The sequence below is a fragment of the Proteus sp. fly-1008 genome, assembly GCF_040140305.1.
Taxonomy (GTDB): Bacteria; Pseudomonadota; Gammaproteobacteria; order Enterobacterales; family Enterobacteriaceae; genus Proteus; species Proteus vulgaris_B.
In genome coordinates this window covers 1-115343 of record NZ_JBEEWH010000008.1, presented here as the reverse complement: position 1 = coordinate 115343, position 115343 = coordinate 1, and the positions used below count along the sequence as shown (strand labels likewise).

At 38.1% G+C, this 115343-nt stretch carries 102 protein-coding genes and 1 pseudogene; 42 read left to right on the top strand and 61 right to left on the bottom strand.

What is annotated here, in order from left to right; translation table 11 throughout:
* The first annotated feature begins 126 nt into the window (after positions 1-126).
* Both envC and ABN256_RS13910 read left to right on the top strand, forming a co-directional pair.
* On the top strand, positions 127-1419 hold the full coding sequence (envC, locus tag ABN256_RS13915) for a murein hydrolase activator EnvC (RefSeq protein WP_197269697.1): 1293 nt from the start codon (positions 127-129) through the stop codon (positions 1417-1419).
* Positions 1420-1421: 2 nt separating this feature from the next.
* Positions 1422-2387: a divergent polysaccharide deacetylase family protein gene (locus ABN256_RS13910; protein WP_349439600.1), complete on the top strand. Its 966-nt coding sequence runs from the start codon at positions 1422-1424 to the stop codon at positions 2385-2387.
* A 51-nt stretch (positions 2388-2438) separates the two neighbouring features.
* Here ABN256_RS13910 and tdh read toward each other — a convergent pair whose 3' ends face one another.
* Both tdh and ABN256_RS13900 read right to left on the bottom strand, forming a co-directional pair.
* Positions 2439-3464 carry an L-threonine 3-dehydrogenase gene (tdh, locus tag ABN256_RS13905; RefSeq protein ID WP_349439599.1) on the bottom strand — a complete coding sequence of 342 codons (1026 nt, stop codon included), beginning with the start codon at positions 3462-3464 and terminating at the stop codon, positions 2439-2441.
* A 9-nt stretch (positions 3465-3473) separates the two neighbouring features.
* Entirely contained in the window at positions 3474-4673 is a 1200-nt protein-coding gene (locus ABN256_RS13900; RefSeq protein ID WP_072070446.1) for a glycine C-acetyltransferase, read from the bottom strand.
* Between the two features lie 270 nt (positions 4674-4943).
* Between ABN256_RS13900 and rfaD the strand changes: the two genes are divergently transcribed.
* From rfaD to ABN256_RS13880, 4 genes are read left to right on the top strand one after another with little or no spacing between them, the layout of a single operon-like run.
* Positions 4944-5882, top strand: a complete 939-nt coding sequence (gene rfaD, locus ABN256_RS13895; protein ID WP_072070447.1) for an ADP-glyceromanno-heptose 6-epimerase — start codon at positions 4944-4946, stop codon at positions 5880-5882.
* Positions 5883-5891: 9 nt separating this feature from the next.
* A complete protein-coding gene (gene rfaF, locus ABN256_RS13890; RefSeq protein ID WP_349439597.1) occupies positions 5892-6941 on the top strand; it encodes an ADP-heptose--LPS heptosyltransferase RfaF in 1050 nt (349 codons plus the stop codon).
* Positions 6938-7894 carry a lipopolysaccharide heptosyltransferase RfaC gene (gene rfaC, locus ABN256_RS13885; protein WP_349439596.1) on the top strand — a complete coding sequence of 319 codons (957 nt, stop codon included), beginning with the start codon at positions 6938-6940 and terminating at the stop codon, positions 7892-7894. The genes rfaF and rfaC overlap by 4 nt, the downstream gene beginning before the upstream one ends.
* Positions 7895-7919: 25 nt before the next feature.
* Positions 7920-8825 carry a glycosyltransferase family 2 protein gene (locus ABN256_RS13880; protein ID WP_349439595.1) on the top strand — a complete coding sequence of 302 codons (906 nt, stop codon included), beginning with the start codon at positions 7920-7922 and terminating at the stop codon, positions 8823-8825.
* On the opposite strand, the gene ABN256_RS13875 is transcribed toward ABN256_RS13880, so the two are convergent.
* Genes ABN256_RS13875 through rfaQ form a run of 5 tightly spaced genes read right to left on the bottom strand, consistent with a single transcriptional unit; the run spans position 8818 to position 14191 of the window.
* Positions 8818-9894 (bottom strand): glycosyltransferase family 9 protein, encoded by a 1077-nt coding sequence (locus ABN256_RS13875; protein WP_349439594.1) that lies wholly within the window; start codon positions 9892-9894, stop codon positions 8818-8820. The two genes, ABN256_RS13880 and ABN256_RS13875, sit on opposite strands and share 8 nt — an antisense overlap.
* A gap of 1 nt (position 9895) precedes the next feature.
* Positions 9896-10858: a polysaccharide deacetylase family protein gene (locus tag ABN256_RS13870; protein ID WP_349439593.1), complete on the bottom strand. Its 963-nt coding sequence runs from the start codon at positions 10856-10858 to the stop codon at positions 9896-9898.
* 41 nt (positions 10859-10899) lie between these two features.
* Positions 10900-12003 carry a glycosyltransferase gene (locus ABN256_RS13865; RefSeq protein WP_349439592.1) on the bottom strand — a complete coding sequence of 368 codons (1104 nt, stop codon included), beginning with the start codon at positions 12001-12003 and terminating at the stop codon, positions 10900-10902.
* Positions 12000-13130 (bottom strand): glycosyltransferase family 4 protein, encoded by a 1131-nt coding sequence (locus tag ABN256_RS13860; RefSeq protein WP_197269705.1) that lies wholly within the window; start codon positions 13128-13130, stop codon positions 12000-12002. Before ABN256_RS13860 ends, ABN256_RS13865 begins: the two co-directional genes overlap by 4 nt.
* On the bottom strand, positions 13127-14191 hold the full coding sequence (gene rfaQ, locus ABN256_RS13855; RefSeq protein WP_197269706.1) for a putative lipopolysaccharide heptosyltransferase III: 1065 nt from the start codon (positions 14189-14191) through the stop codon (positions 13127-13129). The genes ABN256_RS13860 and rfaQ overlap by 4 nt, the downstream gene beginning before the upstream one ends.
* A 201-nt stretch (positions 14192-14392) precedes the next feature.
* Between rfaQ and waaA the strand changes: the two genes are divergently transcribed.
* From waaA to coaD, 3 genes are read left to right on the top strand one after another with little or no spacing between them, the layout of a single operon-like run.
* Complete coding sequence (waaA, locus tag ABN256_RS13850) at positions 14393-15670, top strand: lipid IV(A) 3-deoxy-D-manno-octulosonic acid transferase (protein ID WP_072070455.1); 1278 nt, start codon at positions 14393-14395, stop codon at positions 15668-15670.
* Positions 15670-16449 (top strand): glycosyltransferase family 2 protein, encoded by a 780-nt coding sequence (locus tag ABN256_RS13845; protein WP_349439590.1) that lies wholly within the window; start codon positions 15670-15672, stop codon positions 16447-16449. Before waaA ends, ABN256_RS13845 begins: the two co-directional genes overlap by 1 nt.
* Complete coding sequence (gene coaD, locus ABN256_RS13840) at positions 16439-16924, top strand: pantetheine-phosphate adenylyltransferase (protein WP_115351308.1); 486 nt, start codon at positions 16439-16441, stop codon at positions 16922-16924. The genes ABN256_RS13845 and coaD overlap by 11 nt, the downstream gene beginning before the upstream one ends.
* Here the strand turns inward: coaD and mutM are convergent.
* Positions 16921-17745: a bifunctional DNA-formamidopyrimidine glycosylase/DNA-(apurinic or apyrimidinic site) lyase gene (gene mutM / locus ABN256_RS13835; protein WP_349439589.1), complete on the bottom strand. Its 825-nt coding sequence runs from the start codon at positions 17743-17745 to the stop codon at positions 16921-16923. The two genes, coaD and mutM, sit on opposite strands and share 4 nt — an antisense overlap.
* 99 nt (positions 17746-17844) lie before the next feature.
* Here mutM and rfaL point away from each other — a divergent pair, with 99 nt between their 5' ends.
* The gene (gene rfaL / locus ABN256_RS13830; RefSeq protein ID WP_349439587.1) at positions 17845-19104 is read left to right on the top strand and encodes an O-antigen ligase RfaL; all 1260 of its coding nucleotides are present in this window, start codon (positions 17845-17847) and stop codon (positions 19102-19104) included.
* Position 19105: 1 nt separating this feature from the next.
* Here the strand turns inward: rfaL and ABN256_RS13825 are convergent, their stop codons facing one another.
* From ABN256_RS13825 to radC, 7 genes are all read right to left on the bottom strand, one after another.
* On the bottom strand, positions 19106-20275 hold the full coding sequence (locus ABN256_RS13825; RefSeq protein ID WP_196554678.1) for a glycosyltransferase family 4 protein: 1170 nt from the start codon (positions 20273-20275) through the stop codon (positions 19106-19108).
* Positions 20275-21378 carry a glycosyltransferase family 4 protein gene (locus tag ABN256_RS13820; protein ID WP_349439586.1) on the bottom strand — a complete coding sequence of 368 codons (1104 nt, stop codon included), beginning with the start codon at positions 21376-21378 and terminating at the stop codon, positions 20275-20277. The genes ABN256_RS13825 and ABN256_RS13820 overlap by 1 nt, the downstream gene beginning before the upstream one ends.
* Positions 21379-21381: 3 nt before the next feature.
* Positions 21382-22383: a glycosyltransferase family 9 protein gene (locus ABN256_RS13815; protein WP_197269709.1), complete on the bottom strand. Its 1002-nt coding sequence runs from the start codon at positions 22381-22383 to the stop codon at positions 21382-21384.
* A 216-nt stretch (positions 22384-22599) separates the two neighbouring features.
* Entirely contained in the window at positions 22600-23727 is a 1128-nt protein-coding gene (locus ABN256_RS13810) for a glycosyltransferase family 4 protein (protein WP_349439585.1), read from the bottom strand.
* A gap of 149 nt (positions 23728-23876) precedes the next feature.
* The gene (rpmG, locus tag ABN256_RS13805) at positions 23877-24044 is read right to left on the bottom strand and encodes a 50S ribosomal protein L33 (RefSeq protein WP_006534250.1); all 168 of its coding nucleotides are present in this window, start codon (positions 24042-24044) and stop codon (positions 23877-23879) included.
* A gap of 10 nt (positions 24045-24054) precedes the next feature.
* Positions 24055-24291, bottom strand: coding sequence for a 50S ribosomal protein L28 (gene rpmB / locus ABN256_RS13800; RefSeq protein WP_036914542.1), 237 nt, complete (start codon positions 24289-24291; stop codon positions 24055-24057).
* Positions 24292-24538: 247 nt separating this feature from the next.
* Positions 24539-25210, bottom strand: a complete 672-nt coding sequence (gene radC, locus ABN256_RS13795; RefSeq protein WP_196554644.1) for a RadC family protein — start codon at positions 25208-25210, stop codon at positions 24539-24541.
* A 291-nt stretch (positions 25211-25501) separates the two neighbouring features.
* Here radC and coaBC point away from each other — a divergent pair, with 291 nt between their 5' ends.
* The 3 genes from coaBC (at position 25502) to slmA (ending at position 27870) form a co-directional block, all read left to right on the top strand.
* Complete coding sequence (gene coaBC / locus ABN256_RS13790; RefSeq protein ID WP_164525807.1) at positions 25502-26713, top strand: bifunctional phosphopantothenoylcysteine decarboxylase/phosphopantothenate--cysteine ligase CoaBC; 1212 nt, start codon at positions 25502-25504, stop codon at positions 26711-26713.
* Complete coding sequence (gene dut, locus ABN256_RS13785) at positions 26697-27155, top strand: dUTP diphosphatase (RefSeq protein ID WP_349439583.1); 459 nt, start codon at positions 26697-26699, stop codon at positions 27153-27155. The genes coaBC and dut overlap by 17 nt, the downstream gene beginning before the upstream one ends.
* Before the next feature lie 112 nt (positions 27156-27267).
* A complete protein-coding gene (slmA, locus tag ABN256_RS13780) occupies positions 27268-27870 on the top strand; it encodes a nucleoid occlusion factor SlmA (protein ID WP_072070467.1) in 603 nt (200 codons plus the stop codon).
* A 307-nt stretch (positions 27871-28177) separates the two neighbouring features.
* On the opposite strand, the gene pyrE is transcribed toward slmA, so the two are convergent.
* On the bottom strand, positions 28178-28822 hold the full coding sequence (gene pyrE / locus ABN256_RS13775; RefSeq protein WP_349439582.1) for an orotate phosphoribosyltransferase: 645 nt from the start codon (positions 28820-28822) through the stop codon (positions 28178-28180).
* A gap of 81 nt (positions 28823-28903) precedes the next feature.
* Positions 28904-29620, bottom strand: a complete 717-nt coding sequence (gene rph, locus ABN256_RS13770; RefSeq protein ID WP_072070469.1) for a ribonuclease PH — start codon at positions 29618-29620, stop codon at positions 28904-28906.
* Positions 29621-29745: 125 nt separating this feature from the next.
* Between rph and ABN256_RS13765 the strand changes: the two genes are divergently transcribed.
* Positions 29746-30609, top strand: coding sequence for a YicC/YloC family endoribonuclease (locus ABN256_RS13765; protein ID WP_115351316.1), 864 nt, complete (start codon positions 29746-29748; stop codon positions 30607-30609).
* A 102-nt stretch (positions 30610-30711) separates the two neighbouring features.
* On the opposite strand, the gene murQ is transcribed toward ABN256_RS13765, so the two are convergent.
* Positions 30712-31611 carry an N-acetylmuramic acid 6-phosphate etherase gene (gene murQ / locus ABN256_RS13760; protein ID WP_196554646.1) on the bottom strand — a complete coding sequence of 300 codons (900 nt, stop codon included), beginning with the start codon at positions 31609-31611 and terminating at the stop codon, positions 30712-30714.
* Between the two features lie 105 nt (positions 31612-31716).
* Here murQ and ABN256_RS13755 point away from each other — a divergent pair, with 105 nt between their 5' ends.
* On the top strand, positions 31717-32454 hold the full coding sequence (locus ABN256_RS13755; protein ID WP_115351318.1) for a tetratricopeptide repeat protein: 738 nt from the start codon (positions 31717-31719) through the stop codon (positions 32452-32454).
* 93 nt (positions 32455-32547) lie between these two features.
* Here the strand turns inward: ABN256_RS13755 and ABN256_RS13750 are convergent, their stop codons facing one another.
* Complete coding sequence (locus tag ABN256_RS13750; RefSeq protein WP_072070475.1) at positions 32548-33006, bottom strand: GNAT family N-acetyltransferase; 459 nt, start codon at positions 33004-33006, stop codon at positions 32548-32550.
* A 127-nt stretch (positions 33007-33133) separates the two neighbouring features.
* Between ABN256_RS13750 and pdxR the strand changes: the two genes are divergently transcribed.
* Positions 33134-34621 (top strand): MocR-like pyridoxine biosynthesis transcription factor PdxR, encoded by a 1488-nt coding sequence (gene pdxR / locus ABN256_RS13745; protein ID WP_349439581.1) that lies wholly within the window; start codon positions 33134-33136, stop codon positions 34619-34621.
* 55 nt (positions 34622-34676) lie between these two features.
* On the opposite strand, the gene ABN256_RS13740 is transcribed toward pdxR, so the two are convergent.
* Positions 34677-35246 carry a class I SAM-dependent methyltransferase gene (locus ABN256_RS13740; RefSeq protein ID WP_072070476.1) on the bottom strand — a complete coding sequence of 190 codons (570 nt, stop codon included), beginning with the start codon at positions 35244-35246 and terminating at the stop codon, positions 34677-34679.
* A gap of 472 nt (positions 35247-35718) precedes the next feature.
* On the opposite strand from ABN256_RS13740, the gene asd reads away from it, so the two are divergent.
* Positions 35719-36825 (top strand): aspartate-semialdehyde dehydrogenase, encoded by a 1107-nt coding sequence (asd, locus tag ABN256_RS13735; RefSeq protein ID WP_349439580.1) that lies wholly within the window; start codon positions 35719-35721, stop codon positions 36823-36825.
* A gap of 99 nt (positions 36826-36924) precedes the next feature.
* Here asd and gyrB read toward each other — a convergent pair whose 3' ends face one another.
* Genes gyrB through dnaA form a run of 4 tightly spaced genes read right to left on the bottom strand, consistent with a single transcriptional unit; the run spans position 36925 to position 42968 of the window.
* Positions 36925-39339, bottom strand: coding sequence for a DNA topoisomerase (ATP-hydrolyzing) subunit B (gene gyrB, locus ABN256_RS13730; protein WP_196554649.1), 2415 nt, complete (start codon positions 39337-39339; stop codon positions 36925-36927).
* A 20-nt stretch (positions 39340-39359) separates the two neighbouring features.
* Positions 39360-40448 carry a DNA replication/repair protein RecF gene (recF, locus tag ABN256_RS13725; protein ID WP_196554650.1) on the bottom strand — a complete coding sequence of 363 codons (1089 nt, stop codon included), beginning with the start codon at positions 40446-40448 and terminating at the stop codon, positions 39360-39362.
* Between the two features lie 11 nt (positions 40449-40459).
* Positions 40460-41563 carry a DNA polymerase III subunit beta gene (gene dnaN / locus ABN256_RS13720; protein WP_072070480.1) on the bottom strand — a complete coding sequence of 368 codons (1104 nt, stop codon included), beginning with the start codon at positions 41561-41563 and terminating at the stop codon, positions 40460-40462.
* 4 nt (positions 41564-41567) lie between these two features.
* Complete coding sequence (gene dnaA, locus ABN256_RS13715) at positions 41568-42968, bottom strand: chromosomal replication initiator protein DnaA (RefSeq protein ID WP_109409834.1); 1401 nt, start codon at positions 42966-42968, stop codon at positions 41568-41570.
* A gap of 754 nt (positions 42969-43722) precedes the next feature.
* Here dnaA and rpmH point away from each other — a divergent pair.
* The 5 genes from rpmH (at position 43723) to mnmE (ending at position 47605) form a co-directional block, all read left to right on the top strand.
* Positions 43723-43866, top strand: a complete 144-nt coding sequence (gene rpmH / locus ABN256_RS13710; protein WP_036933424.1) for a 50S ribosomal protein L34 — start codon at positions 43723-43725, stop codon at positions 43864-43866.
* A gap of 17 nt (positions 43867-43883) precedes the next feature.
* Positions 43884-44243, top strand: a complete 360-nt coding sequence (gene rnpA / locus ABN256_RS13705) for a ribonuclease P protein component (protein ID WP_071788569.1) — start codon at positions 43884-43886, stop codon at positions 44241-44243.
* A complete protein-coding gene (yidD, locus tag ABN256_RS13700) occupies positions 44207-44467 on the top strand; it encodes a membrane protein insertion efficiency factor YidD (RefSeq protein ID WP_072070482.1) in 261 nt (86 codons plus the stop codon). The genes rnpA and yidD overlap by 37 nt, the downstream gene beginning before the upstream one ends.
* 2 nt (positions 44468-44469) lie before the next feature.
* On the top strand, positions 44470-46110 hold the full coding sequence (gene yidC / locus ABN256_RS13695; protein ID WP_196554651.1) for a membrane protein insertase YidC: 1641 nt from the start codon (positions 44470-44472) through the stop codon (positions 46108-46110).
* Positions 46111-46240: 130 nt separating this feature from the next.
* Positions 46241-47605, top strand: a complete 1365-nt coding sequence (gene mnmE / locus ABN256_RS13690) for a tRNA uridine-5-carboxymethylaminomethyl(34) synthesis GTPase MnmE (protein WP_023583363.1) — start codon at positions 46241-46243, stop codon at positions 47603-47605.
* 353 nt (positions 47606-47958) lie between these two features.
* Here mnmE and ABN256_RS13685 read toward each other — a convergent pair whose 3' ends face one another.
* Together ABN256_RS13685 and ABN256_RS13680 are read right to left on the bottom strand one after the other, a co-directional pair.
* The gene (locus ABN256_RS13685) at positions 47959-48528 is read right to left on the bottom strand and encodes a PIN domain-containing protein (protein ID WP_349439579.1); all 570 of its coding nucleotides are present in this window, start codon (positions 48526-48528) and stop codon (positions 47959-47961) included.
* The gene (locus ABN256_RS13680; RefSeq protein WP_109373356.1) at positions 48528-48980 is read right to left on the bottom strand and encodes a helix-turn-helix domain-containing protein; all 453 of its coding nucleotides are present in this window, start codon (positions 48978-48980) and stop codon (positions 48528-48530) included. Before ABN256_RS13680 ends, ABN256_RS13685 begins: the two co-directional genes overlap by 1 nt.
* Positions 48981-49647: 667 nt before the next feature.
* On the opposite strand from ABN256_RS13680, the gene ABN256_RS13675 reads away from it, so the two are divergent.
* From ABN256_RS13675 to ABN256_RS13660, 4 genes are all read left to right on the top strand, one after another.
* Positions 49648-50109: a DUF1097 domain-containing protein gene (locus tag ABN256_RS13675; RefSeq protein ID WP_109373355.1), complete on the top strand. Its 462-nt coding sequence runs from the start codon at positions 49648-49650 to the stop codon at positions 50107-50109.
* A 307-nt stretch (positions 50110-50416) separates the two neighbouring features.
* Positions 50417-51346 carry a metallophosphoesterase gene (locus ABN256_RS13670; protein WP_349439577.1) on the top strand — a complete coding sequence of 310 codons (930 nt, stop codon included), beginning with the start codon at positions 50417-50419 and terminating at the stop codon, positions 51344-51346.
* Between the two features lie 22 nt (positions 51347-51368).
* The gene (locus ABN256_RS13665; RefSeq protein WP_349439576.1) at positions 51369-51563 is read left to right on the top strand and encodes a hypothetical protein; all 195 of its coding nucleotides are present in this window, start codon (positions 51369-51371) and stop codon (positions 51561-51563) included.
* 93 nt (positions 51564-51656) lie between these two features.
* A complete protein-coding gene (locus tag ABN256_RS13660) occupies positions 51657-51830 on the top strand; it encodes a hypothetical protein (RefSeq protein ID WP_349439574.1) in 174 nt (57 codons plus the stop codon).
* Positions 51831-51890: 60 nt separating this feature from the next.
* Here the strand turns inward: ABN256_RS13660 and ABN256_RS13655 are convergent, their stop codons facing one another.
* The 5 genes from ABN256_RS13655 to ABN256_RS13635 form a co-directional block, all read right to left on the bottom strand.
* Positions 51891-52685: a TonB family protein gene (locus ABN256_RS13655; protein WP_349439573.1), complete on the bottom strand. Its 795-nt coding sequence runs from the start codon at positions 52683-52685 to the stop codon at positions 51891-51893.
* Positions 52686-52712: 27 nt separating this feature from the next.
* The gene (locus tag ABN256_RS13650; RefSeq protein ID WP_197269715.1) at positions 52713-55760 is read right to left on the bottom strand and encodes a TonB-dependent receptor domain-containing protein; all 3048 of its coding nucleotides are present in this window, start codon (positions 55758-55760) and stop codon (positions 52713-52715) included.
* A gap of 41 nt (positions 55761-55801) precedes the next feature.
* Positions 55802-57166: a surface lipoprotein assembly modifier gene (locus tag ABN256_RS13645; protein WP_197269716.1), complete on the bottom strand. Its 1365-nt coding sequence runs from the start codon at positions 57164-57166 to the stop codon at positions 55802-55804.
* Between the two features lie 184 nt (positions 57167-57350).
* Positions 57351-58139, bottom strand: a complete 789-nt coding sequence (locus tag ABN256_RS13640; protein ID WP_197269717.1) for a Slam-dependent surface lipoprotein — start codon at positions 58137-58139, stop codon at positions 57351-57353.
* Positions 58140-58567: 428 nt separating this feature from the next.
* Positions 58568-59455: a LysR family transcriptional regulator gene (locus ABN256_RS13635; protein ID WP_072070491.1), complete on the bottom strand. Its 888-nt coding sequence runs from the start codon at positions 59453-59455 to the stop codon at positions 58568-58570.
* A gap of 295 nt (positions 59456-59750) precedes the next feature.
* Between ABN256_RS13635 and umoA the strand changes: the two genes are divergently transcribed.
* Together umoA and ABN256_RS13625 are read left to right on the top strand one after the other, a co-directional pair.
* Positions 59751-60287, top strand: coding sequence for a UmoA family flagellar biogenesis regulator (gene umoA, locus ABN256_RS13630; protein ID WP_115351331.1), 537 nt, complete (start codon positions 59751-59753; stop codon positions 60285-60287).
* A 250-nt stretch (positions 60288-60537) separates the two neighbouring features.
* Positions 60538-61401, top strand: a complete 864-nt coding sequence (locus ABN256_RS13625) for an ATP-grasp fold amidoligase family protein (protein ID WP_340894456.1) — start codon at positions 60538-60540, stop codon at positions 61399-61401.
* Between the two features lie 75 nt (positions 61402-61476).
* Here ABN256_RS13625 and fdhD read toward each other — a convergent pair whose 3' ends face one another.
* Positions 61477-62307: a formate dehydrogenase accessory sulfurtransferase FdhD gene (fdhD, locus tag ABN256_RS13620; protein ID WP_072070493.1), complete on the bottom strand. Its 831-nt coding sequence runs from the start codon at positions 62305-62307 to the stop codon at positions 61477-61479.
* A 178-nt stretch (positions 62308-62485) separates the two neighbouring features.
* Here fdhD and fdnG point away from each other — a divergent pair, with 178 nt between their 5' ends.
* The 7 genes from fdnG (at position 62486) to ABN256_RS13585 (ending at position 73288) form a co-directional block, all read left to right on the top strand.
* On the top strand, positions 62486-65533 hold the full coding sequence (fdnG, locus tag ABN256_RS13615) for a formate dehydrogenase-N subunit alpha (RefSeq protein WP_141650228.1): 3048 nt from the start codon (positions 62486-62488) through the stop codon (positions 65531-65533).
* A gap of 11 nt (positions 65534-65544) precedes the next feature.
* Positions 65545-66483 (top strand): formate dehydrogenase subunit beta, encoded by a 939-nt coding sequence (gene fdxH / locus ABN256_RS13610; protein WP_036933457.1) that lies wholly within the window; start codon positions 65545-65547, stop codon positions 66481-66483.
* Positions 66480-67136 (top strand): formate dehydrogenase cytochrome b556 subunit, encoded by a 657-nt coding sequence (gene fdoI / locus ABN256_RS13605; RefSeq protein WP_072070496.1) that lies wholly within the window; start codon positions 66480-66482, stop codon positions 67134-67136. The genes fdxH and fdoI overlap by 4 nt, the downstream gene beginning before the upstream one ends.
* A gap of 207 nt (positions 67137-67343) precedes the next feature.
* On the top strand, positions 67344-68264 hold the full coding sequence (fdhE, locus tag ABN256_RS13600) for a formate dehydrogenase accessory protein FdhE (protein ID WP_349439570.1): 921 nt from the start codon (positions 67344-67346) through the stop codon (positions 68262-68264).
* 15 nt (positions 68265-68279) lie between these two features.
* On the top strand, positions 68280-69671 hold the full coding sequence (gene selA / locus ABN256_RS13595) for an L-seryl-tRNA(Sec) selenium transferase (RefSeq protein WP_349439569.1): 1392 nt from the start codon (positions 68280-68282) through the stop codon (positions 69669-69671).
* A complete protein-coding gene (selB, locus tag ABN256_RS13590) occupies positions 69668-71530 on the top strand; it encodes a selenocysteine-specific translation elongation factor (protein ID WP_349439568.1) in 1863 nt (620 codons plus the stop codon). The genes selA and selB overlap by 4 nt, the downstream gene beginning before the upstream one ends.
* A gap of 108 nt (positions 71531-71638) precedes the next feature.
* A complete protein-coding gene (locus tag ABN256_RS13585) occupies positions 71639-73288 on the top strand; it encodes an LTA synthase family protein (protein WP_196554663.1) in 1650 nt (549 codons plus the stop codon).
* A gap of 122 nt (positions 73289-73410) precedes the next feature.
* Here ABN256_RS13585 and ABN256_RS13580 read toward each other — a convergent pair whose 3' ends face one another.
* From ABN256_RS13580 to ABN256_RS13540, 9 genes and pseudogenes are all read right to left on the bottom strand, one after another.
* Positions 73411-73839, bottom strand: a complete 429-nt coding sequence (locus ABN256_RS13580; RefSeq protein ID WP_349439566.1) for a TOBE domain-containing protein — start codon at positions 73837-73839, stop codon at positions 73411-73413.
* A gap of 312 nt (positions 73840-74151) precedes the next feature.
* Positions 74152-75180 (bottom strand): family 8 glycosyl hydrolase, encoded by a 1029-nt coding sequence (locus ABN256_RS13575; protein WP_349439565.1) that lies wholly within the window; start codon positions 75178-75180, stop codon positions 74152-74154.
* 72 nt (positions 75181-75252) lie between these two features.
* A complete protein-coding gene (gene galU, locus ABN256_RS13570) occupies positions 75253-76212 on the bottom strand; it encodes a UTP--glucose-1-phosphate uridylyltransferase GalU (protein WP_072070503.1) in 960 nt (319 codons plus the stop codon).
* 167 nt (positions 76213-76379) lie between these two features.
* Positions 76380-77291, bottom strand: coding sequence for a diguanylate cyclase (locus tag ABN256_RS13565; protein ID WP_349439564.1), 912 nt, complete (start codon positions 77289-77291; stop codon positions 76380-76382).
* A gap of 39 nt (positions 77292-77330) precedes the next feature.
* Complete coding sequence (bcsD, locus tag ABN256_RS13560; protein WP_115351337.1) at positions 77331-77801, bottom strand: cellulose biosynthesis protein BcsD; 471 nt, start codon at positions 77799-77801, stop codon at positions 77331-77333.
* 15 nt (positions 77802-77816) lie between these two features.
* Positions 77817-81518 (bottom strand): cellulose biosynthesis protein BcsC, encoded by a 3702-nt coding sequence (locus ABN256_RS13555; RefSeq protein WP_197269722.1) that lies wholly within the window; start codon positions 81516-81518, stop codon positions 77817-77819.
* Between the two features lie 11 nt (positions 81519-81529).
* The gene (bcsB, locus tag ABN256_RS13550) at positions 81530-83881 is read right to left on the bottom strand and encodes a cellulose biosynthesis cyclic di-GMP-binding regulatory protein BcsB (protein ID WP_349439563.1); all 2352 of its coding nucleotides are present in this window, start codon (positions 83879-83881) and stop codon (positions 81530-81532) included.
* 2 nt (positions 83882-83883) lie between these two features.
* Positions 83884-86004: pseudogene (gene bcsA / locus ABN256_RS13545) on the bottom strand (UDP-forming cellulose synthase catalytic subunit).
* A 171-nt stretch (positions 86005-86175) separates the two neighbouring features.
* Complete coding sequence (locus ABN256_RS13540; protein WP_340894433.1) at positions 86176-86574, bottom strand: hypothetical protein; 399 nt, start codon at positions 86572-86574, stop codon at positions 86176-86178.
* 1364 nt (positions 86575-87938) lie between these two features.
* On the opposite strand from ABN256_RS13540, the gene ybiA reads away from it, so the two are divergent.
* From ybiA to ABN256_RS13525, 3 genes are all read left to right on the top strand, one after another.
* Complete coding sequence (gene ybiA / locus ABN256_RS13535; RefSeq protein ID WP_115351339.1) at positions 87939-88490, top strand: riboflavin biosynthesis intermediates N-glycosidase; 552 nt, start codon at positions 87939-87941, stop codon at positions 88488-88490.
* 157 nt (positions 88491-88647) lie between these two features.
* A complete protein-coding gene (nagK, locus tag ABN256_RS13530) occupies positions 88648-89559 on the top strand; it encodes an N-acetylglucosamine kinase (protein ID WP_197269724.1) in 912 nt (303 codons plus the stop codon).
* A gap of 87 nt (positions 89560-89646) precedes the next feature.
* Positions 89647-90231, top strand: coding sequence for a rhomboid family intramembrane serine protease (locus ABN256_RS13525; RefSeq protein ID WP_072070512.1), 585 nt, complete (start codon positions 89647-89649; stop codon positions 90229-90231).
* 19 nt (positions 90232-90250) lie between these two features.
* Here ABN256_RS13525 and satP read toward each other — a convergent pair whose 3' ends face one another.
* A complete protein-coding gene (gene satP / locus ABN256_RS13520; protein WP_072070516.1) occupies positions 90251-90814 on the bottom strand; it encodes an acetate uptake transporter in 564 nt (187 codons plus the stop codon).
* A gap of 345 nt (positions 90815-91159) precedes the next feature.
* Between satP and ABN256_RS13515 the strand changes: the two genes are divergently transcribed.
* Both ABN256_RS13515 and ABN256_RS13510 read left to right on the top strand, forming a co-directional pair.
* Positions 91160-91567, top strand: a complete 408-nt coding sequence (locus tag ABN256_RS13515; RefSeq protein WP_231619374.1) for a YgiW/YdeI family stress tolerance OB fold protein — start codon at positions 91160-91162, stop codon at positions 91565-91567.
* Positions 91568-92060: 493 nt separating this feature from the next.
* A complete protein-coding gene (locus ABN256_RS13510; RefSeq protein WP_197269725.1) occupies positions 92061-92510 on the top strand; it encodes a DUF411 domain-containing protein in 450 nt (149 codons plus the stop codon).
* An 87-nt stretch (positions 92511-92597) separates the two neighbouring features.
* On the opposite strand, the gene glmS is transcribed toward ABN256_RS13510, so the two are convergent.
* The 15 genes from glmS to asnC all read right to left on the bottom strand — a co-directional run bounded on the left by glmS (position 92598) and on the right by asnC (position 107554).
* Positions 92598-94424, bottom strand: a complete 1827-nt coding sequence (gene glmS, locus ABN256_RS13505) for a glutamine--fructose-6-phosphate transaminase (isomerizing) (protein ID WP_164526885.1) — start codon at positions 94422-94424, stop codon at positions 92598-92600.
* 159 nt (positions 94425-94583) lie between these two features.
* Complete coding sequence (gene glmU, locus ABN256_RS13500; protein ID WP_072071084.1) at positions 94584-95957, bottom strand: bifunctional UDP-N-acetylglucosamine diphosphorylase/glucosamine-1-phosphate N-acetyltransferase GlmU; 1374 nt, start codon at positions 95955-95957, stop codon at positions 94584-94586.
* Between the two features lie 152 nt (positions 95958-96109).
* A complete protein-coding gene (locus ABN256_RS13495) occupies positions 96110-96526 on the bottom strand; it encodes a F0F1 ATP synthase subunit epsilon (RefSeq protein WP_006534340.1) in 417 nt (138 codons plus the stop codon).
* Positions 96527-96547: 21 nt separating this feature from the next.
* Positions 96548-97930 carry a F0F1 ATP synthase subunit beta gene (gene atpD, locus ABN256_RS13490; protein WP_023583323.1) on the bottom strand — a complete coding sequence of 461 codons (1383 nt, stop codon included), beginning with the start codon at positions 97928-97930 and terminating at the stop codon, positions 96548-96550.
* A 34-nt stretch (positions 97931-97964) separates the two neighbouring features.
* Positions 97965-98828 carry a F0F1 ATP synthase subunit gamma gene (gene atpG / locus ABN256_RS13485; RefSeq protein WP_036933511.1) on the bottom strand — a complete coding sequence of 288 codons (864 nt, stop codon included), beginning with the start codon at positions 98826-98828 and terminating at the stop codon, positions 97965-97967.
* A 58-nt stretch (positions 98829-98886) separates the two neighbouring features.
* Positions 98887-100428: a F0F1 ATP synthase subunit alpha gene (gene atpA / locus ABN256_RS13480; protein ID WP_109410108.1), complete on the bottom strand. Its 1542-nt coding sequence runs from the start codon at positions 100426-100428 to the stop codon at positions 98887-98889.
* A gap of 14 nt (positions 100429-100442) precedes the next feature.
* Complete coding sequence (gene atpH / locus ABN256_RS13475; RefSeq protein ID WP_072071086.1) at positions 100443-100976, bottom strand: F0F1 ATP synthase subunit delta; 534 nt, start codon at positions 100974-100976, stop codon at positions 100443-100445.
* Between the two features lie 12 nt (positions 100977-100988).
* Positions 100989-101459 (bottom strand): F0F1 ATP synthase subunit B, encoded by a 471-nt coding sequence (gene atpF / locus ABN256_RS13470; protein ID WP_072071087.1) that lies wholly within the window; start codon positions 101457-101459, stop codon positions 100989-100991.
* Positions 101460-101520: 61 nt separating this feature from the next.
* Positions 101521-101760, bottom strand: coding sequence for a F0F1 ATP synthase subunit C (gene atpE / locus ABN256_RS13465; RefSeq protein WP_004246596.1), 240 nt, complete (start codon positions 101758-101760; stop codon positions 101521-101523).
* A 45-nt stretch (positions 101761-101805) separates the two neighbouring features.
* Positions 101806-102630 carry a F0F1 ATP synthase subunit A gene (gene atpB / locus ABN256_RS13460; protein ID WP_072071088.1) on the bottom strand — a complete coding sequence of 275 codons (825 nt, stop codon included), beginning with the start codon at positions 102628-102630 and terminating at the stop codon, positions 101806-101808.
* 31 nt (positions 102631-102661) lie between these two features.
* Positions 102662-103039, bottom strand: coding sequence for a F0F1 ATP synthase subunit I (gene atpI, locus ABN256_RS13455; protein WP_115351345.1), 378 nt, complete (start codon positions 103037-103039; stop codon positions 102662-102664).
* A 613-nt stretch (positions 103040-103652) separates the two neighbouring features.
* The gene (rsmG, locus tag ABN256_RS13450) at positions 103653-104279 is read right to left on the bottom strand and encodes a 16S rRNA (guanine(527)-N(7))-methyltransferase RsmG (RefSeq protein ID WP_349439560.1); all 627 of its coding nucleotides are present in this window, start codon (positions 104277-104279) and stop codon (positions 103653-103655) included.
* Entirely contained in the window at positions 104276-106174 is a 1899-nt protein-coding gene (mnmG, locus tag ABN256_RS13445) for a tRNA uridine-5-carboxymethylaminomethyl(34) synthesis enzyme MnmG (RefSeq protein ID WP_072071091.1), read from the bottom strand. The genes rsmG and mnmG overlap by 4 nt, the downstream gene beginning before the upstream one ends.
* A 377-nt stretch (positions 106175-106551) precedes the next feature.
* Positions 106552-106992 carry an FMN-binding protein MioC gene (gene mioC, locus ABN256_RS13440; RefSeq protein WP_196554672.1) on the bottom strand — a complete coding sequence of 147 codons (441 nt, stop codon included), beginning with the start codon at positions 106990-106992 and terminating at the stop codon, positions 106552-106554.
* A 100-nt stretch (positions 106993-107092) separates the two neighbouring features.
* Entirely contained in the window at positions 107093-107554 is a 462-nt protein-coding gene (asnC, locus tag ABN256_RS13435; protein ID WP_069367404.1) for a transcriptional regulator AsnC, read from the bottom strand.
* A 159-nt stretch (positions 107555-107713) separates the two neighbouring features.
* On the opposite strand from asnC, the gene asnA reads away from it, so the two are divergent.
* A complete protein-coding gene (gene asnA, locus ABN256_RS13430; RefSeq protein ID WP_109399003.1) occupies positions 107714-108706 on the top strand; it encodes an aspartate--ammonia ligase in 993 nt (330 codons plus the stop codon).
* Here asnA and viaA read toward each other — a convergent pair whose 3' ends face one another.
* Positions 108707-110164, bottom strand: a complete 1458-nt coding sequence (gene viaA, locus ABN256_RS13425; RefSeq protein WP_196554673.1) for an ATPase RavA stimulator ViaA — start codon at positions 110162-110164, stop codon at positions 108707-108709.
* Positions 110165-110171: 7 nt separating this feature from the next.
* Complete coding sequence (gene ravA, locus ABN256_RS13420; RefSeq protein ID WP_349439558.1) at positions 110172-111671, bottom strand: ATPase RavA; 1500 nt, start codon at positions 111669-111671, stop codon at positions 110172-110174.
* A gap of 280 nt (positions 111672-111951) precedes the next feature.
* Between ravA and rbsK the strand changes: the two genes are divergently transcribed.
* Positions 111952-112884, top strand: a complete 933-nt coding sequence (rbsK, locus tag ABN256_RS13415) for a ribokinase (RefSeq protein ID WP_349439556.1) — start codon at positions 111952-111954, stop codon at positions 112882-112884.
* 71 nt (positions 112885-112955) lie between these two features.
* Here rbsK and mdtD read toward each other — a convergent pair whose 3' ends face one another.
* Both mdtD and ABN256_RS13405 read right to left on the bottom strand, forming a co-directional pair.
* Complete coding sequence (gene mdtD / locus ABN256_RS13410; protein WP_196554676.1) at positions 112956-114350, bottom strand: multidrug transporter subunit MdtD; 1395 nt, start codon at positions 114348-114350, stop codon at positions 112956-112958.
* A gap of 82 nt (positions 114351-114432) precedes the next feature.
* Positions 114433-115119: a FadR/GntR family transcriptional regulator gene (locus tag ABN256_RS13405; protein WP_072071098.1), complete on the bottom strand. Its 687-nt coding sequence runs from the start codon at positions 115117-115119 to the stop codon at positions 114433-114435.
* Between the last annotated feature and the right edge of the window lie 224 nt (positions 115120-115343).

Here is a 115343-nt window from a genome sequence, read left to right as displayed (position 1 = left end):
CTTATTAATTGAATAGATTACCTGTTAGGTATTATCTGAAATTTCGGCTTTATTTCATGTTAGCTGGTCAGTTGTTTTGTGGCATGAAATAATCTTACAAACTGTTATGAAAGGTACGTTGGTCAGATGGCAGAGAAAATGGATCTTCAAAAAAAAACACATCAGTCTTATCGTGTATTTTCTTTACCGTTAATCACGTTGCTTATTAGTACCACTCTATTTTCAGCCACTCCTGTTTTTGCCAATTCATTAACAGATAATCGCAATCAACTAAAAGATCTACAAACCACGATTGCGGAAAAAGAAAAACAAGTTCAAGAACAACAAAAACAACGAACTGCGCTTCTTAATCAATTAAAAACACAAGAGACACAAATCTCTAATGCAGGTCGTTCAGTGCATGAAACTCAAAGTCGCTTACAAACTTTAGGTAAAGAGATCAAAACAATTACCGCGAATATTGCACGCCTACAAAAACAATATCATTCACAACAAGCGTTATTAGCCCGTCAAATGGACGCCGCTTATCGTCAGGGTAAACACCAAGGTATTGAACTCTTATTTCGTGGTGAAGAGGGTCAGCGTGAAGAGCGTATTTTGGCGTATTACAGCTATATCAATGATGCACGAAAAGAGACAATGGCCGAACTGGCTCAAACATCAAAAGAACTGGAAGCGGAAAAAACCGCGCAGCAAGCAAAACAAAACGAACAAAAACAAGTCTTAACTAAACAGCAGCAAGAAAAACAAAAGCTTGATAACGCATTAGCGGCTCGACAAAAAACACTAACTCAACTTGAATCCACCTTAAAAGCGGATCAGAAAAACTTAGCCACTATGCGAGCTAACGAAGCCCAATTAAGAAATAAAATCGCACAAGCAGAGCGAGAAGCTAAAGCCCGCGCAGAGCGAGAGGCTCGAGAGGCTGCCCGCATTGCCGCTAAACAACGTGAAGCCCAACAGCGAGGTTCAACCTATAAACCAACGGCTGAAGAGCAATCATTGATGTCACGTACAGGTGGTTTAGGCAAACCCGCAGGACAAGCAATTTGGCCAATTAGAGGCTCTTTATTACACCGTTTTGGTGAATCTATTTCTGGCTCTGGTGAATTGCGTTGGAAAGGAATTGTTATACCTGCAGCCCAAGGCACTGAGGTAAAAGCGATTGCTGATGGTCGTGTATTACTTGCAGATTGGCTTCAAGGTTATGGTTTGGTTGTCGTGGTTGAACACGGAAAAGGTGATATGAGCCTTTACGGTTATAACCAAAGTGCTTTAGTAAATGTCGGTCAGCAAGTAAAAGCAGGCCAATCTATTGCTTTAGTCGGTAATAGTGGTGGACAAGAGCGTTCAGCACTCTATTTTGAAATTAGACGTCAAGGAAAAGCAGTGAACCCTGTTCCTTGGCTTGGGAGGTAGGTTTGAAATTACTTGGCACATTACAACGCAAGAGTGCTTTTTTACTTAGTTTAATGTTGCTAAGTCTGGTTGTGAGTACACCTGCATTTGCGGCCAAATTAGCCATTGTGATTGATGATTTTGGTTATCGTAAAAAAGAAGATAACCAAATTTTACAACTTCCAACTGCGGTTTCTATTGCCATTTTGCCTGACTCACCTCATGGTAAAGAAGTGGCGAATAAAGCCCATGCACAAGGGCGGGAAATTCTCATCCATATGCCCATGGCTCCTATCAGTAAACAGCCTTTAGAGCGTGATACCCTAAAACCGTCAATGGATCAGGCTGAAATTAATCGCATTATTCAACATGCTATTAATAATGTGCCTTACGCCGTCGGTATGAATAACCATATGGGCAGTGCAATGACATCAGATAGACAAGCGATGGATAGAGTCATTAAAGCGCTTAATCACTCAAACCTCTATTTTTTAGATAGCGTAACCATTGGTAATACACAAGCTGCCATTGCAGCTAAAGCCGCGGGTGTTCCCTCTTTGCGTCGTCATGTTTTTCTCGATAACGTGCAAACAGAAGCTGAGACTCGCCAACAACTTGCTCGTGCAATTGCTTTAGCGCGAAAAAATGGCTCAGCCATCGCTATTGGACACCCTCATCCTTCTACCGTCAGAGCATTGCAACAACAACTGCCTTTACTCCCAGCGGATATTCAACTAGTCGCACCAAGTAGTCTATTAAAACCACAAATAGAAAAACCAGCACAGCCCGAACCACCAAAAGTTGTACCACCTACAGAACAACCGCAAGAGCCAAAACCTGCCACATGGTTAAAACCCGCACAAGATGCGATTATTTCGATGAAGAAAAGTACGCTGATTAATACGTTATCCAATGGATTTGGCTCATCAGAAAAAAAGAATTTACCCAACCCACCTAATCCTAATTCAATGGGTGAAATTGAAAAGTAATGCAATAAAAAAGAGCCTTGAAAGGCTCTTTTTTGGCTTAATAAGCACTCATTACTGCCAATCTAAAATCACTTTACCTGATTGACCTGAACGCATGATATCAAAGCCTTTCTGGAATTCATCAATTGAGAATTGATGAGTAATAATTGGAGTAAGATCAAGACCAGACTGGATAAGCGCGGCCATTTTGTACCACGTTTCAAACATTTCACGACCATAGATACCTTTAATAAACAGCCCTTTAAAGATAACTTGTCCCCAATCAATTGCCATATCCGAAGGTGGAATACCTAAAAGGGCAATACGGCCACCATGATTCATGGTATTAAGCATAGTACGAAACGCTGGAGGTGCCCCAGACATCTCTAATCCCACATCAAAACCTTCTGTCATGCCTAATTCTTTCATAACATCGATTAGGTTTTCTTTGCTAACATTAACAGCTCGGGTAACACCCATTTTTTTCGCGAGATCAAGACGATATTCATTAACATCAGTGATCACCACATGGCGAGCACCTACATGTTTACAAATTGCAGCAGCCATAATTCCAATGGGGCCAGCGCCAGAAACCAGCACATCTTCACCCACTAAATCAAAAGATAATGCGGTATGTACAGCATTACCAAAAGGATCAAAAATAGCGGCTAATTCATCAGGAATGTTGTCTGGAATTTTAAACGCATTAAAAGCTGGAATAACCAGATATTCAGCGAAGCAGCCTGGACGGTTTACACCAACACCAATAGTATTACGGCATAAATGAGTGCGACCACCACGACAATTACGACAATGCCCACAAGTGATATGCCCTTCACCCGAGACACGATCACCAATATTAAAGCCTTTAACTTCTTGCCCTATCGCAACAATCTCACCGATATATTCATGGCCAACGACCATAGGCACAGGAATTGTTTTTTGTGACCACTCGTCCCAGTTATAAATATGAACATCAGTGCCACAAATCGCTGTTTTACGAATTTTGATCATCACATCGTTATGACCAAGTTCAGGTACTGGAACATCGGTCATCCAAATACCTTCTTGTGCTTTTAATTTTGACAATGCTTTCATATGGGAGCCTTATGCAATCACATTAAGTTGTTTACCAATTTTAATAAATGCCGCCACTGCCCGTTCAATTTGCTCTGGAGTATGTGCAGCCGACATTTGCGTACGTATACGTGCTTGCCCTTGTGGTACAACAGGATAGAAGAACCCTGTGACATAAATCCCTTCATCAAGTAAACGAGTTGCAAATTCTTGCGCTAATTTAGCTTCACCTAACATCACTGGAATAATCGCGTGATCGGCACCTGCCAATGTAAAACCTGCGGCACTCATTTTTTCACGGAAAAGTGAGGCATTGCGCCATAAACGATCACGAATTTCATCACCTGATTTCAACATCTCTAATACGGCAATAGAGGCTGAAACAATGGCAGGTGCTAATGAATTGGAGAATAAATAAGGGCGAGAACGTTGACGTAACCACTCGACCACTTCTTTACGAGCCGCTGTATAACCACCAGAGGCACCACCTAGCGCTTTACCTAAAGTGCCTGTGATAATGTCAACTCTTCCCATTACATCGCAATATTCATGAGTGCCCCGACCTTGCGCTCCCACAAAACCCACGGCATGAGAATCATCAACCATCACTAATGCACCAAATTCATCTGCTAAATCACAAATAGATTTGAGATCGGCGATCACGCCATCCATTGAAAACACACCATCAGTAGCGATCATGATATGGCGAGCATTATCTGCTTTGGCTTTTTCGAGTTGTATGCGCAGTTCGGCCATATCGTTATTGGCATAGCGATAGCGTTTAGCTTTGCATAAACGCACACCATCAATAATAGACGCATGGTTTAAGGCATCAGAAATAATGGCATCTTCTGGGCCCATTAGTGTTTCAAATAGTCCACCATTGGCATCAAAGCAAGATGAATACAAAATGGCATCTTCCATACCCAAAAATTCAGCAATTTTATTTTCTAATGTTTTATGTGAATCTTGAGTACCACAAATAAAACGGACAGATGCCATACCAAACCCGTGGCTATCCATACCTGCTTTTGCGGCTTCAATCAGCTTGGGATGATTTGCTAAACCTAGATAGTTGTTAGCACAGAAGTTAATAACATGGCTTCCGTCAGCAACGGCGATATCAGCACTTTGTGAAGAGGTGATGATGCGCTCATTTTTAAAGAGGCCATCTTGACGAGTTTGTTCGAGTTGTTGATTAATTTGTTGATAAAATGCGGGAGTAGACATACTTTCTCCTAAGACAGCAAGCTGAAAAGCGAAACATAAATATTTTGACTATAATATAGTCAGCTTTGTTTCTTATTCTATGCCTTTGTTCTATTAAAAACGACAAATGTAAATAAATAATGTTATTTATGTAATTAAGATCACTAATACACACTGCATTTTTTGAGAATTTCAGTCTGTTGTTCCGTGATGAATACTACCGTTAACGCTGTTCAGTGTTATTATAGACCTAGAGCTAATTTTAAGATTTTTATATGAAGGGGTAGCCACATGATTATCGTCACGGGCGGTGCAGGTTTTATCGGCAGCAATATTGTTAAAGCGTTAAATGATGAAGGTTATACCGATATTTTGGTTGTTGATAACCTCAAAGATGGCACCAAATTCGTTAATTTAGTTGATCTCAATATCACTGATTATATGGATAAGGAAGATTTTATTGCGAGTGTTGTTGCTGGTGATGATTTTGGTGATATCGATGCTGTTTTCCATGAAGGTGCTTGCTCTTCTACCACTGAGTGGGATGGCAAATATATGATGGATAACAACTATCAATATTCTAAAGAGCTACTTCATTTTTGTCTTGAGCGCCAAATTCCTTTCTTATATGCCTCTTCTGCTGCAACTTATGGCGGTCGCACTGATAATTTTATCGAAGAGAGAAAATATGAAGCACCTTTAAATGTCTACGGTTATTCAAAATTCTTATTTGATGAATATGTACGCCAGATTTTACCTGAAGCAGATTCGATGATTTGTGGCTTCCGTTATTTTAATGTTTATGGCCCACGTGAAGGTCATAAAGGCGGTATGGCAAGTGTCGCATTCCATTTAAATAACCAAGTCAATGCCGGTCAAAATCCCAAATTATTCGAAGGTAGTGAAACCTTCCAACGTGACTTTATTTATGTTGGCGATGTGGCAGCGGTTAATTTATGGTTCTGGCGTAATAATGTATCCGGTATTTTTAACTGTGGTACGGGTCGAGCTGAATCATTCCAAGCTGTTGCCGATGCCGTTATTGCTCATCATAAAGATAAAGATCTCTCTATTGAACATATTGAATTCCCTGAGAAATTGAAAGGTCGTTACCAAGCATTTACTCAAGCTGATCTAACAAATTTACGTAAAGCAGGTTATTCCGCACCTTTTAAAACAGTTGCCGAAGGTGTAGAGCTTTATATGCAATGGTTAAATCAAGGTAAGTAATCACTGTTTATGAAAATCTTTGTGGTAGGGCCGTCATGGGTCGGGGATATGATGATGTCCCAAAGTCTTTATCGTACATTGAAAGCATTACATCCGGCGGCAACCATTGATGTAATGGCACCTGCATGGTGTCGTCCATTACTCGAAAAAATGCCAGAAGTTGATAATGCAATCCCAATGCCATTAGGGCACGGTGCTTTAGCCATTGGTGAACGTCGTCGTTTAGGAAAACAATTAAGAGAGAATGGTTATACTCACGCTTATGTATTACCCAACTCGTTTAAGTCTGCATTAGTCCCTTTCTTTGCAGATATTCCTAAACGCACTGGATGGCGTGGGGAAATGCGTTATGGGCTATTAAATGATTTACGACCTTTAGATAAAGACGCATTTCCTTTAATGGTTGAACGCTACGTTGCGCTAGCTTATGACAAGCAAAAAGTCCAAAAAGCGGCTGATTTACCTCAACCTCTGCTTTGGCCTAAGTTATCAGTAGCCGAGAGTGATGTCTCTACCACATTGCATCAATTTTCATTATCTACTCAGCGTCCTGCTATTGGTTTTTGCCCAGGCGCTGAATTTGGCCCTGCTAAACGTTGGCCTCATTACCATTACGCAGCTTTAGCACAGAAACTCATTGAGCAAGGTTATCAAATCTTCTTATTTGGTTCTCAAAAAGATAAAGAAGCAGGCGAAGAAATAAAACAAACCTTAACGTCAGAAGCACGTGAAGCATGTTTTAATCTTGCTGGCGAAACCAGTCTTGAGCAGGCGGTTAATTTAATTGCCTCTTGTAAAGCAATCATCAGTAATGACTCTGGTTTAATGCACATTGCTGCTGCGTTAGAACGTCCGTTAGTAGCACTTTATGGCCCAAGTAGCCCTGACTTTACGCCACCGTTATCACATAAAGCGCGCGTGATCCGTTTAATTACTGGTTATCACAAAGTACGTAAAGGGGATGCAGAACAAGGCTATCACCAAAGCTTAATTGATATTCAGCCAGAAAAAGTCTTTGCAGAGCTTGAAAATTTACTGTCAACGGAGCCATCAGCGTGAAGCGGGTATTAATCGTTAAAACCTCTTCTATGGGGGATGTTTTACATACGTTGCCTGCATTAACTGATGCAATAAATGTTTATCCTGATATTCGTTTTGATTGGGTAGTCGAAGAAGGTTTTGCACAGATCCCTAGCTGGCACCAAGCCGTTGATACGGTTATTCCTGTGGCGATACGCCGTTGGCGAAAAAACTGGTTTAGTGCGCCTATTCGCGCAGAGCGCGCACAATTTCGTCGCACTATTCAAGCTCATCATTATGATGCCGTTATTGATGCACAAGGATTACTGAAAAGTGCATTCTTAGTGACTCGATACGCCAAAGGAATAAAACATGGTTATTCCCGCCAATGTGCCCGTGAGCCATTAGCTAGCTTTTTTTACAACGTTCGCCATGACGTCAGTAAAAAAATGCATGCCGTTGAGCGAATTCGCCAGCTATTTGCACTAAGCTTAAATTATCCGATCCCACAATCTCAGGGTGATTATGGGATTGCACAGCATTTTCTCTCACTTCCATCCTTTGATGAACGCCCTTATTTGGTATTCTTGCATGCAACTACGCGTGATGAGAAACATTGGCCAGAATCCCATTGGAGAGAATTAATCGCCTTACTCGCAGATTCTGGAGTACGCATTAAATTGCCTTGGGGTGCAGAGCATGAACACCAACGAGCCATTCGCCTAGCAAAAGATTTTGACTACGTTGATGTGCTGCCAAAAATGTCGCTAGCCCAAGTGGCTCAGGTTATTGCTGGTGCTAAAAGTGTGGTGTCTGTCGATACCGGATTAAGCCATTTAACGGCCGCATTAGATAAACCCAATATCACCCTATTTGGCCCCACCGATCCCGGTTTAATCGGCGGTTATGGTAAAGCCCAAACGGCTATAAAAGCAGAAGGCGGGGATATTGGGGAGATAAGTGCACAACAAATATTCACTCTGTTAACTTAAAATATAAGCTACTTGGTTTAATTAAATGAAAAAATTATCGATCATTGTCAATATTAAAGATTTAGAACATGTTATCTCTAGGTGTTTAGAAAGTATTGAAGCGTCATTAGAATTTTATCCTAATTCCGAATATGAGATATTAATGATTGATGATAACTCAACAGATAATACGCCTGAAATACTTAAAAGTTTTGAAAGAAAAAATCCTTCTTTTAAATATATTAGAACGACTTTTTGTAATTTAGGTAAGGCAAGAAAATATGCAATCACCCAATGTACTGGTGATTATATTACTTTTATTGATGGTGATGATTTTATTGCTACTGTTGATTTTTCCAAATTAACTCCAATTTTAGATAAACAGCCTGATATCATCATTACAGGATTAAACGAAGTATTTAAAAAAGACGATGAAATAATTAAAACCACACTTGGAGCACCCTTCTTTCTAAATAGAAATCAAGCAATCACTGATTTTTTAATTCATAAAAAATATCAAGCTCATTTATGTGGTAAATTTTTTAAAAGTGAAATTTTAAAATCAATTGATTATCCAGAAGTCTATTGTTATGAGGATGCTTTCGCTTTTCCAGATATACTAAACAAAAGTAATAGCATTGTGTATTTAGAAGAGAAGTTTTATAATTACATTAAAGATGATAATAGTTTATCTAATAGTATTAATACTAAAAAGATAGACCTAATGACTGAGGTCATATTGAAAATGTATCAAGTTTTTCCTAATAACTTTTATAATTTAATTAGTTGCCATGCTATTGAACATCTATTGAAATACAATACTCAGTTAAGTAATTCCAATAGATTAAAAAATCAAATAGAAAAAATAAAAACATTAAATTTTCTATTTGATTTTAATATTAGAACTAGTTTTAAAAAGAAATACCTTTTATATAAAATAAAAATTAATTAATTTTAATATGGTTTATGGTGCTATCAAATACTTCATCAACAGTAATATCACTCATCGTTTTGATAGTACCATCTATAGATATTCCATCCTTTTTAATCACTTTATGCAAATCAGGATCTTGATAAGGTCCCGTCCATTTTGGATCAGCAGTTACAAATAGACTAACTGTAGGTATTTGCAACGCTATTGCTAAATGTAGAGGTCCAGTATCACCAGTAACTAATACATCCATTATTTTTATCTGGCTGAGCAAATCAGGTAATGAAGTCTTGCCTACTAGATTTTCAATATTGTGATGGTATTTTTCTGGCAGTAATGCAAAAAACTCCTCGGGCAATTCTAATTCTCGAGGAGATCCTATTAATTTAATTTGTACTGATGGTTTACTATTAATAAGCTTCTGCGCTAATTCGGCAAAGTTTTTAACAGGCCATCTACGTTCTTGCGTTGATGCCCCCATCTGAAAACCAACAATATTCCCTTCACTTTTGGCTAATTGTTCTATTTCACACGGAAGTTCCATTCTTGTATCAGTACTATCGATCCCTAAATGATGAATAAGATTAAGTTTTGTTTGAATTATATGCCCCACTCCTGGCTGATATTCAGCAATAATCCATTTCTGAAACCATTTAGGAATAACATGAAAAGTATTACGTAAAATATACTGACAACCCGCCATAACAGCAAATAACACATCATAAGGAAGATGAGAATGGAGAATAACCGCTAATTCAGGTTTATATTTTTTTGCCTGTAATGCAATAGGGAGTAGATTTCTAATTTTATTATCCCAATAAACCACACTGTCTATTTGGTCATAGTTTTCAACTAATAATCTATTTTTTTCGCTGGAAACCAATGTGATATGTGCATCAGGATAATGTGCACGAATAGCTCTTATCGCGGGAGTATTAAACATAAAATCCCCCAGCGCTGTCGTAGAAAAAATAAGAATACTATTAAATTGAATATCAGATGAAAACGTATCTGTTTTTTTCATCTTTCCTAAAAGTGGGTTATAAATATTTAGGAAGTTATGTACCCATTTTAATTTCTTTAACTTCATCTTATTTTGCCTGCATCTTACTTTGATAGTACTCAGCCAACGTCATTCCCTGCACTTTGTCTGACAAGAAACTAAATAACGTTTCTAAATCGTGATATAACCCTTCAATATCTTTTTCAGTACGGAATGTAGGGCTACCACCCGGCATAAATTCAGATGAATGCAACATAAACTCAATATGAGAGTGGCCTTGAGCCAACGATTTTTCAGCAACATCAATCATCTGTTGGGCATTTCCGCCTTTAGGACGAAGCCAATTTACTGAAGGCGCTCGTTGCTTACCTCTTAACTTATCGTAGCCTTGCTTAACTTTATTCATTAAAGGCGAATGCTTATATTGAATACTCATTGGCACTTCTAGCAATGATGAATTACCCGACTTGGTAATATCTTCTAGATCCATAAAATAAGCATGGCTTGGAAAATGGGTATAATTTGTTCCACCCTCTTGTGCTGGATCGCCTTTTGTAAAACGCCAATCTACTTTAGGCGTGACAGAGCAATCGACTTGATAACCAAATTCAACCAAGAGTTGTGCATAAACCTCATTAAATGCCCAACGCCCCGCGCGATGACTTAACATTTTTGTTTGTAGTTTATCTTCAAGCAAATCAGTCATTAATGCGATTTTATCTCGCATTTGCGCTTTGGGGTATTCAATTAAATAAGGCTGATAGCGTAAATCATCATCAGTTAAAGGTGTTAATGGTGGGCTATTCCAAGCATGTAAGTGCATACCAATTTCACCCGTATTACGGGCAATAACATCACGAGCAAACTCAATATACGCCTCATCCATTACCATTTCATAGTTTGTTAACCAAACAGGTTTAAAATGAAAACGTTCACAAAGTTGCTGAAAACGAGGAAGAAAATGCGTATTTTGTGTGGTGATCTCACCTTCATTTTCCCAAAGATTATCACCTTCGGTATCTAATGTGATAATAAATGCTGGTTTAGTCATTGAAATACCTTACGCCTTCTTGAGAAATAAATTTAGCAATTTTATTGTTTAATGAGTGAAATATACTGATCAATCACTTCATTAATATCAAATTTTTGGTACATCTCAGGTGTGATTTTAGGTGGGGTAAAATAAACCAATCGCATCTTTTCTGCTAACGATGTTACATTTAGATCTGCTTTATAATTAGCAAGCTCACCTTCCATAATCTCACCAATACCACCGGGACAATTGGTACTCGCAATCGGTGTATTACAAATCAAAGATTCAACCAACACATTGCCTAAACCTTCGCTATCAGAGCTTAAAATAACCGCTTTTGCATCATTAATAACAGCAAATGGATTTGCTAAAAAACCAATTAAACTTACTTTATTTTCTAAATTAAGCTCTGCTATTTTATTTTTAATTTTAGTTGTCACTTCAGAAGAGCCTTGTCCTGCAATAAATAATTTACAAGGCAAATCCGCTAACGCAAATGCTTCTAATAATCTGTCATGCCGTTTAACTTCATGAAAACGACCAATATGTAGTAAATAATCTTGCCCTTGATAAGAATTACTTTCTAACGCTAAATTTCTAATTTCTTGAATATCAAACGGATTATAAATTGTTTTTAATTGTTGTGGTGATACTCCCACATTTTCGATCAAATCCTGCCCAGCCGCATTGGAAACCGTAATAATATTTTTTCCTTGATATACTTTTTGGATCTTTTTTTGTTTTAACCAACGAGAAAAACCTGTTTTATTACCTAAATAAGATTGGGAAAATATGCCATGAATGCAATACCATGTATTTTTATCTGCCAGCTCTTTAGATAAAGCGACTATTCTATCTGTCTTATGCAAATTTGAAACAACAAGCGATGGAATACCTTTACGTGCAAATAGTGATTTCAACGTATTATCCATCGACTTTGCTCGACGTTTCAGTTCTGTTTGTCGATGAAATAATCCACGGTAACTGTCTGCATCAATCAATAACTCAATATTAGCAGGGATCGAATAATCACACTTTTCAGCTAAAGAGAGTAACGTAACGGTATAACCACGCTGGCTTAAACCATGACAGAGCCTGATAGTGACATTTTCAGCACCACCACCCGGTAATCCATCAATAATAAAAAGGATATGTTCCTTCATAAACTAAGAACCTTTTGGTAAAGCCCAATCAGTTGTTGAGATAAATGCTCTGGCGTATAAGGCAATATCTTGTTTCGGGCAGCTTTAGACATTCTATTATCAAGATTATCGGCAGAAATTGTTTTTATTGCACTTACCATTGCCGAAATATCTAGCGCATCAGTGACAAAACCATTAACACCTTGCTCAATAAATTCAGAGCCACCACAAGTATAACTAGTGATCACGGGTAAACCACATGCCATTGCCTCTAAAACAACATTAGGAAAAGGATCATATAAAGTGGGTAACAATAAACCATCTGCCATTTGATATAAAGGTAAGGTGTCTTTTTGCACACCTAGAAAATGAACGCGATCATGACTTTTTAATTGATGAGCAAATTGCTGATATTTTTTCTGCTCTTTATCTTGTCCAACTACAATCAAATGTGCACTTGTACAACTAATTGCTTCTATGGCCGCTTTTAAGCCTTTGCGCTCAAATCCAGAGCCCACATAAATAAAACATTTTGCTTCAACAGGAATATGGTATTGCTGGCGTAATTGTTCGCGATAAAGCGCAGTCGCAGGGAAAAATCGCTGATTATCAATCGCATTATAAATTACGCTAATGCGCTCACTTTCAATACCAAAATCTTCCATCACTTCACGCTTTACCATTTCTGAATTACAGATAACGCGTTTTAGTTCTGGTGAATGATACATCTCTTTTTCAGCTTTCATTACATAGCGGTGATAACAACTATTAAGCAATAATTGACTACGTAATGGGCTTAAAACGCGTGAACGTTGTAATAACCATCGGTGATGAACACCGTCTCCTGCACGATAAATATCGCATCCTGCAATACGTTCATGACTTTGAACTAAATCGAACTTTTCTTTTTGCCAACATTGTCTTGCTGCTTGAGCAAAGCCTTTTTCACGGCTAATTCGCCCCCATTTTATTGGGTTGACAATATGAATATGCCACTGAGGTTGTACTGCACCAATCCATGAACGCGTGATCACATTAAGTTCTACAGCTTGATTATCTAATGCCTCAAGCGCTCGAGAAACAAATCGTTCTGCTCCCCCATCAGGTCGGTATTTTTGACGCACTATAGCCAATCGGAATGAATTCATTTTAGTTGTCCCCTTACGGCATTCAGTACATCTTCGACAGGTATTAAACTGAGATAACGCGTTTGTGTGTTGGTATTGACATCATCAGGATCAGGGAGTTCACCATAATTGCCTGCCCATAACACTTCGCCAATATGTTCCCATGGCGACCAATGAAATAATTTTGATGGCCCAAAGAGTGCAATAAGAGGCGTTTTAAGTGCTGCCGCCATATGCATGGGAACAGAATCAACCCCAATAAATAAACGAGCATGATCAATTAACGCAGCAAGTTGAGGTAAAGAGAGTTGTCCTGATAATGAAACCACACTGTTTGAAGTACACCCTTTAATAATGGTCTCTACCATCTCTTTTTCACGAACATCAGGCCCTGATGTTAAAATAATTTGGTGTCCATCATGCTGTAAGGCATCGATTAATTCAGACCACTTATTTTCATCCCAACATTTAAAAAACCAACGAGATGTCGGTTGGATAACAATATAAGATGTGAATACACCTTGAGATTTTAGCTTATCAATAACGCACTGTTTATCTTGTTCACTGTATGCCATTGATACTTGATTATCTATTTTAGGTAGCTGTAATGGTTGCAAGAGCGCTAAATTTTGCTCCACAATATGTTGAGTATAAACAGAGTCTAAAGGGATCAAATGAGTAAAGCATTTTTTCCAAAAAGGGCTTTGACGTTTATAAATATCATATCCGACACGAATTTTAGCCCCCGTAAAACGCGTTATTAATGCACTATTCCATTGATCGGCTAAGTTTATAACAACATCATAGTGTCTCTTTCTTAATTCAGTGAACAATTGCCACTCATGACGTAACCTTGCCAGCTTCCCTTCATTTTTCCATGCTTTATCTAGTGCAAAGATATGGTGAATGGAGGAAAAACTCTCAATCATTGGCATGGTTTCTTTATTGATTAAAACATCCACTTCAGCATTTGGAAAGTTAGCTTTTAATGTATTAATAACAGGGGTAATCAATAAAGTATCACCATGATGTCGTAACTTAATAATAAGAACCCGTTGTATTAACTTCATTTTTTCACTCATAACATTCCAAATGTACTTGAATAACTAGCAATGTGATTTGATTATAAAAAAAATTCTATCAAGTTTCCTGAATAAAGCCTGTTAAAATTAATAAAAAAGCATTATACCGTGTTGTTTATCGCCACAACGTTTGTTTTTACACACTTTCTACTGCACAGTGTGATACTATAAGCGTTCGTCCAGATAAGTGAATTTGATAGCATGTTGTTGCGTTTATATCAGGTACTTCTTTACCTTATTCAACCTCTGATTTGGTTACGTCTTTTATTACGTAGCCGTAAAGCACCCGCCTACCGAAAACGGTGGGGAGAGCGCTATGGCTTTTGCAAAGGCAAAGTCGTGCCTCAAGGGATATTATTGCATTCTGTATCTGTGGGTGAGACTCTCGCCGCAGTGCCACTTGTTCGCGCCCTTCGCCATCACTATCCTGATTTACCTATAACAGTCACTACCATGACTCCAACAGGTTCAGAACGTGTACGTTCTGCGTTTGGTGATGATGTTTACCATGTCTATCTTCCTTATGATTTACCAGGTTCAGTTAATCGTTTTCTTAAAACGGTCGATCCGAAATTGGTTATCATTATGGAAACAGAATTGTGGCCTAACCTAATTTCAAAACTGCATCAACGAAAGATCCCGTTGATTATTGCTAATGCACGTTTATCAGAACGCTCTGCCGCTGGTTATCAAAAATTAGGTAATTTTGTCAAAACGATGCTCCAAAAGATCACCTTAATCGCGGCTCAAAACCAAGAAGATGGCGAGCGTTTTATCGAATTAGGCCTTAAACGCTCACATTTGCATGTAACAGGCAGCCTGAAATTTGATATTTCTGTTACCCCTGAATTAGCTGCCAGAGCTGTTGCTTTACGTCGCCAATGGGCAGCTCACCGCCCTGTTTGGATAGCAACGAGCACGCATGAAGGTGAAGAGACCATTATTTTAGAGACACATAAAAAGCTTCTGACACAATTTCCACAACTTTTGTTAATTTTAGTGCCTCGACATCCTGAACGTTTTCCTAAAGCTGAGCAATTAACCCGCGAAGCAGGATTAAAGTACACATTACGTAGCACTGATGCTGTTCCCGATGCACAAACTCAAGTGGTTATTGGCGATACTATGGGCGAACTGATGTTGCTCTATGGTATTGCTGATTTAGCTTTTGTGGGAGGGAGTTTAGTCGAGCGAGGTGGTCATAACCCGTTAGAAGCAGCCGCTCACGCTATCCCTGTAATTATGGGGCCTCATACTTTTAATTTTAAAAATATCTGTGCCAAGCTTGATCAAGCTGAAGGGTTAATCACTGTCACGGACAGTCAATCAATGGCAACAGCGATCGCCTCACTGCTTAATGATGAAGACTATCGTCGTTATTATGGTCGTCATGCGGTTGAAGTACTTCATGAAAATCAAGGGGCATTACTGCGTTTACTCACCTTACTTTCCCCCTATCTTCCTCCCCGGAGTCACTAATGAGCCAGAGTAAGCGCCTTTCTGTGGTGATGATCAGTAAAAATGTCGCTGATGTCATTGGTGAATGCTTAGACTCTGTACAATGGGCGGATGAAATCATTGTGTTAGATTCGGGGAGTCAAGATGATACCTGCCGTATTGCAACAGAAAAAGGGGCAAAAGTCTTTGTAAACAGTGAGTGGCCAGGTTTTGGTAAACAGCGCCAATTAGCACAACAATATGCCACTGGTGATTATATTTTTATGATCGATAGTGACGAACGTGTCACTCCTGAGCTAAAAACCAGTATCCTCGCAATATTGCAACAACCTGAAGAAAATGTGGTTTATCACTGTGCTCGCCGTAATTTATTTATGGGGCGTTTTATGAAGCACAGTGGTTGGTATCCCGATAAAGTGACACGTTTATATGCTCGTGAACGTTATCAATATAACGATAATTTAGTTCATGAATCATTAGAAACCCAAGGTGCAACCGTTAAATCCTTACAAGGTGACCTCTTACATCTTACTTGCCGTGATCTCATGGAGTTTCAGCAAAAACAGCTAAAATATGCCACCGAATGGGCAAAAGAGCGTCACCAACAAGGTAAAAAAGCCAGTTTCAGCTCAATTTTAAGTCATACATTAGGAGCTTTTTTTAAGACGTGGTTGTTAAGAATGGGGTTTTTAGATGGAAAACAGGGTTTGATATTGGCATTTGTTAACGCACAGTATACCTTTAATAAATACGCCTCTTTATGGGAACTCAGCCAGAAGACTATCAATAATGAAAAATAAAGCTATCTACCCCGGAACATTCGATCCAATCACTTATGGCCATATTGATATTTTAACCCGTGCTGCGGGTATGTTTGATACGGTTTTATTAGCCATTGCTGATAGCGCCCGTAAAAATCCGATGTTTACCCTCGAAGAACGTGTTGATCTAGCCAAACAGGTAACGAGTCATTTACCTAATGTTGAAGTGGTTGGGTTTAGTGAACTAATGGCTAATTTTGCCAAACAACAACAAGCGACTATTTTAATTCGTGGTGTACGTAGCGTTTCTGACTTTGAATATGAATGGCAGCTGGCCAATATGAACCGCCATTTTGCACCTGATCTTGATAGCGTATTTTTACTACCCTCTCAAAATCTTTCTTTTGTCTCTTCATCTTTAATTAAAGATGTGGCGCGCCATGACGGTGATGTCTCTACGTTTTTACCTGAAGTAGTCACCACCGCCATGCTAAAAAAACTCGGTAAAATTTAACTCTCATTTTCACCATGTTGGCAATGTCGGCAGAAAAAGGTGCTACGTTGCCCTTGCTTAATGCTTTCAATTGTATGTCCACAAATTAAACAAGGTTTATCTTTACGCCCATAAACAAATAGCTCTTGTGCAAAATAACCAGGTTTACCATCTGATTGTAAAAAGTCTTTTAGTGTTGTCCCACCTTGTTCGATAGAGCGTGTTAATACGCGTTTTATCGCAGTCACTAGTACCACACACTCTTCTAACGTTAAATTATTGGCTTTTCTATCTGGCATAATGCCTGATGAAAATAGTGCCTCGTTAGCATAAATATTGCCGACACCCACAACTAATTTATTATCCATTAACCATGGTTTAATGGCTGTTTTTTTATTTTTTGACTGTTGATATAGATATTGTGCATTAAATTCATCAGAAAGGGGTTCAGGCCCTAAATGGGCTAATACTGCACTGGTTGTTAAATCTTCACACCATAACCATGCACCAAAGCGTCGAGGATCGGTATAACGCAATACTTTGCCATCACGAAAAATCAAATCGATATGATCATGTTTTTCTTCAGGCTGTTCCTCTAATAAAATACGCACACTCCCTGACATCCCCAAATGGATAATAATCCATCCAGTATTCAGTTCTATGAGTAGATATTTAGCTCGTCGCTTAACACTTAAAATAGGCTCATCGAGTAAGGTTTTTATTTTTTCAGAAACGGGCCAACGTAATTTACTATTACGCACAATGGCATAGTGCAACACATTACCTACAAGATGAGGTTCAATGCCTCGGCGACTGGTTTCGACTTCTGGCAATTCAGGCACTGGTGACTCCATAATTATCAGATAAGAGATACAGCGATAACATCATTTTTATTGTATGATCAGCTTCCCTAAAAGCATAAAGGACAATAGCAGATTATTATGATGGTGTTTAAAGATTGTAGTAAAAAATCCCTGTGGAATTTATCCATTATTGGGCTTTACATTATATTGATCTACTTACCAGATATCACCCGTTATAAAAATATTGTGATGGGGTTGATTGGTGCAACAGCACTGTGGTATCTGGTACGTGACTTTAAGACTATCTGTAAGATATTTAAAAATAATCTCGCTTTTTCACTCCTGTTTTTATTGCTCGCGATTGGCTATTCGATTCTAATTTCTGTCGAGCCTAGTATCAGTATAAAAGAGATAAATAAGCCCATACTCAATGGATTATTGCTGTTTGCTGTGACCTTTCCGATTGTATTATATAAAGAAAAACCTGCTGATATTGCCAAGATGGTTATGGTGGCTTTTGCGATTGGATTATTGGTGATTATGGCTAAAGAATTAGTGCAGTATTATTTGGAGTATCAGAGAGGTATCTTTTTATTTAGTAATAAAAGTCATAACCAACATAGAGAAATATCCTATGCCCTTCTTTTCTTTTTTCCTATTGGATTAGCGTTATGGTCAATAAAAAAAAGAAATTCTATTATCAATTGGCTATTATTAATTATTATTAGTTTATCTTTTATTCTTATAATGTTAGGGACGTTAGCTCGTGGTGCATGGGTAGCATTAATAATCAGCGTATTATTAATTTTAATTATTAATAAACAAAAATTGTTACTAGCAATCGTTTTTTTCTTATGCATTATCTTATTCATAAGCATAATGAAAATACCTAAGAATCATTTTTTTAGTGAAAAACTCTACTTTAAATTAACACAAACAAATAGTGGAAATCGATTTAATAACGGCACCCAAGGCTCTGCATTAGATCTTATCTTTAAACAACCGATAAAAGGTTATGGCTACGGTAATCAGCTTTACCATAATATCTATAATGAGCATGTTAAAGAGCATCCTGAATGGATATTTAAAAAATCCGTAGGCCCCCATAATATCTTTCTCGCTTTTTGGTTTGCTGGCGGTATTTTAGGGTTATTTGGTATTCTCTATTTTTGCTCTTCAGTAATTGCTCAAGGTATCCAACTAATAAGAAAGAACTCAGGAATTATTCGCCAAGCAGCTTTAGTGTTATTGATGTCATTTTTAGGGGTATATGTACTACGAGGATTATTTGAAAATGCCTATATTAATCAAGTGGGTATTTTGGTGGGATTAATGTTGGCATTGCGTCATGCTTTACTCAATAATCAATTAGTCACGCCATCAGATAAACAACAATAGATTACTTAATTAACTTCTCTATTGTTTTTAGAATAGTCTCTGCCCGCTTATCCCAGTTGTAATAGTTTTCAACCAGAGAGCGGGCATGAGTTGTTTTTTCTTTAGCTCTCTGCGGGTTTTCTCTTAGTTGTATTATCTGTTTTGCAAAACTTTGTGCATCACCACTATCGGCAAAACTCACTGCTTTCTCATCCACAACATCACGAATTGAAGGAAAATCTGAAATGACTACCGGTTTTTCCATAGCCATATATTCAAATAACTTAAGTGGTGAAGTATAACGACTTCCAATGCTCGTTAATGTCAGCGGGAGTACACAGATATCATGCATAGCAATCGCTTCAAAGCGTTTTTTCGGATCAATAAACCCCAAGAAATTCACTTTATCTTTGACATCCATTTCTTGAGCTAATAAGGTTAATCCCCCAATCTGCTCCGGCGTTCCTCCTGCGATATTCAACCGTGCGTTATCAAGGTATTTCATTGCTCGCATCATGGTTGGAATACCTTTCCATTTATGCAAACTTCCCAAATAAAGCACTTCAGTAATGGGTTGATTTAATTTAGGAGGTACTATCTGATGATCTGCCACAGCATGTAAATCCACACCATCAGGAACCACTGTTATTGGTGTAGTAACTTGATACTGCGAAACAATATCATCTCTTAATAATGAAGTAAGAACAAAAACACCCGTAGCTTGGCTATAAACCAACTTTTCCATTTTTAATAGCTTATGATATTTGGCTCGATTCTTTTTTTTCTCAAAAGAATGAGACTCTGCAAAAGATTGAGCAAAGATTTCATGGCTTTCAAAAAAGAGAGGAATGTTTGGGTAATTTTCACAGAGATAACAAGCTAGTTTTAAATTACGGGTAAACAACGCATCAACGTTATTTTGCTTTACCCAGCGAGTAATCTGTAATGAGAAAAGTTTTTGTGAATTAAACGGAAAATACCATTTACGGCGAATATCTCTTAAAGAAACTAAACTCGCATTAGGATGAATAGCACGTCCTAATATATCACTATCTCGATATTGTCCTTTAGGTGTCACTAAAGTGACATGTGCACCCGCTCTGGCAAAAGCATCGACATTTTGCAGTATTTGCAATGAAGCCACACGTAAGTCAGGAACCGGGTAAGGATCAAGATAGGCAATTTTCATAATTATGACGCCAGTGCCCGTAATAAACGTTGCGCAGAGTGTTGCCAAGTATAACGTGATTCAATGCGTAGACGAGCTTGCTCCCCCATGCTTTTACCTCTATCCGGTAATGCACGAAGATGATTAATCGCTATCACAATTTCATCTGCACTACCTGGTGCGACAAGAAGCCCAGCGGTGCCTTCATTACCCACCACTTCAGGAATACCCCCGATATGGCTTGCAATGACAGGTTTTGCACACGCCATCGCTTCTGCAATCGTAATACCGAAGGCTTCATCTCCTGTACTCGGGAAAATACCTGCGTCACTTGATGCATAAAATTCAGGTAATACGTTATGTTCAACAGGTTGATGAAAAATAACTTGCTCTGCAACACCTTTAGAAATTGCTTTCTTTTTTAATCGCTCAAGATCATCACCAGCACCGATAATCAGAAGTTTAACATCTTCACCTTTTAATTGCTCGATGGCATCAATTGCGACACTCAAGCCTTTCCAACCTACTAGCCGTCCTGCAAATGAGAGTAAAAAAGTAGACGCATTAATCCCTAATTGCTCACGCAATGACGTAGTCATAGGCTTAAACTTTTCAATATCCACACCATTATAAATCACGTTTGGAAATTGCTTAAAATGATGCTGGATTTGCCAAGCATTAAAGTGACTACACGCAACCCATGCTGAAATCTTTTTACCTAATCTGCGATCGCCTTTAAAAAAACTAGTTCCCCCACTCATATAACAAAAACGAGTTGAGGATGATTTAGGCATCATAGAGGGCCAAAAAAAATCAAAAGGCTTCGTTAAAATTACCCAATCAAAATGTTGGCTGATAACCTCTTTTTTAGCATGTCGTGCAAAAGTATAACGTTCAACAATACGACGAAAGCGCCCACCGAGATCAATCACTTTATCTCTGGGGGTATAAGGATAAGTGTGAACCTGTATTTGGCGTCCTGCCAGATTGTGTCGAATATCGCCATTGCCACCATAAAGATGAACTTCATGTCCAGCATCATGCAATTGCTTAGCCAGTTCCCAAACCGCTGTTTGGATCCCGCCATAAGACATGGTGATTGTGACATCAATTATACCGATCTTCATGGATTACTTTTTCACCTTCATTCCATCAATGATATTACGCACTGCATTCCACACTTCTTCAACTGATATTTCAGCCATATTGTCTTCGCGACGAGCATTTTCCAACGAGGTTGGGTGTTGGATAACCTGACAACAAGAATGTTGTAATGGCGCTAAATAGCACCCTGGGTGATAGCTATGGTATAACGCCACCATTGGGATATCTAAAGCCCCTGCTAAATGTGTAGGCCCTGTATCTACCCCTACATAAAGCGATAAATTTGCCATAATTGCCGCATTTTGTCGCATTGAAACTCGACCGGCTAAGGCTAAACAACGCTCTTCACCTATTCTTTTAGCTAAATCAATGGAGAGTTGTTCACTTTCCTTACTACCTAATAGCAAGAAATACGTACTCGCGTCATGGGTAATTATCTGCTTTGCTAATTGTAGAAAATTTTCCACCGGCCAATCTCTATAGGCTTTAGCCGGAAAACTCTGTAATTGAAAACCAATAATATTCTTATTAATTAATGAATTATCTTTTAAAAATTGTTGTGCAAAGCTCTTTTCTTCATCACTGATAAAGTAACGTAGCTGCCAACAACTCGGATAAATCCCTAACGCATTAATTAATAAGGCACGTTCTTTTTGTGCAACCATCGGCGATTTGGGACGTTCAACCCAAGTCACATCAGTTTGCTGTTGCGACTGATCAGAAAAAGTCACAGTATGGTGAGATTGACGACGGGCATAGCTCACCAACTCACTATCATTGCCATATACTAGTGCTAAATCATAAGGCTTATGAGGTAGCCAGCCAGTCCAAACCGCTCTTTTTTTAGAAAAATGCCTAATACAATCAATATCAGGATTATGCTCAAGAATGCATGCGCTACGTTTATGTGCAAGCACATGAATATGAGCATTAGGCCAACGCTGTTTTAATGCATGGATAACCGGTGTGATAAGTAATGTATCACCGAAACGGGCTATCGCTATAACCAATATATTATTTGGATCCATATGCTTTTTATTTGGCTTAAATGATACATTTACTTCTCAGACTATACACTAAAAAGTATTACAAATATTCATCAATAAGATGAATACACTAAGTTGATAATAGAGACTCTAAGTCATTCAAGGTGTATTTAGTACGAATAAGTACAATCAGCCATACGACAACTTAAAATATGACGAGTAGAGATAATCGTTTCACGACTTTATTATCAACATTAATCATACTGATTTATTTTTATCGTTAATTGCCTGAATAAAGATCCTTTCCATCTTATCTAGCATATTATCCAAGCCAAATCGTGAAACAGCATGTTCAAGTGCAGCTTTTCCCATCTGTTCACGTAATTGTTCTAAGCCCATTAATTTAGCTAAATGGCTTGTCAGTGCCTCTTGTTCTTGGGGCACCAATGTAAAACCCGTTTTACCATCAATAACAGCCTCGCTAATCGCTCCCACCGTTGTAGAAACAATAGGTAAACCACAGGCCATTGCTTGCATAATGCCTTGAGGCACACCTTCATTACCAAAAGAAGGTAATGCAAAGAGATCCATTGCATTTAAACAATCAGGCACATCATTACGATTACCTAAAAAGAAAATACTTTGCGCTAATCCCGCATTTTTGACCATTGGCTCTAAATTTTTACGCTGAGGTCCATCACCGACAAAAATTAATTGCCAATCGGGAAACTGCTGATGTAATGATTTCCATGCTTCGACTAAATATTTATGCCCTTTCCACACACGCATTGTTGCCACTATTCCTAATGTTGGTTTATTAGGGATACCTATTTTCGCTCTAGCATGCTGTTTATCCTGTGGAAAAAAACGTTGTAAATCAATACCGGTAGGTACTGATGTCATTTTTTCTAATGGGAATTTATTGTGCTGATGTAATGTCTGACGTAGCTTTTCGCCTGTTGTCACGATATGCGTGCTAGATGAAAGATAGAGCCAGCGAGTAGGTAGTGAGCGTGAAACATCGGTAGAAACATGACGAGTACGCACAATCGGTGGTGTATGGCTTAATGTGGCACAAGAGGCTGCAACTAACCATGCATCGGTAGAACTATGAGTATTAATCACATCAAATTGGTGATGATGTAATTTCAGCCACTGACGAAGTGCTTTTAATGCAGAGACACGTTTTTTTTCAATCGGTAATGTAAAAACTTCAATACCATAATCAGGCGCAGCTTTAGCAATTTTAGAAGTCGGGCAACACACTAGCGCAACTTGGTGCCCTCTGCGGATCATACCTTGAGATTCCGTCAGTATACGAATTTCCTGACCACCCCACCCACAAGATGATTCTGTATGTAATATTGATAATACTGACTTGCTCATCCGCAATCCATTCACCTGATGATTCAAAAAGAGCCATAGTATAACTAAAGAGCAAAGGAAGATCACAATAGCTTTACTTTGTTATACTTAGCAGGCTTTAGATAACAAAAAACCCGACACAAAGGTCGGGTTTTTTAAGAAAACTAAAATTATTTAATTTTAGCTTCTTTATAAAGCACATGTTGACGAACAACTGGATCGAATTTTTTCATTTCCAGTTTTTCTGGCATAGTGCGTTTGTTCTTCGTAGTGGTATAGAAGTGACCTGTACCAGCAGAAGAAACGAGTTTAATTTTCTCGCGAATACCTTTAGCCATTTTTCAGCTCCTAGAACTTCTCACCACGGGCACGTAAATCTGCTAATACAGATTCGATGCCTTTCTTATCAATCACACGCATACCTTTAGCAGATACACGCAGAGTTACGAAACGTTTCTCAGACTCAACCCAGAAACGGTGAGAGTGCAGGTTTGGCAGAAAACGGCGTTTAGTCGCGTTTAATGCGTGAGAGCGGTTGTTTCCACTCACAGGACGCTTGCCGGTAACTTGGCAGACTCGGGACATGTCTATTCTCCAAAAATCTAATCAGCTCGAGCTTTAGTATCAGGTTTGACCGCCTCGTCAGGCTTTGGAGCCCATCTCAGCAACTTTTAACGATTGAAAAACTGTGTAAACACCTCAGAAAAAACTTGCTGAGATAGGCTCTTCTCGCCAAACCCAAGATCCTCAAAGGTGGCGTAGTATACGCCCAATGGCCTCAACGCTCAAGACCCGTACAAATAAAGATTGACAATAATTACAAAAATATTTGCTATAACCAGCCACGTTCAGCAAAAGAAACACAGTTATCATGCCCTATTACAAGGTGATCGAGTACATTTACACCCACTAATTGGCATGCTGCAAAAATTTTCTTAGTGATCTGTTTATCTGCAAGGCTAGGTTCACAAATACCTGAAGGATGATTATGGGCAAGAATAATCGATGTTGCATTCTTTTTTATTGATTGACGTACAATTTCTCTAGGATGAACTTCTACTCGATTAATAGTTCCTTTAAACATCTCTTCATAGGTAATTAATTGATTTTGATTATCAAGAAAAAGTACCACAAACACTTCTCTTTCTTGCCAATTAAGTAATTTTTTTAAGTAATATTTCGTTTCCTCTGAAGAAGATAACACATTTTTATACATAAATTGTGTAGTCGAAAAGCGTTGTGCCATCTCATTAATTGCCTGTAATTGGGTAAACTTACCCACTCCAACACCTTTAAAACGGCCAAGTGTTTCATAATCTGCGCTAATGACATGATATAAAGAACCACATTCTTTAAGTAAAAAAGCAGCGAGCTCTAATACTGATTTTTCATAAGTTCCTGTACGTAAAAAAAGAGCAAGTAACTCAATATCGGTAAGCGACTCCACGCCATAAAGCAGTAGCTTTTCTCTAGGTAAAAGTGCATTAACTGATTGATTTTCCATCCATGGACTCCAAATTGGAATATAAATAACTTATTTTATTTCTTCACTTTAATTCTGCTATTTTGCTTTTTAAGCACGCATCATAAAATGCCAATCATAAAACAACTGTTGTTTTATACAGTCAATTTACTATAAACTGCTTATATTGTATGAAAAAGACACATATCAAAATTATGCGAGATGACCCGCAAAAATTTAATCAATAAAACATGAAGTTACATAGAATTCCGAATTCACGGATACCTTGTGGTAAAATTGCGGACAATTATTTATGTACTTAGGCATTTCATCATGACTACACTTCACAACAAAAAGATTATTCTTGGTATTAGTGGTGGTATTGCGGCCTATAAAGCACCTGAACTTGTTCGCCGTTTACGTGATAAAGGTGCTATTGTCCGTGTTGTAATGACACCCGCGGCACATGCTTTTGTCACACCATTATCATTACAAGCGGTTTCTGGCTTTCCTGTAGCTGATGACCTACTTGATCCCGCTGCAGAAGCAGCAATGGGGCATATTGAATTAGGTAAATGGGCTGATTTAATTTTACTTGCACCTGCAACAGCTGATCTTATCGCCCGTTTACGTGCAGGCATGGCTAATGATTTACTCACCACACTCTGTTTAGCCAGTAGTGCGCCTATTGCCATTGCCCCAGCAATGAATCAGCAGATGTATCGAGCCGCTATTACACAAGAGAATTTATCCGGTTTAGAACAACGGGGTTGTTTAATTTGGGGGCCTGATTCAGGTAGCCAAGCGTGTGGTGATGTGGGTCCTGGGCGAATGCTAGATCCTTTAGAGCTCGTCGCATTAGCTGAAAAACAACTTGCTATACAATCACAAGATTTTGTGGGTAAAAAAATCACCATCACCGCAGGGCCTACTCGTGAAGCGCTAGATCCGGTACGTTTTATCAGCAATCATAGCTCTGGAAAAATGGGCTTTGCAATTGCACAAGCGGCTGCATTAAGGGGCGCTGAAGTTACTCTTATCGCAGGCCCTGTCACATTACCGACACCCGCTTGTGTTAAACGTATCGATGTTGAAAGCGCACAAGAAATGTATGAACAAGTGATGATGCTAGCGCCTTCACAAGATATTTTTATTGGTTGTGCAGCCGTTGCAGATTATCGCGCTAAACTTATTGCGACTGAAAAAATTAAAAAACAAGGTGATGAAGTCACCATCACTATGGTAAAAAACCCCGATATTGTTGCCAGTGTCGGAAAAATGATTGAGCACCGTCCTTTTGTTGTTGGATTTGCAGCCGAAACCCAGAATGTGGAAGAATATGCCCGCAAAAAACGAGAACAGAAGCAGCTTGATTTAATCTGTGCTAATGATGTTTCATTAGAAAATCAAGGCTTTAACAGTGACAATAATGCATTACACCTTATTTGGGCTAATGGAGAAACGCGTTTACCACACAGTAGTAAAGCACAACTTAGCCATCGCTTACTCGACGAGATAGCCAAACACTATGATGAAAAAAATTGATGTTAAAATTCTTGATGCTCGTATTGGCCAAGAATATCCACTTCCTGCTTATGCCACAACAGGCTCTGCTGGTTTAGATTTACGTGCTTGCCTTGATGCACCATTGATACTTGAACCAGGGCAAACTGAATTATTACCGACAGGTCTCGCTGTACATATTGCCGATGCAGGTTTAGCAGCAATGGTGCTTCCTCGTTCAGGCTTGGGCCATAAACACGGTGTTGTATTAGGTAACTTAGTTGGACTGATTGATTCTGACTACCAAGGCCAATTAATGGTGTCAGTTTGGAATCGTGGGCAAAAAGCATTCACCATCGAACCCGGCGAACGTATTGCTCAGATGGTTATCGTACCGGTCGTTCAAGCTGAATTTAATATTGTTGAAGATTTTACCGCAACGGAACGTGGTAGTGGCGGTTTTGGTCATTCCGGCCGCCAATAATAACGACGTCTTGCATTAATTATTTCAATGACGATATCACTCCCTTTGCACTAAAAATTTAAGTGCAAAGGTTTACTGATTTGTTTTGCTTTTAGCAGGGGCCTTATCAGTCATGGCAGAAGAAAAAGAAACTAAAAAGAAAAGAAATAGACGGGATGAAATCTTACAATCACTTGCTCAAATGTTGGAGTCAAGTGATGGTAGCCAGCGCATTACAACGGCAAAACTAGCTGCCACTGTTGGTGTATCTGAAGCAGCACTCTATCGACATTTCCCAAGTAAGACAAAAATGTTTGATAGCTTAATTGAATTTATCGAAGACAGCTTAGTTTCTCGTATTAATTTGATCTTAAAAGACGAAAAAGAAACGATAGCCAGAATTCGCTTAATTCTTATCTTGATCCTCGGTTTTGCTGAAAAAAACCCAGGACTGTCTCGTATTTTAACGGGCCATGCTTTGATGTTTGAGCAAGACAGATTACAAGGCCGCATAAATCAACTTTATGAGCGTATTGAAGTTCAGCTTCGACAAGTTATCAAAGAGCGTAAAATTCGTGAAGGTAGTGCTTTTTTACATGATGAAGCCTTACTTGCCTCACAACTACTCGCTTTTTGTGAAGGTATGTTAGCGCGTTTTGTACGTACTGAATTTCGTTATCAACCGACCCAAGAATTTGAAGCTCGCTGGCCATTAATATTGGCACAATTACAATGAAATGATGGACTCGTGATTTAACTCAAGAATTTGAAATTGACATATATGCCGTTTTTTTCTTATTTGTGTTAACATGCGTCCTCTGGTACATAAGTACCTCAATGTATTTATCAGGAATGGCATTTGCGCAGTTCCTACATTGTGGCATTAGCGGATCGCTTTGCCCCTGCTGTAAAAGTCCTTTTTATATTTCAATATCTGTGGTAGTTATCACAGAAGATTCATTGTACTACTCACCCCGCCCATTATTGGGCGAGGGCTTTTTTTTATCTATAATCAACCATTTATTTATCGTATTTTAACTTTATTAATTAACGCCATAGCGCTCACGATAAGCTTTAACTGCGGGTAAATGCTCAGATAGCGTTTCACTATCACTTAGATAGTTAATTAAATCATCCAGAGTAATAATCGAATACACTCGGCATTGATAATCACGTGTTAACTCTTGTATTGCAGAAAATTCTTCTCGCCCTTTTTCTTGTCTATCTAAGCTTAATAGCACAGCAGAAAGCGTTGCATCATGCTGTTTAATAATTTCCATTGATTCACGAATAGCAGTACCTGCTGTGATAACATCATCAACAATCACAACATTACCTTTTAAAGGACTTCCTACTAATGTTCCCCCTTCACCATGATCTTTCGCTTCCTTACGATTAAAGCAATAAGGAATATCAATATCATGATGTTCAACTAATGCGACTGCCGTTGTAGTTGCAATGGGGATACCCTTATAAGCAGGCCCAAACAATACGTCACAAGGCACATTATTATCTAATAATGTTTGCGCATAGAACTGCCCCAGTAAAGCCAAATCACGCCCCGTATTAAATAAACCGGCATTAAAAAAGTAAGGACTCACCCGTCCTGATTTCAGTGTAAACTCACCAAATTTCAGGACATTTTTTGCTAATGCTAGTTCGATAAAGCGGCGTTGGTAGGCTTTCATTTTTTTCTCCTCTCTACGTTACTTGATGACAAATTTTAGACATAAAAAAGGCGACTTCTCAGTCGCCTTTAAAAATAAAGTTTATTGCTTAAGCGCCTCTTTTTGCGCTTCAAATATCTTCTCTAGCCCCCCCTTTGCAAGGGCGAGTAAAGCAAGTAATTCTTCATGACTAAAGGGTGCGCCTTCTGCCGTGCCTTGAACTTCAATCATACGGCCATCATCGATCATCACCACATTCATATCTGTTTCTGCTGCAGAATCTTCAACATATTCAAGATCACATAATGGTTCACCATCAACAATTCCCACAGAGACTGCGGCTACCATTGATTTTAGAGGGCTTTTTTTCAGCTTACCTTCTTCAACCATTTTATTTAATGCATCAACTAATGCTACGCAAGCACCAGAGATAGACGCAGTACGTGTACCACCATCAGCTTGAATAACATCACAATCAACAGTAATGGTATATTCACCCAATGCTTTTAAATCAACCGCTGCACGTAATGAACGAGCAATTAAACGCTGAATTTCCATAGTACGGCCGGTTTGTTTACCACGAGCCGCTTCACGTGCATTACGGCTATTGGTTGCGCGAGGAAGCATGCCGTATTCTGCGGTCACCCATCCTTGCCCTTGTCCTTTAAGAAAACGAGGTACACCGTCTTCTACAGTGGCGTTACACAAGACTTTAGTATCACCAAACTCGACTAATACAGAACCTTCAGCATGTTTTGTATAATGGCGAGTAATGGTAATAGGACGTACTTGGTCTGCTTGTCTGTCTGCTGGACGCATGTGTTATCTCCGCTTTCTCTGACATATTGGGGGCGCATTATACGACCTAAAATGGCTTATGCCTATCCTTGTGTTGATGCCTAGGGTTATAATCGTATCATCTTTTACATTATTGAGACCCAATTATGATCCGTAGCATGACTGCTTTCGCACGCCGAGACATCAAAAAAGACTGGGGTAGCGCCGCATGGGAACTGCGTTCCGTAAACCAACGTTACCTCGAAACTTATATTCGTTTACCTGAGCAATTACGTAGTTTAGAACCCGTTATTCGTGAACGTCTACGTAATCGCTTAACTCGCGGTAAAATTGAATGTAATTTACGATTTGATCTTAACGCTCGCTTTCAAGGTGAACTTAACCTTGATGAAAATCTCGCCAAACAACTAATTGTTTCCGCCAATTGGGTAAAAAGCCACAGCCATGAAGGCACTATCAGTCCTTTTGATATTCTACGTTGGCCTGGCGTTATCTCAGCCCAAGAGCAAGATTTAGATGCTATTGGTACAGAGCTTTTAGCGGAATTAGATTTGGCAATTGATGCCTTTATTGCAAGTCGTGAAGCCGAAGGACAAGCACTTAAAGAACTTATCGAGCAACGTTTAGATGCCGTCAGTGCAGAAGTGGTGAAAGTGAAAGCTCAAATGCCAGAAATCTTACTCTGGCAACGTGAGCGCTTAACCAGCAAATTAGAAGAAGCTCAAGTTCAAATTGATAATAATCGTTTAGAGCAAGAATTAGTGATGTTAGCGCAACGTTTAGATGTGGCGGAAGAGCTTGATAGATTAGAAGCCCATGTTAAAGAAACACGCAAAATTCTTGTGAAAAAAGAAGCGGTAGGCCGTCGCCTTGATTTTATGATGCAAGAATTTAATCGTGAATCCAACACATTAGCATCAAAATCAATTAATACAGAAGTCACCAATTCAGCCATTGAATTAAAAGTTTTAATTGAACAAATGCGCGAGCAGATCCAAAATATTGAGTAAGATTTCTTAGCTGTTTACAGCCCATCATTAAGCCAGTAGATACCTTGTATTTGCTGGCTTTTATCAAGAATAAAATTTAACATTCTCTTTAATAAATGAAAATCACTCACCCAACGCCTTTCTAATAAATCCTTTATTTTGATTAAGCATCTGTGTCGCCTGCTTTGCATCTATGTTTGCGAGGATCATTAAAATTGCTGTTTTACAGTGACGCTGACATTGTGATAACGCTTCTTCAGCAATCGCTCTTTCACACTCGGTTGCTTGCATCACAATACGAATTTGGCGTTCAACCAATTTGGCATTGGTCGCTTCAACATCCACCATTAAATTACCAAATACCTTGCCAATCTTTATCATCGCACCTGTGGTTATCATATTTAAGATAAGTTTTTGTGCTGTACCCGCTTTCATACGCGATGATCCAGTTATCACTTCTGCACCCACAACCGGTGTAATAGCAATATCAGCAAGTTTGGTAATCGGACTTTCAGGATTACAGCTAATTGCCCCTGTAATAGCACCCAGTGATTTTGCATACTGTAAAGCGCCCATCACATAAGGCGTTCTACCACTTGCCGCAATACCCACTAAAATATCTTGCTCATTAAAATTAAGTTGGCGTAAATCTTCTTCACCCAATTGTGCATTATCTTCTGCATTCTCTACTGCTTGTAAAATCGCTTTATGCCCACCCGCAATTAAACCAATCACCATTTCATGAGGAGTACCGTAGGTTGGCGGGCATTCACTGGCATCTAAAATCCCTAATCGCCCTGAAGTACCCGCACCACAATAAATAAGGCGACCGCCCTGTGTAAAGGCAACAGCAACTTTATCAACGAGTTGTGCAATTTCAGGTAGCACTTTTTCTATTGCAAGTGGCACTTTTTTATCTTCATTATTAATGACACTTAGCATATCCAATGTTGAAAGCGTATCGATATTCTCACTGTCATGATTCCTACTTTCAGTGACCAGATTGCTAAGATCAATAGCCATTTTGGCTCTCCCAATATTATTCATATGATTAAGTCGAAGAAATTAACTGCTTTTATACCATTATTATTGGTAAGATTTTCAAAATCATTACAAACGGTACTCTACATGACATTTATTAAATATATTTCGACTCTTATCAGCCTACTTACCCTTTTTTACTCGTTTTCTTTACACGCTAATTTTGAAGAACAAGATAAAAGAAAATTTGAAGATACTCGCAAAGAAGCACTAAACCATAATGCACAAGCTCAATATCAGTTAGCTGAAATGTATTCGATGGGAACAGGCGTAGAAAAAAACCTTCTTAATGCACAACTGTGGGCAAATGAAGCAATAAAAAATGATTATGCTGATGCCTACGCATTACTTGCTGATATCTACTTATTTAATGCCGATCCTTATTTTAAAAATAATTATATCGAAGCAAAAAAATTAGCCACTCTCGCAGTAAATAAAGGAAGCATAAGAGGTAAAATAAGTTTAGCAACAGCTCTTATTGCGCCATTATCTGGAGAAACAGATCACAAAAAAGCGATTGTATTATTAGAAGAAGTCGCAGCGATTCATCAACCAGAACTTGTTTACGCTCCAATTTGGTTAGGACTTATCTATAGTGGTGTTGGCAATGTGCCCGTAGATACGGAGAAAGCCAATCTGTGGTTTGCGAAAGCTAACGAAATGACTTTTGAAGGATTTGCTCAAGCAATGGCTTCTTTTATGTTCTCTGGCCAATATCATATTATCGAGCCAAACAAACAAAAAGCTGATGAATTAATGAAACAAGCTTGTGAAGAAGCAAAAAAAGTTGGCAATGAGTTTTATTGCCAACCAACGTTTAATTAACCCAAATTAAATCTAATAAATAACCCTAACTCCAAAAGGGATGGTAAATATTACCATCCCTTTTCTACCCTATCTGTCCTGCCTAACGTGCTTTTACAGCGCCATACGGTATTCAATAACACCGGGTTTTTCTGCTACCCAGTTATATAAGCGCTGACCACGTAAATTAGTTTCCTGTGTATGCCAATATAAACGAGCACAACTACACTGTTTTGCCTGTTGATGAACAAACTCAATAAGTTGCTTACCTACATGGCGGCCACGTGTATCTGGTGAAACAAATAAATCTTCTAAATAACAAAAATTACTTTCAGCCCATGTTGAGCGATGAAAAAGATAATGAACAAAACCCAATACCTTTTCACCTTCTATTGCTACGGCACAATAAACAGGTTCTTTTTCATCAAAAAAACGCGCCCATGTTTTTAATGTTATTTCTTCTGATAATTCAACTTTATAAAATGCTTGATAACTTAACCAATGCGGCAACCATTGAGCATAATGCTCTTGCTCAACAAACTGGATTGAAACAGTTATTGGTGTTGTACTCATCTCTTCACTTCCTTCTACTTTCATCAGTGCTATAAAAAAGTATCACCTGCCTTTAATCGTGGTCATGGTACGTTTAATTTTGGCTCTCAATAAGGTACACTTTTTGTGTTTTTATAGGGTCCACTTTATGAAACAGAAAAAAACAGCTTATTTTCCTAACCTTGTTTTAGAAGAAGGGCCTATAGGTTCTCAGGTTTATCACGCGATCAGAAAAGCCATTTTAGATGGGCGCTTAACATCAGGTAGCCGTCTACCATCAAGTCGCACATTAGCTGAAATGATGTCGATTTCTCGCAACTCTGTTATTGCAGGCTTTGAACGTTTAATTGATGAAGGCTATTTATTTACTCGCCGTGGTGCAGGAACTTTTGTTGCAAATACAATCCCGGATGCCATTATCTCAGATAAGTGGACCAAAACAATCCACCCTATTTCTTCATCACACATAAAAGATTCATTAGAAACGCTAAATCCCAATATGCAAAAAGCTCACGCTTTTTGGCAACAGTCACAACCAAATATTAATAGCAGTCCTACATTTCATGTCGGCGTTGGCTGTGTAGATCTTTTTCCTCATGAACTTTGGGGAAGGCTATTAGGACGGGTTTGGCGACAATCAAAAAAAATACTCGCAACATTCAATTCGCCAACAGGCTACACGCCATTAAAAGAGATGATATGCCAATATGTTCAATCAACTCGTGGGCTTTCTTGTCAGCCTGAGCAAATCATTATTGTAAATGGTACGCAGCAGGCTATAAATCTCACCACTAGAGTACTATTACAAGAGGGAGATACCATTTGGCTAGATGATCCTGGTTATGACAGTGCACGAGGTATCTTCACTTCTTATGGTATAAAGCCATATCCAATAAGTTCAGATATCGATGGAATGGATATCTCTCAAGGAATAGAGCAGTGTCCAGAAGCAAAACTTGTTTTTACAACTCCTTCTCATCAATTTCCCTTAGGCAATACACTCTCACTTTCACGTCGTATTGCATTATTAGAATGGGCATCATCCAATAATGTGTGGATCTTTGAAGATGACTATAACAGTGAGTTTCGCTATCACACTAAACCCATCCAATCTCTACAAGGGTTAGATAAATATCAGCGAGTTATCTATGCTGGAACATTTTCAAAAATGATGTATCCCGGGTTTCGTTTAGGTTTTTTAGTCGTACCTCAAGCTTTAATCGAAGCCTTTAAAGTCGCTAAATACTACACCGATTCACATTCAGGTTTTCTAGAACAAGCAACATTAGCGCTGTTTATGTCTCAAGGACATTACGCCCGCCATGTAAGAAGAATAAGAAAAGCCTGCTATGAACGCTATCAAGTGTTAACTAATGCGATAAAAACACATTTATCTCATGTTTTTCATGTTGAGCCCACAGATTCAGGCATCCATATTGTCTGCTGGTTAAAATCAGGTTATACAGAAGAATATGTTGTAAAAAAAGCGCGAAAAATAGGATTAGCCATACAGCCTTTGGCGCGTTACTGTATTCAAACATATCCAAAGAAAGGTGTTTTATTAGGGTATGCTGCTCATAATCCAAATGAAATTGAAAAGAGTATTATCTTGCTTGCTCAAACTTTATCTAAATAAATAGCATCTATTCTTATTTGTTATTTACAATATAAAAAGCGAGCAAGCCTTGCATTTACCCTATATTATTTTTAGGCGTGCAATAATAAACCCAAGCAGGGGGAACATTAAGCATGACTAATTTTTTTTCTAAATGAAAATAGCGAGATAATGTTTTTTCATATCGAGTGGTATATTGAAATAGCACAAAACAACCTCGTGTTTTTAATAACTCTTTATGCACTCGTTTTAAAATTCTTAAACCTGTTTTCTTTGGTATAGATAAAAAAGGTAACCCTGAAATAATCATATTATAATGACTGTTTAATTTCTCCGCTGACGCGGTATAAACCTTTAATCGATTATCATCGATTTTATCTAATTCTGTTGCAAAACTAGGTTCTATTTCAAAAACATCTAATGAGGAATTCACCGACATTCTTTTTAAAATTTGTTGGGTAATAACCCCTGTACCAGCACCTAACTCTGCAACTTGAATGTCCTGTTGCCAATTAAGTTTATCCAGCATTTCATAACATAACCAACGAGATGAAGGCGCGATAGTACCCATCGTGGTTGGTGAAATCACAAACCGTTTTAAATACGAGTAGTACGTAGATAATGGAATGACTGTTGATATATCCATTTCGCCTCCTAACACCACTTAATAAGCGGTGAAATAAAATTCATATAAAATGAAGAACCTTCATCATTATTTTTTATTTATGAAAATACATCATCTATTAAACAATAGCGTTTAGTATAAAGCTTGGAGTGACCTCTAAGTAAATACGTTTTTCTTATATATTACACTATTTTACATTTTTCTATTTTTACTCTATTTTCTTAAACAAGAATATATTTTTGTTTATCAAAAAAACAAAATAAGATATAACAGAATATTCTTACATTTTTATGGCGAGTCTATTTTCTTTTTTAACAACTCATTGATATTTGTTCGTTCTGTGGCTTTCTTTTGTTAACTCTACGAAGACTATAAGAAACACTTCTAATTCTTTGGTAAATAATCAATAAATTCACTTGCACCTATCTCTATATTTTGTCAGGTTAGTGTGAGGTCTCTCACTATTCCTACAGACAAAGACAGGGTAATTACAATGAAAAATGTTGGTTTTGTGGGCTGGCGTGGTATGGTCGGCTCCGTTTTAATGCAAAGAATGGTTGAAGAACGTGATTTTGATGGGATAAACCCTGTTTTCTTCACCACATCTCAATTAGGTGAAGCAGCACCTGCTTATGGTAATCACCGTAGCACTCTGCAAGATGCTTATGATATTGATACTCTAGCATCACTCGATATTATTATTAGTTGCCAAGGTGGTGACTATACCAATGAAATCTATCCAAAACTGCGCCAAGCTGGTTGGCAAGGTTACTGGATTGATGCCGCATCTGCGTTACGTATGAATGATGATGCAGTCATTATTCTCGATCCCGTCAACGGTCAACATATTCAAAACAGCTTAAACAAAGGCATTAAAGCTTTTGTTGGTGGTAACTGTACTGTTAGTTTAATGCTGATGTCATTAGGTGGTTTATTTACCAACAACTTAGTGGAGTGGGCAAGTGTCTCCACCTATCAAGCAGCTTCTGGGGCTGGTGCTCGTCATATGAGAGAGCTACTGTCACAAATGGGCTCTCTACATAATCAAGTAGTGAAAGAGCTTGAAAACCCAGCTTCAGCCATCTTAGATATTGAACGTAAAGTCACTAACTTTACGCGCAGTGGTACGATGCCAACTGAGCAATTTGGTGTTCCTCTAGCTGGTAGCTTGATCCCTTGGATTGATAAACAATTAGAAAATGGCCAAAGTCGAGAAGAGTGGAAAGGACAAGCAGAAACCAATAAGATTTTAAACACAGGTTCAAATATTATCCCTGTTGATGGTCTTTGCGTTCGTATTGGCGCATTACGTTGCCATAGCCAAGCATTTACTCTAAAACTGAAAAAAGATTTACCTGTTGCTGAAATTGAACAATTACTTGCCAGCCATAACGACTGGGTAAAAGTTATTCCCAATGATCGCGAATTGACGATACGCGAATTAACACCTGCGGCAGTAACCGGCACATTAAGCACACCTGTAGGGCGTATTCGTAAACTGAATATGGGTCCTGAATTTATTTCAGCTTTTACTGTCGGTGACCAATTGTTATGGGGTGCTGCTGAGCCTTTACGCCGTATGCTGAATATTTTGCGTTAATTACATCGTATTCATCCGAGCGTAAACAGTAAGTATAAAAAAACCAGCTAAAATCAATAAATTAGCTGGTTTTTATTTTACATGATGGAATGATATCTATTAGATATCAATATTTGCGGCTTTCAACGCATTTTCTTCGATAAAGGCACGACGAGGTTCAACTGCATCGCCCATTAGCGTAGTAAATAGCTCATCCGTTGCAATCGCATCTTTAACGGTCACTTGCATCATACGACGTGTATCTGGGTTCATGGTGGTTTCCCATAATTGTTCTGGGTTCATTTCACCAAGACCTTTATAACGCTGTACAGCAAGGCCACGACGTGATTCTTTTGTTAACCACTCTAGCGCTTCTTCAAAACTTGAAATCGCCTGACGACGCTCTCCACGCTCAATAAACGCACCCTCTTCAATTAGGTTCCCAATAATGTCACCTAAATGGGTAATACGTTGATATTCACTACTGTGGATAAAGTCATAATCCAGTTTATAGTCTGTATCAATACCATAAGTACGGATACGCAACACTGGCTCAAATAAACGATTTTCATCGTTTTGAGTGATGGTATAGCTATAAGTACTACTTTGCTCTTCCGCATTATTTAAACGGTTGACCAAGCCACTCATCCACTCTTCAACTTTGGTTTTGTCAGATAAATCTTCTTCTGTGAGCGTTGAGTGATACACCAAGCTATTTAACATGCTCAGTGGATAAATACGCTCCATACGACGAATAATTTTATGTGCAGCATGATAGTCAACAACCAGTTTTTCAAGTTGCTCACCGTGCATTGCTGGTGCATGTTCACTAATATAAAGAGCTGCACCATCAAGTGCTATCGACATCAGGTATTCGTCCATCGCGTCATCATCTTTGATGTATTGCTCTTGTTTGCCTTTCTTCACTTTGTAAAGTGGTGGTTGAGCAATAAAGATATGACCACGTTCGATAATTTCTGGCATTTGACGATAGAAGAATGTCAGTAACAGAGTACGAATGTGAGAGCCATCGACGTCCGCATCCGTCATGATGATAATGCTGTGATAACGCAGTTTATCTGGGTTATATTCATCACGACCGATACCACAACCTAATGCTGTGATTAATGTTGCTACTTCTTGAGACGCCAGCATTTTATCAAAACGCGCTTTCTCAACGTTTAGGATTTTACCTTTTAACGGCAAGATAGCCTGCGTTTTACGGTTACGCCCTTGTTTTGCAGAGCCACCCGCAGAGTCCCCTTCCACTAAATACAGTTCAGAGAAAGCAGGATCACGTTCAGAACAGTCTGCTAATTTACCTGGTAAGCCACCTAAATCTAAAGCACCTTTACGACGTGTCATCTCGCGCGCTTTACGTGCAGCTTCACGAGCACGAGCAGCATCAATAATTTTACCAACAACGATTTTAGCGTCATTTGGGTTTTCTAACAGATATTCCACCAGCTTCTCGTTCATCAGCGTTTCTACCGCTGTTTTAACTTCAGAAGAAACCAGTTTGTCTTTTGTTTGTGATGAGAATTTAGGATCTGGGACTTTAACAGAAATAACCGCAATCAGACCTTCACGAGCATCATCACCCGTTGCACTGATTTTTGATTTCTTATTAAATCCTTCTTTATCCATATAGTTGTTTAACGTACGAGTCATTGCGGTACGGAAACCAACTAAGTGTGTACCACCATCACGTTGTGGAATATTGTTGGTAAAACAATACACATTCTCTTGGAAACCATCATTCCACAGCATCGCAACTTCAACACCAATGCCATCTTTTTCAGTGGAGAAATAGAATACATTTTGGTGAATTGGTGTTTTATTACGGCTTAAGTATTCAACGAATGCCTTAATACCACCTTCGTAGTGGAAATGATCTTCACGATTATCACGTTTATCAATTAAACGGATAGAAACGCCTGAATTTAAGAATGACAATTCACGAAGACGTTTTGCTAAAATTTCATACTGGAATTCAGTCTCACCTTTAAAGGTTTCAAGACTTGGCCAGAAGCGAACAAATGTTCCTGATTTTTCAGTATCACCAATCACTTTTAAGCGATCATCAGGTACACCATGACGATAAATTTGCTGATGGATTTTTCCATCGCGATGAATAGTCAGTTCGAGTTTTTCAGACAACGCATTAACAACAGAAACCCCTACACCATGAAGTCCACCAGAGACTTTATAGGAGTTATCATCGAATTTACCCCCAGCATGCAGAACCGTCATAATAACTTCTGCTGCTGAAACACCCTCTTCTTGGTGAATGCCGGTTGGAATTCCACGACCATCATCTCGAACAGAGACGGAGTTATCTGAATGGATAGTGACAATAATCTCATCACAGAAACCCGCGAGGGCTTCGTCGATTGCGTTGTCGACCACCTCGAAGACCATGTGATGCAGACCGGTTCCATCATCTGTATCCCCGATATACATCCCCGGGCGCTTACGCACCGCATCCAGCCCTTTTAATACTTTGATACTTGAGGAGTCATATGTATTCGACATCAACGTTTCTCGCTTTATTCCTATGGTTTAACCTCTATTTTGCCACGTTCTACGCTAAATAGCCTGCTATTTACATCTAGCATATCTTTCACTTGCCCTTGTGTTATCGCACTGACAAACACCTGAGCTTGCGTAGATTTTAGACGCTCGGCTAACAACTGACGCCGACTTGCATCTAATTCGGAAGCAAAATCATCGAGCAGATACAGGCATCTTTGCCCATTCTTACGAGTGAAATATTCACCTTGTGCCAGTCTCAAAGCACACATCAACAGCTTGAGCTGACCTCGTGACAACATATCTTCTACTGGCGTGCCGTTTGCTCTAATGCGTAGATCTGCCTTATGAGCACCAAGTGAGGTATAGGCTAACATTTTATCACGTTCAAATTGACGTGCTAGCAACTCACCATAATCAGTTTCTTTATCCCAGCCCCGCTGAAAACTGACTTTCAGCGAAAATTCAGGTAAAAACAGACGACACGTTTCTTCAATATCTTTAGCGATATCTTCGGTATATTGAGCTCGCCATTCACTTATCTGTTGTGTTAATAAGATAAGTTCTTTATCCCAAGGCATTAGCTGTCGATAAGACGTTGCTTGCCTTAGTGCTGCGTTTCGTTGCTTTAAAACACGTTTTAAATCTGACCATGCAGCAAAAAATCGAGGTTCATTATGAAAACAACCCCAATCGATAAACGCACGACGATATTTAGGCCCACCATTCAGTAAAGTAAAACCTTCTGGTGTAATTAATTGCATGGGTAATAATTTGGCTAATTCTGCAATTTTATGACCATCGCTTCCGTCAATGCGTACCGTACTATTACCTTCGCGATCTTTACTCAACCCAATCGCATAGCTGCGGCTCTCTTCATTAAGCCCACTTAAACGCCCATGAAGAATAAATTCATTTTCATCATGTTGGATCACGCGATTTGCTTGAGAACTACGAAATGCTCGTCCATGTCCTAAGGTGTAAATCGCTTCAAGTATACTTGTTTTACCACTCCCGTTTGGTCCAACAAGAAAATTAAAGCCATCCGCTAATGGCAGATCCGCCTGTTCGATATTTCTAAAATGGCGGATCAATAAACGGGATAAAATCATGTTAGTGACTATTATAAACGCATTGGCATAACAACATAAGCAGCCGCAGAACTTGCCACATTTTCAACTTGAACACTTGAAACGGCATCAGTCAGTAACAGCTTAACTTCTTCACATTTCAAGGTATTCAATACATCAAGGAGATAACTGACATTAAAGCCAATTTCCATTTCTTCACCTTGATACTGAACATCAACAATTTCTTCTGCTTCTTCTTGCTCAGGGTTGTTGGCTGTGATTTTTAATTGACCACTAGTGAGGTTAATGCGCACACCGCGGAATTTCTCATTAGATAAAATCGCAGCACGAGAAAATGCCTGCTTAAGAATATCACAACCTGCAATCACTGTTTTGGTTGGGTTTTTCGGTAATACGCGACGATAGTCAGGGAAACGACCATCAACCAACTTCGAGGTAAAAATAAAATCACCTACATGCGCGCGTATATTGTTGCTGCCGATTTGCAGTTGCAGTGAACTTTCACCACCACCATCCAGTAGGCGCATTAATTCAATAACACCTTTACGAGGAACAATAACCGAGTGACCAGGTAAAGATTGTCCGATATCCATCGAACATACGGCTAAACGGTGTCCATCTGTTGCAACTGTGCGTAATTCTGTGTTTTCAGTTTCAAATAACATACCGTTGAGGTAATAACGCACATCTTGATGTGCCATTGAAAACTGCGTGGATTCAATAAGGCGTTTTAATGTTGCTTGTGGCAAGATAAATTCAACATCACTTTGCCAATCATCTAAGTTAGGAAAATCAGATGCGGGTAAAGTTGATAATGAAAAACGGCTACGACCTGAGCGCACTAAAAGGCGATCACCATCAAGTTCAACACTAATTTCTGCGCCTTCAGGTAACCCACGCCAAATATCAAAAAACTTACGCGCAGGAACAGTTGTGGCGCCAATTTCATGAGACTGACTGAGGTTAACTCTTGCCACCATCTCCATTTCAAGGTCAGTTCCTGTTAGTGATAAGGTGTTTTCAGTTACCTTAAGCAATAAGTTACCTAAAATAGGTAAGGTAGGACGACCACCTAAAGGGCCACTCACTTGTTGTAGCGGCTTAAGAAGCTGTTCACGTTCAATGATAAATTTCATAGCGCTAGGATGATAATGTTCTGATTAAGTTAGAAAAATCTTCTTTGATATCGTGACTTTCTTCACGCAATTGCTCTATTTTACGGCATGCATGAAGAACAGTTGTATGATCACGACCACCAAAGGCATCCCCGATTTCAGGCAAGCTGTGGTTTGTGAGTTCCTTTGCCAGCGCCATTGCCATTTGCCTCGGACGGGCAACCGATCGGGATCTCCGCTTCGACAGTAAATCGGCCACTTTAATTTTATAATATTCAGCAACTGTTTTTTGAATATTATCGATAGTGACTAATTTTTCTTGTAAAGCGAGTAAATCACGTAATGCTTCACGTACAAAGTCGATAGTAATCGCACGACCTGTAAAATTCGCGTTAGCAATCACTCGGTTTAATGCACCTTCAAGCTCACGGACGTTAGAACGAAGTCTTTTGGCAATAAAAAAGGCCACTTCGTCAGGTAACTGAATTTGGTTTTCATCCGCTTTTTTCATCAAAATCGCCACTCGGGTTTCAAGTTCTGGTGGTTCAATCGCCACCGTTAATCCCCAACCAAAGCGTGATTTTAATCTATCTTCAACACCGTTAATCTCTTTAGGATAACGGTCTGAGGTTAAGATAATTTGCTGATTACCTTCTAACAATGCGTTAAAGGTATGAAAAAATTCTTCTTGTGAACGCTCTTTATTGGCAAAAAATTGAATATCATCAATTAATAGTGCATCCACAGAACGGTAATAACGTTTAAAGTCTTCTATCGCATTATTTTGTAACGCTTTTACCATATCTTGTACGAAACGTTCAGAATGCATATAAACCACTTTTGCATTCGCTTTACGTTCCATAATGCTGTTACCCACTGCATGCAACAAGTGCGTTTTACCCAGCCCTGTTCCACCATATAAAAAAAGCGGGTTATAAGCACCACCAGGATTATCAGCAACTTGTCTTGCTGCGGCTCTCGCTAACTGGTTAGATTTACCTTCAACAAAGTTATCAAACTTATGTTTTGGGTTAACGTTAGAGCGATAATTCAGCTCAGGTAGTTGAGACGCAGGTTGATTATCCCAGCTAGGGCGAACGGGCTGACTATACGTAGGTGCCGTATTTACTGTTGGGTGTACAACAGCTTTAGGAACACTCTCCGGTGTACGTGTCGATGCAGGTTTATTACCCACTTCAAAACGTAAAGAAGGGACTTCAGAGCCACAAAAATCCACCAATAACGCATTGATATTATTAATGTATTTTTCTCTTACCCAATCCAAAACAAAACGATTAGGTGCATACAGCGCCAGCGTATTATCGCTTAATTCTGCCTGCAAGGGACGTATCCACATACTAAATTCAGTGGCAGGTAACTCATCCTGCAATCGGGCAAGACAATGCTGCCAAAGCGAAAGTGACACGGCGGACTCCCCTAAAAAAACAAGACTAAAAAATAAACAGGAAAAATGCAGTTCTACAATGTAGCTAAACACAGCGTGCTTAAACACAAAGTGCACAACATCGTTCCTCTTCAATTCTTAATAAGGAACAACTCTTGGTGACAACGATTTATTTACATCGTGATTCACGATCGCAGACTGGCTATTCTGATCGTGACGGGGGATCATATCGCAAAATGAAACGAAGATCCTCTTTCTTTTGCACAGTTTTTATGGTTTTTATCCACAGGCTTGATGATTTGTGATAATTCACCAAATGAAATATGCAAAGGCGTTCTAGTGTACTTGAGTCGCCCTATAAATAGCAATTGGGGATAACTTTCTCTTTGCATAAATCTCCTCTTCTTATAGTAAGTGATCAAATATCTCTCACTTGATCCACCAAAGATCCTTGCGCTTTCACCATGAGTCCGTATAATCTTGCACCCTGCGTGCTTGTACCAACAAAGTCACTTATTAAGGCGCTCTTTTAGGTCGCTAATAAGCGTACTCGTTGCGCATAAGTCAGGATTGATTATCAGGTTTGCTAAAAAAGACGACAAAAATCGGTACTTAAAGCGTCATCTTGATTGACGCATTTGAGTGATTTTATTACAATCCCGCATCTTTCCATCATTGATGCTGCGATTGAAGTACTGGTTTGTTTATTTATTGCACGCCTGTCTGTCAACGCATTTGCTGAATCAGTAATTATATTAAGTAGGTAGAAATCGCCATGAAACGCACTTTTCAACCGTCTGTACTGAAGCGCAACCGTAACCACGGCTTCCGCGCTCGTATGGCCACTAAAAATGGTCGTCAGGTTCTGGCTCGCCGTCGTGCGAAAGGCCGCTCTCGTCTGACCGTTTCTTCGAAATAATAAAAGCTAACCATTCCGTGGTTAAGCTCGCTTTTCCAAGGGAGTTACGTTTGTTAACTCCCAAGCATTTCAATTTTGTTTTCCAGCAACCACAACGCGCGAGTTCACCAGAAGTTACTATTTTGGGTCGCCAGAATGAGCTGGGGCATCCCCGCATCGGTCTAACAATCGCAAAGAAAAACGTTAAACGTGCTCATGAGCGCAATCGTATTAAACGATTAGCCCGTGAATACTTTCGTTTACATCAGCATGAATTACCGCCGATGGATTTTGTGTTATTAGTAAGAAAAGGGGTTGCTGAACTTGATAACCACCAATTGACGGAAGTGTTGGGTAAATTATGGCGTCGTCATTGTCGCTTGGCTCAAAAGTCCTGATCTTGCTGATTAGGGGCTATCAACTGGGGATTAGTCCTCTGTTGGGGCCTCGTTGTCGTTTTAATCCTACGTGCTCTCATTATGGAATTGAGGCATTGCGCAGGTTTGGAATGATAAAAGGTAGTTGGTTAACAGTGAAACGCATATTAAAATGCCACCCTTTACACGAAGGTGGTGATGATCCTGTCCCACCTAGAAAAAACGACGATAACAGAGAAAATTAACGATGGATTCGCAACGCAATCTTCTATTCATCGCTTTGCTGTTCGTTTCTTTCCTGATCTGGCAGCAGTGGGAGGGTGATAAAGTTTCACAAAACACCACCACTACTACTCAGATCTCGCAACAAGCGGACATGCCAAGTAGTGATAGTCTTGCTGTAACTGGTAACAGCAATGAGCAGGCAAAATTGATTACCGTAAAAACTGATGTACTTGATCTTAGTATCAATACTCAAGGCGGTACAATCGATGAGGCTGATTTGTTAGCCTATCCCGCCGAGCTTAATTCACAGACACCTTTCCGTTTACTGGAAACTACACCTCAATTCCTGTATCAGGCTCAAAGCGGCTTAATTGGCCCAGATGGTCCAGATCAGAAATCTCGCCCAATTTATACTGCTGATAAAAATGAATTCGTACTTGGTGAAAATCAGGATGAATTACGTGTACCTATGACTTTTGTGAATGAAGAAGGCGTAAAATTCGTCAAAACCTTTGTTCTGAAAAAAGGTCAGTACGATATCGGTATTGAATACAAAATTGAGAATACAACAGATAAAACACTGACAATGAACTTCTACGGTCAGTTAAAACAATCTGTTAAATTGCCAGAAAGCCGTGATACGGGTAGCAGCAACTTTGCGCTACACACTTATCGTGGTGCGGCATATTCCTCAGATGAAACCAACTATAAAAAATATAGCTTTGGTGATATCGAAGATAAAAACTTATCTCTAACCACGAATAATGGTTGGGTTGCGATGTTACAACAATACTTCGCAACAGCATGGGTTCCTTCTAAAGATAGTCAGAACAATAACTTCTACTCAATTACTTTAGAAAATAAATCCATTGCTCTGATTGGTTATAAATCAGCACCTGTTACTATTGCACCAAATAGTACGGCTGACATCACCTCTACATTATGGGTTGGCCCTGAAATTCAGTCTGAAATGTCCGCTATCGCGCCACATTTAGACCTGTCTGTAGACTATGGTTGGTTATGGTTTATCTCTCAACCACTGTTTAAACTGTTGAAATTCCTTCACAGCTTTATCGGTAACTGGGGCTTCTCCATCATCATGATCACCTTTATCGTTCGTGGTATCATGTACCCGCTAACCAAAGCGCAGTACACCTCCATGGCGAAAATGCGTTTACTGCAACCAAAACTGGCTGCTCTGCGTGAACGTATTGGTGATGACAAACAACGTATGAGCCAAGAAATGATGGCGTTATACAAACAAGAGAAAGTGAACCCTCTGGGTGGTTGTTTACCACTGATTATCCAGATGCCAATCTTCCTTGCGTTGTATTACATGCTGATGGGCTCGGTTGAATTACGTCATGCTCCATTTATGTTATGGATCCAAGACTTGTCTGCACAAGACCCATACTACATCCTGCCATTATTAATGGGTGTAACTATGTTCATCATTCAGAAACTGTCTCCAACAGCAGTGACTGATCCGATGCAACAAAAAATCATGACCTTTATGCCGGTTGTGTTTACTGTATTCTTCCTGTGGTTCCCATCAGGTCTGGTTCTGTACTATATCGTCAGTAACTTAGTGACCATCATCCAGCAGCAGTTAATTTACCGCGGTCTGGAAAAACGTGGCTTACACAGCAGAGACAAAAAATAAGGTCACATGAGGAAAAACCTCTTCCTTGGTTACATTCAAAGGAAAGTGACATAAAATAGCGAAGGCGGTCTACAATGACCGCCTTCTGTTTTTTATATTTATATGATTATTCTGATTAAGCGAGTACACCATGCATAGCACTGATACTATCGTCGCTCAGGCCACACCTCCGGGAAGAGGCGGTGTTGGTATCCTACGCGTTTCTGGCCCGAAAGCTGCCCTTGTGGCGCAAACCGTTTTAGGTAAATTGCCTAAACCTCGTTATGCCGATTACCTGCCATTTCGCAATGATGACAACTCAGTACTTGATCAGGGTATCGCCCTTTTCTTCCCAAATCCGAACTCATTTACAGGTGAAGATGTTCTAGAACTACAAGGCCATGGTGGCCCCGTTATTCTAGATTTATTACTAAAACGTATTTTACAAATTCCCGGTGTGCGTATTGCAAATCCAGGGGAATTTTCTGAACGTGCATTTTTAAATGACAAACTCGATTTAGCACAAGCAGAAGCCATTGCTGATTTAATTGATGCCAGCTCAGAACAAGCGGCTCGTTCAGCAATTAATTCATTACAAGGTGCTTTTTCCTCTCATATTAACGAGATGGTAGAGTCATTAACTCACTTACGTATCTATGTTGAAGCGGCCATTGATTTCCCTGACGAAGAGATTGATTTTCTTTCTGACGGTATCATTGAAGGAAAACTTAATGCCGTTATTGCTGAATTAGATGATGTTCGTGCCCAAGCTCGCCAAGGTAGCTTGTTACGTGAAGGGATGAAAGTGGTGATCGCTGGTCGCCCGAATGCAGGTAAATCAAGCCTATTAAATGCATTAGCCGGTCGAGAAGCGGCGATTGTCACGGATATTGCCGGTACAACTCGTGATGTATTACGTGAGCATATTCATATTGATGGTATGCCATTGCATATTATCGATACAGCAGGCTTACGTGAAGCCAGTGATGAAGTAGAACGCATTGGTATTGAACGTGCTTGGAAAGAGATTGAGCAAGCAGACAGAGTGCTATTTATGGTTGATAGCACCACAACCGATGCAACAACACCTGAAGATATCTGGCCTGAGTTTATGGCTCGCTTACCAAATACCTTACCTGTTACTGTTATTCGTAACAAATCAGACTTAACAGGGGAAAATGTCGAGATCACAGCACAAGGTAACTACCCGATGATCCGCTTATCTGCCCGTGATGGTATGGGTATCGAGTTACTGCGCGATCACCTAAAAGAAGCAATGGGCTTTAATAGTAATACTGAAGGTGGTTTCTTGGCTCGTCGTCGCCACTTACAAGCCTTAAATACCGCAGCAGAGCACTTACAGCAAGGTCATGAACAATTAGTTTATGCAAAATCAGGTGAATTATTGGCAGAAGAGTTAAGACTAGCTCAACAAGCGTTAAGTGAAATCACTGGTGAATTTACCTCTGATGACTTATTAGGCCGTATTTTCTCTAGTTTCTGTATCGGGAAGTGAAGTAGCTCATCAATCAGAGAAATGTGGTAAAACCCTTCAAAACACACCAGAATAAGTAATTGTTTTTAATGGTTATTATTAATTTTTGTTGCGAAGCGGTTTTACTACATTTCACATGCTTTTGCTCCATTTTGCTAAAAATTGATCCCTATTTACTCCCAGTCAAGCTGATAGAGCCGTCAAGTTCATCGTAAAATCACTTTTCGGTAGCTTTTTGATAAAGTAAGTATCCCACCGCTATCATCGGAACGCCCTGATGATATAAAGAAATGGTTTTTTTTGATTGCTTTTCAATCTGTGAGTCGTATTTTGATCAAACATGCTTGGTGATCTTGATTATAAAACTATTTCTATTAAAGCATAAGCTTAAAGTTCTTTAATTTTGAGACGAAACTTGGAAGCTTCTGCTTTTGCAAGCAAGCTAAAAACTCATCTTGAGTCATTGGTGGTCTTTTCAACGAACCTCGTTGTTGCTGGGTAGCCTTGACGCAAGCACTGCTATCTAGCTCAAACATATCACATAAAAACTCATCTAGATGTATTGCAGAAAGACCTAGCGGATCAAGCTCCGTTGTAGGGAAGTCTTTTAGATTGAAGGTGATGATAGACTCTGCTCGTCCTTTAATAGCAGCGGCAACAACATGTCTATCATCAACGTCTGGCAAAGTTAAACCATCAACCAATGACTCATAACCTTCAACTAAGCAGTCAGGTACATGAGCGTTCATTAACTGCTTGGTTCTTTCTAGCCGCCCAAGATCGGCATCTGGGTTGTTCTTGATAAGATTACGAATCCATTCATCATGTATTTGCTCTGTCCATCGTGCTCTGAATAGCCCAGTGTTGGATAAATACATTAGGTAACTGCGAAGCGGAGCAGGATACATAACACATGCGTCTAAAATCACCGTATATGATGTCATTAATATCCCATATCCATTTCTTGATCCAATGCGGATAGTTCAGCAAGAGCTGCCAGTCGGTTTTCTTCTAAACGGTTTTTGTATTCCATAAGGTCAGCATAGGCTACCTTCCTACGGTTACCTGTGCGACTAAACGGAATCTCTTTAGAATCTAAGAGCTTAATAAATGTAGGACGAGACATATTTAGCATGTCAGCACCTTCTTGCGTTGTTAGTTCGGCATGAATGGGTGTAATGCTAACAGAGTTACCCTGACCTAATTGAGTAAGTACCTCAATCATCATATTTAATGCACTTGATGGGATCATGACTTCATGAGTCTTACCTAACTTATCGATAACATTGATCCTTTGAGCTCCGCCATTGGTTTCCATTACGGCTGACAACTCTTGACTACCAAGCTTAGCCAGCGCAATTTCTTCAGCGCTTGGTAATTTTGTAACAGTATTCATCGTATTTCTCTCTAGTTTCAAATTTAGATTATACAAATCAGTACATCACAACATTATCCGAAATATTCGAAAAAGTTAATATTCGAAATATTCGCAACAATAAGAGAGTTTACTGCATGAGATATCCCTAAAAACTTACCTCCAGAAGCGATTCGTTCCTTTCAATAAAGGGTTCTTCATGGTAAAACCTAACAAAAGGTTGCACTCCACATGTGCGCCAATAGCTTTCTAACACTTTGAGTATTTTTACATTTTTAGTTTCTGTATTGGGAAGTAATCACTAAGATTGGCCTGCTATACCGTGTAAATATGCTTTTAACGGTTATAGCAGGTAAATAATAAGCGATCGACATTGCACTTGGTAACGAATTTTTTCAACAAAGAGCAAATTAAAAAGAATTCACTTATTTTCTTTTTACCTTTTATATTCATATTAATAAATAATAATTATTTATTTGTTTACTAATTAACTAATTATTTCAACAACGCAAACGTTTACTTTCTCTTCTTTATTTTTTTCTAATAAAAATAGATTTTAAATATCGCATAAATACGCATCTTAATTATGCTTTTTAATGATCTAAATATAGTAAATCAACTAATGATAATGCTAAACTTCGTTTTTAGTTAACTGGGTAAATATCCCTCTTTTATTTAAGAGTCTATCGTGAGAACGCTTTACTTTACTGCACTGACAACAGGCATTCTTTCTGCCATTTGGGCATTTGTTGCTAATCAATTTGACTTATTAAGCTGGGCTGGCTTTTTAGGTTGTACCGCCTATTTTGCTTATCCTAAAGAGGGTATTAAAGGATTAGCCGTTACTATGGCAACCATTATGAGTGGTGTAATTTGGGCATTAGCGATTATTTATGGTAGCCAAGTCTTTAGTGATATATCTATTTTTGGGTATGCAGTAACAGGTGTTATTGCCTTTGTGATGTGTATTCAAGCTAAAAGTGCATTACTTGCTTATATCCCCGGCACATTTATTGGGGCATGTACAATATTTGCAGCACAAGGGGATTTAGCTCAAACCATCCCTTCATTAATCGTTGGTGTTTTATTTGGTTATTCGATGAAAATGAGTGGGCTTTGGGTTGCCAATAAATGGCCGAAAACAGCGTAATTTATTTATGCTAACACAAATCTAAAAGCGGTGTTTAGTCATGCTAAAGCCGCTTTTTTATCTCCTCAAAAGACATTATCTAAAATCAATCTAAGGTATATCCATAAGCGCTAATATTGATATTTTAAATTAATTTAATTAGAAGATAATTTATATTTAAAAAATCATATATTGGGCATTTAAAATGATAAAAATAAAGACATTTGTTATTAAAATTATAATTAACTAACAATATTTAATATTGTGTTTATTTTAAATTTCCGTCAAAAAATAAAGGGAGAAAAACACATTTAAAAGGAAATTAATTATGAGTGCAACACAATCAACAAACTACAATATTATCGTGATGTCAGATCCTCAGCCTTGGAGGCTAGACTTAGATAATAATGATCCTAATGATGATCAATCTCGTTGGGAATCAACGATAAAAAAAGTAAGGGATAGTATTCAATTATTACACCATGAAAAATCTTTTGTTTTTGGCATTATTAATGGTGATTTGACGGAGTTTGGTCGCCGTTATCAACGTGAAAGTTTTCGTTCTTTTTTTGCCCCTTCCCCCTTAGGGTTTATTACTTATGTTGGTCTTGGTAATCACGATTATCAAAATAACGTGGGTGATTGCTCCGAACCCAATAATTCTGATTTAAGTATGAATGCTTGTGCACGAGGCATGGTATTTGATATGCATTATCGTATTGAAGAATACCGTGGTTATTCGACTTCAGGTAATTTTAGATATGACAGTAGCGAATATTCAGGCAGTAAAGCGTATTCGTGGGAATATGGCGATATTCATTTTGTCCAATTACAAAATTATCCCACTTATCATGTCGTACTCGACCACTGGGCAGCATCAACCATTAATGTGACAGACTCTATTGATTGGTTAGAAAAAGATTTAATCCAAGCACGGAATCGCAATAAAACTATTATTTTAAACTTTCATGATGGTCACCAACATTTTCCTGAAAACTCCTCACAAGAAGAACTCTCATTCTTTAAATATATGCTTGAGCATTATGGCGTGAAAGCGGTTTTCGTCGGCCATACGCATTATGTTGGGCAAGATAACCGTTATGGTGGTAGTGAAATATTTGGTGATGTTCCCGTTTATAACAGTGGCGCTTTATTTAAAGGGGATTACTTATCTGTTGGAGTTAATGGCTCACAACTCTCTATTGCTGTTTATAACGGACTATCAGGACAACCTCAATTAATCGAACAATGGAACTAATTTTAAACAAGGAGCGTTTGTTATGTATTTAAACCCATTAAAAGTCGCCATTAGTCCTTCATCACTACCCGCAACACAGCCATTAATCTGTATCGACTACCAAGAACTCCAAGAAGGTATGTTGGATATGATTAACCGCAACAGTAATGTCTTACCCACCATTGTAGATAAATTCAATGAGCAAGATCCTTTAAATGCCCCCATGATTGTAGGGTAAACCGTCATCGGGCATATTATTGGCTTAATCCCTGTTGTCGGTGGTGCATTATCAAAAATCACCTCCGCGCTCTTTGGTTTGGTGAATAAAAATATGAAAGATAGTTCGTTAGCTAATCATCCAGTAACAAATAACAAAGCCTATTTTCGTACTTATCAGCTTGAATTAGACTATTTATTCATACGTGAAAACGAATCCAATCTTTATTTTTATTTACACTTTTCTAAACCTGATACGGTATTAGCGGATATTACTGTGCTGTTTTAGCCATCAATTCTAATAAAAACACCTAAGTCAAAATCACACTTAGGTGTTTTCGTTAGCTCATTAATTTAATTGAAAATCTAATGCAACAATTAAAGGGTTCAATAGGCTTTCGGGTTTAGGGCCAATGGGTTTTACGCGTTTAACCGCCGCAATGGCCGCATTATCAAGAGAAGAAATACCTGAAGTACTTTCTATCTCAACCCTTGAAATTGTACCTTCTGATGTTAGTGAAAAACTCACCACTACCTGACCTTCATGTTGCATGCGACGAGCTTGTGATGGATAACGTTTATGGCGCTCTATCTCTCGACGCAGTGAACTAATATAGTGATTATCAGATTCACCTTGCCCTATTCCTTTCTCACTTAACGCATGACTCCTTCCTGCTAATGAGCTTGCCGTATGTTGTGTTAAGCTTTCTGCCGAGGCTTCTGATGCCGTTTGCGCTATTTGGCTTTCTACATCACGCTGTTTTATTGGCTCTACTTTTTCTTGTATCACCTGTTTTTTTACTGGTGTAATTGGTTTTATAGGTATGGGCTTTTCCCTTATTTTTTCAGGTGGTTTTTTTTGTACCTCAACAAACGCCCCTTTTTCTGAACTCGGTAAAACAATAGCGCTCTCTTGAGGCTCAATTTTTTCAATAGGCTCAGGCACCACTGTAGATTGCTGGGGGGGTGAAAATACCACTTGATAAACAGATAATGTATTCTCTTGTTGCTGATGAATATGGTGTGCACTTTCTGTCATAGAAAGTGAACGTAACACCCAACTTAATATGGCGATATAAACTAACGATATACCTATTAACCAGTAGTAAATATTAAGCGGATGCCTGACAGAAAGTGCCAACATAAATAAAAGCTCCTTACTCTCTTTTAATTAAAATTGTGCAGTCACACCTAATCGGAACGTTCTTCCGGGTGCAGGCATACCTGATCGCGTTAGTGGATCAATGTAATATTCGTTTAATAAATTACTTCCCGTTATTTCAAACGATAAATTAGGGCTATATTGATAGTTAATATAACCATCAACGGTAAAGACTTTTGCCCAACGCATCGGGTTATTATTTCTACCGTACATTTCTCTTGGTAATTTTTCTTTTAGCCATTTTTCATCTTTATTTTCTACTTCTGATGAATAGAGCCAACGGCTACCTATTTCTAATTTATTATCTAACCAACGAGTTCCTAAATGTAAATTAACCGAATATTTAGGCTGAATAGAAGTACGTAAAAAACCTCCCGGATAACCGCCCGTCATACAATCTTTAATACCCAAGAAACCAAAGGGATCATAGTGACTAAAAGCATTTTTATCGCATACCTTATTTTTATGACTATAAACAAGCGCGGTATCCATAAAAATAAAACCGTTATCAAAGCGCGCTTGAACTTCCAGCCCCTCTAATATTTGCTTTTCAAATTGCCTAATTTGCCAATTCGCATCTCTATCAAACACATTTTCGATATTGGTATAAAAATAATTTATTTTAATATCGGCATGGCGCTCGACATTAAGCCAATCGGTCAAATCAAACACAACCCCAAACTCTGTACTTTTCGCACGCTCGGGTTTTAATTTAAAACCGTAATAACGGGCTTTAGAGCCTGAAAAACCACTGGTGTCTTCAAATAAATTAGGTAATCGTAGCTGCTCAGTATAACGCCCATAAAAACGCAATATATCACTGGCATACACCGTTGCAGACACGAGTGGTGAAAATGCCCCATGCTGATAGCTGGGTTCAGATTCAAAATTATCTTTATCATCATCAAGATAAATAGGAATTGGATTTGTCACGCCCATTTCATATTTATTAACTAATTTACCTGTAATAGGATCGGGCACTTTTTCATTGATATCAGCATAACCACTTAAGAACATATTGTTACTTTTAGATAATTCGCCATTTTCGTCATAAAGTATGACGGTATGTTCCGTGGTCATAAGGCGTTTTTGAGACGATTTTATGTTGAGATTTCCTTGTTCATCATGAAGAAAGTCATCTTGCATCATATCAATCTGAATTCTTCTAACTTCATTACTATTAATAATCTTTTCTTTTATCTCAGGTGATAAATTTTCATATTCAGGATAAATAAACTTAGACTGTTGAAACTCTCGCACTTTTTTATATATTTCTGGATAACGTCGATAATTTTTAATCTCTTCAGGTAACGTTTCTACATCTATCCGATTAATAGCTCGATATAATATATATTCCTCCGCGGTTAATGTGCGTCGATAAGGAAGAATAAAACCTCTTATTGGCGGTGATTTTTCATAACCTTTTACGTTATTACGTCGCTTATTATTTAAAAAAGTATCTGTTAAATGATAATAATGATATTTCCCACCCGCGGTAATGGCTAACCAAGACAGTGGCTTCCAATCTGTGGAAAGGGCTAAGTTAATTTCATGACGTTGCCCTGCTCGCCCAGCGGTAACAAAATCAAAACCTGTAGGTAATTCCAATTCATCACTATCTAATTTCTCAAATTGATATTGACTGGAAAATGAAATAGAAAATTGAGGTGATAATTTAAATATCGAGGATAAATCAATACCATAACGATTATTCTCTTGATAAAGAGAAGAAGTATCAATAAAACGGACATCTGTCTTTAGATTCAATTTAGATACAAACATATCACTATAATCAATATGCATGGGTACTCTTGGTTCACCTCCTCGAGTATTGGTATGCCCAGAGGTTACATTTCCCCATAATCGTAATAATAAATCGGTTTGTTTATTTTCTGGTTTATATTGATAAGTTAATATTCCCGCCTGCTGATTAATCGTTGCTAATGGCCATTGATTTACTAAATTTTTATCATAACGAACCCAACTTAAACGTGATGGCATAATATCGCCAAACAGTAAATCGGTGTATCGGTAATTAATCGAAAAACGATGTGTTGATTCAGGGAATAATGTCCCTTTAACTAAAAATGAACGATTACGACTGGATGTATTCGGTACTTCATTACCAGGACGATAAATATGGGCAATAAAAGGAACATAAGGTGTCAATCTTACTTTATAATCATTTGAATGAATTGATTTCATATTATCTGTTTCGAGATAGGCTTTTGTATTTCTTTTTCCTGCTAAATAATTTCCTTTTTCTCGTAATGCATAAGCAAATAATAAATTAAATTTTTCTTTTTCAAACCCAACACCTAAGCGAAATGAATGATCATGAAAACGCCAATTTTTATTTTTTTGAGGCGTGATTCCTAAAGCAGGATCACTGATTTTCGTTCCTTTATGATGAAATTGAGGATATTTTCGATAATCTTCAAGCATATTTAAATAAACTTCTTTATACCGTGTAGAGTTATTACTGATATCTCCTTTAAAATTAATCCCAAAAGAGTCACCAATAGGGACAATATCTCGGATATCTAAGGTTTTTACTGCAATACCACCACCAATACCTGTTTTCATATCTGGGGTTAATGAAGGGCCTTTTTCAATATAGATACTGCTAATCAGATTAGAATCAATATAGTTACGATTAGAAGCACCACTGTAACCACGATAAACCGTGATTGCTTGCTCTGTGCCATCCACCGTAACAGGAATTCGCCCTTGCCCTTGAATACCCCGAATATTCGGATCAAGCGCCCCACCATTACGCGCTTCACCACTGTAAACACCAATGGCACTTTTGAGTAAATCTGCAGGAGAAACACCTTGATAACGCTCTAATAGCTCTTTGCCTAAATAAACATTAGAGATGTCTTTCTCATAAACTTGTGAATAACCTTCGGTATCTTTTTCTTTATTATCAGAAATCTGAATATGACCAAGATCGGTTTTATCTTCTTTGGCTTGCAGATAAAAGCAAGGAGAAATTAGCGATAGAGAAACGAAGATTGAAACAATTTTCCGCTTTCTAAAAAGCATTACATGCATTGTTTTACCTATTCAATTAATAAAGGAAGTAACTTATTTAATTAAAATTGTTTTTCTAATTTAAATAATACTTCATGTTGCTGATATTGATATAACCAATCCACATTGCTTAATCTTCGGGTATAACGGAATTCTATTGCAGGGTAAAACCCTAAAATAACAGGTGATTTATTTTTAATATTGGTTGTGAAAATAAAGCTATTATCTTTTCTTCTCTTTTTTAATAAAGGATTATAATTATTAAAATATTTAAATTGATACTGTAAAAAAAAAGAGATATTCCAACTTACTGACAATGGATAATAAACGCCTGTTTTTATACCATACAGCTGATAATTTAATAAAGTGTTTTTTTTACGATCTAACTGATAATTTAATTGATTAACTAACTGAATTCCATTATTAAAATAATAGTTATGGTTAGCATTATAACTAAGTTGATGAGAATTTAAATTATTTAAAATTTTTTGATATTTTTTTACTTTATAATCAAAACTTAAATTAATAGTCTGCTTTTTATTAATTAAATAAGAAAATTGTGTTTCACTTCCCCATGCTTGATATTCATATTGAGCTTGTGATTTTTTTATTTCGTAATAAGGTGTCATTGACCATTGATATTGATTTTTTTGGTAGCGATAACCCAGTTGTGTATATAACGCAAGAAAATTAGCGTTACGGTAAGAGTGATAATCAATATATCGTACATAAGTATAAGAAGAGAAAGTATGGTAAGAATAAATAATAAAAGGTTGATAAAAAGAAAAATAATGAGCAAGACCTGTTGATGCAATGGGTTTGGCACCTCTTAGCGTAATTTTTCTTTGAGTAGATTGAGAGACAATTTGTTCTGCTAAGTAAGGTGCTTGATTAATATTATCATCATAAAAAAAGCTAAGTTGATAGAAACGCTGACCTTGAAAATAAGAGGCTAACTTAACCCTATAAAACTCAATAGATTGGACAATATTTTTAGGTAAATCAACAATGTTACTTAATTGATTGAGTTGCTGTTGTGCTTTTTTATATTCTCTCAAATAAAAATAAAGCTGAATTAACCCTGTTTGCGCTGGGATAAAATCGGCTTTTTGTTTAAGTTGTTGCTGATAATAAAATTCAGCGTTTAAAAAATCCCCCTTTGCTTGGGCTAAAAGCGCATTAGCGTAATCAATTAAGAGTGTTTCATGTAAAGGTAATTGTTGATAGTCCAGTAGTAGTTCTTCAGCCTTTTTCCACTGCTGTTGCTGTAAAGCACTATAAAGTTGTTGCCCTATTTGGGCAACGTGATGCTGAGGTGAAGAATAGGAGAATAAAACGGAATTATTTTCTTTGGCGCTTACTTTTAATGGAATGAATAACATACTGATAATAAAAAATAATTCCATTCGTTTTTGATAATAACGCATGGTATATCCTTATAATAAAAATCGACCTATTCCTTAAGGTCGATTTATTTTTGATAAAAAAAAACAGATAACCCTATACCTGATTATCTGTTGCTAACATTTAGCATAATGACCACTAATACCACTTCTAAAGAATTAACCGATTGTATTACCAAACAAATTTATAATATTATTTTTGAAAAAATTAAGAAGCATCCGTGCTTGCTGTCGTTTCTTCATTTCCACTGCTATCTTTCGTACCACCGAAACCAATATCTTTTGTATGGTCTGAACTGAACACGACAATACCCGCTAATACATCCGCGCTTTCACCAAAGAAGGCACCTTCAACAACCCCTGATGTTGTGCCCTCTTTTGCATCCGCAGAAAACGTCACTTGGTTATTGGCGGTATAAAGATTCCCACTTTCTAACTGAACCGTACGTTGACTATTCGCCAATGAACCTTCAATTTTCTTTTGTGAAAAATTAACATCAAACGTACCTGAAAGTAGATTACTACCACTGTATTGGCTAATACCTGTTACCGTATAAGTCGCGCTGTCTGTCGGCAGTGTGGTTGTGACATCTTTACCGACATAATAGGTTTGATGTGTCGCATCTGTTGCTGATATTGTTTTTGCCCAATCACCAAAATAGACATTAGCATCAGTGATTTTGGCAAAATGGAAAATCCCCATATCACTGTGTTGATGATTAGATTGGACTGTATAAATTCCATTACTGTCTGCTCCACCACTCATCATGGGTGATGTTAACGAAGCAAAGCTAAGTTTTGCACCATTTCCAATACTTTTGATCCCAACACCAGGTTCTCCACCGGCTGATTGATGAGAACCTCGATTCACTGCATCACTTGCACCTACAACCATCGTTGTTAAAACACCACTTTGATTAGAGTGAATTTCAGCTTGCACTGCATGTGTACCCATTAATACGAATAACGCAAAAGTTATTTTATTCAGTTTTTTCATAATAATTTCCATATTATTCATGTGAGGATGTGGTTACTTATTATAAATAAAATAATAAGTAACCACTTACAGAGGTATTTATATTTTTATCTTTCCAACTTCACTTGCGAATATAAAGCTTGCTGTGTTGTCGGTGAACTATATTAAATAAATTCCTTTCATTGTAAATAACTCTTTTTAATAACAATGATTTTAATTAGCCTTATTTATGTTATGGAGATATGTTTAATATGATGTTTTAATTTAAATTTTTATTAAAACAAATTAAAAAGTCATTATTATTCCATGTTATTTTTTGTGAACAACCTCGCAATTAATTAAATTACTTTGTTTTAAAACTAATTAATATTTATTAGGTTCTTTATATTTATTATATACAATACATTGAGAATATAATCATTAATTAAATTAAAAATGTTTTTCATTCATTATAATTTATTTATTTCATCAGGTATTATTTTTATAAAGACATCACGATCTTTATTTTGAATATTATTATTCCAAATAACACCTATTTCCCATTGTGTGTACAAACCAGACAGTGGTAACAAAGTGACTTTTTGTTTGTCACAAATAAGTTCTGCATTTTTAGGTACTAATGCCATTCCTAATCCCGCGGCAACTAACGCCAGCTGTGTTTGAATATCTTGTGATTGTTGTAATACACGAGGCTTTATTTGATGATGCTTTAAAAAGGCATGGATTTGTTGATATAGTTTTTTTCCTTTCTCAGGAGCCAACTGAATAAGCCCAAGCGTATTAAAGTAGTGTAATGGATCATCATCAGCCTCTAACACCATAATAGTTTGCGTGGGAATTGCTAACATCAATCGCTCTTGTACTAATGGAATGCCTTTTAGTGGCTCAGAAATAGGCAAACGTGAAAAAGCTAAATCCAATTCACCTAAAAGTACTTTATCTTCCATTATATTAGAGGGCATATCATCAATATGAACCGTAATATCTGGATAATCTTGCTTAAATTTAGCCAATAAAGGGGTGATAAAGCTTAATGATGACAAGCCAAATCCAGCATAAAGCTCGATCTTTTGAGGCTCAATTAATTGGCGAGCCTGTTTTTCTAAAAGACGAACTTCTCTTAATACTGATTGGCATTGATTGAGTAAATATTGCCCTTCTAGGGTAAGTTTTGCACCTTGGCGCCCACGTTGAAAAAGAGTAATACCCAATTGAGATTCTAATGTTTTTATTTGTTTAGTGAGTGCAGGCTGACTAATACAAAGCTTTAATGATGCTTCACCAAAATGTTCAGTTTCAGCCAGTACAGCAAATGCGTTCAATAAACGAGTGTCCATGATTAATCATTAATCCTACATAGTTTTTACTTTTATTATCCTATCATAAAATAAATAAATAAAATTAATAACCAAGACCAACAACCTGATAAATAAAATATTCTAGCTTTCTTTGAGATTATTCCCTCACTATAAAAACGTATTTTTTGCTCCAGCTACAATTCCTTATTTTTTCTTTTAGATAGCCATTTAGAATCGATAAGCGTTACAGCAAGAAATAACCCAGTTCTACATCTCTTTTTCACGGAATGGATACCTTATTTTCTGGCATCATAATGGCAATAAAGGAGTATTTATGTTTGCTAAGTTCCTATTTATAATTCTTTCATTATTAGGATCCTCTTTTTCCTGTTTTGCAGGAAATGGACTGGTGGACAGAACATGGAATGCCACAGGGCTTGATACACAAAGCTATCGACAAGCATTAAGACAACCTACGGCAAGCTCTCGATATACTCTTTTTAATATCACACCAGATATGCCTGTTCCTGGTGGTACAAACCCCTCTGATCATCAAGGTATTCGTTATATTGCAATGAAATATGGCCCTTATGGTCAACCTGAACACTATAAAACCTACCAAATTATGTTTTCTCATTATTCAAATAGCAGTACAAAAAAAATTCGCTATTTAGGTGAACTATATACCGTTGTCGGTGATATCTATTTAATCGATCCTTTTGCAACAACCAATGAATGGCAACGCGGGCGTAGCCAAATCGTTGAAGAATATTATGAAATATTAGATGCTCACGGAAATAGAACTGGCAAAGGATTACGCTTTAATAACTGGGACAAACCTATTCATATAACTAAATGGTCATCAAATTAATATAATCTTAATCAATATTCTATTTTGTTAATTCTCTCTTAATGTCGTTATTCTTTCTTTTATTAAAATAGAGACTTTAAATATTAACTCACGTTAATACATTCTAAATTTATATAAATAAAAAATATAAAAACATCAATAACTGACATTATTCTCTTAATTTACATTTAATTATTTCTCTATATAGAAGTTTAATTCAAAGAAAAGTTATTTTTTATTTTACTTATCTATTTCAAATAACCGTTAGCTTATGAAAATTATAGAATATTATTTCAAACAGTTTAGAACTATCGCATTGCCAGATCGTGTGTATTTAAAAAATAAGTTTATTCGTAACTTAGGTTATCAACCAAATTTTAAAATACCAACATCACTAAATGAAAAAATCAATGCACGCATGCTATTCGATAGAAATCCAATTTATACGCGCTTAGCAGATAAGATTAGAGTGAGAGACTATGTGATAGATAAAATAGGCCCATCTTATCTTGTTCCTATTATTAAAATTTATTCACACCCTGATGAAATAGATATTTCTCAACTTCCTTCACGCTTTGTATTGAAATGCAATCATGACAGTGGAAGCACAGTGATATGCCTTGATAAATCAACCTTTGATTTTGAAAAAGCAAAGAAAAAACTTCATTTTCATTTAAAGCGTAACCTCTATCCCGTCACTCGTGAATGGCATTATAAAAATATCAAAGCCCAAATCATCTGTGAAGAATATATTGATTTATTTGATACAAAAAAACCAATGATACCAACAACTTGCCGTCTTCACTGTTTTAATGGTCAGCCTCATTATGCCGAGATTGATATCTCTGACACCAAAGGAAATGAGTATATAAATGTGTATGACACAAATTGGCAGTTACAACCCATCACCTTAGAAGATCCCAACACACCAGAACCTGTTGAAAAACCCGCTCAATTTGAAAACATGTTGCAATTAGCCGCTAAAATGGCAAATGGTTTTAATTATTGCCGAGTTGATTTTTTAATGTCTGAAAATAAGCTCATCTTTAGCGAAATGACCTTTACCCCAAATGCAGGACGTATTCCCATCAAACCTAAAGAGTGGGATTACAAATTAGGGGCATTGTGGTCATAAATAAAGTGAAAGATCAAATAGGTGTAATGCAAGAATATATAGTTATTACACCTATTCTAATGTGTTTCATGTTCATTAGTCAGTTAGTCGTTGTGGATGAGTAAACACGGTTGCTCTTCCGCGACGACAAAAACCCACCAGCGTTACATTATATTTATTAGCGACTTCGACCGCTAAAGAGGTTGCCGCAGAAACTGCAAATAAAATTTCCGCACCACACATCGCGGCTTTTTGTACCATTTCATAGCTTGCTCGGCTTGAAACTAATACCGCACCTTCACTCCACTGCTCTTGTGCCTTCATACCTAAAAGCTTATCCAGTGCAACGTGACGACCAACATCTTCACAGCCACCTTGCATTTCACCCTCTGGTGATAACCAAACAGCCGCATGAGTACAGCCAGTTAATTCACCAATTTCTTGAACGGTTGTCATCTGCTCTAAGGCTTTATCAAGATTTGAAAGTGAAAATGTTTGTGTAAAAGGTAACGGTGTAATAGGTCGGAAAATCTCTTCAAGTTGTTCTGTCCCACAAATCCCACAGCCTGTACGCCCAGTCATATTGCGACGACGTTCTTTTAAGCCCATAAAACGGCGGCTTGATAATTCAACTTGAACTTCAATGCCTCCGTGACAACTTTCCACAATTTCGATACTGCGAATTTCATTAGAAGACTCTATAATGCCTTCGGATAAAGAAAATCCGACAGCAAACAACTCTAAATTTTTAGGGCTTGCCATCATAACAACGTGAGAAATTCCGTTGTACACTAATGCAACAGGAACTTCGAGTGCAATATAATCGTCTTCTTGTCTGTTAAGAGATCCTTTGTGTTGCACAATTGTTTGATCTACGCCAATGATTACACGTTTAGTTAACAATTTTGTCGATTTTGTTTCATCCATAAGATGAATTCCTAAATTTATTAATACATAATAACAATACGGGTAAAACGATTTTACACTACCTATCAGGCAATGAACCTGATCCTATTAAGGATAATAGGAATAAAAAAACAATCAGCTCCATTTTCGTGAAGAAAATCAGAGTCAGTAAAAGCAATGTATGATGAGGAGAGACCCCATGCAGGTCAGCAGAAGACAGTTCTTTAAGATCTGTGCTGGCGGTATGGCAGGTACTACAGCGGCGGCGCTCGGTTTTGCACCAGCAGTTGCGCTAGCAGGCTCGCGTCAGTATAAATTACTGAGAGCCCGCGAAACCCGCAATACCTGTACGTACTGTTCTGTCGGTTGTGGACTATTAATGTATAGTCTGGGCGATGGCGCGAAAAACGCAAAAGAAACAATATTCCATATTGAAGGTGACTCAGACCATCCAGTAAACCGCGGTGCATTATGCCCTAAAGGTGCTGGTCTTGTGGATTTTATCCACAGTGAAGGTCGCTTAAAACACCCAGAATACCGTGCACCCGGCTCGGATAAATGGGTAAAACTTTCATGGGAAGAAACATTTGATCGTATTGCGCGCTTAATCAAAAAAGACCGCGATGCCAACTTCCAGAAACTCAATAAAGAGGGTGTCGAAGTCAACCGTTGGTTAACAACCGGTATGCTTTGCGCCTCTGCAGCAAGCAATGAAACTGGGTTTTTAACTCAGAAATTCTCAAGAGCTCTTGGGATGCTAGCTGTCGATAACCAAGCGCGTGTCTGACACGGACCAACGGTAGCAAGTCTTGCTCCAACATTTGGTCGCGGTGCGATGACCAACCACTGGGTTGATATGAAAAACGCCAATCTTATCGTCGTTATGGGCGGTAATGCGGCAGAAGCACACCCTGTGGGATTCCGCTGGGCGATGGAAGCTAAAATCCATAATAACGCCAAGCTCATTGTTATTGATCCTCGCTTCACCCGTACTGCGGCTGTTGCGGATTTCTATACGCCTATCCGTTCTGGTACTGATATTACTTTCTTATCGGGCGTTATCTTATATCTGCTCGAAAATAAGAAATATCAAAAAGAATACGTTGAGGCTTATACCAATGCTAGCTTGATTGTCCGTGAAGACTATCACTTTGATGATGGTTTATTCAGCGGATATGATGCAGAAAAACGTCAATATGATAAAACCACTTGGAACTACGAGATGGATGAAAATGGTTTCGCAAAACGCGACACCACATTACAACATCCTCGTTGTGTCTGGAATCTGTTAAAAGAACACGTTAGCCGTTACACGCCTGATGTGGTTACTCAGATTTGTGGTACACCAAAAGAAGATTTCTTAAAAGTCTGTGAATATATTGCTGAAACAGCAGCGAAAGATAAAACAGCATCTTTCCTGTATGCATTAGGCTGGACTCAACATACTGTTGGTGCTCAAAATATTCGTACCATGGCAATGATCCAATTACTGTTAGGTAATATGGGTATGGCTGGTGGCGGTGTTAACGCACTACGTGGTCACTCCAATATTCAAGGCTTAACTGACCTCGGTCTATTATCTCAAAGCTTACCAGGCTATATGACTCTGCCTTCTGAAAAGCAGACTTCATTAGAAACCTACTTAGCTGCGAATACGCCAAAAGCGACGGTACCAGGACAAGTTAACTACTGGGGTAATTATCCTAAATTCTTCGTCAGTATGATGAAGACATTCTATGGTGATAATGCTCAACGCGATAATGATTGGGGCTTCTCACTGTTACCTAAGTGGGACAAACCTTACGACGTTCTACAATACTTCGAGATGATGGATAAAGGTGAAGTCAACGGCTATATCTGCCAAGGCTTTAACCCTGTTGCCTCATTCCCGAATAAGAACAAGGTTATTCGTTCATTATCAAAACTGAAATTCCTTATCACAATGGATCCGCTAAATACTGAAACTTCGTGTTTCTGGCAGAACCACGGTGAAGAGAATGACGTTAAAACAGAAGATATTCAAACTGAAGTCTTCCGTTTACCAACAACCTGTTTCGCAGAAGAAGACGGCTCTATCGTTAACTCTGGTCGCTGGTTACAGTGGCACTGGAAAGGGGGAGATGCCCCTGGTATTGCTATCCCTGATGCTGAGATTTTATCAGGTATTTTCCATCGTTTACGCCAACTCTACAAAGAAGAAGGCGGCGCGATGCCAGAGCAGGTGTTGAATATGACTTGGGATTACTTTGATCCTGATAATCCAACATCCGCAGAAGTTGCACAAGAAAGTAATGGTAGAGCATTAGTCGATTTAAAAGATGCTGATGGCAATATCATTCTGAAAAAAGGTCAACTGCTTAGCTCGTTCGCTCAGTTACGTGATGATGGTACAACAGCAAGTGGCTGTTGGATCTTCGCGGGTAGCTGGACAGAGAAAGGCAACCAAATGGCTAACCGTGATAACTCCGATCCATCAGGATTGGGTAATACATTAGGTTGGGCATGGGCATGGCCTCTTAACCGTCGCATTATTTATAACCGTGCATCGGCAGACCCACAAGGTCAACCATGGGATCCTAAACGTAAGTTAATCGAATGGGATGGTAGCAAATGGACAGGTATTGATGTACCTGACTATAGCAACGCTGCACCAGGTTCTGATGTTGGTCCATTTATTATGCAGCCAGAAGGTATGGGACGTCTGTTTGCTATCGACAAGATGGCAGAAGGTCCATTCCCTGAGCACTATGAGCCAATTGAAACACCATTGGGTACTAATCCACTGCATCCAAATGTAGTTTCAAACCCAGCAGCGCGTATCTTTAAAGATGACTGGAAAGATATGGGTAAAGCAGAAGATTTCCCATATGTCGGTACAACTTATCGTCTGACAGAACATTTCCACTTCTGGACTAAACACGCGCGCTTGAATGCGATTATTCAGCCACAACAATTTATTGAAATTGGTGAGCGTTTAGCCGCAGAAAAAGGCATTGTGCAAGGCGATACCGTTAAAGTCAGCTCAAAACGTGGTTATATCAAAGCCAAAGCTGTGGTGACTAAGCGTATTAGAACCCTTGATGTGGATGGCCGCAAAGTGGATACCATTGGTATTCCTATCCACTGGGGCTTTGAAGGTGTTGCAGTCAAAGGCTTTATTGCTAATACGTTAACGCCATTTGTTGGTGATGCAAATACACAAACGCCTGAGTTTAAAGCGTTCCTTGTTAATGTGGAAAAGGTGTAAGGAGATAAATTATGTCACTGCAATCCCAAGACATTATTCGTCGCTCTGCCACCAATTCTCTTACTCCCGCACCTCATGTGCGGGATTACAAGGAAGAAGTGGCAAAACTTATCGACGTAACGACCTGTATCGGCTGTAAAGCCTGTCAGGTTGCTTGTTCTGAATGGAACGATATTCGCGATAAAATTGGCACTAACGTTGGTGTTTACGATAACCCTACTGACTTAACGGCAAAATCATGGACAGTGATGCGCTTCTCTGAAGTTGAAGAGAATGGCAAGCTGGAATGGTTGATCCGTAAAGACGGTTGTATGCACTGTGCTGACCCAGGCTGTTTAAAAGCATGCCCAGCAGAAGGTGCCATCATTCAATACGCTAACGGTATTGTTGATTTCCAATCAGAACACTGTATTGGTTGTGGTTATTGTATTGCAGGTTGTCCTTTTGACGTGCCTCGCATTAATGAAGAAGATAACCGTGCTTACAAATGTACGTTATGTGTTGACCGTGTTGAAGTCGGCCAAGAGCCTGCATGTGTGAAAACGTGCCCAACAGGTGCGATTCATTTTGGCTCGAAAGAAGCCATGATCAATCTTGCAAGCGAACGTGTTTCAGAACTGCAAACTCGTGGTTACGACAATGCTGGTCTTTACGATCCACAAGGTGTGGGTGGTACACACGTGATGTATGTTCTCCATCATGCTGACAAACCAAACCTGTATCATGGTTTACCAGAAAACCCAGAAATTAGCTCAACGGTTAAATTCTGGAAAGGTATCTGGAAACCATTAGCTGCGGTTGGTTTTGCCGCAACCTTCGCGGGTGCAATTTTCCATTATTTAGGTGTCGGTCCAAACCGTACAACTGAAGAAGATGAAGAAGAAGCGCTCAAAGAGATGGAAGCATCTTCTAAAACACAGACCTCTGTGAATAAGGAGGAGCAGAAATGATGAAGAAGAAAGGCGATAAAATTCTTCGCCACACCGCTTCTGAGCGTATTAACCATTGGTTAGTAGTGATTGTATTTCTGTTTACTGCTATCAGCGGATTGGGTTTCTTCTTCCCATCTCTGAATTGGTTCATGAATATTTTAGGTACACCAGAACTGTCGCGTTTGTTGCACCCATTCGTGGGTAGCGTGATGGCGTTCCTCTTTCTCTTTATGTTCTTCAGATATCTGAAGCACAACTTTATTGATAAAGATGACTTAGTCTGGGCTAAAAACATTCATAAAGTACTGCAAAATGAAGAAGCTGGCGATATTGGCCACTACAACTTAGGTCAGAAGGGTATTTACTGGACATTAAGTATCAGCCTGATCTTACTAACAGTCAGTGGTGTTATCATTTGGCGTCCTTATTTCGCAGAATATTTCTCGATCCCAGTGATTCGAATTGCCTTATTAGTTCACTCATTATCAGCAATCTTACTGATAATCACCGTATTTGTTCATGCTTATGCAGCGTTCTGGGTGAAAGGTTCAATTCGTAGCATGATTGAAGGCTGGGTAACTCGTGGTTGGGCTAAAAAGCACCACCCTCGTTGGTATCGTGAAATTCTCGAAGAAGAGAAAAAAGAAGCCGAAAAGCAGTCACAGAAATAATGACCTAAAGTGTATTTCTGAACAAACGGAGGCTTGTGAGCCTCCGTTTTTTATTCAATTTACGTCTGGTTTTAAGGCGTAAAAAAACAATAAAATCACGCTATTATTACCCACTGTCATGGCTTCGTGTCTGTATTTGATTTATTCTGAAGCCAAACCCTGTGGGTATTCACTATAAAATTTAAGATAATAGGAAGATAGAACGTTATGAGTATTCGCATCGTTCCTAAAGAGCAATTAGGTAAAGAACAATCAGAAAAAGGTATTAGTTTCATTCCACCAGTATTATTCCCTAATCTGAAAAACCTTTATCAACGTCGTGCTGAACGTTTTCAATCACTTGCAAAAGATAATCCTTTTGCAAACTACCTTGAATTTGCAGCTGAAATTGCTAAAGCTCAAGAAAAAGCACTCCATGACAATCCATTAATCATTGATCTTGCACCACTTATCACACAGCAAGCAGGTGTTGCGCCTTTAGATAAAAAAACATTCAAGCGTAGTAAACATTGGCATGCTTTATTAGCCTCAATTATTGCTGAATTACGTCCGGTTGTACCTGAAAGTGTCACTATCACATTAGAAAACCTGTCTAAAGCTTCTGAAACTGAATTAGAAGAGATGGCGACAGCATTACTTAATGATGAGTATTCAAAAGTACCTGCGGATAAATCGGTCTTTATTTGGTCTGCATTATCCCTTTATTGGGCACAATTGGCCTCTAATATTCCAGGTAAAGCAAAAACAGAATATGGTGAAAATCGCCAATTCTGTCCTGTTTGTAACAGTATGCCAGTTACAAGCATGGTACAAATCGGAACAACGCAAGGCTTACGCTATTTACATTGTAATTTATGTGAAACCGAGTGGCATGTTGTGCGTATTAAATGCACCAACTGTGAGCTAACGGGTAAACTAAATTACTGGTCATTAGACAGTGAAAATGCTCCGGTTAAAGCAGAAAGCTGTGGTGATTGTGGAAGCTATCTGAAAATTTTATATCAAGAAAAAGACGCCAATGTTGATGCTGTCGCTGATGATTTAGCGTCTATTGTTCTTGATGCAAAAATGGAAGAAGAAGGATTTGCTCGTAGTAGCATTAACCCATTCCTGTTCCCAAATGAATAATAATTAGGTACTAGTATGACAAATGATACGCGCTCACTTTACAGCCAGCTACCGTCTATTGATAAGTTGCTGCATCAAGAAGAAATTCAGATTTTAGTTGCTTCTTATGGTCAGACATTTATTACTGAGCATTTACGAAAGTTACAAGAAGAAGCGCGTATCATTATTCGCCAAGATAATGACCTACCTGCATGGTATAACCAGTGGGCGAATGAATTACAAAATCGCATTACATTACAACAAAAATCGTTAATTAAACCTGTTTTCAATTTAACAGGAACGGTTTTACACACCAATTTAGGTCGAGCATTAATGGCTGAATCGGCTATCGAAGCCGTTAGCCAAGTTATGCGCTCTCCTGCAACCTTAGAATATTCTCTCGATGGTGCCTCAAGAGGACACCGTGATCGCGCTATCGCAGACTTGTTATGTGAATTAACGGGGGCTGAAGATGCCTGTATTGTTAATAACAATGCAGCCGCTGTTTTATTGATGCTTGCAACCGTAGCACCAAATAAAGAAGTCGTGGTTTCTCGTGGTGAATTAGTGGAAATTGGTGGTGCTTTTCGTATCCCCGATGTGATGACACAAGCAGGTTGCACACTTAAAGAAGTGGGTACAACAAACCGCACTCATCTTAAAGATTATCGTAACGCCATTAATGAAAATACGGGATTGCTGATGAAAGTTCATACCAGCAATTACGCTATTCAAGGTTTTACCGCAGAAGTTCATGGTGAAGAATTAGCGGCTTTAGGTAAAGAGATGAATTTACCTACTGCTATCGATTTAGGCAGCGGTTCAATGACTAACTTAGCTGCTTTAGGTTTACCTTCAGAGCCCATGCCTCAAGATTATCTACAACAAGGTATCGATCTTGTTACCTTCTCTGGTGATAAATTATTAGGTGGCCCTCAGGCAGGAATAATCTTAGGTAAAAAAACATGGATTGAAGCTATTCAGCGCCACCCTTTAAAGCGTGCATTACGTGTTGATAAAATGACATTAGCAGCATTAGGCGCCACATTGCGCCTTTATCAGCAACCAGAAAAAATGGTAGTTGAAATTCCGACATTACGTTTGTTAACTAGGACACAAACAGAAATTCATGACATGGCGCAACGGTTATTGCCTCATTTTCAGGCATATTATGGGGAAAATTACCATATCACGATATCCTCATGTGCGTCTCAAATAGGCAGTGGTTCGTTACCTATTGAAAGTTTACCGAGTGCAGCGCTTACCTTTGAAGCAAAAGATGGAAAAGGTAGCCAGTTAGATACATTAGCCGCACTTTGGCGTAATTTAGAAAAGCCCATTATCGGTCGAATTACTGATGGTCGCCTGTGGCTTGATCTGCGCTGCCTTGAGGATGAAAATGCATTAATACAGGCACTTTTACTATGATTTTTGCGACAGCAGGCCACGTAGACCACGGAAAAACCACACTTATACAAGCCATCACTGGGGTAGATACAACCCATTTACCCGAAGAGAAAAAACGAGGTATGACCATAGATTTAGGTTATGCCTATTGGCGTCAAGATGACGGAACGTCTATCGGTTTTGTCGATGTGCCCGGTCATGAAAAATTTCTTTCTAACATGCTTGCTGGTGTTGGTGGGATCTCTCATGCACTGTTAATTGTGGCTTGTGACGATGGTGTTATGGCTCAAACCATTGAACATATTTCTATTTTACGTCTTGCTGGTTGCCCTCAAGTTACCGTAATTCTGACTAAAGCAGATCGTGTTACGCCTGAACGAATTGAAGAAGTTCGATCACAAATAATTGATGTATTGGCCAATTTAAGCTGGCAACAACCTGTTATTTTTGTCACCTCAGCACCTTCTAATGAAGGGATACCCGCGCTTCGTGACTATCTTGTTAATCTTCATCAACAAGAGCAACAACACCCTCAATGGCATAAACGCTTTCGCTTAGCGATAGACCGCGTTTTTAGTATTAAAGGGGCTGGGTTAGTAGTTACGGGTACTGCCCTCGCTGGGCAAATAGCCATTGGTGATACTTTTTGGCTAACAGGTGCTGATAAACCAGTAAGGATCAGAGCGTTACACGCACAAAATCAACCTGTAGAAAGTGCTGGAGCAGGTCATCGTATTGCCATTAATATCACTGGAGATGTCAGTAAAGATAGTGTCTCTCGTGGCGATTGGTTGCTCTCTCAAGAACCTAACTATCAAGCTCATAAAGTCTTAGTCAGTTTAATCGCTGATGAACCTTTAAAGCATTGGCAGCCTGTACATATTCATCATGGTACTCGCCATATTACAGGCCGTGTTGCGCTCTTAAATAATACTACCGAAACACCTCAATTAGCTGAACTTATTCTTGATGAACCACTTTGGCTGGTGGATAACGACAGACTTATTTTACGTGATATTAGTGCTCAACGTACATTAGCCGCAGCGAAAGTCTTACATTTGCATTCGCCACGTAGAGGTAAACGACAAAGTGAGTTCTTAGCTTGGCTACATCAACTTGATAATGCTGATAGTGTTAGTGCCAATTTAGCGTTATGTTTACCAAAAGGTGAATTATCTCTAAATCAGTTTGCTTGGGCTCAGCAATTAACTGAAAGTGCACTCACTCAGCTACTAAAAACATTTGACCTAATTAACGTTGCTGGCGTTATTCTTTCTAAAGAAAATGCTGATAATGCAAAACAAAAATTACTCAATACACTTGAGGAATATCACCAACAACATAATGATCAAATGGGAGTCGGACGTTCACGTTTAAAACGAATGGCGCTACCAACTTATCATGATGAGTTGGTTTATCACCTAATTGATCAATTACGAAAAGAGGGTGCAATTAGCCAAAGTCGGGGCTGGCTTCATCTCCCAACCCATGGTCTTGCTTTTTCGCCAGAACAAGAGTCGTTATGGCAATATGCTAAAGTCTATTTTGAGCAATCTGAACCTTGGTGGGTACGTGATCTTGCAAATGAAATGAAAAAGGATGAAAAAGAAATTCGTTCATTATTACGCAAGGCCGCACAGTTAGGTTTAATTATCCCAATTATTGCTGATCGCTACTATACCCATGCATCTATAGAGAAATTTGCCTCCATTATTGTGAAATATAATGAGAGTAATGGCAGTGTCACCGCAGCGGATTTTCGTGATGAATTATCTGTAGGACGTAAATTAGCAGTACAAATCCTAGAATATTTTGACCGTACAGGTTTTACACGGCGCAAAAAAGATCTTCATATTTTACGAGACAAAGGGCTATTCTAAATAAAGAATATAATTAGACTGAATCATCTATTCAGTCTAATTAATATTATCACCTACAATAGTAGTAAAATTTAAATCCTATTCTTTATGGCTATACTCGGAAGAGATATGAAAAAACTATTAGGAAGTGCTTACCTTGCACTTATTCTTATTGGCTCTCTGTTTATTGTTTTTGAAAAAACGAGTCTTATTTATACAGCCCTACTCTCTGTGAGTGCTTATTTTATTCTTTTTTCTCTTTTCTTTATTTTATCAGGACGTGTTTTATTTTCGATCATTACAACTGGTACACTTTTCCTGATCACTAAGTTTATTAACCAACTTAAAGTCCATTATTACAAAGAGACATTAATGTTCTCTGATTTTGATTTAGCCTTTGACAGTTCAAATTTAGGGACATTAGGACATTATTGGGAAGCCGGTGTGGCATTGGTTGCAATGCTAATATGGCTTCTTATTAATATGTTGATTGCTTGGCGTTTTTCCAAAAAATCACGCCTAACATTACGTGTAAGTAGCTTACTGCTAATAGTTGTTGGTGTCATTACCATCCATTTTACTGTTGAAAAGTGGCAAGTTGAATGGGAAGGTACATTACCTGGTGGCCGAGGTACCGTTACTAATTTGATTATGTCCGGTTACCAAACTACATATCACCCCCCTTATTTTAAAGAAAGTGCTGACTATTTCCTTGAAAAAGCAAATAAAACGGCATTACCTGAGACACAAACTGAAATAAAGCCCGATATCATCATTTTATTACAAGAATCGACGGTTAATCCCTCCATTTATCAATTTGATAAAGATCTCGCATTACCTGATTTATTTATGTTCCAAAAAGATGAAGGTGTGAGTGCTCAAAGCCCTTTACGAGTACAAACCTTTGGTGGTGGTACTTGGCTTTCTGAGTTTTCCATCTTAACAGGATTAAATACTGACGATTTTGGTGCCCGTAAGAACTCGGTATTCTATTTTGTTGTCGATAATCTGAATGAAAGTTTATTTCGCCAACTCAAAGCTGAAGGCTATTACACGGTTTTACTCACCCCATTTAATCGCAGTGCTTATCATGCTGGTTATGCTTATGAGCAAATGGGAGTTGATGAAATTATCCAACCTCAAGAGTTAGGTTATCCTGGACATTTGGAAGAAAATCTTTGGAAAATATCAACACAAGATATGCTAGGTTATATCGAAGAAGTTCTTAAAAAACGAACAGATAAGCCTTTGTTTATATTTTCATTAACGATGTACGAGCATGGCCCTTATGATGAATCTCATACTGATGACTATCAAATTACAGGTCAAACAAAAAGCAGTAATGCGCCGGGTAAATTTAGCCACTATATGGAAAAAATAATTACCAGTGATCCGGCAATTAAAGATTTTTCCAATTTTGTCGCCCAAAGAGAAAAACCGACAATGTTTCTTTATTTTGGTGATCATCAACCTAATATTGAGTTAAATAATTACCAGTCACCATTTACTAACCCCGCACATATCACTCAATTCACATTGAGAGACAACCTAACGCAAGGTGCATCACTTTCAACGGGTGAGTTAACGGATATTAGCTTCTTAGGTGGCATGATACTGGAGCGTGCACGTTTACCATTATCACCTTTCTATAAAGCCAATATTCAAATGCGACACTTATGTGAAGGTAAATTAAATGACTGTGAAGACGAAAAATTAATTAATAGTTATAAAAATTATATTTACGACAAATTGAAAGTTGCAGGTGTCGCTGATGATTAATTTTTGTCACTTAAATAATGGATGATCGGGATTATAAATCTGATTAATATCAACGAAAAAGAGGCTAGTTATCTAGCCTCTTTTTTTATCTTAAAACTGATTATCCAAAATATTGGATACTATTATTTACGTGTTGCAACAATCACACTAGATGCTTTCACTAATGCTAAAACATCACTGCCTTTTGCCAATTGCATTTCTTGTAAGCTTTCATTTGTAATAACCGCAGTCAGCTCTAAGCCTTTTACTGTTTCTAAATGCACCGTTGAATTTACAGCGCCTTGCGCGATTTGAGTCACTTTTCCTGCAAACTGATTACGTGCAGAAAAATTCAAACCACAATCAGGTAGCACTAAAACAACCCATGGTGCTTTAATAATGGCGATTGCCTCACCATCTTTTTTGATCTTTAAACTATCACAGCTCTCTTTAGTGATAATTGTGGCCAGTTTTTCACCATGCGCTAACGATAAAATAACTTCGCTATTAACGGCACCTTCAATAATATCAATAACTTTACCAACTAACTGATTGCGTGCTGAAACTTTCATTTATCCACCTCTATTATTGATGAGAAATTATATAAATAACACTATCAAGTCATTGAGGTAATTTTATCATAAATACCATTAAATAAATTATTCTTAGATCATAGTTTAAAGTTTATTTATTATTTAAAAACATAATGTTATAAATAAATAGAAATAGCAAAAATAAATAACGACCTCGCAAATTAATAGAAATAAATTCAGCAAGTTATATCTTTTTTATTTTTATCCTTATTGTCATAAACAAAATAGATAACTTAATTAACCTGTTAGCTAAAGGTAATTTAAGCTATCTATAATCTTAATTAAAAAGACTTATTGCCCATTTTGAGCAAATGTCGCTAATAAATGTAAAGCGGAAGAGTAATAATCCGTATCTTTACTTAACTCAACATCTTCAATAGGGGTTTTCATTGTTAAATCCCTCACCGCCATCATACCTGGTGTGAGGTTATATTCCGCACGCTCTTGAGCATCAATACTGACCCAAGCAGGGGTTTTATAACGATCAAATTGCTGCCAATACTGCACAAAGGGTTGTAATGCTAATTCATCATGTGCCCAAGCTAAATAAAGCGGAATACGTATTGCATCAAAGCTAAATCGTGCGGGCCATTTTTCACTAGGCTCTATCTTTCCATCAGGATATAAACTCACCCAGTCTGAGGGTAATTGATATTCACCAAAACGCATATTTCTTAGCAAGGATTGGCTATCATTAATTAACGCTTTCCAACGAACATCTTTACTTGTACGGTAAAAATCTTTCCATGCTGGAAAAATAAAATAAGATGGATTAATAATAATTTCTTCCGGTGTTTTAAAACCATTAATACCCGGTAGTAATACGGTATAGTTTTTTGTTTTAACTAAGGTATGCTCTAAAATAGCGTGCTGAATAGAATCGGAGGCTGAAAGATAACTTTCATCATTCCATTTTTCACCCGCTTTTAATAATGCCCACGCAATTAAAATATCACCATCAGTTGCATTATTAGGATCAGGGGTATGTTCATTATTTTCAGGCTCATAACGCCATTTAAACAACCCTAAATCGCCTCGATAAAGAGAGGTCGCTGTCCAACGCCACAGCTTATTGAATGTCTCACGATCATCACTCATTACCGCCATCAACATCCCATAGCCTTGACCTTCTGAGTGCGAGATATTGTTATTGGCGCTGTCTATAACGCGCCCGTCATCCTTAATATAGCGCTCTTTAAACTGCTGCCATCCGATTTGAGTGTCTGCTGCCTGTATTGAGGGAGAAACCATAAGCAACAAACCTAAAATAAAAAAGGTAAAAAATAGATAATTACAACGAGATAAGTGCCCAAAAGACATTGCCTTTCTCTCCTGCTATTGCCGACCGTTATCTTATTTCGGTCGGCACATTGCATGTTATTTCAAGGTAACTCAAAAGATAGCAACTATCTTTTGTTCTTCATTAATTTCGTCTTCTTCTATGACTTCTGTTTTGGGTAACAATGTTTTTTCACAAAAATCCTGCATCCAAGAAGCGAATTCTTCTTTTAAAACGGAATTATGTAAACCATATTCAACAAAGGCTTTCATATATCCCAGCTTATTACCACAGTCATGAGATTTACCCACTAAGGTATAAGCTTCAGCCGTTTCTTTTTTCAATAATAAATCAATCGCATCAGTTAACTGAATTTCACCACCAACGCCTGCTGGTAAACCATCCAATAATTCCCAAATAGCTGAAGAGAAAACATAACGACCTACTACAGAAAGATTAGATGGTGCATCTTCTGGATTTGGTTTTTCCACGATACGACGAATAGGTGCCCAATTACCTTGAGGACAGAAAACGCCTTCGCAATCCACAACACCATATTGTTGCACTTGGCTCATTGGTACTGGTTCAACCATGATTTGGCTACGTTCAGTTTTTTCAAAACGTTTGATCATTGCTGATAAATTATCATGTTTAGGATCACAATAGTGTGCATTCAATAAAACATCTGGTAGTAAAACAATAAATGGATTATCGCCTATCACAGGACGCGCACAGCAAATAGCGTGACCCAAACCTAATGCATGACCTTGACGAATTTGTACAATTTTGACATTTTCAGGGCAAATAGAACGTACTTCTTCTAATAATTTATTTTTAATACGCTGTTCAAGCATATTTTCTAATTCAAAGCTGGTATCAAAATGATCCGCAATTGAATTTTTAGAAGAGTGAGTGACTAAAATAATTTCCTCAACACCAGCCTGAGCACACTCTTCAACAATATATTGAATTAAAGGGCGGTCAACGATAGGCAGCATTTCTTTAGGAATTGATTTCGTTGCAGGTAACATACGAGTACCTAATCCAGCAACAGGGATAACAGCTTTCATCATAATAAAATCCTCTAATAGATATTTATCTAAAATTAATATTTAGTATTATTTTAAATTACATTTATATTTCATTATAAAAACCAGATACATTTAAAATATATAGTTACCTCTCTTTAATTAAAAAGAGATAATATTATTTTTTATATCTTTATTTAAAAATTTTCTATTTAAAACCCAGAATAAAATCCGTATTTATTACCACCCATTTCTTTTATGGAATAAAGTGTTTCATCTGCAGATTTTAATAATTCAGATAATGTTTTTCCGTCTTTAGGATATTCGGCAATACCTAAGCTAATAGAAGGCGTTAACATATAGTCTGAATTAATATTTATTGGCTTTTCCATTGATTTCCAAAGTGATTCTATTATTTCTAATAGAATCACTGAACAAGAACGTAATCCTTTAGGGAAAAGCACAGCAAATTCATCACCGCCAAGTCGGCCACAATAAACTTCGCTGTTTTCTAATTGTAATAATCGCTTTGATATTTCACACAATACTTTATCACCGGCATGATGCCCAAACTGATCATTAATTGCTTTAAATTTGTCACAATCAATAATACCAAGACAAAATGAAGATGGATGTGAAATATTTAATCGCTCATTTTCAATTTTTTCAACAATACTTAATCGATTTGATATTCCGGTTAATGAGTCGATATAACTTTTACTAAATAACTCATTTCTTAACTCTACTTTATCAGTAATATCCAAACTAATAAATACATAATGAGAAATTAAATTATCTTTATAAAATACAGGAATAATACTAATATCTTCCCATACTTCTTGTTGAGATTCATTATTTCTCTTTGCTTCTAATCGATAAACACCTTTATTATCATTATTACCGTTTACACAATAATTGATTTGATTCTTATCAATTAAATAAAATAAGTTGTATTTTTTATCTTTTATATTTTCAAAATGAACGTTATTAAATTCACAATATTTTTCATTAGCATAAACTATAGTGCCATTAATATCAGTTACTAACATCATAAAAACATTATTAGTAAACTGCTTTATTAATAAGCATTTAGAATTATCATCATTAAATATCATTTCATTCATTTTTGACCTCCGATGCTCATCAATAAAGCATATATATTATTATTCAGCTGATGAATTATGTGCATAGCGAAAAATAAAGACATCTTTAGCATCAGTAGATTGACGATGTACTTGCATTTTTGCATTACCACCTTGATGAGTTAACCACCCCTCATATAACCCTTCTAATACACCAGCACTTGCAACACGCCACTGAACGTCATCTTGGCTTTGCGTAAAATGAGGCCATGCACAGTGCACTAATAAAAGCTCACTCATTGCAGGAGATATGGTGACAAAACCCCATTTGAATAACGTTAATACGCGATTAATATGTGATTCAAGTAATTGAATATTTTCACTTTCTGGTAAAGGGTAGCGTAAGGCAATATCTTTACCAATATTTCTTAATTTACTTTCGGCAGTTGAAATATCATTGTCATTTAATACTTGAAAAAATAATAATTGAGTTAGATCTTGCCAGCCACTTTCAAAAGGTAATTGTAAGATATCACTGTCATGCTTATTCATTGTTTGTTTCCTTAATTATTTAGACAGAAAGTCTGGAGTATATTTTAGGTGTAACCACATATTATCTTCAGCATAATCACCGGATGTATCATGCGATAAGCTGACACCTAACTCGGTTTCTTTATTTAAATAATATTTCGCGTCTAAACCTAATCTGTAAGTAATATTTGTTTCGTCTTTTTCTTCATAACGAGATTTAATTCGAGGATCGCTCGCGTTATGTTTATTTAAGGCGTCTTGCATATAACTATGTGTTGGAAAATAATCACTGCCTTTTTGTTTGTAACTTTGTATACCTATTGCACCATTTAAGGACACTTCACCTTTTTCAAAACGGCGGGTATAAGCAACAGGTAATGAGACAGAAACATAATCTTGTGGACTAAAGTAACCACCATGCCCCAATGAGAAGTTATTTTGGTTATTTCTAAAGTTCATATAATCAACATGCACACCGGCTTTCACTTCTTGTTGGTCATCTTTATAGAACTTAGCGTAAGACCCCATCCATGCTTTCACTTCATCATTACTCGCAACACTTTTACCTTCATAGTTATAAAAACCGCCCCCGACATAAGCGCCAACTTTTCCATCATCCCAAGCATATTGAGCTTTGGCACCATTACGTGTTACACGACCCCAGCTTTCACCCGTCATAGGATCGGTGCGTCCCATATAAGAAAGTAGACTATCTTTGATGGCTCTGCGCTCTGCAGTCAGTGTTAATTGCCCATTTTGGCCAATTTTAGGTGAATATGTGAGACCACCGACAACCGTTGCCGTATCTTTGCCTAATGGTGTTGAGCCAACATCAAAGCTGACATTCTTGTCAGATAAACGCAGTCCTAATTCAACACCAGAAGCACGTTGGCTACCGGCTTCGTCGGCATTAATTTTGTTTTTCTCGTCATGGTTATCACTATTCTTAGCAAAGCGTTCAGCATGTTGAAGCTGTCCTGTACCAAAGCGATTTGCTCTCTCACCAGAAACTGAGCCACTCGTCATAGAAACTGGAGTTACATTAAATTCCCAGCGGAACTCTTCTCCTGGAACACTTGAAATACTGATTGGTGCAGAAATTTCAGTGACATTAGATAATCCTTTATCACCATTACGATGGCGCACAGCAACACCACCTTGTACCCACGGTGAAACTTTTTCTTCTAATTCACGGATAGAACGTTGAACAGATGCCATCTCTTTACGTTCATAGATAGAACCTGCTATGGCTGTATTATCGCTCTCTAATGCGCGTAATTGACCCGCAGATGTATTCAATACACGATCATCATTGTTTTGCCATTGTGCACTGCGTAACAAGGTTAAAGCTTTACGGTTTTCACCGTTTAATTGCGCTATTTGCGCTGCTTGTAATAAATAAGCAGGTTGTGAAGAAGACGGAATTTGTTGCAATAGCTGCTGTGCTTTTCGGCCATCTTGTTGCGCTAATGCAACTTCTATTTGAGCTTGGATTAATTTTGTATCTTTTCCTTGCTCTTTTTCCAAATAAGAGAGAATTTTATCCGACTGTTCAGGCATAGATTGCGCTAAATAAACACGACTTAATGCCATTAATAAATCAGGATCATTAGGGGATGATTTTAACGCGACAACCAATGTGTCATAAGCCGCTTTAATTTCACCTTTTTCACGTAAGTTATCAGCTTGCGCAACTTTGGTAGCTACCTCTAAGCGTTTCTTCTCAACAATTGGTGTTTCTTGTTGCAATGCCGGATCATTAATCAAGCTAGATGCTTGTGTATAACGACCTAATTCATTGAGAACATTGATATGACCTGCATAGTTACCTACAGATCCTTTAGTGCCTTTGGCAATATCATTTTCAACTAACTGCAACGCTTCATCGTTTAATCCACTGCTTACCAATCGTTCCGCTAATTCACCTACATCATTTGGATAATCAGCAACTTGGTTAATTAAAGGACGTAAGGTATTACGTACAGCAACTAGATTACCAGCTTGGCGATAATGCTCTGCTTGCGCAAGTTGACGATGAAAACGAGCGCGCTGTAATAACTCTTTTTCAGCTTCTGTCTGTTGGTTATGACTACTTAGCAAGTTAAAAACTTTATCCCACTCTTTTTGCTCAACATAAAATAGAGAAGCGACGTAATCCGTGTCTCTTGTTTTACGATTTTGCAATTGTGAAATAATATTTTTTGCGCCAGTACTATCACCATCAGCAGCCATTAAACGAGCTAAATCAAGATAAACCCAGTTATTTTGTGGATTTTTACGTTGTGCTTGTGTCAGCAATTGTCTTGCTTGAACACGATTACCATTTTCTAACGCTTTTTGTGCTTCACGACGTAATGTCTCTGAAGGATCTGTATTTGCGGTAAGTTTTTGACGTAAAGAGGCTGATTGTTGAGCCAGTAATTGCTCTGCTTTCGTATTTTGTCCTTCCTGAACCAATAAATAGTAGTAAGCTGAAATGACTTTTTCATTACGACTATTTTGTTGATAAAGACCGGCTAATAATTGGTGCGCAGCAGGTAAATTACCTTGTTTACGTAATAAATCAGCTTGTAGCAAATTAGCGGATAATCCTTTCTCACCTGATGCGCCCGTTAAAGGGGCTAATTTATCAAGTGCCTGTTGAATATTTCCTTGTTTAGCACGTTGTTGCGCATCACGTAGTTGTGCATAGAAACCAGCATCTTCCGCTTGTTGCTTCCATTTACTGCCCTGCTCGCCACCTGATTGTGCAGCTTGATTTAATAAGCGCTGACCTGTTGCTAAATCACCCGAACGTAATGCGGTATAACCTAACCCTGCTAATGCTTGTGCATCATTATTATCTGCTGCTAATGCTTGTTTAAAATAACCTTCTGCTTCTTTCAATTTGCCTTTATTTAAAGCGGTATAACCAGCTTGACGTGCATTACCTTGAATAGCGCCTTGGAAATGTTCAGCAACAGCTTTATCATTCGGATTTGCTTGTAAATAGGTTTTATATAACACCTCATCATCAGGGCGGACATTCAGCCATAACAGTGCTTGGCGAAGGCCTTTTTTTGCTGACTCATCGCCTGAAACATTACCTAAAATTGTTATCCCTTCACGACGAGTTTCTTCGTTATAAGTTAGCGTCAGCCCTAACGCTCTTTGTGTTTCTTTATTATCAGGCATTAATGCAGCTCGTTGTTTTAGCCCTGAAATAGCTTGTGGCAACATTGCAGGCACACCTGCCATAGTCTGATAATATTCTAATGCCAGTGTTTCTGGTGGCTCACTGCTAACAAATAAACGTTGATACGCTTTTATCGCTTCTTCATGCTGCCCTTTCTTTGCCAATTCCCTGGCATAACCTAATTGTTGATCACTAAATTGTGATGATCGGATGTTCTTTAATCCATCAATACGTGGATCTTGCGGTGCGACTTGTGCAAGTTTTTCCCGCCAATAGGTCGCTTGCTTTTCATTCCCTTGCTGTGCTGTAAAGAACGCCATTAAATATAAAGCGTCTTGGTTATTACTTTCCATAATCAACACTTTTTGCAGTGCTTCTACTGCACGCGCATCATGCGCTCTACCGTGCCAATAATTAGCTTGTTCAATAAGAGAGCTTACAATATTTGGATCAGTAGCTGTTGTATTTACATCATTCGCCGTGGCTTGTACTTGGCTTGAAGCGCCTAAAATACAACCTGCATAAATAACTTTAACGATGATGTTAAGTGCGTGGTTTTTCATCCCATATACTCCTATTTACCTGAACGATGCTGTGATATCTGATGTAAACGACGAGTTGAACGACGTTGTAACCAGTAATAAGTCACTAAGCCCGTCAACGCACAAAAACCAACAGCTAAAAGACCAAGCAAATACACATGCCTAGAGCTATACCAAAGGAATTGTTGTAATAAAGGTAAGTCACCTTGAGAGAAGTGTTCGCCTAAATGGAAACTTCTTACTGTGTCTTTACCACTAATCAGAGTGATGTCGCCTTTAATGGCTGCATTTATTTCAGCTAAATTTAAATCGTTGATAATGGTCTTTATCGAATCATTACCTTTAGCAGTTACTAATACGACAACTCTATCGCTCGCCCAAGGTGAGATAAAACTCACCATGCCACGCCAGTTGTTCACGGAAGAGAGATAATTAGCTGCATCACCACTTTGAGATAAATAATCACCCGCAATCCAGCCTTTCGCTTTTTCAAGCAATGACTGTGATTTGATCTCGATATTTTTATTTAAAAAAGAGAATGCCTGTTGTGAAAAACGAGCTGGTAAAAAACCGTCACTGCTTAATGAGCCAATTGCTAATATATCTTGTTGAGAAAGGTTATTTTTCTCTAGCGCTTTAGCCCCTAAGAAAACAGAAGTATGAGAAACCGGTGTACCCGTGGAATAACCTGATCTCGCCATTAAATTGACTAAGGTATAAAGCTCTTCTGTTGTCGGATTTTCAGGTAATAGCAGTGTAGTTTGTGAAAAATCAGCACGGCGACTAAATGGGAATGAAGCCCCTGAAAAATACGCCAAGTTCGGCATTCTTGAATAGTGCCAAGTATTTTTAAATTGTAGCGTTGATTGCGGATCAATTTGGCTAATCAAGCTACTACCATCCGTTAAAATACAAGGAGAATCATCCGGCTCACGTAAATCAAAATAAAACTGCAATTGATTTTGACTATAAATTTGACGAGGGTTTAAATAGAGGGTGCTATTTTGCTGTTCACTCTCCATACCTAACCATTGTCTTAACATGCCTAAAGGCTCTGAACGTGCTGGATATAGCGCACCTAAGAATTGATTATTCAAAGAAGCAATCAATGAAGAACGACGGCTATTGAGCTTATCTGAATGAGGGAAAACATATTTCAATTCTAAAGGTAACGCATCACCATCCCACCAAAAAAGATCGGGTGAGACACGAAATGAAAACTGATTCGGCGCATGGTTAATACCTTGACGCGAGAAATCATCGCTACCATTAGCAATTTGACCCAATGTAACCGGTTTATTGGTATTCAACCAACGTGGTGCATCGTAATCATTTCGCACAGCCAATGTTTGAGAAGGCACAACTAAGTGATCGTTTTGTGGCAATTTACCGTTATTTAGCGCCCATACTGCTTGGCGTAATGATTTCTCATTATCACCACTGATCAGTAATAATTTGAAAACAGGATCAACGGGGTTATCAACAATCGTTAATTGCCCACTATTTCCTGAAGGTAAAGTAATACCTGCAATAGTTTGTCCTGAGTAACCAACTAAAATACCGTCACTTTCAGGTAATTGGTTCATTAGAACTGGTAAATCAACTTGCTTAATATCATGACTAAAACTACCAAACCATGATGCTGCAATCGCAGCTGTAGTTACCTCTGCATCGTCAGGTTTATCAGACAATATGATAGGTAACGAGGTCGCTGTCATTCTGTCGGGATCAAAGAACGGTAGGGGCAATCGTTCCAGACTGTACCCGCCATTAATCCAGCGACCTCGATAATCTAATGATGAATCAGGTGAAATAACGAGACTAAGCCCTTCAGCTAATGGTGGTGTGCATTGATTTTCATCTAATGCATCACGACTTGCTAAACGGAAACTTAGATTATTCACATTCGTCAACATCATTTCGGGGATTTCTAAAACATACTCATGCTCTTGCCCACCTTCTTCTAACGGCAGAAATCCCATAGGTTGACCATTTAACATTAAATGAAGTGTTTGATCTGATTGAACTAATTCTTGAGATGCTTTCACTTTCATTGTTAGTGTGGCGCTATCAATAAATAAATCATTCGCCATATTAAAAGTCACACCAGAAAGTAGTCTTCTTCCTGATAATACGATAGGCGATGGGTTTCCCATCTGTGCCAACGTTAATTGCTCTTCGATATTACGAGCTTCTGATAATGCTACATCTCCCATTTGGATAGGATTATTGGCATTTTGTTGCACTGGTGATTGAGTATAAGAAGTTGGGTCAGGCAAAATTTCACCGCCGAGTTCTAACATACCAGTCGCAGCTTGAGATAAGTTAATACTCGCAATCGCCATAGCAGTCAGGCTTAGCATTAATGTCAGTTTCTTTTTCATGCTTAGTCATCTCCGTTAATAGATTGCACAGAGAGTGAAGTTTTTGCTTTGGTTCTTGTTGCCACTGGTTTTACTTTTTGACGACGACCAAAGAACAATTCAAAAATACAACGCGTAATACCTGCCAATTCTTTAAAAGGTTTATCTTTGTAATCCGTTTGATGGATCCATGCATCTGCACGACCAAAGATAATGCGCACTAATTTACGGCGAACATTTAAATTGATAGGTAGAAATTCAAGGCGTAATTGATTGTTTTCTAAACTAACCATTTCAGCAGGAACTGAAACCTCATCACGTTGAACATTTAAAGTGATTGATGTGACATTGCGTTGGCGTAATTCCGCCATTTTATTCACTGCGATACGAACTCCACCCATTGAAATATCTTCAGTGGTAGTACTTAATTCCGCACCATCATCAAAATGCAATGTAATAGGAAGAGAGGCTTTAATTCGAGTATGTTTACGAATTTGGCGAGTCTCTTTACCGACAGCAATCGATGCAAGAATGATAAATAAGCTGTAAGTTGCCCAAGTCAGGTTTAAAACAATAACCAGAGGATCAATACCTTGGAAATCGTTTAATAAATAACGAATAACGACCCATGAAATACCTGTGATTAAAAGGAGAGCAGTAATAATCAAAGGGCGTACAGTGAGGTAATCCATATAGCTTTTATCTAGTAAATCACCTTTATCTGTTACGTTGAATTTACCTAATTTTGGTGAAACTAAGCTGAGTAGCGTAGGTAAAACCAAGCTAAAAGCCATAACAGTTTCATAAATTTCACCCCAGAAAGAATAACGATATTTACCGATATTTTTTGAGTTTACATAAACCGACATGATTAAATGTGGCAATGCATAGGCGAATATCATGCTGGCAGATGAAGCAATAATATTGAGGTTAAATAACATAAACAGTAACGGCGCAGTCAAAAAGATAATGCGAGGCAAACCGTACTGAAAATGGAGCATGGCATTGAGATAACATAGGCGCTGAGGAAATGTTAAACCACGGCCTAACATTGGATTATCAACGCGGAATATTTGTGTCATTCCTCTCGCCCAACGAATACGTTGGTTAACATGTAATGCTAAACGTTCTGTTGCAAGACCTGCGGCTAAAGGAATATCAATAAATGCAGAGTTCCAACCTAGACGCTGCAATTTCAGTGCTGTGTGGGCATCTTCTGTTACTGTTTCAACGGCAATACCACCGATTTCTTCAAGCGCACTACGACGCATAACCGCACATGAGCCACAGAAGAATGTCGCATTCCAGTTGTCATTACCACGCTGTACTGGGCCATAGAAAAGTGCGCCTTCATGTGGTGCATCTTTAGCTGCACTTAAATTACGTTCAAATGGATCTGAAGAATAGAAATAGTGAGGTGTTTGAATAAGCGCTAATTTAGGATCTTCAAGGAAGCTACCGACCGTTGCTTGCAAGAAAATACGTGTTGAAATATGGTCACAATCGAAAACGCAAATTAGTTCACCATCAGTTAATCCCATTGCGTGATTTAAATTACCTGCTTTGGCATGATCATGAACTTCACGTTCAATATAAGTTACGCCCACATCACCAGCGAATTGTTTAAACTCTTCACGACTACCATCATCTAGGATATACACTTTCATTTTATCTTGAGGATAATCGATAGCCTGCGCAGCTAAAACCGTATCACGTACCACATCTAAGCTTTCGTTATATGTTGGTATATAAATATCAACGGTTGGCCATTGAGAAATATCTTTAGGTAAAGGAGCTATTTTTCTATTTAATGGCCATGATGTTTGGAAATATCCTAAGACCAAAATAATCCAAGAATAAATCTCAGCCATAAATAAGCCACTACCTAAAACAGCTTCAATAGTTGTATTAAAATTAAGGGTATTTGTTGCACGCCAGTAAAGATAACGTGTTGACATCAACAACGATATAAAAACCATTGTTAACAATCGTTTTTTTTATTTTTTAAAGCCGATAACAAATAACAACAATATATTGATAATACCAAATATATATTGTTGTTCGGCACTCATTGGCATAACAATAAGTGAAAACATTGTTATCAATAAGAAAGCCGTAATTAATGTTTTAAATATTTTATTCATAAACCCATACCTTTGTCATCGCCATAGATCTTTTCTTAAGACAAAGGTTGCCCGTCGATATAAATAAATATCGAAAAGAAATAAACCTAGCTTAAAAAATAAAATAACAATGGCTAAAAATTGACACCAGTCAATATTATTTATTTATACAAAGAGTGTTACTTATTTGAATTAAACAGAGGCAATAAATGACAATATATCTTTTAATGATATATTTTCATGTGCATGAACTCTATCTGTTTCTTTGCTATCAAATATTTTATTATCTGCTAACAAATTTTTCTTACTCTTAATTAAATTGTCTTTCTTTGCTTTAACAACTAAAGCATCCTGGTGATAAGAAGGAGTTGGCGAAACAGTAATAGGTTGTTTTAGTTCGTTTTTCACAGAAAGTGAAGTTTCTGAAAACGTATTATTACTTAAATTACTAATTTTATCATTATCTTTATTACTTATAATTATTGGTTCTATTTTATTATCAACATCTTGTGTTACAGAGGAAGAAAACTCTTGAAAAGCAAAAGCATCCTCCTGAAACTTATCTTTTAAATTACTTATATCATCATACATAGTGTGGCCCCTTTAATAACAGCACTTAAAATCTTGTTCAATAATTTGATGCTCATACAAAATAAGAGTGTGTGATCCTTAGAGATAAAATTAAAATAAGTTTAAATATATATTTATAAATCCACATTTAAACTCTTATTAAACTATCAATTAATGAACATCAGCTATGTAGGGTAAATTAATCTTATAAATACTGACTTTTTTAATTTCAAATAAACACCATCTAATTAAGAGCAATGATTATTTAATTTAAATTGTATAATTATTTCAATCAAAAATACAACATCAAAAAAAGCGTAAAAACTTAAGCTTTACTCATTTTCACTTCCAAAAAACGGGTATTTCTACTTAATTTAGCATTTATTGTTATCATCAAAAATAGCGTCTTTTTTACCCAAAAAAACACGATTAAAAACCAGATAATAACTAGTATTAACTAATAACAATTTGTATAAATTTTATAAAAATAAAATTCTAAAATAATCATTAAGTAATATTATTTACTCTAAAAACTAAAGAACCTTTCAAGATCAAATTAAAAAAATCTTCATATTCTAATTAAAATTATTCTCTAAAAAAGAGCATAAAAAATGTTAAATATTATTAATGCATATTGATCATTATCAAAAATGATTTCTTTTTTACACTCAAAAGGTGAATTTATTGCTTTTTATCATATTAAGATGGGCTATTTTTATTGAAAAAAAATTAAATACATCAGAGTTGGTTAAGTTTTAGAAAAAACACCCTAGTAAAACAGACAAAAATAGATTATCTAACTATGAGTATTATCACTATTTACTTATAGTAAATACTACTAAGAATAACCTGTATTTCAGGATAATTAACTTGAGTTATATTTTATACCTAAAACAATATTGTTAATTTAGCTTAACAAACCAACAAGCGTGATTTAGTTCAAATTATAAATGTAACAATGAAAAAACACGCCACAATAAACACAACCAATTGAATTTCATATTAAATAATTAAAACAATAGTTATATATACCGATAATTAGTATAAATACCAATAATTATATTTTTTTATATTAAAAATACTTAATCAACTACATCTTTATACTAATAAGATAATGTCATTTTGAGACAATCTTTTTATGTAACCATATAAAATAATATACTTTTTAGATGTTTTCTTTTAAGAACAATCCTACGGGTTTAAGTTCTATTTTTTTTATCATTTGATAGAAACTAATCAAAATAAGACGTTTAATTATATCAATATGATCAAATAGCGGAATCGCTTCACCTTCTCACAGAATCACAAAAAGGCACTCTATCCTTCTTTACTTCTATGCTATCTTTATTAGATAAACAAAAAGCCTTCGTGATAATGGAAAGAAAATGGATTTAGAACAATTAAAGAAAGATTTCCGTACAGGTAAGAAAATAAAATTTGTTTACTTTTGGGGGCACAGAAATAAAACAAATGAAGTCACAAAAAGTTGCTTTAGCCAATGGTATCCAGCACCTTTTATCTTAGATGATGTTCGTTATATCAGTGCTGAACACTATATGATGGCTGAGAAAGCAAAGCTTTTTAATGATATAGAAATACGAGAGCGTATTATTGCAACATCAAATCCAGGTACAGCTAAAGCACTTGGTCGAGAAGTAAAAGGATTTAGCCAAGAAATTTGGGAACAACAACGCATGGATATCGTTATTCGAGCCAATATCGCCAAATTTTCTCAAAATAATGCGTTGGGTACTTTTTTAATTTCCACAGGCAATCGTGTGCTTGTGGAAGCAAGCCCCGTTGATAAGATATGGGGAGTAGGTTTAAGTGAACAAGACAAAGAGATCAGTAATCCCCTTTTATGGAATGGATTAAATTTATTAGGGTTTGCTCTAATGAAAGTACGTAGTGTTTTAATGGAAGGCAGTCATCAATAGGTAAAAAAAACTCAACTGTCACCAATCACTGTTATTTTTTACCTAGTGTATATAAACAGTAGAGATAACTTAAATATTGACTGAAATAGAAATGGCACGGTAGCAATAATCTTGTTGTTACTATAAATAATATTTACAGAATAATTAAGAGACTGATATGTATTATGGTTTTGATATGGGCGGCACAAAAATTGAGCTTGCCGTTTTTGATAAAGATCTGACTCAAGTATGGCAAAAACGTGTTCCTACACCTAAAAATGACTATCAGGCATTATTGAATGTTTTTAAGGAACTAACTTTAGAAGCTGACAACGAATTAGGATGCAAAGGAAAAATCGGCGTAGGTGTGCCAGGCATTGTAAATGCAAAAGAAGGAACAGTGTTTACCACTAATGTTCCAGCTGCCAAATACAAACCTATGGTTCATGATCTTGCACATATACTCAATAGGCCCGTTAAAGTTGAAAATGATGCCAACTGTTTTGCCTTATCCGAAGCGTGGGATCCTGAATTTCGTCATCATCCTTCCGTACTTGGCCTTATTTTAGGTACAGGTGTCGGTGGTGGTTTTGTTGTTGATGGCAAAGTGCTTTCTGGAAAAAATGGCATTGCTGGTGAAATTGGCCATATGAATTTAAATGTAGATGCAGATAATATCATAGGCGATACGATGCCAAAAATTATCTGTGGTTGTGGTAAAAAAGCGTGTTTTGAAACTTATTTATCAGGCCGAGGCTTTGAACGTATGTATAAAGCTTTCAATCATGCACCACAAAGAGCTGTTGATATCGTTGAGCAATATTATGCTGGGGATAAGAAAACAGAAGAACACGTTGATCGTTATATGAAAGTACTTGCGATTTACCTTAGTAATATTCTTACTGTACTTGATCCACATTTGATTGTTATTGGTGGTGGATTATCACAATTTAATGCACTGTATGACCAATTTCCTGAATATCTTTCACACTGTGTCTATGGAAATGCGCAAATTCCAGCAATAGAAAAAGCGCGTCACGGTGATGCAGGTGGCGCCCGTGGAGCTGCTTGCCTTAATTTATTAGACTGATAAACAAAAAAGAGCCTTTATTCTTTTATTAAAGGCTCTTCTATCAAAACGATTTTATCTACGTCACTCTGTATTAAGGCTATGGTTATGGATAAGATTTGGTTTAAAAAAAGATTAACCTTTCTTGGTGGATTAACTATCACATTAATCCTACTTCAATTAATTGGCTCTCTATTGCCGATTTCACTTCTTCAATGGGGAATTATTCCAAGAACAGGAGAAGGATTAATTGGTATATTTATCGCCCCTTTTGTACATGGCTCTTGGTCTCACCTTTTTAGTAATCTACTTCCTCTTCTTATTCTTAGTTTTTTATCCATGACACAATCTTTACGAGAATATGTTTTATCAAGTTTATTTATTATTATCGTAAGTGGTTTGTTGGTTTGGATTTTTGGGCGAAGTGCTATTCATGTGGGCGCAAGTGGCTGGATCTTTGGATTATGGTCTTTATTGATTGCTCACGCTTTTACTCGACGTAAAATTATCGATATTGTCATTGCCCTTTTTGTTCTATTTTATTATGGATCAATGGCCTATGGTTTAATTCCGGGTCAATTAGGTGTATCGACTGAATCACATATTGCAGGTGTAGTTGCGGGATTATTTTATGCATGGTGTGCAAGAAAATTAGTACGACGAAAAAGCCAAGTAATAGAAGTGGCTAAATAGCCACTTCTTTATAAAGCGGCTACTTGTGACCAATTGGCAATATTGTTCTGCCATACATCTCATTTAATACTTCAGCCATTGCTAGGTAAAAAGCACTGGCGCCACAAATAATACCTTCAAAGCCGGCAATTTTTAAAATTAATGCATTACCAGTGATATTTCCTATTGCCAGTAGAGCAAATAAAATTGTCAGGCTTAAAAAAACAAACTGTAATGCTCTATTGGCTTTTAATGTGCCAATAAACATGAAAAAGGTAAATATTCCCCATAATGCTAAAAAGACACCTAAAAAGACAGGGGTTGTGGGTTCGCTCAAGCCCATTACGGGTAATAACCAAATTCCCACTAATGTTATCCAAAAGAAACCATAAGAGGTAAATGCGGTTGCGCCAAAAGTATTACCTTTTTTGAACTCAAAAATACCAGCAATAACTTGTGCGATCCCACCATAAAAAATTCCCATACTCATAATGACAGAGACAACAGGGAAAAAACCGGCATTATGTATGTTCAACAAAATCGTTGTCATACCAAAACCCATCAAACCTAATGGACCCGGATTGGCAATGCGTTCGTTAGTCATAAAACCTAAAACCTCTAAAAATAATAGGGGAAAATTAAAAAAAATTTGAAGGCGCTGGATAATAAGAGGTAATACATCTAAAAACAATGATCCCGAAGGGTATATTTTTGAATAATCGCCAGCACTGAGACTAAGGGTAAATAACCAGTTGATTTAACTTAGAGAAAAGAAGTATCTAGTGATAGATGCTTATATCAATAAAAAACACAAAGAGAAATAAAGACCTATAATTTAAAGGTAATATCAATCAGTTGATATATTAATACTGATATTTACCTTAATATGCGGTTTTATACATGAAAATGAAATAAAATCTCACACAATAATTAGTTGTATTATTAATCTATAAGAGAGCTTGTTATGAAAAAAATTCTAGTTTTATTAATTGGTAGTACGTTAGCGTTTGCATCTCAAGCAAATACAACACACCAAGGTGGTTTTCAAGGTTCTATTCAAGCACCAACTCAACAAGGTGGATTTAAAGGCCCTTCTATTAGTGAAACCACGGTTGCTAAAGCAAAAGATCTTTCTGATGACACGTGGGTTATCTTAACGGGTAAAATCACAAAAAAAATTGGTGATGAGCTATATGTTTTTGAAGATAGCACCGGCGGTATCAATGTAGATATTGATAATAAAAGATGGCGCGGACAAACAGTCACCCCAGATAATACCGTCAGAATTGAAGGTAAAGTAGATAAAGAGTGGACAAGTACTGAGATCGATGTAAAACAAGTTACAATTATTAAATAATTAACATCAAATAATTTGTATCTAAAGCCAACCAGTATATCTTTTTAAAAAAGCCAATTATTTGAATAAATTGGCTTTTTTTGTTTCTATTTTTCATTTTTCAAATTCAATCAATAAAATTGTACACCTTATACAAATTTATCCGCTTTAACCTCAAGTTAAGCTTAGGTTTATACTTAATACCAGTTAAAGCACAATCACTCTTCGCAAGAGGTGATTTAACTAATGAAATACCCTCATAATCGTTTACATCCTAACTCTATGTTTACCCTGTTTTCTCCATTTTTAGCCTGCTATGCAGGCTTTTTTCTTTTTATATCAACTAATACGCCTAAATACATTAAGAAAAGAATAAACGTAGTGTTATTTATATCTTTGTTTTATATAAATATTCTTTTACAAAACTCTACGTGTTTATACCTTTATTAAATTGACCTTCCTGTAGGGGGAAAGATTATTGTCTCATCTATCAATTTAATGAAAGGAATGAACAATGAAAAAGTTATTACTGCCTTCTATTATTGCAATCTCTGCTTTTACAAGTACAGCTTATGCTTCTAATCATAATGTTGTGGAGGTTTATAAAACAGATAGTTGTGGATGCTGTACTTTATGGGCTGATGGTGTGAAAGAGGCTGGCTTTAATGTCAAAGTGAATATTGTTTCAGAAACTCAATTAATGGAAAAATATCAACAAGCAGGCGTGCCAAATAATTTATTAAGTTGCCACTTAGCGACTTACCAAGGTAAGGACTTAATTGGACATATTCCTGTCGATAGTTTAAAAAATATCGACTTAGTAGATAAATCTAAATCTGGTATTGCGGTTGCTGGTATGCCAGCTGGAAGTTTAGGTATGTATGCAGGTGATTACAAAGAACCTTACCAAGTTATCGCGTTTGATAAATCCGGCACACAATCTTTGTTTAAGTCTTACAACTAACTGTAGTGTTGTTTTATAAGAACAAAAAACCCAGTTAGACTGTTATGCCTAACTGGGTTTTAAACGATAACGTAATTAACGTATGACTTATTCAACCGTTACTGATTTTGCCAAGTTACGAGGTTGGTCCACGTCTGTACCTTTAATTAACGCAACATGATAAGACAATAACTGTAATGGTACGGTATAGAAAATTGGCGCAATAAGCTCTTCAACGTGAGGCAGAGAAATTAATTTCATTGTTTCATTTTCTTCAAAGCCTGCATCTTGATCAGCAAATACATACAGTAAACCACCACGTGCTCGTACTTCTTCGATATTAGATTTCAATTTTTCTAATAATTCATTATTTGGCGCAATAATGATAACGGGCATATCTGCATCAATTAATGCTAATGGGCCGTGTTTTAATTCACCAGCAGCATATGCCTCAGCATGAATATAAGAGATCTCTTTTAGCTTTAATGCACCTTCTACCGCAATCGGGTATTGGTCGCCACGACCTAAGAATAAAGCATGGCTTTTTTCCGAAAAATCTTCAGCTAAGGCTTCAATCACTTTATCTTTCGACAACATGCTTTCAATACGGCTTGGTAATGCATGTAATGCAGTTGAAACGTCGTGCTCTAATGTTGCAACACCTTTGATACGTCCCATATATGCCACCAGCATTAATAGAACTGTTAACTGTGTTGTGAACGCTTTAGTTGATGCAACACCAATTTCAGCACCCGCTTTAGTCATTAAAACAAATTCAGATTCACGCACTAAAGAAGAGCCAGCAACGTTACAAATCGCCAGCGATGATAAATATCCTAACTCTTTAGATAAACGTAGCGCAGCTAACGTATCAGCGGTTTCACCCGATTGAGATAAAGTGATCAATAAGCTATTACGGCGAGTTGCCGGTTTACGATAGCGATATTCTGATGCTATTTCGACATCACAAGGAATACCTGCTAGAGACTCAAACCAGTAGCGAGAAACCATACCCGCATTATAAGACGTTCCACAAGCTACAATTTGAATGTGTTCAACTTTAGATAAGATCTCTTCAGCTTTAGGGCCTAGCTCACTCAGATCAATCGAATCTGATTTTAAACGGCCTTCAAGGGTGTTTTTAATCGCCAGAGGCTGTTCGTAGATCTCTTTTTGCATATAGTGGCGATAAACACCTTTATCACCTGCATCATATTGAACGTTAGATTCAATCGTATCACGATTAACTTCTTCGCCATTCACATCAAAAATATGGACATGACGACGTGTGATTTCAACAATATCGCCTTCTTCAAGGTAGATAAAGCGACGAGTCACTGGCAATAATGCTAATTGGTCAGAAGCAAGGAAGTTTTCGCCTACACCAAGACCTACCACCAGCGGGCTACCAGAACGAGCAGCGACTAATAATTCTGGTGTGCGACTATCCATAATTACAGTGCCATAAGCACCACGTAATTGAGGAATAACACGCTGTACGACTTCACGTAATGTGCCACCTTGGCGCTGTTCCCAGTTTACCAAGTGAGCAATAACTTCGGTATCTGTTTGAGAGGCAAACTGATACCCTTTTTTAATTAATTCTGCTTTCAGTTCTTGGTAGTTTTCGATAATACCATTGTGTACCACAGCAATAGTGCCAGATACATGAGGATGAGCGTTATCTTCACAAGGTTCACCATGTGTTGCCCAACGAGTATGAGCAATACCTGTGCCACCAATTACTTGTGTTTTTTCTGCTTCATCAGCCAACATTTGTACTTTGCCAGCTTCACGCAAACGTGTCATTTTGCAGTCATTATCAACAACAGCTAACCCCGCAGAGTCATATCCACGGTATTCTAAACGACGCAAGCCTTCAATTAAGATTTCAGCGATATCGCGTTGTGCAACTGCACCTACTATTCCACACATTGTGTTATTCCTAAAACTGTGCGTTTATTCGCACTTGGATGTCTTATACCTGATTGGTTTGTTCCCCAAGCCATTGTAGAAAGCGGGGATATTTTTTGTTTTTAGAATAATAGCGTACAAGAAAAGGGCGCTAATAAAATATACGCCCTTCTCTTAAAATTATTGTTTTTTCTTCACTGGACGTTTCCATCCACTGATATGAGTTTGCTTAACTCGACTGATCACTAATTCGTTTTCATTCACGTTTTTAGTGAGTGTTGTTCCTGCACCAATGGTAGCACCATTAGCAACAGTAACTGGCGCCACTAATTGGGTATCTGAACCAATAAATACATCATCACCAATAATGGTTTTGAATTTATTCGCGCCATCGTAGTTACAAGTGATAGTACCTGCACCGATATTAACGTTAGCCCCCACTTCTGTATCGCCTAAGTAAGTCAGATGACCTGCTTTAGATCCAACGCCTAAGCTGGCTTTTTTCATCTCAACAAAATTACCAACATGAGCTTTATCTGCTAATTCACTGCCTGGGCGAAGACGTGCAAATGGGCCAACAGTACACTCTTGTGCTAAATTTGCATCCTCGATCACCGTATATGGACTAATAATAGAATTATCACCAATTACACAGTTTTTTAGAACACAACCTGTACCAATTTCAACGTTATTTCCCAACGTCACATTGCCTTCAATGATAACGTTGGTATCAATCACCACATCTTTACCATGAGTTAATGTTCCACGTAAATCAAAGCGCGCAGGATCAAGCAACATAACGCCTTCTAATAATAAACGCTCGGCTTGTTCTGTTTGGTAAATACGCTCTAATGCTGCTAGTTGTAAGCGATTATTCACCCCTTCCATTTCACTATGGCGACGAGGATGAGCCGTTTCAATTTTACGACCTTCTTTATGTGCTAACGCGATAATGTCAGTAATGTAATACTCTTTTTGTGCATTGTTATTATCGAGTTTACCTAACCAACGTTTTAAATCACCACCATTGGCTACTAAAATACCCGTGTTGATTTCATTAATTTTGAGTTGCTCTTCAGACGCATCTTTTTGTTCGATAATGCCAGTAACTTCGCCATTTTCACGAACAATACGACCATAACCGGTTGGGTTATCTAAAATAACCGTTAATAAACCAATACCGCCTTCTGGTTTGACTTCAATTAAACGTTCTAACGTTTCTTTGGTTATAAGAGGAACATCACCATAAAGCATCAGGATGTCTTCATCATCAGCAAAGAAAGGCGCGGCTTGTTGCATTGCATGACCGGTTCCTAGTTGCTCTGCTTGTAGTACCCAATTAACAGGTTGTGAACCTAATTTTTCTTTCATGAGTTCACCACCATGCCCATAGACAAGGTGTGTTTGTTGAGCACCTAATGACTTGGCAGTATCAATCACATGTTGAACCATGGATTTACCCGCTAGTTTATGAAGAACTTTAGGTAACTGTGAATACATGCGGGTGCCTTTTCCCGCAGCAAGAATAACAACGCTTTTAGCTGAATTAGACATAATTAACCCGATAACTCCCGTAAAGAATGGCAAGTAAACCTGTTTATGCCAAATAATACTACATATTTCGTCACACAAAATATTTCATGACGCAAAAAAGCCAGTTAGCTAAGAACCAACTGGCTTTTTTATTCATAGACTGCCTATTTACATCAACGTCGAGTCAATTCGATTACACGTAATTTCGCAATCGCTTTGGCTAATTCTGCTGATGCTTGAGCATAATCAACGTCACCATGAGAGGATTGAATGTGTTCTTCAGCTTTACGCTTAGATTCCAACGCTTTCGCTTCATCCAAATCACGACCACGGATAGCTGTATCTGCCAGTACAATGACGCCAGTCGGCTGAACTTCGAGAATACCACCTGAAAGGTAGATAACCTCTTCTTCGCCCGATGTTTTTACGACACGTACCATGCCCGGTTTTATGGCAGTTAATAACGGGGTATGCTGCGGATAAATACCGAGCTCACCTTCGCTACCAGTTACCTGAATTCGTTTAACTTCGCCGTCATATAACTGCTTTTCAGCGCTGACAACTTTCAGGTGGAACGATGTATCGGCCATATCAACCTCCCGTCAGCCGTATTAAAGCTTCTTAGCTTTTTCTACTGCTTCTTCGATAGTACCAACCATGTAGAACGCCTGCTCTGGCAGGTGGTCATAATCACCGTTCAGAATGCCTTTAAAGCCACGGATAGTGTCTTTCAGGGAAACGAACTTACCTGGTGAACCGGTAAATACTTCAGCAACGAAGAATGGCTGAGATAGGAAGCGCTGGATCTTACGCGCACGCGCAACAACCAGTTTATCTTCTTCTGACAGTTCATCCATACCTAAGATAGCGATGATGTCTTTCAGTTCCTGATAACGTTGCAGGATAGACTGAACACCACGAGCCACATCATAGTGCTCTTGGCCAACTACCAGTGGGTCTAACTGACGACTGGTAGAATCCAGTGGGTCAACCGCAGGGTAGATACCTAATGAAGCAATTTGACGGCTCAGTACAACTGTCGCATCTAAGTGAGCAAACGTTGTTGCTGGTGATGGGTCAGTTAAGTCATCCGCAGGTACGTATACAGCCTGTACAGAGGTGATTGAACCTGTTTTGGTTGAAGTGATACGTTCTTGCAGAACACCCATCTCTTCAGCCAATGTTGGTTGGTAACCTACCGCTGATGGCATACGACCTAACAGTGCAGATACTTCTGTACCGGCTAAGGTGTAACGATAGATGTTATCGACGAATAACAGTACGTCACGGCCTTCATCACGGAATTTTTCAGCCATAGTCAGACCAGTCAATGCTACACGCAGACGGTTTCCAGGTGGCTCATTCATCTGACCATACACTAACGATACTTTGTCAAGAACGTTAGAATCGGTCATTTCATGATAGAAGTCATTACCCTCACGAGTACGCTCACCAACACCAGCAAATACAGAGTAACCTGAGTGCTCGATCGCGATATTACGGATCAATTCCATCATGTTAACTGTTTTACCAACACCCGCACCACCGAACAGACCGACTTTACCACCTTTAGCAAACGGACAGATTAAGTCCATTACTTTGATACCGGTTTCAAGCAGTTCTTGTGAGTTTGATAACTCTTCGTAGGTAGGTGCTTCACGGTGGATAGACCAACGTTCTTCTGTTGCAATATCACCTTTCATATCAATAGGTGTACCCAGAACGTTCATGATACGTCCTAGTGTTGCTTTACCTACTGGTACTTCAATTGGGTGGCCTAAGTTTTCAACTTTTAAGCCACGGCTTAAACCGTCTGATGTACCCATTGCGATACAACGAACGATACCACCGCCTAACTGTTGCTGAACTTCCAGCACCAGTTTTTCTTTACCATTCATAACCTCAAGAGCGTCGTATACTTTAGGGACGCTATCCTGAGGGAATTCGGCGTCCACTACGGCGCCGATTACCTGGACAATCTTTCCAGTAGCCATCTTGAATCCTCTACGTAATTCGTAAACCTAGCTGTTATACCGCGGCTGCACCAGACACAATTTCTGTAAGTTCCTGAGTAATGCTTGCTTGACGTGCTTTGTTGTACACCAATTGCAGCTCTTTAATCAGGTTACCACCGTTATCTGTAGCGGCTTTCATCGCGACCATTCGGGCGGCCTGCTCACTCGCTAAGTTCTCTACGACGCTCTGGTAAACCTGCGATTCGATATAACGACGCAGTAAAGTATCCAGTAACGCCTTAGGATCAGGTTCGTACAGATAATCCCAAGATTTTTCTTTCAGCTCTTCATCATCACCTGGTGGTAATGGTAAAACCTGAAGAATTTTAGGCTCTTGAGCCATGGTATTGATGAACTTATTTGCCACCACATACAGTTTATCTAAACGACCTTCGTCATAAGCCTGCAACATGATATTCACTGGACCGATAAGGTCTGACAGTTTTGGATCATCGCCCATGCCGGTTACTTGACCAACAACATTTCCGCCCACAGAGCCGAAGAATGAAGCGGCTTTAGAACCCACTAGAGCTAAATCTACCTGTACACCTTTTTCAGACCACTCTTTCATGTCTGCCAGCAGTTTTTTGAACAAGTTAATGTTCAAACCACCACACAAACCACGGTCGGTCGAAACAACCAGGTACCCGACACGTTTAACTTCACGCTCTTCGAGGTATGGATGTTTGTATTCCAGATTCCCTAACGCAAGGTGACCAATCACACTGCGCATGGTTTCTGCATAAGGACGGCTGGCTGCCATGCGTTCCTGCGTTTTACGCATTTTCGACGCGGCGACCATCTCCATCGCTTTAGTGATCTTCTGTGTGTTTTGCACACTGGCGATCTTCGAACGTATCTCTTTTGCGCCGGCCATTTCTGCTTCTCCTCATGAACCAGACGGCCTAATGTTTAACTATTAGGCCGAATAGTTATTACCAGGACTGAGTCGCTTTGAAGTTTTCTAGCACGCCTTTCAGCTTCGCTTCGATTTCTTCGTTATAAGTACCAGTCTGGTTGATTTCTTTCAATAAATCAGCATGTTCACGAGAGGCATAAGCTAATAAAGCCGCTTCAAATGGCACAACTTTTGAAATTTCAACATCTTCCAGATAACCACGTTCTGCTGCATACAGTGCTAAAGACTGTTGTGCGACAGACATTGGTTCGTACTGTTTCTGTTTCAGCAATTCAGTCACTTTCTGACCGTGGTTCAATTGTTTACGGGTAGCATCATCCAGATCAGAAGCGAACTGTGAGAATGCTGCCAGCTCACGATACTGCGCAAGTGCAGTACGGATACCACCAGAAAGTTTCTTCATAATCTTAGTCTGAGCTGCACCACCTACACGAGATACGGAGATCCCTGGGTTAACAGCTGGACGGATACCTGCGTTAAACAGGTTAGATTCTAAGAAGATCTGACCATCGGTAATAGAGATTACGTTCGTAGGAACGAATGCAGAAACGTCCCCTGCTTGCGTTTCGATAATTGGTAACGCAGTCAGAGAGCCGGTTTTACCTTTAACTTCACCATTAGTGAATGCTTCTACGTACTCAGCATTAACGCGAGCAGCACGCTCAAGTAAACGGGAGTGCAGATAGAAAACGTCACCTGGATATGCTTCACGTCCTGGTGGACGACGAAGTAACAGTGAAATTTGACGGTATGCGACAGCCTGTTTAGACAGGTCATCATAAATAATCAGGGCATCTTCACCACGGTCACGGAAGTATTCACCCATTGCACAACCTGAATAAGGAGCTAGGTATTGTAGAGCTGCTGATTCTGATGCAGAAGCAACAACAACAATGGTGTTTTCTAACGCGCCATGTTCTTCTAATTTACGAACAACGTTCGAAATAGTAGAGGCTTTCTGACCGATAGCGACATAAATACATTTAATGCCAGAGTCACGTTGGTTGATGATCGCATCGACAGCCAGAGCAGTTTTACCTGTTTGACGGTCACCGATGATCAACTCACGCTGACCACGACCGATTGGGATCATGGCATCGACGGATTTGTAACCTGTTTGTACAGGCTGATCAACTGATTGACGGTCGATAACACCAGGAGCAATCATCTCAACAGGTGAGAATCCATCATGCTCTACAGCGCCTTTACCATCAATCGGCTCACCCAGTGTGTTTACCACACGGCCAAGCAGACCACGCCCTACAGGTACTTCCAGAATACGACCTGTACATTTAACTTTCATGCCTTCTGCTAAGTCAGCATAAGGACCCATCACAACCGCACCAACAGAGTCGCGCTCTAAGTTCAGTGCGATAGCGAAACGGTTACCCGGCAGTGCGATCATCTCACCCTGCATAACTTCGGCTAAACCGTGGATACGAATGATACCGTCACTGACGGAAACAATCGTACCTTCATTGTGAGCTTCACTCACTACATTGAACTGAGCAATGCGCTGCTTGATCAGTTCGCTGATTTCAGTGGAATTCAGTTGCATATGCTCCAGTCCCCTTAAGACTGCAAGACGTCAGTTAATCGCTCTAAACGGCCACGAATACTGCCATCGATGACGAGGTCACCGGCGCGTATAATCATGCCTGCGATAACAGACTTATCAATTTTGCAATTCAGCTTCACTTTGCGTGATAGACGATTTTCCATCGCTGCAGAAATGTTAGCTAGCTGCTGTTTAGTTAGCTCAATGGCAGAAGTTACTTCAACGTCAACCGTTGACTCTAGTACTGCGCGCAATTGAATAAATTGGCTCAATACTTCAGGCAACGTTGATAAACGGCCATTCTCAGCCATAACACGAATTAAATTCTGAGCATGTTCATCTAATTGATCGCCACAAAGGTCAGCGAAGATGTTAGCCAGTTTTTCTGATGCTAAAGAACCAGAAAGTAATTCGGTTACCTGCTCATTGCGTGCTACTTCAGCGGTGAACGCCAGCATAACCTGCCATTTATCGACAGCCTGGTTTTCCACAGCAAAGTCAAAAGCTGCTTTGGCGTAGGGGCGAGCTACAGTTGCTATTTCAGACATGCCCCTCCCTCCTTACAGTTCAGCGACCAGTTTATCAACGATGTCGCTATTAGCAGCTTCATCCACGGAACGTTCAATAATTTTCTCGGCACCTGCGATAGCCAGCATTGCGACTTGTTTACGGAGTTCTTCACGAGCACGTTTACGCTCTGCATCCAGTTCGGATTGAGCTTGTGCAACGATCTTACTACGTTCTTGCTCTGCTTCTGCTTTAGCTTCTTCAATCATTTGAGTGCGTTGTTTATTCGCTGATTCAATGATTGCTTGTGCTTCTGCTTTTGCTTTCGCTAGCTGATCGCCTGCATCGGCTTTCGCTAAATCTAAGTCCTTTTTAGCTCGTTCTGCAGATGATAAACCGTCAGCAATTTCTTTTTGACGTTTTTCAATGGCCGCCATGATTGGTGGCCATACGAATTTCATGCAGAACAAAACAAACAGGACAAATGCGACGGCCTGGCCGAGGATTGTTGCATTTAAATTCACAGCACAATACCTCTTTCTTGGTTATAAACTAACTTGATGCTTTTACTGCTCATTACCATCATTAGGCAACAGCAAACATCACGTAAAGGCCCAGACCCACAGCAATCATTGGGATGGCATCAACCAGACCCATAACGATAAAGAACTGTGTACGCAGAAGAGGGATCAGATCAGGCTGACGAGCAGCACCTTCTAAAAATTTGCCTCCGAGGATTCCGATACCGATTGCAGCACCGATTGCAGCTAAACCCATCATAATAGCGGCAGCCATGTACAGCAGATCCATACTCAGGTTTTCCATGACAGTCTCCAGTTTGTTTCAGTTATTTCTTCAAAGAGTTAATAATTAATGTTCTTCAGATGCCATCGACAGATAAACAATCGTTAGAACCATGAAAATAAAGGCTTGTAACGTAATAATCAGTATGTGGAATATCGCCCAAGGAAGGCTTAATAACCACTGTGACCACCACGGTAACAGACCAGCAATAAGAATAAAGATCAGTTCACCTGCATACATGTTACCAAACAGTCGAAGACCGAGTGAAACAGGTTTTGATAGCAGGCTTACCCCTTCCAAGATTAAGTTGACAGGAATAAAAATTGGGTGATTAAAAGGCTGTAAAGTCAGCTCTTTAGTAAACCCTTTTATACCTTTCATCTTAATGCTATAGAAAAGGATCAGGATAAATACACCAATTGCCATCGAAAGAGTAATACTCACGTCCGCAGTCGGAACGATGCGTAACGCTGGTAACCCTAAGATGTGTTCACCGATATAAGGGATGAAGTCGATTGGTAATAAATCCAGGGCATTCATTAACAGCACCCAAACGAACACAGTCAATGCCAAAGGTGCAATGACCTTGCTCTTTCCGTGATACATATCACGAACGCTGCTATCAACGAAACCGATGATCATTTCTACTGCAGTCTGGAATTTTCCCGGTACGCCACTGGTTGCTCTTACTGCTACTTTTCTAAACAGCCATAGGAATAATGCTCCCATTAATACTGAAAAGAAAAGTGAGTCAATATTTAACACCCAGAATGATGGCGCATTTTCAGCATGGGGATTGACCAACTCGAAAGTACGTAGGTCCAACTGAAGGTTATTCAGGTGGTGACCTATGTAGTCTCTAGTGGTTAATGCTTCTCCTGATGCAGACATGATGCCAATTACCCTTTTGTTGTTAAAAACGCTAACCGTTAATGACGGCTGGTGCAACGACCTGCATAACAAGCACCGCTAAGTAGGTCATGACCAGTGGTGCAAATGCCGCTTTAAACACTCCTAAAGCAACAATCAGCAAGGCTATTGATAATATAACCTTCAACCCTTCACTGAAAGCAAAAAGCCAGTTTATGCGAACTGGAGCTTCTTCTTCGTTGACTTTTTGTAAGCGCATTAACAAAAGAAAAGCAATATTGGGTAACCAACATGCCATTCCGCCCAAAAAAGCCGAAAAACTCCAGTCTGTACTCTTTAAGTAGAAACCCGCACTGAGAATAACAAAAGTCATAAACTGCAAAAATAACAGTTTCAGTGCAACTTTCCCGTTGTAGAGGGAGACAGACATGACGTTTGTATTCTCCAGACTAGCTATCGTAAAAGGTATTACTGAATGATGTATCAAACTGTCTTTGCTATAAAGTGTCAAGTGACAAAAACGAGCAAATTATACGGGGCGTGGCAATGAATTCAATCAATAAGTAGCGAAAAAGTGAAGATTAATTTAAATTTCTTACCAAGGTTCCATTTATGAAAAATGATTAAGGACAAAAAGAATAAAAATAATAGAGCCGAATAAAATAAATAGCGTGACATACATCACAAATATAAAAGTATAAATAAAGCTTATTTCATAAAATATATAACTAAGTTAACAATTAACTGCCCTTTTATGAACAATTTAGTGTCAATTGGAAAAAAATTGACCCTTTTTCAATTAAATAAATTCAATTTTTTTATAATGCACAGAATTATTAATTTATTTTGGAAATAAAATAAGAAAAACTCAGACTACAAAGCGAATTAACTTAAAAGATAATAAAATGTTAATTTATTGTTTTATTAAAGTGAATTTTAATGTTTCCTATTATTCCCCATAAAACAAATGGCGATAACATTGTAAATGTTATCGCCAGAGCACAAAAAATGAAAAAAAGGTCAATAAGACAGGTAATTTTTGATTAAATAATCACCAAATGTCTTTGTTCATTCAATTCAGGAATGGATAAGCTGATCACTTTTTTAGGTGTTTTTAATCCATTATCAGCAAGTTCATCCAACTCTTCTTGATGAATTTGACCTTTTAATGCGTAAAAATCCCCTTGTTCTTCAGCCACCAAATGAGAACACCAAGAAAGCATGTCTTTCATAGATGCAAACGCACGACTGATAACACCATCAAAAGGTTTCTCAGGTTGGTACTCTTCAACACGATATTGAACAGGCTCGATGTTATTAAGCCCTAATTCATGTTGAACTTGCTTCATAAAGCGAACTCGCTTGCCTAAGCTATCCAATAAGACAAAGTGATGATCGGGGCGCATTATAGCCAAAGGAATACCCGGTAATCCGGGCCCTGTACCTACATCAATAAATCTTTCACCTTCAAGGTATTGGCTAACCACAATACTATCCAATATATGGCGGATTAGCATTTGCTGTGGATCTCTCACTGAGGTCAAGTTATACGCTTTATTCCACTTATCAAGCATCATCACGTAACCCGTTAGCTTTTCAGCTTGAATATCTGTTAGCTCAATATTGGCTTGCTTAGCCAGCTTTTTTAGCCGATTAAGTAAGTCGCTCATGATGCACTCCTGCGTAATAAGCCTTGTTTTTTTAACCATACTAATAAAATGGAGATAGCCGCGGGTGTTACACCTGAGATCCTTGATGCTTGACCGATAGAAGTCGGTTTATGATCGTTAAGCTTGGCAATAACTTCGTTAGATAATCCACTCACTTGCTTGTAGTCGAGATCAATCGGTAATGCCGCGTTTTCATTACGCTGTTTCTTTTCGATCTCTTCTTGTTGACGATTAATGTAACCTTCGTATTTAACTTGGATCTCAACTTGCTCTGCTGCTTGTGGTTTTGAATCGTCAATACCAGGCGCAAAACGAGCTATTTTTTTCAGTATCTCGTACGTCATTTCAGGACGACGTAATAGATCTTCACCATTAGCTTCTTTAGATAATGGAGTATTTAGTAATTCATTGATTTCAGAAAGATTATCTGCTTGAGGATGAACCCAAATATTTCTTAAACGTTGACGTTCTTTTTCAACAAGTTCTACTTTTTCACTAAATTGAGCCCAGCGATTATCATCAACCATGCCTAATTCACGAGCTATTTCTGTCAGGCGTAAATCTGCATTATCTTCACGTAACATCAAACGATATTCCGCACGAGACGTAAACATGCGGTATGGCTCTTTTGTACCTAAAGTACAAAGATCATCAACTAATACACCAATGTAAGCTTGATCACGACGTGGGAACCAACCTTCTTGATCATAGGCATAACGTGCCGCATTAAGCCCTGCAAGCATACCTTGAGCAGCAGCTTCTTCATAACCGGTTGTACCGTTAATTTGGCCTGCAAAAAATAACCCGTTGATAAATTTGCTTTCTAGAGTCTGTTTTAGATCTCTTGGATCGAAGAAGTCATATTCAATGGCATAACCTGGTCTAATGATCTTCGCGTTTTCCATACCTTTCATGGAATTTACAATTTGCATTTGAACATCAAAAGGTAAACTTGTTGAAATACCATTTGGGTAAATCTCGTTACTGGTTAAGCCTTCTGGCTCTAAAAAGATCTGATGTGAATTACGATCAGCAAATCGCATCACCTTATCTTCAATAGATGGGCAATAACGAGGCCCTATTCCTTCGATGACCCCTGCATACATTGGGCTACGATCGAGGTTATTACGGATAACGTCGTGGGTTTTTTCGTTAGTATATGTGATATGGCAAGGCATTTGCTCTGGGTGCTGATCCACATTACCTAAAAACGAGAAAACAGGCATAGGTGTATCGCCTAGCTGAACAGCCAATTGGCTAAAATCAATAGTTCTAGCATCTATACGAGGTGGTGTTCCTGTTTTTAAGCGACCAACACGTAAAGGTAATTCGCGTAATCGGTGTGATAGTGAAACTGAAGGAGGATCTCCAGCACGACCACCACTGTAGTTTTCTAAGCCAATGTGAATTTTTCCATCAAGGAAAGTTCCTACAGTTAAAACTACTGATTTAGCACGGAATTTTAATCCCATACGAGTAACTGCACCCGTTACTTGGTCATTTTCAACAATCAGATCTTCTACTGGTTGTTGGAAGATCATCAAATTAGGTTGATTTTCAAGTGTGGTACGAACAGCTTGGCGGTAAAGAACACGGTCTGCTTGTGCTCTTGTTGCTCTTACAGCAGGTCCCTTACTTGCGTTAAGGGTTCTAAATTGAATACCGGCATGGTCAATGGCAGTTGCCATTAATCCACCCATGGCATCGATCTCTTTTACCAGATGCCCTTTACCAATCCCACCAATAGCTGGGTTACAAGACATTTGGCCCAAAGTATCAATATTGTGGGTCAGTAATAGGGTTTGACGCCCCATACGAGCTGCAGCCATAGCGGCTTCTGTACCGGCGTGACCACCACCGATGACAATGACGTCAAAGTGTTCTGGATAAAACATGTGTGAACCTTAAATGTTACGAATGCTGAATGTGTTGCATTGGGAAAACGAATTCTACTCAACTTTTTGACAGATACAAGCGAGCTGATCCGCAGGTAATTATTTAAAGATCTTTTTATTTAAAGATCTCTTTATTAGATCTTTTATTAAGGAAGCGATCCTCTGTGGATAAGTGGATTTTCTATTTAAAGATCATAAAAGTGTAAAGGATCATATACTGTGAATGATCCGTGATCTATCTGCTGATAAGCTGGGATCAAAATGACGAGTTATACACAGGTCATTTCTTGATAGAGGCTTATACAATGGATAACTACGGGTTAACCCCTGCTTTTAAGCAGAGTTATCCACATTCGTTTGCTGTTTTTTTGTTCAAATTAAAGTAAATTTTTCCAAGAAGCTATCCATTCTTCAGCTGGATCTTCCGGAATGTCATATTTTTGAATATCAATTTCGAGGCGATCACCAAGGCGAGTAGCTCCTTTTTCTATTAATTTTTGATCCAATGTCCTGATCGCACCACAGAAAGTGTCATATTCACTACTTCCTATGCCGATCGCACCAAAAGAGACATTGCTTAGATCAATAGAGTTCGCCGAAATCTCATCAGCAAAAGGCTGTAGGTTGTCAGGAATATCACCTGCACCATGCGTGGAAGTCACCACCAGCCAGATCCCTTCATTGGGAAGATCATTAAGTGAAGGGCCATGGTGTAAATCTGTCTCAAAACCTTCTTCAGATAAGATCTCTGCAAGGTGTTCTGCTACATATTCAGCACTACCCATGGTACTGCCACTAATTAGAGTGACTTTTTTCATTAATGATCTCCTTATGTTCAAGACGCGCTATTGTACGCTGTGAATCACTTGGGATCTACCTGTGGATAATGTGGTTATAAAAAAAAATAAGAATTAACCCTTATGGCTTGATCGTCCTTATTATCGGGTTTTGCAGTGAGATCAATGTTTCTGTTGATTGAATTTCATCAATTGTCTGAATTTTGTTGATAAGTACGTCTTGTAGTGCTTCTATACTTTTACACATTACCTTAATAAAAATGCTGTATTGTCCTGTTGTGTAGTACACCTCTACGACTTCATCTAACTTATCTAACTTATCTAATGCTGTATGGTAGTCTTTTGCACTCTTTAAAATGATGCCAATAAAGCAACAGACATCAAAACCTAATTGCTTTGCACTGATATCAACACGTGTTCCCGTAATAATTCCCGCTTGCTTCATTTTCTCTACTCGGACATGGATTGTGCCCGGGCTTACTTCGAATTTTTTGGCTAATTCAGCGTAAGGTGTTCTTGCATTGGCCATTAATGCGTGAAGTATGTCACGATCGAGATTATCGATCTGATAAATATTGTCCATAAATTCCTCCTGTTTTTAACGATAATACATTTTTATAGCGCTATTTTTAACGATTTAAAACAAGCAAGGCTATTTTTAATGAAGTATATTGAATTTAGTACCTGTTTTGTTGCTTAATCTATATCAGCGAAACACGACATCACCACTAGGGATATAAAAATGGAAAAATCATTCATCCAGACTCAACAGCAAATTAGCTTTGTTAAATCATATTTTTCTCGTCTGCTGGAAAAAGAATTAGGACTGATTGAAGTTCAAGGACCGATCTTAAGTCGCCTTGGTGATGGAACTCAAGATAACTTATCTGGGCATGAGAAGGCGGTACAAGTTAAAGTCAAATCTTTACCAGATTCTACTTTTGAAGTTGTCCATTCATTAGCAAAATGGAAACGTAAAACATTAGGTCGTTTTGGATTTAGTTCTGGTCAGGGTCTTTATACACATATGAAAGCGTTGCGACCAGACGAAGATCGCTTAACTCAGATCCACTCTGTCTATGTTGATCAGTGGGACTGGGAAAAAGTGATGGAAGCTAAGGATCGTACTGTTCCTTACCTTAAGCAGACAGTGGGTAAAATTTATCAGGCAATAAAAGAAACTGAAAAAGCCGTCAGCGAAGAATTTGGTCTGGTACCGTTCCTGCCAGATCAAATTCAATTTATCCACACTGAAGAGTTATTGCGCCGTTATCCTGACCTTGATGCTAAAGGCCGTGAAAAAGCGATAGCAAAAGAATATGGCGCCGTTTTCTTAATTGGTATTGGTGGAAAACTTTCAAGTGGCGAATCTCATGATGTCAGAGCACCTGATTATGATGACTGGACGACACCAAACGAAGATGGATTTGAAGGTTTAAACGGTGACATTTTAGTCTGGAACCCAGTATTACAAGATGCATTTGAGTTGTCATCAATGGGTATCCGTGTCGATCCTGAAACATTAATGCGTCAGTTAACATTAACCGATGATACTAAGCGCCTAGAGCTTGATTGGCACAAAGCATTAATGCATGGCGATATGCCACAAACTATTGGGGGGGGTATTGGCCAATCACGTTTAGTAATGCTACTTCTGCAAAAAGAGCATATTGGTCAAGTACAGTGCGGTGTGTGGGAAAAAGACACCCGTTTAGCTTTCGCTGATATGTTGTAATTATTGGCGCCAGCGTCGAAGTAAGCGACTTTTTAATCCAGTATCAAAACGCCATATATGGTCAAAGATTTTCATGATACTGGGTTTACCGTAATTGGATAGAGTAACCGCATGGAAGCGATTGTGCTGTTGCTGTTGGCTTTTTTTGATTTTGTTGATTAGGTTTTCGGGTAACCTTTGGGCGACAAAGTCAGAAATAACAACAGCATCAGCATCTTTCCATGCTGGGCTATTTAGTTTTTCTGCAACATCATCCAAACATGTACTTAAATCCGTACCCCCTCTAAATGATTGATTTAAAAATTTGATAAGCTCTTGTAGACCGTTAGATGAGGATAACTGGTAATGAACCGTTTCCGTTGAAAATAACATCACATGACACGAGCGATTGTCTGCAAGTGCTATTTTCATTAATGCTAATCCAAAAGCTTTTGCGCACTGTTCATTAAAACCTCCCATTGAACCTGATGTATCAATACACACTATAAAAGGCCCTCTAGGTCTTTCTTCATCGTGATGATGAGTTATTGGACGTAAGACAGTACGCTCTTGCCAATTATCACCTTGTAATCGGTAAGTATTAAGTTGTTTTTCCACCAGCTTTCTATAAAACTCATACTCAATTTCATTAATGCCTAACAAGGCGAGCTCAGCGGGAAGTAAGCGTAAGATATCATCACTGAGTCCTATTCCGTTGACTTGCTCCGGTGTCGTATCAGGTGCTTTTTCAACAATAGTGACAGGTTCAAAAATAACACTCTCTTCAGGAAGAGATTTGGCTGTTTTGCTACGACCTAGCAAACTTGCGAGTTTGTGTAATTCAGGTTGTTGATCGAGAAAATCGCTATAACGCTGAATAATTTTCTCATCGAAAGGGGTTTTTGTTAAAACACCTTTACTCATATCCCATAAACGCCCTGCTGCACGCTCATTTTCTGAAAATGTATTACTTAAGCTTCCACTTAGCGCTAAACGTTCCTGAAGCTCAGCAAGAAGTTGCTCTTGTTCTTGATCAAATAAGGCTTTGTGTAATGCCGTGACTTGGAAAATTAAACTTATTCGCCAGTGTTGGATAAACAAAGCTTGCTGAGCAGGAGAAAACGGTTTGTTTGTTTTGATAAGCTGAGAAGCTTCTTCGATAAAAGAGGAATCTAATTTATTTAATTCAGCAAGGATGTGTTCAACTTGCTGATTAAATATCGCATTACCTAATGACTGCGTTTGTTGGTAAAGAGCAAATTCATCAGCAATCATAGTGGGCACTAATGTCTCTTTAACTCTTTGTTGTAGGCTTTTTTTCCATTGATGGATATCTTTAAGTAATGCTTTCTTTAATCTTGGGTGCTTTTCAAAAAAAACAGCTAATTGAGGAGAGGCTAATATAGCAATAATAACTTCTTCGATAAGTTGCCCTTCATTTATAGCTAAAAGCATATCTAATGTTGAAAGTGTCAGCATAATCTCATCACTTTATTTGGCTTTTTAATTGCGACAATTTTTCATTAAGCTGAACAAAACTTTGTTCTATGGAAATAAGCCAATCATTATCAATAAATAAATTTGGTTGATGATGATTAAATTTTTCCTGCTCACCATAAATTTCTTGAGCCAGATCTTTTAATTTATCTTGCCACTCTTTGTTATTATCAATTAAGGGTGTAGGTGCTGTTTCTTTTTGTTGGTAAAGAGAGGTTGTGCGTCGGCTTACATCTAAAATTTCTAATACACCATCTTGACGAATTTGTGCATTAATTGATTGAGGGAAGCCAATACCATTTAAACGCGCTAATAACTCATCCCCTTTTGCCAAGAAGTTTTCTAATGATTTTTGCTCGATAGTAATAAAGTTAACTTGAATACTGTGTATATGCAGTGGGATATGTAAAAACAGTGTGTATTTATCTGCCCGTATTTTTTCTGGCAGATTAAAATGAACATTACGGCCAAACATTCCACTTTGTTTTTCAAAACGAAAAGCTTGCTGATCTTGTTTACTTCTCGTTGATTGCATCCACTCAGCCCACAACTCCTCTGTTTTTCTGATTAATTCTAGCTGGTGGTAAGCTTGTTCTGTTAAAAGACTGTGTAACAGTTTATCTAATAACGCAAATGATGCTTGATCGTGCCAAAGACAATCTTTTAATAAAATAAGATCTAATGGAGAAATAACACTGCGACCATTGAAGAATGCGCTGGCTTGTAAAAGACGAACTGCTTTTTTCCAACGTCTATCAGAAACATAAGGAGCAGCATCACTTTTATCTAAAGACTCGCGAAGTTGATAAATTAAATCGAATAAATGGTCATCTAATGTGATTTTTTCTAATTCTGATTGCCAGCGTGAAAATTCTTCTGTAGTAATTTGAAGATGAGCCGGAATATGAAAAAAACCAACTTCTTTATTAATGAGTAAAGCACGAAAGTTTTTCTTATCTTGTACTTTTGTTAGCCAAATACGGATAAGCATTCGGTCATAAAGCGCTTCAAGGCTACTATCTGAATCAGGTAATTCATTCGAGGCTGAAACTAATAAGCGCATTGGGATGCTGACTTCAGTTTCCCCATTTCTAAATTTACGTTCATTTATTGCTGTTAATAACGTATTTAGAATAGCAGGTCCTGCTTTCCATATTTCATCAAGAAAGACCACTTCGGCATCGGGTAAATAGCCATCAACTAAACGTTGGTATTTACCTTCATCTTTTAAGGCTTGAATAGATAAAGGACCAAAAATTTCTTCAGGAGTGGAAAAACGTGTCATTAAATATTCAAACGCTTTTGCCTCTTTAAATGCTTCTTTCATCCTTCTTGCTATTAAGCTTTTAGCAATTCCAGGAGGACCAAGTAAAAAAACACTTTCACCACTCAGTGCCGCAAGTAAACAAAGACGGATTGCAGACTGTCGTTCATAAAGCCCAGTCTCAAGGTATTGGCTAAGTTGTGAAATCCGTTCTGCTAGCTGCATAAACACTCCTAATAGTGGGTACTTATTTTCATTATTCCCCGAAAATATCAGAAAAGGATTGCTGACATATAGTCAAACATTCTATTAGCACACAATTTGTTTATAACAAAAATCGATTCAGCTTCCTACTGCTTATTTTTGGTTCTTTTTTGTTTTTCTAGCGAAACGTTTCGATGGTGATCACGTTTTTTCATTAATGTTGCTGAGATGATCGGTTTAAAATATTGCATGTTATTTATTCAGTGTATTTAGAATTTATTATTGAGAGTAAGGAAAAATCATGGAAGCGAAGAAACTTGTGATTTTAGGTAGTGTTAATGCTGATCATATTCTTAATGTTGCCCATTTTCCGCTTCCTGGTGAAACCATTTCAGGTAATCAATTTCAAATGGTATTCGGCGGTAAAGGAGCTAATCAAGCAGTAGCTGCTGGGCGTTGTGGTGCGAATATTTCATTTTTAGCTTGTTTGGGAAATGATGATATTGGTCAAAAAGCTAAGGCTCAATTAATTACTGATAACATTAAAACTCATAGTATTGAGTTAATTGATGATGAAGCAACAGGCGTTGCCCTGATTTTTGTTAATCGGCATGGTGAAAATGTTATTGGTATTCATGCTGGAGCTAATGGTCGGTTAGATCCGCATTATGTGCAACGTCATAGCCGTATTATAAAAGAAGCCGATGCACTATTAATGCAATTAGAGTCACCGCTTGATTCGGTATTGAAGGCGGCTGAAATGGCGAAACAAGAAAATGTGCAGGTAATATTAAATCCAGCGCCTGCTCAAGCACTACCTGATGAATTACTGTCACTGGTTGATGTTATTACACCAAATGAAACAGAAACTGAATATTTGACTGGAATTAAAGTCATTGATGATAAAAGTGCACAGCAAGCCGCTGAGGTTTTGCATAATAAAGGCATTAAAACAGTTCTTATTACATTAGGTAGTCGTGGTGTTTGGGTTAGCGAGCAAAATAATAAGGGATGTATTGTTCCTGCTTTTAAAGTGAAAGCAGTAGATACTATTGCTGCTGGTGATACTTTTAATGGTGCTTTAATAACAGCCTTATTGGAAGGGCAGCCTATGATGTCAGCCATAACATTTGCTCATGCTGCTGCTGCAATTGCCGTGACTCGTTCTGGCGCTCAGCCTTCTGTACCTTGGCGTCATGAAGTAGATGCTTTTTTGTCTGCATCATTATCATGATCTTCTCTATATAAAGAAGAAATAAAAAGAGAGCTTAAGCTCTCTTTTCTCTTTTAATCTGAATAAAGTAATTAGTTATTTTTCTTTTTATTCGTTAGGTTATCGCCATCATGTTTATCGAGGAGTAAAAATACGAAGGAGGACAGTAATGTAATAATACCTACCGTAATAAAAGTATAGTGGAAGTTATCAATAGTAGTGCCAACGTTTTCAGTATCAAAATATCCTAAGATAGACGCACTGACAGCAATACCAAAACTAATAGCCAGCTGTTGAGTAACAGCTAAAACACTATTTCCTGAACTTGCATTATTATCTGTTAAGTCAGCCAATGAAATTGTATTCATCGATGTAAATTGTATCGACATTACCACACCTAATAAAAAGAGTGGGATAACAAGATAGTAAATAGACATGTCTGGAGATTGAAGTGAAAATTGAGTAATCATCAAACCAATAATAATAGTGATAGCAAAGAGCGTTCGGCGATAGCTAAATTTTACTAAGATCTTTGTGACAAATGATTTTGCTAAAATAGAGCCCAGAGCCATTGGTGCTAGCATCATACCGGAAACAATTGCAGGGTAGCCAAAGCCAACTTGTAACATAAGTGGCATTAAAAAAGGAATACAGCCAGTTCCTAGCCTTGTTGCAATGTTACCTGCAATTCCTACAGAGAAGGTCCGTGTTTTAAAAATATTTAATGGGATCAGAGGCTGCTGGTGGCGTCTTGCATGATTAATATATAAACCAAGTAGAGAAAAACCACCTAAAATAACGGCTATAGGAATATAGCGAGAGATATTTTTATCACCAAAAAGATCAAGACTAACTGAAAGCATCACTAAACCAAAGCCAAAGAAAATAAAACCCAGTAAATCGAATTTACGTTTTGGCATAATAAAATTAGGCATATGCTTTATCGCATAGAAAATACCTAATAGGCCAATAGGGATATTTATTATAAATATCCAATGCCAAGAGGCATAAGTAACTAAAATCCCCCCTAAAAGAGGCCCTACTATGGGGCCTACCAATCCAGGCATAGTAACAAAATTTAGAATGGGCAATAATTCACTACGTGGATAGGCTCTTAATAAAGCAAGGCGTGCAACTGGCATCATCATTGCTCCACCGATTCCTTGTATAATTCGTGAAATAACAAGAAAAGAGAGGTTCGGAGAAAGTGCACATAATAAAGAGCCAGCAGAAAATAAAGAAACCGCAATAATAAAAATTTGGCGAGTTCCAAATCTGTCAGCTAGCCACCCACTAACGGGAATTAATAATGCCACAGTTAATGTGTAGCTAATAACAGCCGATTGCATGGCGAGAGGTGAGTGATTAAGACTCTTGGCTATATCAGGTAATGCCGTATTAAGAATGGTTGCATCGAGAGCCTGCATAAAAAAAGCCATTGCAGCTATCCAAGGCAACCCAGACATATTTTTGGCGGATTTCAACATGAAGCATATACCGTCTTTGTTCTATATTTTGATTATCGCTTCATTATAAACAGAAAACCTTCAATTTTTGTATTAAAACTATTCAATCACTCGTTAATAAGATTAAACAGAGGTCGCGTGCTTTATTTCCATCACCATCAATAATAGCTTGAACAATTTGGTTATGTGTTTCTGGCTGAACAGTTTCATTCCCCACAATAAGGTCGAAATACTTTTTATAAGCAGAAAGGAACAACGAACCAAAAGAAGCAAAAAATGGATTACCACTTGCTTGGTAAATAAGGTAGTGAAATTGTGTATCAATATCTAACCAATGTTGTCTGTCAAAATTCTCATCAAGTAACTGCATTTCTTTACCAAATAAAGAAAGAGACTGTTTTTGACTTTCGGTTGCATTAAAGGCGGCTAGATAACAGGCTTGTGGCTCTATGGCTAAACGAACATGGTGGAAGTAGTGACTGACTTTATTAAATTCACCACTGTCTATCCACCAATTAAGAAGATCATTATCTAATAAGTTCCAATTCTGCATTGGCGTTACTCGAGTGCCTATTCTTGGGCGAGGTAAAAGCATCCCTTTTGCTGCAAGCATTTTTATTGCTTCTCGAATAACGGTTCTACTGACAGAGAGTAATTCTGCTAATTCTATTTCTCCTGGTAACAAAGATTCAGGTTCGTAATGGCCAGAAAGAATTTGTTTACCCAATTTTTCAGCAACAATATAAGAAAGGTTTTTTTGAGAGGCTGAACGTTGTTCGCTAAATTGCATAATAAAGGTTACCTATACCATAATTTATCTTCTATCTTACGTGAGTCAGTTTGAGAAAGCTGTTTGGATTTTATGCTATCAGCATAAAAATAGAGCGTTTTTCTTTGTTTTGTTGAAAAAAAAAGCGAACAGAAAAAAAATTGAAATAAACACTTGCGCTAATCCGAGATCTCCCTATAATGCGCATCCACTGACCGGCGATGAGCAAACAACTAGCCACGCAG

Bases quoted from the DNA above. Each gene is read 5' to 3' on its own strand.
- ABN256_RS13820 (WP_349439586.1), bottom strand. From the start codon at position 21,378: ATGAAGATCGGTATAATTGATGTCACAATCACCATGTCTTATGGCGGG.
- tdh (WP_349439599.1), bottom strand. From the start codon at position 3,464: ATGAAAGCATTGTCAAAATTAAAAGCACAAGAAGGTATTTGGATGACC.
- dnaN (WP_072070480.1), bottom strand. From the start codon at position 41,563: ATGAAATTTATCATTGAACGTGAACAGCTTCTTAAGCCGCTACAACAA.
- selA (WP_349439569.1), top strand. From the start codon at position 68,280: ATGACAAATGATACGCGCTCACTTTACAGCCAGCTACCGTCTATTGAT.
- pyrE (WP_349439582.1), bottom strand. From the start codon at position 28,822: ATGAAAGCCTACCAACGCCGCTTTATCGAACTAGCATTAGCAAAAAAT.
- rfaQ (WP_197269706.1), bottom strand. From the start codon at position 14,191: ATGAGTGAAAAAATGAAGTTAATACAACGGGTTCTTATTATTAAGTTA.
- ABN256_RS13405 (WP_072071098.1), bottom strand. From the start codon at position 115,119: ATGCAATTTAGCGAACAACGTTCAGCCTCTCAAAAAAACCTTTCTTAT.
- viaA (WP_196554673.1), bottom strand. From the start codon at position 110,164: ATGCTGACACTTTCAACATTAGATATGCTTTTAGCTATAAATGAAGGG.
- rpmB (WP_036914542.1), bottom strand. From the start codon at position 24,291: ATGTCCCGAGTCTGCCAAGTTACCGGCAAGCGTCCTGTGAGTGGAAAC.
- ABN256_RS13870 (WP_349439593.1), bottom strand. From the start codon at position 10,858: ATGACTAAACCAGCATTTATTATCACATTAGATACCGAAGGTGATAAT.
- ABN256_RS13765 (WP_115351316.1), top strand. From the start codon at position 29,746: ATGATCCGTAGCATGACTGCTTTCGCACGCCGAGACATCAAAAAAGAC.
- ABN256_RS13585 (WP_196554663.1), top strand. From the start codon at position 71,639: ATGAAAAAACTATTAGGAAGTGCTTACCTTGCACTTATTCTTATTGGC.
- ABN256_RS13640 (WP_197269717.1), bottom strand. From the start codon at position 58,139: ATGAAAAAACTGAATAAAATAACTTTTGCGTTATTCGTATTAATGGGT.
- fdhD (WP_072070493.1), bottom strand. From the start codon at position 62,307: ATGGATGAAACAAAATCGACAAAATTGTTAACTAAACGTGTAATCATT.
- asd (WP_349439580.1), top strand. From the start codon at position 35,719: ATGAAAAATGTTGGTTTTGTGGGCTGGCGTGGTATGGTCGGCTCCGTT.
- envC (WP_197269697.1), top strand. From the start codon at position 127: ATGGCAGAGAAAATGGATCTTCAAAAAAAAACACATCAGTCTTATCGT.
- rfaL (WP_349439587.1), top strand. From the start codon at position 17,845: ATGATGGTGTTTAAAGATTGTAGTAAAAAATCCCTGTGGAATTTATCC.
- mioC (WP_196554672.1), bottom strand. From the start codon at position 106,992: ATGAAAAAAGTCACTCTAATTAGTGGCAGTACCATGGGTAGTGCTGAA.
- ABN256_RS13655 (WP_349439573.1), bottom strand. From the start codon at position 52,685: ATGTTGGCACTTTCTGTCAGGCATCCGCTTAATATTTACTACTGGTTA.
- satP (WP_072070516.1), bottom strand. From the start codon at position 90,814: ATGACTAACGAACGCATTGCCAATCCGGGTCCATTAGGTTTGATGGGT.
- ABN256_RS13495 (WP_006534340.1), bottom strand. From the start codon at position 96,526: ATGGCCGATACATCGTTCCACCTGAAAGTTGTCAGCGCTGAAAAGCAG.
- ABN256_RS13510 (WP_197269725.1), top strand. From the start codon at position 92,061: ATGAAAAAGTTATTACTGCCTTCTATTATTGCAATCTCTGCTTTTACA.
- ybiA (WP_115351339.1), top strand. From the start codon at position 87,939: ATGGATTTAGAACAATTAAAGAAAGATTTCCGTACAGGTAAGAAAATA.
- fdoI (WP_072070496.1), top strand. From the start codon at position 66,480: ATGATGAAGAAGAAAGGCGATAAAATTCTTCGCCACACCGCTTCTGAG.
- ABN256_RS13740 (WP_072070476.1), bottom strand. From the start codon at position 35,246: ATGGATATATCAACAGTCATTCCATTATCTACGTACTACTCGTATTTA.
- rfaF (WP_349439597.1), top strand. From the start codon at position 5,892: ATGAAAATCTTTGTGGTAGGGCCGTCATGGGTCGGGGATATGATGATG.
- ABN256_RS13665 (WP_349439576.1), top strand. From the start codon at position 51,369: ATGTATTTAAACCCATTAAAAGTCGCCATTAGTCCTTCATCACTACCC.
- yidD (WP_072070482.1), top strand. From the start codon at position 44,207: ATGGCGTCGTCATTGTCGCTTGGCTCAAAAGTCCTGATCTTGCTGATT.
- mdtD (WP_196554676.1), bottom strand. From the start codon at position 114,350: ATGTTGAAATCCGCCAAAAATATGTCTGGGTTGCCTTGGATAGCTGCA.
- ABN256_RS13555 (WP_197269722.1), bottom strand. From the start codon at position 81,518: ATGAAAAACCACGCACTTAACATCATCGTTAAAGTTATTTATGCAGGT.
- mnmE (WP_023583363.1), top strand. From the start codon at position 46,241: ATGCATAGCACTGATACTATCGTCGCTCAGGCCACACCTCCGGGAAGA.
- ABN256_RS13635 (WP_072070491.1), bottom strand. From the start codon at position 59,455: ATGGACACTCGTTTATTGAACGCATTTGCTGTACTGGCTGAAACTGAA.
- recF (WP_196554650.1), bottom strand. From the start codon at position 40,448: ATGATTTTATCCCGTTTATTGATCCGCCATTTTAGAAATATCGAACAG.
- atpG (WP_036933511.1), bottom strand. From the start codon at position 98,828: ATGGCCGGCGCAAAAGAGATACGTTCGAAGATCGCCAGTGTGCAAAAC.
- slmA (WP_072070467.1), top strand. From the start codon at position 27,268: ATGGCAGAAGAAAAAGAAACTAAAAAGAAAAGAAATAGACGGGATGAA.
- rpmH (WP_036933424.1), top strand. From the start codon at position 43,723: ATGAAACGCACTTTTCAACCGTCTGTACTGAAGCGCAACCGTAACCAC.
- ABN256_RS13815 (WP_197269709.1), bottom strand. From the start codon at position 22,383: ATGGATCCAAATAATATATTGGTTATAGCGATAGCCCGTTTCGGTGAT.
- ABN256_RS13625 (WP_340894456.1), top strand. From the start codon at position 60,538: ATGAAAATTATAGAATATTATTTCAAACAGTTTAGAACTATCGCATTG.
- waaA (WP_072070455.1), top strand. From the start codon at position 14,393: ATGTTGTTGCGTTTATATCAGGTACTTCTTTACCTTATTCAACCTCTG.
- ABN256_RS13880 (WP_349439595.1), top strand. From the start codon at position 7,920: ATGAAAAAATTATCGATCATTGTCAATATTAAAGATTTAGAACATGTT.
- ABN256_RS13680 (WP_109373356.1), bottom strand. From the start codon at position 48,980: ATGAATACTGTTACAAAATTACCAAGCGCTGAAGAAATTGCGCTGGCT.
- rbsK (WP_349439556.1), top strand. From the start codon at position 111,952: ATGGAAGCGAAGAAACTTGTGATTTTAGGTAGTGTTAATGCTGATCAT.
- pdxR (WP_349439581.1), top strand. From the start codon at position 33,134: ATGAAACAGAAAAAAACAGCTTATTTTCCTAACCTTGTTTTAGAAGAA.
- rsmG (WP_349439560.1), bottom strand. From the start codon at position 104,279: ATGAGCGACTTACTTAATCGGCTAAAAAAGCTGGCTAAGCAAGCCAAT.
- coaBC (WP_164525807.1), top strand. From the start codon at position 25,502: ATGACTACACTTCACAACAAAAAGATTATTCTTGGTATTAGTGGTGGT.
- ABN256_RS13670 (WP_349439577.1), top strand. From the start codon at position 50,417: ATGAGTGCAACACAATCAACAAACTACAATATTATCGTGATGTCAGAT.
- glmS (WP_164526885.1), bottom strand. From the start codon at position 94,424: ATGTGTGGAATAGTAGGTGCAGTTGCACAACGCGATATCGCTGAAATC.
- coaD (WP_115351308.1), top strand. From the start codon at position 16,439: ATGAAAAATAAAGCTATCTACCCCGGAACATTCGATCCAATCACTTAT.
- ABN256_RS13755 (WP_115351318.1), top strand. From the start codon at position 31,717: ATGACATTTATTAAATATATTTCGACTCTTATCAGCCTACTTACCCTT.
- yidC (WP_196554651.1), top strand. From the start codon at position 44,470: ATGGATTCGCAACGCAATCTTCTATTCATCGCTTTGCTGTTCGTTTCT.
- ABN256_RS13875 (WP_349439594.1), bottom strand. From the start codon at position 9,894: ATGAAGTTAAAGAAATTAAAATGGGTACATAACTTCCTAAATATTTAT.
- mnmG (WP_072071091.1), bottom strand. From the start codon at position 106,174: ATGTTTTATCCAGAACACTTTGACGTCATTGTCATCGGTGGTGGTCAC.
- ABN256_RS13565 (WP_349439564.1), bottom strand. From the start codon at position 77,291: ATGAATGAAATGATATTTAATGATGATAATTCTAAATGCTTATTAATA.
- gyrB (WP_196554649.1), bottom strand. From the start codon at position 39,339: ATGTCGAATACATATGACTCCTCAAGTATCAAAGTATTAAAAGGGCTG.
- ABN256_RS13685 (WP_349439579.1), bottom strand. From the start codon at position 48,528: ATGACATCATATACGGTGATTTTAGACGCATGTGTTATGTATCCTGCT.
- atpB (WP_072071088.1), bottom strand. From the start codon at position 102,630: ATGTCTGCATCAGGAGAAGCATTAACCACTAGAGACTACATAGGTCAC.
- atpD (WP_023583323.1), bottom strand. From the start codon at position 97,930: ATGGCTACTGGAAAGATTGTCCAGGTAATCGGCGCCGTAGTGGACGCC.
- ABN256_RS13865 (WP_349439592.1), bottom strand. From the start codon at position 12,003: ATGAAGGAACATATCCTTTTTATTATTGATGGATTACCGGGTGGTGGT.
- ABN256_RS13540 (WP_340894433.1), bottom strand. From the start codon at position 86,574: ATGTATGATGATATAAGTAATTTAAAAGATAAGTTTCAGGAGGATGCT.
- atpI (WP_115351345.1), bottom strand. From the start codon at position 103,039: ATGTCTGTCTCCCTCTACAACGGGAAAGTTGCACTGAAACTGTTATTT.
- galU (WP_072070503.1), bottom strand. From the start codon at position 76,212: ATGATGAAAGCTGTTATCCCTGTTGCTGGATTAGGTACTCGTATGTTA.
- ABN256_RS13810 (WP_349439585.1), bottom strand. From the start codon at position 23,727: ATGAGCAAGTCAGTATTATCAATATTACATACAGAATCATCTTGTGGG.
- ABN256_RS13645 (WP_197269716.1), bottom strand. From the start codon at position 57,166: ATGCGTTATTATCAAAAACGAATGGAATTATTTTTTATTATCAGTATG.
- rfaD (WP_072070447.1), top strand. From the start codon at position 4,944: ATGATTATCGTCACGGGCGGTGCAGGTTTTATCGGCAGCAATATTGTT.
- atpA (WP_109410108.1), bottom strand. From the start codon at position 100,428: ATGCAACTGAATTCCACTGAAATCAGCGAACTGATCAAGCAGCGCATT.
- ABN256_RS13860 (WP_197269705.1), bottom strand. From the start codon at position 13,130: ATGAATTCATTCCGATTGGCTATAGTGCGTCAAAAATACCGACCTGAT.
- ABN256_RS13750 (WP_072070475.1), bottom strand. From the start codon at position 33,006: ATGAGTACAACACCAATAACTGTTTCAATCCAGTTTGTTGAGCAAGAG.
- ABN256_RS13525 (WP_072070512.1), top strand. From the start codon at position 89,647: ATGGATAAGATTTGGTTTAAAAAAAGATTAACCTTTCTTGGTGGATTA.
- ABN256_RS13900 (WP_072070446.1), bottom strand. From the start codon at position 4,673: ATGTCTACTCCCGCATTTTATCAACAAATTAATCAACAACTCGAACAA.
- ABN256_RS13845 (WP_349439590.1), top strand. From the start codon at position 15,670: ATGAGCCAGAGTAAGCGCCTTTCTGTGGTGATGATCAGTAAAAATGTC.
- bcsD (WP_115351337.1), bottom strand. From the start codon at position 77,801: ATGAATAAGCATGACAGTGATATCTTACAATTACCTTTTGAAAGTGGC.
- ABN256_RS13580 (WP_349439566.1), bottom strand. From the start codon at position 73,839: ATGAAAGTTTCAGCACGCAATCAGTTAGTTGGTAAAGTTATTGATATT.
- bcsB (WP_349439563.1), bottom strand. From the start codon at position 83,881: ATGAAAAAGAAACTGACATTAATGCTAAGCCTGACTGCTATGGCGATT.
- ABN256_RS13650 (WP_197269715.1), bottom strand. From the start codon at position 55,760: ATGCATGTAATGCTTTTTAGAAAGCGGAAAATTGTTTCAATCTTCGTT.
- glmU (WP_072071084.1), bottom strand. From the start codon at position 95,957: ATGTCTAATTCAGCTAAAAGCGTTGTTATTCTTGCTGCGGGAAAAGGC.
- ravA (WP_349439558.1), bottom strand. From the start codon at position 111,671: ATGCAGCTAGCAGAACGGATTTCACAACTTAGCCAATACCTTGAGACT.
- murQ (WP_196554646.1), bottom strand. From the start codon at position 31,611: ATGGCTATTGATCTTAGCAATCTGGTCACTGAAAGTAGGAATCATGAC.
- rpmG (WP_006534250.1), bottom strand. From the start codon at position 24,044: ATGGCTAAAGGTATTCGCGAGAAAATTAAACTCGTTTCTTCTGCTGGT.
- dut (WP_349439583.1), top strand. From the start codon at position 26,697: ATGATGAAAAAAATTGATGTTAAAATTCTTGATGCTCGTATTGGCCAA.
- nagK (WP_197269724.1), top strand. From the start codon at position 88,648: ATGTATTATGGTTTTGATATGGGCGGCACAAAAATTGAGCTTGCCGTT.
- atpH (WP_072071086.1), bottom strand. From the start codon at position 100,976: ATGTCTGAAATAGCAACTGTAGCTCGCCCCTACGCCAAAGCAGCTTTT.
- fdhE (WP_349439570.1), top strand. From the start codon at position 67,344: ATGAGTATTCGCATCGTTCCTAAAGAGCAATTAGGTAAAGAACAATCA.
- asnA (WP_109399003.1), top strand. From the start codon at position 107,714: ATGGAAAAATCATTCATCCAGACTCAACAGCAAATTAGCTTTGTTAAA.
- atpE (WP_004246596.1), bottom strand. From the start codon at position 101,760: ATGGAAAACCTGAGTATGGATCTGCTGTACATGGCTGCCGCTATTATG.
- umoA (WP_115351331.1), top strand. From the start codon at position 59,751: ATGTTTGCTAAGTTCCTATTTATAATTCTTTCATTATTAGGATCCTCT.
- ABN256_RS13575 (WP_349439565.1), bottom strand. From the start codon at position 75,180: ATGTCTTTTGGGCACTTATCTCGTTGTAATTATCTATTTTTTACCTTT.
- fdxH (WP_036933457.1), top strand. From the start codon at position 65,545: ATGTCACTGCAATCCCAAGACATTATTCGTCGCTCTGCCACCAATTCT.
- asnC (WP_069367404.1), bottom strand. From the start codon at position 107,554: ATGGACAATATTTATCAGATCGATAATCTCGATCGTGACATACTTCAC.
- ABN256_RS13660 (WP_349439574.1), top strand. From the start codon at position 51,657: ATGAAAGATAGTTCGTTAGCTAATCATCCAGTAACAAATAACAAAGCC.
- radC (WP_196554644.1), bottom strand. From the start codon at position 25,210: ATGGAAAATCAATCAGTTAATGCACTTTTACCTAGAGAAAAGCTACTG.
- selB (WP_349439568.1), top strand. From the start codon at position 69,668: ATGATTTTTGCGACAGCAGGCCACGTAGACCACGGAAAAACCACACTT.
- rph (WP_072070469.1), bottom strand. From the start codon at position 29,620: ATGCGTCCAGCAGACAGACAAGCAGACCAAGTACGTCCTATTACCATT.